This window comes from Sulfitobacter sp. (assembly GCF_036960155.1).
GTDB lineage: Bacteria > Pseudomonadota > Alphaproteobacteria > Rhodobacterales > Rhodobacteraceae > Sulfitobacter.
The window spans coordinates 1-113,617 of record NZ_JBALWB010000008.1 but is presented as its reverse complement, the minus strand read 5'-3'; the positions used below and the strand labels follow the sequence as shown (position 1 = coordinate 113,617).

The following is a 113,617-nucleotide window of genomic DNA, read 5'->3' as shown; positions in this document are numbered from 1 at the left end:
TTCAACTTCCGCTTCGCGCATAAACAGCTGGTTGTCCACCAGCTCCCGACCAACAGCCTCAGCCAGCACAACATCAGCGGTTAGATCAGCCAATGCCCCTGCCAGCCCTTCTGCGACGCCCTCATCTGCATCAGTCAACTCGAACCCATCACCAGTCTCTAACGCACGCAGATCGTATGAATTATCAACACCCAACAAGGCCGCCTGCAAGACAGAAGCCACGGCGATATAAGGGTTGGCAGAGGCGTCTGCCATCCGGTGCTCCAAACGCGCCTTGGCGCCACCTTCGGCACTTACCCGTGTGGTGACATTGCGGTGGTCACCGCCCCAATTGCGCCAATACCCAGACAGGCTTGCGGGTTGCAGACGTTTATAGCTCAGGGTTGTTGGTGCGACCAATGCGGCAAGGCCGCGGTGATGTTCTACCAAACCACTCACACATCCGCGCGCAAGATCATTCATGTGATCGGGGCCGCTTTTGCCATTTTGCGTCAACGCATTATTGCCGTCGCTGTCCACAAAGGAAAAATTGATGTGCATGCCAGAGCCACCCGCCTGCTCCATCGGTTTGGGCAGAAAGCTAAGGACAACGCCATGCTCCAGCGCAACTTCACGGGCCAAAAGGCGGAACAGAATAATGTCATCAACCGCCCTAAGCGCATCATCGAATGTAAGCGTATATTCGAACTGTGACGCATCATATTCCGCTGTGATCATATCCAGCTTGAACCCCAGCGCAGTGGCCCGTTCCCAAATCGCATCATTAAATCCGAGCGGATCAGTGGTAGGGCCAGTGCCGTACACCACAGCCCCTGGCGCATCATAGGGAACCAATGTTCCATCATCGCCGTGTTGAAAGGCAAACGCCTCCAGCTCAATCCCTATCTTGGGCGACAGGCCTTTGGCCTCCCATGCGGCAGTCGCGCGCTTCAACGCTCCGCGCGGACAAACACCCAAAGGGTCGCCGTTATGATCATAGAGATCGCCCAGCACTATCTTTGTGTTCGCATGCCAGCTGTCGCGGATATCCTCACCGCGCCAACGCAGTTCCATGTCCGGCAACCCCTCTAGCATCATTGAGCCGGGAGACGGCAGTAAATCACGATCAAAATGCACCCCAAACGTTGATCGGCAGAACCGCGTGTCATCGTCGCCTATCTTGGATGGCGGCAGGTATTTTCCGCGAATTAAGCTTAGGTGGTCGCAAAATATTGCGCGCAAACGATCTGGCATGTTGGCCTCCCTCAGGACAAATGGACAATGACGGGCAGGGATTTGATCCCACCGACAAAATTAGAACGCAGGAATTTGTGCGGACCAGCCGCCTCAATCCCAATGATGCGTTTGGCTAGTTCTTCGAACAAAACCCGCACTTCGAGCCGCGCAAGCCACATGCCCAAACACACATGCGGGCCGCCCTGCCCAAACGATACGTGCTTGTTGGGGCTGCGCATCAAATCAACCCGCATCGGATCCTCAAACGCATCTTCGTCGCGGTTGCCCGACGCAAACCAATAGACAACCTTATCCCCTGCCTTGATGGTTTTGCCATGCAGTTCAAAATCCCGCATCGCAGTTCGGCGGAAATACGATGCTGGCGTTGCCCAACGGATGATCTCATCTGGTGCCGTCTCCCAGACATCGCCACGTTGCATTTGGCCCAACAGTTCTGGTTGGTGGCACATCGCCTGCAATCCTGCCGCAATGGAATAGCGCGTTGTGTCATTACCCGCCGCAACCAATAAGCAGAAAAAGTTTCGAAATTCTATATCAGAAATCACGCTGCCATCAGGACCCGGCTGCATCATCAGATGCAGAATACCATCCGTATCGCCGGCCGCATTTTTGCGTGCCATCAGATCCTTGGCATAGGCATACAATTCCGCCCCAGCCGGTGAGTTAAACGGCATCAGCCGGAACTCATCCGTTGTCATCTTGTCCAGCACATGATCCGTAAATTCAGGGTCTGTATTGGCGATTAGCGCATCACCTTTCTCGACCAACCAAGGCAGATCTTCCTCGGGCGTGCCTAGAATGCGGCCCAGCATCCGCATGGGCAGTTCCCGCGCAATCAGCTTGGTGGCATCAAACGTTCCTTGCGCTAACGCCTTATCCAAAATCTCGACACAAAGGTCCCTGATCTGCTGTTCAAATCCAGCGATCACATTCTTTGAAAACGCCTTTGCCACCTTGATGCGCGCATTCATGTGCTCGCGCCCATCTGTTTCCTGAAAGGTCCGCCGCGCAATAACTTCCTCTGGCGATTGATCTTCGATCCGAATTCCATGTGCCGACGAAAGAAGATCACTTTGACGGTTCAGCGCAAGAATATCAGCTTGCCGCGTGACGGACCAAAACCCCCTCCCCTGCGCATAAGGCGTCCAGCTGACAGGGTCATCCCTGCGCAACCGTGAGAATGTGTTGTGGGGCGCTCCCTGTGCAAAACTATCGTGAGACGCAAGATCGGCAAAGCCATCATCCTCTGGAACCCAAACTGTCATAGCTTCTCCGTCTTGCAAGATTCTAATTATATTTATAATGTTCAAAATTATATTATAATCGTTTCTGAACTTGTAAAGGAAAATTTATGCGCTTGGCCATCCTGATGACCAACACGGATGCCAGTACTTTTGCGCAACATCACCCCGATGATGGGCAAAAGTTCTCATCTTTAGTGCACCGCGTCCGCCCCGATTGGGAAATCGAAGTCTATCCCGTCAAGGATGGTATTTTTCCCAGCACCTTAGAATTTGACGGGCTATTGATCACTGGTAGTCCTGCGTCGGTGCATGACGGCTCCCCCTGGATTTCCACACTCGAAGAACTGGTTCGCACAGCCATCGACAAAAAGATTCCCATGTTTGGCGCGTGCTTTGGCCATCAGGTGATCGCACGCGCATTGGGGGCAAAGGTTGGCTACAATCCGGATGGGTGGGTCCTTGGGCGAATTGAGACTACATTCGAGGATAGTGGTTTAACTGTGCCGCTTTATGCCGCGCATAAGGAGCAAGTGCTGTCTCTGCCCAAAGGCGCAAAAATAGTGGCGCGGACACCGGGATGTGAGATCGCGGGTTTTGCCATCAACGACCACGTTCTCACCACGCAATACCATCCAGAAATGACCAACAGCTTTGTCAAAGCACTGCTAAACGCCTTTGCCGATGACATCGGCAAAGAAACCACCGACGAGGCTGCCCAAACATTGATCAAGGACACAGACCTAGATGCGTTGGCAGAATGGATAGCTTTGTTTTTCGAACAGGCAGACACATAACCAGCGCATACTTCCTAAGAACTAAACCCAAACTCTATATTTAGGAACACATTAAGCCGGACCTGTTAGCGCACAGTCCGCAGATTAATATGGTCCAACAATGACAATTGTGACTTCTGCGAGGTCTGGGCAAGTTGTTCAAACGTGCGGCCCAAATGGGCCTCCGCATGCAAGACTACCTCGGCCGCTGCACGGGCGTCTTCACCAGCATCATGGTGCTGAAACTCCAGCCCCAACGCAGTCTTTAAGTGCCCTAGCCCGTGTCCGCCGTTGCCCTTGAATTCAGGCCATGCTTGGCGCGCGATCTTTACGCTGTCGCTCCAGCTGAGGTCTGGGGCAGGCAAGCGGTACGCCCGACAGGCCGCATTTAACGCAGCCTTGTCAAAGTTGCTGTGTTGAACAAGGTGATGGGAATAAAGCAGCTCATGAAGAGCAGGCCATACCTGTGGGAATGTAGGCGCCCCCATAACGCTGTCTGGGCCAATCCCATGCAGCCGCGTATTGAAGCTATCAAACTGCTGTTCAGGATCGACATAGCTTGTCCAGCTATCAATCTTCCCCACTGTGTCAACGCAAGCAATCCCGATTTGGCAAATGCTCGCGACATCATTGCAGGCCGTCTCAACGTCCAACGCGATAAACCGAAAAGGGCCGCTTGGAATGGGGGTGAACAATGTAATCATCTACTTCACCGTAATACTGCATGCGGCGAGTCGCCAGTGAGGAAACCACGGGATTGCCATCCCAGCCCGTAAATAGAAATGGCGGCCCAACACGGACCGCCATAAAAGCCATTTAGAACAGTCTGACCAGTTTAGCCGTCTGTTTCAGCTTCTGTCACAACTTCTACTGCTGGACCAACTGAAACTAGATATGCCCAAACATTTGCCGCGTCCTGCTCTTTCTTGAGCTTAAACGACATCTTAGATTTCGCACGTGAATCCCCAGTAGCTTCGATAAGGAATTTCTTTGGGTCGGCTACGAATTTGGTAAAAGATTCTTCGTCCCAGGTGACGCCAGCTTCGCCTGCCTCAATCGTGGACTTGCCATATTTGAAATCACTAGAGCCAGCAACTCGGGTATAAACACCGTAAAGGTTTGGCCCTGTACGGCCCCCTTTTACGATCTTATTGCCTTCAGCGTCAGCAATTGTGTGGCAAGACTTACACTTGTTGAAGACCTTGGCGCCTGCTTCGGCATCGCCCGTTGCATGGCCGTCAGCAAATGCTGGCGCACTCAAAAGGGCCATGCCCAATGCCGTAAATGTGAATAGTTTCATTTAGTTCTCCTAGAACTTCACTGCAGTGGCGCGCCCAATGAACTTATCGCGCAGGCCATTGATGCCGATGCTTACAATATTCTTGCTAAGACGAAAGCGCGCGTTCGCCTCCTGCTGGATTTCAGCCTGTCAAATGTATCACGGCCCCCCCGCGCGAAGTAGACCTATATTTGCGGCGCGGTGTCGCAGGGGCACAGTGTTCCCTGCCCTTTTTGGCGAAAGTTCGCACCATAGCTTTAGCCCCTTGGCCCTGCCCCCTATTGCCGTTAGACCCACGCGCATCTGACGGGCCTCTTTGCAGAGCATCGCGTCTGGTCCAGCCCTTGCGGAGAGCCTATGACAAACATTTTGATCCCCGCGTGGATTGATGGAGCGTTACAGCCCATTGAGAAGCTTGAAGCGCATTTGCGTGGGTTACGACACAAAGCAGTGTCCGTCTTTTTAATGGCTGATGATGCCCTGTTAATCCAACGCCGCGCACTGGGAAAATACCACACGCCTGGTCTCTGGGCGAACACGTGTTGCACGCACCCCCATTGGGGTGAGGACGATGTCACATGTGCTGTACGGCGGATGGAGGAAGAATTGGGCATTAACAACGTCCAACCCCTGCCCCGCGGTCAGGTCGAATATCGTGCAGACGTTGGCGGCGGCTTGATCGAACATGAGTTGGTTGAAGTTTTTATTGTGACTGGCTCTCAGGGTACGGCTCTTACACCAAATCCTGACGAAGTTATGGACACGCGCTGGGTCACGTTGGATGCTCTTCGGAGCGAGATAGCAGAAACTCCTGAAATCTTCACACCTTGGTTGAAGATATATATGGAGCAGCACAGCGCGCTCATTTTTGGCAGTTCGGATTAGCCTGTTTTATATCTTTCCTAACCTAAAACAAAAAAATAGGCAGGGAATTTATTCCTGCCTGTTCGTAAATTTCATGAATTACATTATTTTTCAGCTAGTTATGCGAATATTGCCCATGGGCAACGTTTATTTCCCAAATCTTTCCTTCAAAAAGGCATCCAAGGCCCCGCGCAGGCTGGATTCCGACAGGCTATCCTCAAATTCTAGCTGGAACTTGCGGCCCCGTTTCCGAGCAGTAACACCCTTTTCCCCAGCGGAACGTCGATAGATCACCTCATCGGCCTTACGTGCTGGTTTAACCTTTGGTTCCTCCGCAGCCAACCGCAGTTGTTTCACCACATCAAGTGGATCAACAAATGGCCCTCGTCCATTTCGGGCTGATTGCTGCTGCACTTCAATCCGTGCTGCCTGTGCAAGCATGGGATCGGCAGTAGCTGGTCGCGCGAGCAAAGGTTTAAGGTCACGCGCATGGCGCTCTTTGAGGTCACGGATAGAGGGGAATGCGCTCACGATTTGCTCTGGCAAGGCGGCCAATGCAAGGTAACGCGAAAGCCAAGGTTGGCTTACTTCCAACCGCTCTGCCATCGCCTTTTGCTTGCCGCCGTAATAGCGCGCGATAGCGTCCGCGTAATCAATCGCCCGCTCGTAATCGCTGATATCCTCACGTTCACGGTTTTCGATATCAGCGAGGCGAAACGCCTCTTCGTCACTTATCTCACGCGCTTCTATTAGATACTTAAATTGCGTGTAGTTGTTCTTGCGAAGCCAGCTGACCGCAAAGTGACGCCGCGCGCCACAGATCACTTCATATTTGTAATCAGGATCATCAATTGGGCGCACGATGGCAGGAAATTCCTGGCGTCCTTGTGCACGGATACCATCGATCAAATCACGGCAGTTTTCCTCATTGAGCAGATCGTAGTCGCGGTTGTGCCGTTCCCACATCCGACATTCCGAGGGATCAATCCAGCGCAGTGTTTTCTCTTCCAGTTCCCCAGTCAGGCGATCGCTGATCGCAGTTGACCGTTTTAGAAAGCGGGCAGATTCACGCGGGCCCACCGCAGGCCTAGGGGAATCCAGATCACTTAGAACATCATCAAAGATCGCGTCATGTTTTTTACTCATAGCAGCCCCTCCTTGCGCAGGCCCTTGTGATGGCTCGGCCATGTTTTGCGGATCAAAAGTTCGATCTCACTATTGACCGCATCCAAATAAGCACGACACCGACGGTGTGTATCCGTACGCGTCGCCGCGCCTGTTAATTCATAAACGGTGGCTAGGTTTGCCGCCGCGTTGTCAATTTCGGCACTGTCTTTCAGAACAGCGTTCAACATATCATGTGGAAAAACTGCATCCATCATCCGCTTGATCGCTTGATGCGCTGATTTACCGTCGTTCATTTTGGTCGCTAAAATTTTAATAAAAGCATAATCGCGCGCACCGCCGGCCCGCGCCAGCTCGTTTAGTGTTGCGCCCATCATTTTGAGGAAGTGCGCGGTAGAGCCGAAATCGATGTTGTTCGGCGGCGCAGGGATCACAATCGCATTGGCTGCGCGCAACACCGACAAAGATAACATTCCAAGCGCAGGCGGGGGATCCATCAAAATCACATCGAACTCGTCTTTGATACTTTCGATTCCTTCCCGCAGCCGGTCAAGAACAAAACTTTGATCTCGGGCCATGCGGGCGGCAAATTCGTATTCAGCGTCATAGAGCCCCAGATTGGCAGGGATCAAGGCAATGCCGGGCCAGTAAGTACCCCTAAGTGCATAGTGCAGCGACTTTGGCCCACCGTGACGGAAGAAGGGGTAAAGTGTCTCTTCTTCTTCATCTACGTCAATGTCGGGATTAAGACCAAAGACGCTAGTGGTACTTGCCTGACTGTCACAATCAATCACACAGACACGATACCCTTTAAGGGCCAAAAATTGTGCGAGGTGACAAACGGTTGTGGATTTACCGACGCCGCCCTTAAAGTTCTGAATGGCCAGAACCATAGCAGGATCTTCAGGCGCACGGTGGGGCAGGGTGCCAAACACGCGACGCATCTCATTGACTTGTGCAAGACTATAGCCAGTGCGCCGGCCTGTTTTGGGGTCTTTTTCCGGCTGAGGCAAGCGACCGTCCGCCTCAGCGTCTCGAATTAGTTTATCACTACGGCCCACCATCTCAGCGGCTTTTCTAACCGTGAACCGTAGATCAAGTGTTTTACTGCTCCCGGGAGCAAAGAGGCGATCGCGAAGGCGTGCGATGACAGTAGATGCACGCGTTGACAATTCGTCAAGCTCGGCAAGGGTGACGGGGGGAAGAACAGGCTGCTCCATGAGATCCTCATGTTATGATTATATTAGAATCATGAACTGCTGCGGAGGAATGCTCAAGTGTGAATATTCTGAGAAGTGGCCTCAAAAACGCGAAATATGGAAGATATGTGGTTTTGACTGGAAATTACCTAGTCTCAGTGAAGTTCTGATAAGAATATGCGAGTTATCCACAGGAAACACCCAAAAAGTAAGTTTAAGGAATTTGGGTGCTCCACACTGGATTTTACTACCTAAAACAAGAATCATAAAAACTGCTAATGGTTCTATCTTCAGAGTCTTCTGTGTTCAGGCACCGGAACATACTGTTAATAGGGCAATATTAGGCTCTAAACTTACGTATTGGGACTGTTTTGCTTACACATGGGGTGGTTTAAACTTACGTACTGGGACTGCTTCTCTTACGTATCGGGACGGTCCAAACTCTTACCTTTTGGGTGCACTCCTGATATGGCTAGGCGGTGGGTAAAAAGGTGCTAAATTACAGTTAGATGCGAATCGGATGTTTGGAAATAGGCATTTCTATCCTTACTTTTCGGGTGATTGCCCATGGGCAATTTTTGCGCTAACTTACATCCAAGCAGATACAAAAGTAAGAATAAGCGTGTAAGCGAGCAGATGGCAACCAAACCTTATCGCACCATTACGGCGCGACCCAATGCAGAAAGTCTGGTAAAACCAGGTGAGTTGGTGGACCTCGTTGAGGTTACCCCGCTGACGCTGGCGGACAGGCGAATCTATAATCAGCTTTTGGAAAACGCGTGGGACGCGATTGAAAAGCCGGTTACCCATGTGATTTCCAAATCCGATCTGCGCGGGTCGCACAACTCAAACGATAGGGTAGGGGAGTCGATCGAGCGATTGATGGGGTCCATCGTGAAGGTCAAAGTCCAACGGGATGGCGAAGACGCGATTGAACGGGTTCAACTGCTCGGCGGCAATATAGAGACAACCCGCCGCGATGGTTTGTTAGAATATGAAATCCCAACGCGTTTGCGCCGCATTATCAAGGACAGTACGGTCTTTGCGCGACTTCAGCGGGAGGTGATGTTTGCCCTTAGCTCAAAATATGCGCTGACGCTTTATGAGATGATCCAGAAACGCGGAAACCTTCGGTGGAAGTCCTCCGAGAAATTCGGCGTGGATGATCTGCGCGGAATTTTGGGGGTGCCAAAGGGCAAGCTAACCTCATGGTCGAACCTAAAGCTGCGGGCGATTGATCCAGCCGTGAACGAAGTCTGTATGCTGAGTGATTTCGTCGTTGAAGTGTTACCGATTAAAACGGGGCGGCGGGTTACCCATGTGGAACTGCGATGGTGGCGCAAGGATGCTAAATCCGAGGCCGAAGCAGAACGGGAGCTTAGCTTTTCCAAGGTCGGGCGAAAGGTGCGGACAGAAGAGCGCGCGCAAGCATCGCGGCCACGGCCTGTCTGGCTAGAGACGCGGGGGGCGGCGCTGCGGCCTGATACCTATGAAACCGCGCGTTTGCGCTATCCCGGATTTGATATCTATCATGTCGAGGGGGAATGGCGCGATTGGGCCAAGGGTAAGGACGCGCCGCGCGATCCAGACCGCGCATTTCTGGCGTTCTTCAAGACCTTCGCAGAGGCCAATCCGATTTAGGATGGGGTAGGGGGGCATCCCTGGTCCTACTGACCAAGGATGCTACGATCTAAGACCGCGGTTTTATCCGTTGCGCACTGTATCGATCATCAGCTGTACGTTTTCTGGATCAGCGTCAGGTGTAATGCCGTGGCCAAGGTTGAAAATATGCGGCCCTTTTGAAAACGCCTGAACTGTGCGGCGGGTTTCAGACACCAGCTTGTCACCACCTGTAACCATATGCGTTGATTTTAGGTTTCCCTGTACACAGCCACTGGGTTGAAGGTTTTCTGCAGCCCATTCCGCTGTGACGCCGTCATCGACAGCGATGCAATCTGCACCAATTGCTGCATGCGCGCCTGTATACCGCTCACCCGCGCCGCGGGGAAAGGCAATGATCGGCACATTCGGGTGTTTTTCCTTAAGCGCTGCTGTAATCCGTGCCATGGGCTTGATGGAATAATCCATAAAATCAGAGCCTTGCAGTGATCCTGCCCAGCTATCAAAGATTTTCATGACTTCGGCGCCCGCTTCGATCTGTTTTGACATGTAGTGGATCGTCGCGTCGGTGATGCGGTCCATCAAGCTGTCAAACACTGCGCGGTTTTCTGTCTTAAGTGCATGCGCTGGTCCTTGATCTGGTGTGCCTTGGCCGGCGATCATGTAGGTAGCTACCGTCCACGGCGCGCCAGCAAATCCGATCAGCGTGGTTTCGGAAGGCAATTCCTTGGACAGGATTTTTACGGTTTCATAAATAGGGCTTAGGTGATCGTGGATTGCATCGGCAGGGACCAGCTTATCCAGCTCGGCTTGGGTGGTGATGGTGGACAGGCGCGGACCTTCGCCAGTGACAAACCATAGATCAGCGCCCAAAGCTTGAGGCACCAGAAGAATGTCGGCAAACAGAATTGCCGCGTCAAACCCATAGCGGCGGATGGGTTGTAGTGTGACCTCGGCCGCAAGATCAGGATTGTAGCACAGTTTCAGAAAATCGCCTGCTTGCGCGCGGGTTGCGCGGTATTCTGGCAGGTAACGACCCGCCTGACGCATCATCCAGATCGGTGGAGTAGGGAGGGTTTCCCCCGCAAGGGCGCGCAGGATCGTTTTCTGGGAGGTCATATGCTGTCTCAATCATTGAATTTGGCTCGGGGCATAATGCGACAAAGCCGAAGGGTTATACAAGAGTTGTCAGGTTTGGCTTACAGCGTTAGGGAAGGGTTATGACAATGAATTTACCTAGCCCCGCCCAGCCCTTGATGATTGGAACCCGTGGATCGCCGCTTGCGCTTGCGCAGGCCTATGAGACACGGGAACGTTTGGCCAAAGCGTTTGATTTGCCATTTGAGGCTTTCACAATTGTTGTGATTAAGACGACGGGGGACAAGATCATTGACCGCCCGTTGAAAGAGATTGGCGGCAAGGGCTTGTTCACTCGCGAAATTGAGGCGGACATGGTGGCGGGTAAGATCGATATTGCTGTGCACTCGATGAAGGACATGCCGACGCTTCAGCCCGAGGGCCTGATCCTTGATACCTATCTGCCACGTGAAGACGTGCGCGATGCGTTTATCTCACCCACTGCAAGCAGTTTGGAAGAACTCGCGGCGGGGACAGTAGTGGGAACATCCAGTCTGCGTCGTCGCGCGCAACTGATGCTGAAGCGTCCTGACCTTGAGGTGGTTGAGTTCAGGGGAAACCTGCAAACCCGTTTGAAAAAGCTCGAAGATGGCGTTGCTGCGGCGACATTCCTAGCGATGGCTGGGCTGAACCGTTTGGGCATGGATGACGTGCCAAAGACACCAATAGAGACTGATGTGATGCTGCCCGCAGTCGCCCAAGGTGCCATTGGAATCGAACGCCGTGTCGAGGATACAAACATGGCAGAAATGCTGAGTGCGATCCATGATACACCAACGGGACAACGTCTCGCGGCTGAGCGGTCCTTTTTGTTGGAACTGGATGGTTCGTGCGAGACGCCCATCGCAGGTTTGGCCGAACTGGACGGCGGCACATTGCATTTGCGCGGTGAGGTTTTGCGGCCAGATGGATCTGAAGCAATAAATGACGCGATAAGCTGCCCGATTGAGGATGGCGTGCAGGCCGGTAAAGAGATGGCGCAAAAGCTGCTGTCCCAAGCCGGTCCAGAATTTTTCGATTGGCGCTGAAACCAGCACCAAAAAAGACATTTACCAAGGGGCACGTGCCCAGACAGGACATCATATGACACAGACAACGTTGCGCCAGCATTTGACGGCACAAAGCACAGACACCAATCTGATGATCCTGATGGAAGACATCGCAACTGCCTGCCGGATGATTGCAGACCGTGTGCGCCACGGCGCATTTGCAGGTGTTCTTGGGGCTGCTGAAACTGAAAACATTCAGGGCGAGACGCAAAAAGAGCTGGATGTGATCTCGGACGAGATATTTCAGGAAATTGTGGGTGCTAACCCAAACGTTGCCGCGTTGGTGTCTGAAGAAGTTGACGAAGTGAACTGGCGCAAAACGGCCCCGCAGGCTGGGGATTTTGTTGTCTATTATGACCCGCTTGATGGGTCGTCGAACTTGGATGTGAACCTGTCGGTTGGCACAATCTTTTCCATCGTGAAACTGGACGCGGCGATTGCGCCAGAGGCGAGCGCCGTACAGATCAACGGAACCGAGCAGATCGCGGCGGGTTACGCGATTTATGGTCCATCCACTGGTTTGGTGATCACAACGGGGCAGGGGGTAGACGGCTTTACCCATCATCCTGGTTCGGGTGAATTTTTGCTGACGCAGCCAGAAATGAGCATCCCCGCCGAAACGCAAGAATTTGCGATCAACGCTTCGCGCTATGATCTGTGGGACACACCTGTGCGAAGCTACATTGATGATTGTTTGCGCGGCGCAGATGGGCCACGCGGCAAGAAATTCAACATGCGTTGGTGTGCATCCATGGTTGCAGATGTTCACCGCATCCTGACGCGCGGTGGTGTGTTCTTGTATCCCAAAGATACAGGGAATGCGGCGCAGGGAGGCAAGTTGCGTTTGATGTACGAAGCAAACCCAATGGGAATGCTGGTCGAACAGGCTGGCGGCGCGTCATCAACAGGATATGGCCGCATCATGGAAGTGGCGCCAACAGGCCACCACCAACGCGTGTCGGTTATTCTGGGGTCACGCGGTGAGGTTGCAGTGATAGAGGGATATCACAAAAAATAGGCTCTAATCCGCCTCATCGAGCCCGTGGGCAATGTTTGAATGACCTTGTAAAATGTCATTGTGAATAGCCTCGCCCACGGCTTCGTAATCACCATCGCGTAGTGCGGCGATGGCAACTTCGTGCATGTCGGGGATTGGGGTGCTTTCGCCCCCTTTGACCATCACCCGCAAGGACGGCCCGACGCGCAGCCAATGTGACGCGGCCGTGGCCATCAATATTTCAGCCTCTGAGTGCGCGTATAACGTCCAGTGAAAGACGTGGTTATAGCGCAGGTAAGCTTGGATATCTCCGGTCCGCAGGGCGGTGTTGACCTGTTCGTCAATTTGCTCAAGCGCGTCGATGTCTTCAGGCTCAATAGCCACGGCAGCCAGCCGCGCAATTTGGGGCTCAATGCCCGTGCGGGCATAAGTCAGTTCCTGCAGTTGTTCGAGGGTGAGTTCGGGAACCATCAAGCGGCGGTTTTCGGTTGCGCGCAGGGCACCCTCGGCGGTGAGGCGGCGAATGGCTTCGCGTGCGGGTGTGATGCCTGTGCCCAAGCGTTCAACGATGCCTTGGATTGTGACAGCTTCACCGGGGGCGAGTTCTCCGAATAGGATTAAATCGCGAGCCTTTCGGTACGTGACCTCGTGGTCGGGCAGGGGAGCGGTTGAGGACATATTCGGACCTGTCAAAGAATGCGTTGACCCATTATCGCAAGGATCAAGCGTATTGACCATGGGGATTGCACGCATGTGACCCTGAGACCCTAAAGATCGCGCAAGCGCTCAAGTGCCGCTACAACTGCTTCGGGTTGATCGTATAAAACCAGTTGGCCGGAGTCTTGAACCTTTGTGAGGGATGCGCGGTTGCTTAGACGCTGTGCAAAGGCCTCAACAGAGGCGATGCTCACTACTGGATCTCCCTCACCATGGAGTATTTCAATCTGGTGATCGCTTTCGGCAAGGATTGATGTCCAATCACGGACAACATGATAGCTGTCGATTTCAAACGCGCGGTGGCCCTGTGTACTGGAAAAATGGTACCCTGAAAAGATGATGTCGCGGATTTCAAGATCTGCCAACAGGCGCATGTCACAGGGGCTATACTGATAAAGGGAATGCAGGAATTGCCGCTCTCCGTTGTTGTCGATCTGGTTGATTCCGGCGCGAATAACAAAGGGCAGGATGCGGGGGGTGTACCGCGCTGTCAGTGCGACCACGCGCTGGCGTACTGACATAGACGCAAACTGTGATGCGGATGTGAGGGGGACTCCTCCGGCAACTGATAAAATGCCCCGGATACGGTCACCTAGATGGGCGGCCGCGGCATAAGCATAAACTGAACCCGCCATATGCCCCAAAAGGATGGGCCGCTGGGTTCCTGTAGCATCCAGCAATGCTTCGATATCTCGCGCCAGTCTTGCAGGCGCGGTGCTGATGTTCTCGCGATTATCCGGCGCGGCATTCCCAAACGATGGTCGAATAGGCGCGATGAAGTGAAACCCGCGGTCACGAATTTGGCGGCGCAGGCCGTCTGTCATGGCGTTGCCGTCTAACATGCCGTGAAAAAATATAACGGGTGTTCCATCGGGATCACCAAATGTTTCCACGGGCATAAGGCGATCTTTGAGCCTGATGTTGATAACTGTGTCAGGGATTTTTGCGGCAGGCGCCGGATTGCTGGTTTCCTGCTCTGCTAAACGCATAGTTCCGTGCAACAGACTAGCCAGTTCAACCTGTCCGGAACTGTCAGTCTTTTGCAGGATCTTTTTCATCTGGGTGCGCACAGTTTCCAATGCGCTTTGCCGTGTTTGGGCAATTTGAGCAGTGCTTTTCCCCTCTACCAAAAGCTCGCAGATATCGATCTCGGACTTACTAAGACCGAACCCGTTACTGAGCAATTCGCCTGTACTATTTGGCCAACTTTGCTTGACTTGGGTCGCCATAAACAGCCTTTCCTGAGGAGAGTCATTTGAAAGCTGAAAGGCCATGGGGATTTGTCTGCTGCCGTCAGCGGGCTGCATACGGGTAAGCACAACTAGGGTGGCCGATTTGCCTGCCAATAATGCGCTTACATCGGCGCGGTGTTCATCACTGAGATTGAAATCATCCAGTGTGGTTCCATAGCGGATGCCAAAGATGTTGTGCGCAGCGTTGTTATGCCAGACCAAGATGCCTTCACCATTGAATACCAATTGCGGCAAGCTGCTGCGCACGGTTTCAGTTTTGTCAGATGCATCTGGGCGACCCGCCTGTTCCAACAGTTGCATAGCGATGGCAAAATGATTTGAAATTTCTGTCTCGGTGATTGCGGCACTTAGATCAGAGTTGTCGGCCTGCAATGTGTTCAGCTTGGAAACTTGATCTAGGATGAAGTTGTCCCAGTGACCCATAAAGCTGTCGTATGTCTGTGGCTCAAGAGCGATGCGATAGATGCTCTCAATCAGTTCACCCTTGGTTTTAGGTGAGGTGCTTGCAGATGGGTTTGTCGGATCTGTCATAAAGTCCCCGCAAATCTATTTGCACCACTATGCGTGCCCAAGGGGCGATTGGGGAATAGACGAAACGATTTAATGGACAAAATATGAGCTTTTAGAGGCTCAAAAACTACTGTTGGTTGAAATTAGACAGCGCGTTCGCCATCTCTTGTACCTGAGAATGTGAAGCCGCAGATTCGTCTGATGGGCCATGGGCCATGGGCCATGGGCTTTGGTGTGGGGAGGCTTGTGCTAGGCTTGTTCCCTTTTCCAGATGATCAGGCCTGCACCCATGATCACAATCGCCCCGATGACGGTCATTTTGTCAGGGACAGTACCAAACAGGAAATACCCCCAGATCGCGACGAAGATAAGGAATGAATAGGTGAACGGCATGAGCTGGTTCGCCGTACCAAAGCGGTGTGCAGTGGTCAAAAGTTGATGCCCTGCCCACCCCATCACGCCTATTCCGATGAGAACACTCATCGCCCATGCCCCGTCAGGCTGGACCCACGTCCATGCCGCAAAGGGAAGCAGCACAAATGTACCCACCAGCCCCATGTAAAACTGCATCGTATCCACCGCAACAATGCCAGAAAGTTTCCGCGTCATAATAGAATAAAAAGCAAGCGCAGTTGCATTATAAAGGATCAATAGCATGGCTGGATGAAAGGTTTCGCCGAAAGGGCGCACAACAATCAACACACCAATAAACCCTAACAAAATTGCGCCCCAGCGCCATGGGCCAACGTGTTCTTTTAGGACCGAGGTAGAAAGAAAACACACGATCACAGGGCTGGAAAACATAACCGCGGACACCACCGTCAGCGGTAGGAATTTCAGAACATAAAAATTGCTTAGTGTCGCTGAGACAAGTAACAGCGCGCGGCTGATGACCTGCCAAAGATGATCCGTCTGAAAACGATCTCTGGTAAAGCCATCCTTAGCAATCACCGCAATGGAAATGACAAAGTGGCTGGCGTAACGCATAAACGCCAGCTGAAAGGCTGGGATACCCGCAATGGCCAACCATTTGGCACTGGTGTCCACAATTGAGAAAAAGAACCAAGCCCCCAGCATCATTAAGATGCCGAGGCGCGGTAGATTAGCAGTGGATCCAGCGGTGACAGCCATGAGTTATTTCGCGAACTTCTGTGCGTAGTAGTCAACCATCTGGCTGACCATATCATCCGCCTGACCGTGATCGCGTGCATCATTAAGCGCGGCAAGGGTACCCTTGGACATCACGCTGTCGATTCCTGCGTCTTCTGCCATTTTGGCATAATACCCGACGTCCTTGGCCGCGTTTTTGATTGCGAAGGCCAACATGGTTGCATCCCCGTCTACGCCGTAGGCTTTGACAAAATCCATCATACCCGAACGCAGAGGCCCAGCGGCCATCACATCATAAAGCTGCTCGCGTTCCACACCCGCAACATCGGCCATTGCAAATGCTTCGGCCATTGCGTTGGCGACCGTCATTCCAAAGAAGTTGTTGATCAGTTTGATCGTGTGCCCTGAACCGACAGAGCCCAAATGGAACACGTTTTCACCAAGCTCCTTTAGCACGGGTTCGACCTTGTCGAATGCCGCCTTGTCTCCAGAGGTCATAATGTTGAGCAGACCATCTTTGGCGTGGCTGGGTGTGCGGCCAAGGGGTGCATCAAGGAACGCGCCGCCGGCGCTGGCGACTTCAGATGCTAACATGCGGCTGCTGGCGGGCAATGAAGTGCCAAAATCGACAACAGTTGCACCTTTGCGCAGGCCCGCGATCACGCCGTCATCTCCGCGCATGCGACCCTCCACATGATCCGAGGTTCCCATGCACAACATTACAATGTCGCTGGCCGCAGCAACTTCCTTGGCTGTTTTGGCCTCGGTTGCGCCACGTGCGATTGCCGCATCCAGATAAGTGCGATCGCGGTTGCCCAGAACGGTCAATGCATAACCTTGGTCCTGAAGGCGCCCGGCCATTGCACCGCCCATCAAGCCGAGGCCGATAAATCCGATTGTTGGTTTTGTCATGGGGTTAGTCCTTAGTTTTTCTATGTAAGTAATTCTTGAATGCGAAGGGTTGCGGCAAGCGACTGTGCGGCGTCATCTACCGGAATTTTAGGCGCCGCTTTTTGATTTAGAACGTCGATGAAGTGATCCATCTGAGCTGCGAGTGGATCGGTTTTGGAATGGGGGAGCTGGCGCGATTTGGGCGTTTGGGACCAATCCTCAGATCCGCTCCAGACGGTCATGGATGGGAATGAAACGGAGCCGCTGGCGCAGGTGATCCACATCATGTCTTGTCCTGTTGTGGCGATGTTGGGGTTTTCGCCTGTGCCTGCCTCAAATCCCCAAGGGCTGGGAGCAGTATCGGCAAAACTGATTGCGGCGGTGAGCCCAGTTTTGAAACGGATAGCTATTGCGCCGCTTTCGGGACGGCCAGCGTTGCGTATGTGGCGCGACCCCAAGGCGTGGATTTCGTCGATGTCACCAAACAGATATCGCAGCAGGTCGACATCATGCACGAGGTTGATCATCACAGGACTGCCATGGGTGCTGCGCCAGTTGTCTTGGAAATAGGCGTCAGGTTTGCGCATGGCCCAGATCATTGTGGCGGTGATTGGTGTGCCCAAATCTCCGTTGGTGATCATCTGACGAAGCTTTTCCACATGGGTGTGATAGCGGCGGTGGTGCCCAACCAACGTGCGCACATTTGCGGTTTTGACGGCGGCAACCAATGCACCAGCTTGTTCCAATGTTTCGGTCACGGGCTTTTCAATTAACATGTGCCAGCCACGCTGCGCAGCTTCGATTGCGTGATCCGCATGTAACTGTGTGGGCGTGGCGATGATCACACCATCAACGTGGACATCTACCTCTGCCATGGCAGCAAATCGGGTCACGTCGGTGCGCAATGTCATGTCAGGATCGGCAAGCCCGACCAGTTCGCAGGCAGGATGCGCCAGCACGGCATCTACATGCCGACTGCCAATTAGACCACCGCCAACAACAAGGATGCGTTTCACATCACCGCTCCGATTTGCCACGGCACAAATTCGTAATCGCCCAATCCCTGGGCTTCGGATTTGGTTTCCTCACCCGAGGCGACGCGCAGGAACATCTCGTAAATCTCACGGCCCTTTTCCTCAACGCTGACGCCCTTGGATAGGATTTCACCTGCGTCAATGTCCATGTCCTCAGACATGCGGGTGGCCATCTCGGTATTGGTAGCGATCTTCACGGTAGGTGCTGGTTTGGACCCAAAAGCCGAGCCGCGCCCAGTTGTGAAACATACCAGATTGCAGCCGCCTGCGATTTGTCCGGTGACGGAGGCAGGATCGTAGCCCGGTGAATCCATGAAGGTGAACCCACGGGCAGTGACGGGTTCCGCGTATTTATAGACACCCATGAGGGGTGTCGTGCCGCCTTTTGCCGCTGCCCCCAGTGATTTTTCAAGGATGGTTGTAAGCCCACCCTTTTTGTTTCCGGGCGACGGGTTGTTATCCATCGAGCCTTTGTTGCGGGCGGTGTAATCCTCCCACCACTTGATCAGGCCGATCAGCTTGTCGCCTGTTTTGCGGTCAACCGCGCGGCGGGTGAGCAGATGTTCGGCACCGTAGATTTCAGGTGTTTCGGCCAACACACCTGTGGCACCTTGGGCAGTTAGCAGATCGCAGGCATAGCCAAGCGCGGGATTAGCCGTGACGCCAGACCACGCATCCGAGCCGCCGCATTGTAGCGCGACCATTAATTCAGATGCAGGGCAGGGGGTGCGGGTGGCCTGATTTGCGATGGGCAACATGGCCTCAATCTTGGTGATGCCCAGTTCAACGGTGCGTCGCAGGCCTGCGACGTTTTGGATGTTCATAGTCTGAAAGGTCGGGCTTTGTTTTAGGCCGTAAGCTTCGAGCAACCAATCAATCTGGTTCATCTCACAGCCGAGGCCAACCATCAAAACACCCGCATGGTTTGGGTGTTTTGCGTAGCCCCACATCACACGTTGCAGCGCCTCAAACCCGTCACCATCGCCTGCCATGCCGCAACCCGTGCCATGCACAAATGCGGCAACACCGTCTACGTTGGGATATGGCGCCAATACATCGGGTGTAAAGTGGTCGGCGATCATCCGCGCGGCGGTAGCCGAACAATTTACTGACGTCACAATCGCAATGTAATTGCGCGTGCCCACGCGGCCGTTTTCGCGGCGGAATCCCATGAACGTGTCTTGGGTGGTTGCAGGTGCAATAGGCCGCAGATCGGTTGAATACTCATAGGCCATGTCAGTGTTGCGGAATTCGACGTTATGGGTGTGTACGTGGTCCCCTGCCGCAATGTCACAAGATGCATAGCCAATCAGCTGCGCATATTTGCGCACGGGATCGCCACTGCGCATAGCACTGGTCGCAACTTTATGGCCTGACGGGATCAGGGCGTTTGTGGAGATGCCTTCAATGGCCACCCCCACCTCTAACGCGCGGGTGGCGGTGACAACTGTATCGGCGCGGTCGAGGCGTACAAAATCCATAATTAGTCTCTAGTTACAGCAAAAGGCTGATGATATTTGGCCAGATCAAAAGAACTGAAAGGGCGAGTATCTGAATGCCGATAAAGGGCAGGAAGCCGCGGAAGATATCTGTGAGGCTGATGTGCGGTGGAGCAACAGATTTGAGATAGAACGCGGCTGGTCCAAAGGGTGGTGATAAGAAACTGACCTGCATGTTCATACAGAACACCACACCAAACCAAATCGAGACATGTTGTGGCTCTAACTGGCCGATAAACCCGATTTCCTCGATCGGCAGGCGCAGAACGATGGGCAGGAACACGGGGATGATCAGCAACACGATGCCAACCCAATCCATAAATGCGCCCATGAACAGTAGGATTACCATCATCATCAGGATGACGCCCATTGTTGGGAGTTCTTTGCCTACGATTAGATCGGCCACATACTGTGGACCGCCAGCGATGGTATAGGCGCCAGCAAGGGAGGCGGCACCAATTGTCACCCAGATGATGGAACCGGTTGAACGTAGCGTGCGCATCAGGCTTTCCCAGACCAATGCAAAGGACCCTTCACCGCGCAAGATCGCAATGACCAGAACGGCGAAAGCACCCATGCCAGCGGCCTCGGTAATGCCGGTGATGCCACCGTAAATGGACCCCATGACAACGCCGATCACAACCATCGGCGCGACAAGACCCTTGCCCATGTCCCAGCCGATCTTGGCGCGCTCGCGGCCAAAGACAAAGTAGATCAGCAAAAGAGCGACAATAATGATCCCGGCTAGCCACGGCATATGCGCGGCAGTGCCTAGGCGGGCGGCGTCACCTTCGCTGGCGGCGTTAGAGCCGGACAGCTCAAAGAACGCGGCGCGGATGAATAACACAGTGGAAAAGCCAGCGACGACGATGCTCATGAATGCGCCAAACAGTTTGCGTTTCTCTGTGCGGGGCGGATCATTTGGATCAGGTTCGGGCAGGGGGGCGTCTTCGGGGTGAAGCTGTGTGCGCACGATGATGTAGGTGATGATCATCGAGGCCAGCATAAATCCGGGAATAAAGGACGCCGTGAACAGCGCCTTGATCGAGGTTTCTGTGATTAGGCCATAGATGATCAAAACGATCGACGGTGGGATCATAGTGCCAAGGCTGCCTGACGCACAAATCACACCAATGGCGAGGTTTTGATTATATCCCAGCCGTAGCATTTGCGGCAGTGCGATCAAACCCAACAGCACAACTTCGCCGCCGATGATGCCCGACATTGCAGCCATAATGACGGCCATGATCGAGGTAACGATGGCGATGCCGCCACGCGTGCGCGACAGCCAAACGTTGAGGGAGGAATACATGTCCTTTGCAATGCCGGAACGTTCCAGCAGGGAGGCCATAAAAATAAACAGCGGCACCGATATGAGGACATAGTCCGTTAAGAGCCCGTATATCTTTTGCGCAAGGATATAGAGCGGTCCAGTGCCGGGCCTGCTGGTCAGGGTGCCTTCGCCAAAAGTGAAGGGGTTAAACAGCAGCGCGGGCTCAAACTTCATCACCAGTACCAAGACGGCAAGGGATGCAGAGGCGAGACCAAGCGGCATGCCAATTGCCAAAAGGGCAATCAGCGCCAGCATCAGCACCAGTGAAATTGTTCCGATATCCATTAGTCTTGCCCCACTGCGCGTTTCAGCGCGTCAATTTCTTCTTGGTCGGGTTCATCAGTGTGAACCTCGGGTATCTTGTTCCAATCTTGGAACAGGTTCAGCACGGCCTGCGCTGCCACCAACGTGATCACGATCAGCACCATCGGTTGCAGTGTTGCGGGGATTGGCGGGTTAAACGCCGAGCCGTACAGCTCCCATTTGTAGAGTTTGTTTACAAAAACCTGTTTGTAGCTGCCGTAGACAAGGAAGAACGCAAAAGTGACAATTAGCAGCGTTGTGATGCAGTCAAACACCTTCTGAAGCCAGCGCGGTGCGATATCATAGATCAGGAAGATGCGGATATGGCTGCGCTGCTGCATGGCGTAAAAACCCGACATCAGAAAGGTAAAACTAGCAAACCACAGCGTCATTTCATTGGCCCACTCGGTGGGCTTTTCGATGACGTAACGCAGAAACACTTCATACAGCATCACGCATGTCATGACCGCGATCATCATCATGGTGACACGGCCAATGAAAAGGGCGACCCGATCAATTGCGCTAACGCCTTCAAACTCCATGGCGGCAGCGCGGACTCCGCGTGTTCCAAAGAACAACGTAACGGGAAATAGGATAAGGGCAGTGATATCAATGATATCGATATGCCCACCAAAGACGCCGCCCAGATTCGGGGTAACATCAGCGCGCAGATAGATGGCCTCAACTTGCGCCCGCAGGGAGTCTGACGCGTAAGGAATCCAATCCAGCATAAAGGCGGGCAGATGCCAGATCAGCCATGAAGTAATGGCTACAAATGCGAGCGGTAACAGCCACTCGGTAATCTGTCCTGTGCTTTTCTGCATCTATTGGTTTCCTTGCTTCATGTGCTGATCGCGTAGTGTTTGATAAAGTCCATGTCCGGTACGACCCCGATGCCATTGCCTGTCGGGATAGTGACACGGCCTGCGTTTGCTTTGACTTGGCCTTGGATATCCAGCGGCTCTGCGAGCAGATCGTCGCGGAATTTATTGTCTGTGGTGTCAAATTCCAGCATCGGTTCCCACGGATGTAACCCACCGGGAAGTGGCGGCATTGCGGCCAGCAGTTGCAGATTTGTGGCGACGGCGATTGCACTGCCCCAAACGTGGTTAATCACTGGGGTGAAATGCGCGTGGCATAGGGCCAATACGCGCAGGTATTCCGACACGCCACCCAGCGCGCATACTTCGGGTTGGGCGATGTCGAGGCCACGGTTTTCCAGAATGTTGCGCCAGCCCCAGCGGTTAAATTCTGCCTCGCCGCCCGAGATGTTCACCCGCAAGCCAGCGCGGAGTTCACGGTAACCATCAAGGTCTTCTGGCGCGATGGGTTCTTCGAACCAATAGGCATCCAAATCGTCTAACGCGCGGCCCACATAGAAGGCATCAGAGGTGGTATAACAGTGGTTTGCATCGACCATGAATTTGAAATCATCACCCACTCCGCGACGCACAGCCTTGCATAGCTTTACATCTGGCTTGGGGCCAAAGCCGACTTTCATCTTTGTCGCGGCAAATCCCGCGTCTTTGATTGCGGCCGCTTCATCCTCAAACCGGGCGGCCAGATCATCAACAGGTTCATCTCGCAACATCATGCCGTAGCCGTAACAAGGAACATCCGTTCGATGCGCGCCGCCAATCAATTTGTGCAGGGGCAGGCCCGCCACCTTGCCCGCAATATCCCACAGCGCAATATCCACGCCTGAGAGGGACTGCATCGGCATGCCTTTTTGTCCGTGGTCTCGCAGAAGGTTATAGACCTTGTGCCAAATCACGTCGCGGTCCATTGGGTCCATGCCCAGAACCATCGGTTGGATCACTTTTTCTACAATACCTTTATTGGCAATCGCCACGTTCCCGGGACCAAAACACTCTCCCCAGCCCGTAACGCCCTCATCGGTTTGCACCTCAACCAGATGCGCCGAGCGTTGCGCGTAATACTGCTGCGAATACCCTAATACCTCGGGCATATCGTATTGCAGTACATGGCTTATGATACGGGTGATTTTCATGAAAATCCGGTGATTGGAGGGTAAAACGGCAAGGCCATTGTGAAACAGCCTTGCCGCGAAATTTTAGTCCATTGCGGGACGTTTACTTCATCGCGCCCAAGTTCTTGAGGAATGCGATGTGGCTCGCCAGCAGCTCTTTTGCTTCTGGTGTTGTTGCAAACTCGGTCCAGCCAGCTTGAACAGCGGCACGGTAAGCGGCCAGATCTTCAGGTGCCCATTCGTACAGGTTTACGCCTTGGGCTTTCAAATCTTTAGCTGTCTGCGCGTTCTGAACTTCGTTGACTGTCGCGTTATGCAGCGCGAGGCTGTCCATTGCGACTTCCATGATTTTACGGTGATGCGCAGGCATCCCGTCCCAAACATCCTTGCGGCATGCAAGGTGGTCAGCTGGCATCGAGTGGAAGCCCGGATAGTTTGTGTGCTTGGCGATGTCGTACAAACCTAGACCCACGTTGTTGGTCAGGTTTGCAGCGTCAGCACCGTCGATGATGCCTGTTTCAAGCGCGGTGAAGATTTCGTTGAAATCCATCACAATCGGAGACGCGCCCAGCTCGGCGAATACTTTTGTCGCAAGGCCAGGGGGGGAGCGGAATTTCCAGTCTTTGAAATCAGCCGCTGTGCGGATTGGTTTGGTTGAGGCAAGCGATTCAGGACCAGGAATCCACCAGCCGACAAATTCCATGTCATAGCCGTTGTACAATTTGTTGAGTGCTGCGCGCCCGTCGCCGTGCAACAACCATGCCATCTGCTGGTAAGGGTTGCCGTAGCCACCCATCAGGTCGCCCGCAAACTGGAATGCCGGGTTCTTACCTGTTTGATAAGCGCCCCCCGTCATGTCGCAATCAAGAATGCCAGTGGCCGCCGCGTCAAATGTCTCAACCGATTTTACAACAGATGAGGAATAGAACATCTCGACTGCAATTTCGCCGTTAGACATTGTTTGAATGTCATCGACGTATTTGGTGGCCATTTTACCTGAAAGTGTTTCAGGCGAAAAGTGTGTTTGAATACGTAGTTTTGTGGTTGCATGGCCATCTGCCATTGCAGCCCCTGCAACCATCGTGGCTGCTACGGCCACCGAAATCGCTGTTTTTACTAAATTCATGTTGTCCTCCCAGACATTGAGCGTGTGCTTTTCCGAAGGTCGTAGTGCCTCCGTTTGGATAACGCTGAGTTGAGGGTAGGCTTACGAATCGTAAGCGACAAGAAAAAAGTGATATTTATCATAATTTCGAGATTATTGTATATTATCGAAATAAATTCCTGTAAGTTCTATACAGTTGTAGCAATGTGAATGCGGTCATGCCTGAAGAAATAGACATTTATCAAACTATAAAGACTCAACTGACCTCAAATGGATTTGAGCACGGTGCAAAGCTGCGTGCCGAAGTGTTGCGAGATGAGTATAATTGTTCCGCCAGTACGGTGCGTGAAGTGCTGTTTCGGTTGTCGACTGTTGGTCTGGTCGATTTTCAGGAACAACGAGGGTTTAGAGTGCCAAAACGATGTGCAGCCAAACTGATCGAACTGACGCACATGCGGGTCCTGCTAGAAAGCGAAGGAACGGTTCTTTCGATGCGCAAGGGCGGTGTACTTTGGGAGGCGAGACTGACCGCAGCGCATCACCAGCTTAGCCATATAGAAAAACGCATTCACGCGCATGGAGATCCATCAGGCCTTATCGAAATTTGGTCTAATTCGGAAAACGATTTTCACCAGACTTTGATTTCAGATTGTGGGTCAGAGACGCTTAAGCAAATGCACAGACGTGTTTATGCGCAGTTTCGCCAGCAGTTGATGGTGGCAGACCGCCAGTTTGATTTCATCTCCGGGAACATCCAGCACCATGCCGCTATCCTAGACGCTGCCCTATCCGGAGACGAGGCTCTAACCCGTGCCAAAATACATGATCATCTCGCAAGGCACCTCAAAGGTGATACGTTGGCGTCAACTACAGGATAACCTTTCTGCAGACAGAAATTTATTAATCTGCGTGGCGTTGACCCTGTGTCTAAGTCTGACACCAATTCGCCAGAGCAAGCTCACCATCTTGTTCAAATGAAAGCGTACGGCTAGTGCCGTCTCGGGTGACCCAGCCTTCCTTCAACGCGCGGGTCAAAACGGCGGCCCCCACGGCTCCGCCCAGATGATGGCGCCGTTCAGACCAATCAATGCATGAGCGGCAAAGGGGGCGTTTGTTTTTTTCCAATGCGTCCAAATCTATGCCACGCGTCTTCAAAAACACTCGTCCGCTTTCGGTGAGCGTGATCGTTTCACGGTCCCATGCTAGCACACCGCTTTCCAGCCATGTCTCGAACAGGGTCACTGCCGTCTTTCCTGCAAGATGATCGTAACAAGACCGCGCCGTCCGCATGGCTTCGTTCTTTGGCCCCGGTTTTGTGCGCATATGACCCGCACGAGATGCCACGATCACCAACGCCTCTATCGCATGCGCAACATCTGCGTCCGTAATACAGAAATATTTGTGGCGGCCTTGCTTTGTTGGCGTGATCAAACCGCTTGCGGACAGTTTGGCCAGATGAACGCTTGCCGTTGCTGGTGTTACGCCTGCTTCATTGGCCAACTCTGTCGCCGTTAGATGCATACCAGACATCAGAGCCATCAGCATATTGGCGCGCGCAGGGTCGCCCATCATGGCGGCCGGCAGGGATATATCGGGGCCTTCTTTCATAGTTTGATCACAGACGAAGTATATCTCACGGTCAAGCTGTTAGTGTCGTGTGAACAGCTTCAGGAGATGACACATGACTGACTTTGCCCTCTACCTTCCCGGTATCCTGTTGGCCATTGCCAGTCCCGGCCCCAATATTCTAGCCGTGATCGGCACGTCGATGAGCGTCGGGCGAGGATCAGGGATCGCGCTGGCGCTTGGCATTGCAACAGGGTCGTTTACGTGGGCCGTCATGACAGTGATTGGGTTGTCGGCTCTGTTGTCTCAATATGCAGTTGCATTGATCGCCATCAAGATATTCGGTGGCCTGTACCTTTTGTGGCTGGCCTATAAATCCTTCAAATCCGCAGCCGCGAAGCATGATATCGAAGCCAAGGAATTGGCGGGTGGCACAAGATCGCCATTGGGGTACGCGAAACGCGGCTACATCATCCAGATGACCAACCCCAAGGCGGCCCTCGCATGGATCGCAATCATCTCGTTGGGGCTAACGGGTGGCGCGCCACATTGGGTTGGAATGGTGATCGTGCTGGGCACGTTCATGCTCTCAATCGTCATCCACGTGCTTTATGCCGTTGCTTTTTCCACACCAATTATGGTGCGGCTCTACGGCAAAGCGCGTCGTGGCATACAGAGTGTTCTGGGCGCCTTCTTCGCGGTTGCAGGCCTGCGTCTACTCATCAGCCGGAACTGATGGCGTTTTATCAATTCGATCCGAGAAGGAGCCGAAAATGCTGATGAACTACCTCTACGCTAACTTCCTTGAAGAAGAGACATTTGTAACAACCAACAATATAACAAAGGAGGCACTGTCGGCCCTGACCCGCGCTTGTGTCTTTCCAGCCGCGTCGTATGTGTACACGAGCAAAGGATCGTCGGTGTCTTTTGTCAGCAGCTTTTCTGATGATGCCACGTATCGTTTCTATTTGAAGGGGCACTCCGCGTGGCTCGAAAGCGTCGTACGACTCGAGCTCACGACTGAAGATCACGCGCGCCAATATTTCTTCAGCCGCTATGACGACGCGAAACGGACGTTTTATACGAGCGATCTTGGGCAGCAATTGTCAGAGTTCGCTCCTGACATCAAAACGCAATTTGACAGTGACCATGCAAACGCAACTTGGGATCATTTTCTGAATGGCGTGTACGGCGTCTGCACCCGCGATGGTCAGCCTGAGACAGTTTTCAAGAAGCAGGCCCTCGTTTTGTATATTGAACAAATGACCACCAAAGGGTCAGCGTCTTCGGCACAAGTGAAACTCCAACTCCTTGAACGAGCCGTAGCCGCGCTGGACGAGGTGGAATCCGATTTTGCCCCCCACGAAGTATCGCAAACCTCACGGCAACGTTGCATCATTGACGTAAGGGCCAACATTCTTGCCAAGAAACCCGCATGAAAATGCGTGATCATAGTGACGACCCCAACATCATCTGACGTTAGACTAACCAGACTGTTCTATTCCAAGTTCATGACACCGTGGACGATGGTAAAGACTTGGGACAGGGTTGGGATCAAAGGACGTGAAACACTGCAAAAGGTCTAACCTTTGAGATCGTCCTGTATGTATGTGTTAATGATTTCGTCGAATGTTTTCTCGGCTTTGAAGCCTAAGGCCAACGCGCGGGTTGGCATGAAGTTGCGCGGCCAGCCATCAACCATGCGCATGATAGTTTGGTCCGGTTTTACCTTGATACGGTTCACTGCATCTTGACCTGCGACCAGACGCAAGGCTTCGATCTGTTCAGCTACGGTACAGCTGATGCCGGGTAGGTTTAATGCGCGGCGACCTTCCAACAGGTCTGTATTCAATAGCGCTGCATGGGTTAGGAACCGCGCGGCGGAACGCGGGCTAGCATGCCAATGGCGCACGGTATCAGGCACTGGCAAGATTGCCTCCATCCCGTTTAATGGCTCACGGATGATGCCAGAAAAGAACGAGGAGGCGGCTGCATTTGCTTTACCAGGGCGTACACAAATTGTTGGTAAGCGCAGGGAGATCCCGTCAATAAATCCCTTGCGGCTGAAGTCAGAAACCAGCAATTCGCAGGCCGCTTTTTGCGCTCCATAACTTGTTTGCGGGGCGGACAAGAATTCATCCCCAATTTTATCAGGAAATGGCCCACCAAAGACCGCGATGGATGAGGCAAAGACAACGCGCGGGCGATAGCTGCCGCCGGATGCGTCATGCTCGTCGCGGAGTGCACCCAGCAGGTGCCACATCGCCATCATGTTGACGCTCCACCCTAGATCAAATTCGGCTTCGGCTTGTCCTGAAACGATGGCGGCCAAATGAAAGATCACATCAGGGCGTGTGTGCGCCAACTGTTGGGCTGTGCTGGGGTTGCTAATGTCACCTGTTATGGTTTTTGCGGACAGTTCGTTAGGGGGAAACGCACGATCAAACAGAGTTACCTGTGCGTTTGAAAAGATGTTTTGGTCAAGAATTCTCTGTGCCAATTTTTGGCCAATCATCCCGCCGCCGCCAAGAATGAGGATTTTTGTCATGATAGTTTGTTCCGTTTTTCAAGTTCAAGATAAAGACCCGAATGGTCCAGATCAGCGCCGCCCATATCGTTTACAAAAGTTGCAAATCTGTCTCGTACGGCTTGCGTAGAGGGGAGGGTGAGGCCAAGCATCTCTGCTTCGGCAAGTGTATTGTCTAAATCCTTGAGTTGAAATTTTGACAGCCCGCCGGGGGCAAAATCCCGTTCAGACATGCGTGCGCCGTGTTGTTGCAAGATAATGCTATCAGCAAATCCGCCTTTTAAGGCTTCGCGCAAGGCGGCAGGGTCGGCACCGCCTTTTTGGACCAGCAATGTGGCCTCGGCCACGGCGGCAATTGTAACCGCAACGATTGTTTGGTTTGCCAGCTTGCACAGTTGTCCTGCGCCTGACGGGCCAACGTGAACAGCGCGCCCCATCGCCGAAAATACGTCAGTGACTTGTTCGAATGTGGCTAGATCGCCGCCAGCCATGATGGCGAGGCTGGCCGCTTGCGCGCCTTTGGTGCCGCCCGAAACAGGTGCGTCAATGTGGGCCACGCCCAAAGTTGCTAGATACGCGGACTGTGTGCGTGCGTGTTCTGGTGTGGTGCTGGACATGTCGATCCAGATCATGTCAGCCTTTAGGGCCGCCACAACGGCTTCATTTGAAATCAGGTCTTGGGTTGCAAACCCATCGGAAAGCATGGTGATGACCACCTCTGCTCCCTCAATCGCTTGGGCCGCTGTCGGCGCAGTTTTTGCACCCTCTTCGACCAAAGGGGCGGCGCGTTCGGGGCTGCGGTTCCACACAGTTAGATCATGGCCCGCGGCCATTAGATTACGCGACATGGGCACGCCCATCAGGCCAGTGCCAATGAGAGTCATTTTTAGGGTTCGGGACATGAGGCGCTCCTGGGCTCAGGTAGACAACAAGGGGTTATGGTCAAATCGAAAACTCTATCATAGGCTAACGCATCGGTTCAAAAGCGCCAGCAGATGCGGTGAACCGAGTAGAAATTTTTGTCATCAGGACGTGAGAACGGGCCCTGTGAACATCGGTCGTATCGCAATGAATAGGGTGGAATTTACGTGACTGGAAATAGACTTAGTGGAAAGAGGGCCTTGGTTACGGCGGCTGGTCAGGGGATCGGTCGTGCCAGTGCGATTGCGATGGCGCACGAAGGCGCGCAGGTGTTTGCAACGGACGTTAACATGGATTCACTCTCCACGATTCGGGATGCGAATCTCGAAAATATTGAAATTTTCGAAATTAATGCGCTGGACGCTGACAGCATTAAGGAGGGCGTTGCGCGCGCCAATCCAGACATTCTGTTTAACTGTGCGGGCTTTGTGCATCATGGATCGATCCTTGATTCTGAGGACGACGAGTGGGACTTTGCGTTCGACCTAAATGTACGCTCGATGGTGCGCACCATGAAGGCGGCATTGCCCGGCATGTTAGAGCGGGGGCGCGGATCAATTGTGAACATGTCCTCTGCCGCAGGGAGCATCATCGGCGCGCCGAACCGTTTTATCTACGGGACCACCAAAGCTGCGGTTGTGGGCATGACCAAATCGGTGGCTGTGGATTATGTAGACAAAGGCATTCGCTGTAACTGTATTTGTCCCGGCACGGTTGAATCGCCCAGTTGGCATGACCGTGTCACTGCCTTGGGAGAGAAACTGGGCAGTTATGATGAGGCGATGACGCAATTTGTGTCCCGCCAGCCGATGGGCCGTGTGGCTACGGCAGAGGAAATCGCGGCTTTGGTGGTGTACCTTGCTTCTGATGAGAGCGGGTTCACCACAGGTCATGCGCATGTAATCGATGGAGGTTGGTCAGGCCAATGAAGAAAATCGGAATAGACGACCTGCGGTCGCGCAAATGGTTCATGAACCCCGACAATCTAGAAATGACGGCGCTATATATTGAGCGGTACCTGAACTACGGCCTGACGCGCGACGAGTTGCAATCAGGCAAGCCGATCATTGGTATTGCTCAAACTGGCAGTGACCTAAGCCCGTGCAATCGACACCATATTGAATTGACCAAACGTGTGCGTGACGGGATCATTGCAGCAGGCGGGACATGTATAGAAATTCCTGTGCATCCCATTCAAGAAACGGGCAAGCGGCCCACTGCTTCGCTAGACCGTAACCTTGCGTATTTGTCCTTGGTAGAGACGCTTTTTGGGTATCCATTGGACGGTGTTGTACTGAACATCGGCTGTGACAAGACAACACCAGCGCTGTTGATGGCAGCTGCAACCGTGAACATTCCAGCAATCGCGCTCAGCGTTGGACCGATGCTGAATGGGTGGTGGAAAGGTGAACGCGCAGGCTCGGGCACGGTGATCTGGAAAGCCCGCGAGCAATTGGCTGCGGGGGAAATCGATAACAACGAATTTATGGACATCGCAGCGGCTTCAGCGCCATCTGTTGGATATTGTAACACGATGGGTACGGCCACGACGATGAACTCCCTTGCCGAAGCGTTAGGGATGCAATTGCCGGGATCGGCCGCCATCCCTGCGCCGTACCGTGAGCGGGGCCAGATCAGTTATGAGACAGGCAAACGGATCGTTGAGATGGTCTGGGAGGATATGCGCCCGACTGACGTGATGACGCGCGAAGCGTTTGAAAATGCGATTGTGATCAATTCGGCGATTGGTGGTTCTACAAACGCGCCGATCCACCTGAATGCGATTGCGCGGCATTTGGGCGTTCCGTTGGACAATGACGATTGGCAAAAGCACGGGCTTGATGTGCCGTTGCTGGTAAACATGCAGCCAGCAGGTGAATATCTGGGCGAAGATTACCAACATGCAGGGGGTGTTCCCGCCGTTGTGGGTGAGCTGATCACTGGCGGCTTGTTGCCCCATCCTGATGCTTTGACCGTGAATGGGAAAAGCATGGGCACAAATTGTGGCGGGCTCAGCTCTAAAAATACCAACGTGATCAAACCCACCAGTGATCCGATGAAAGAACAGGCGGGGTTCCTGAACCTGTCTGGCAATATGTTTGAGAGCGCGATCATGAAGACTTCGGTCATCTCACCCGCGTTTAGGGAAATGTATCTGTCTAACCCTGATGATCCGGAAGCATTTGAGGGCCGCGCGATTGTGTTTGACGGGCCAGAGGATTTTCACCATCGCATTGATGACCCGTCTGAGAATATCGATCAAAACTGTGTATTGTTCATGCGCGGGGCTGGGCCAAAGGGATATCCCGGTGCGGCAGAGGTCGTGAACATGCGGCCACCGTCTTATTTGATTAAGCAAGGTGTTGAGGCCCTGCCATGCATCGGGGATGGGCGCCAGTCGGGTACTTCTGGTTCTCCTTCTATCCTCAATGCCTCGCCTGAGGCGGCGGATGGTGGCGGGCTGGCCTTGCTGCAAACAGGCGACACCGTGCGCATTGATCTAGCCAAAGGCACCGCCGACATGCTGGTACCGCTGGATGTGCTTGCTGACCGTGCACGCGAACTGGCCGCAAATGGGGGCTATGACATGCCCGCCAGCCAAACCCCGTGGCAGGAATTTTTCCGCGAAAAAGTTGGGCGTTTGGATCACGGAATGACCCTTGAGGGGGCAGATAAATACCAAGACATCGCCCGCAAATTCACGCCGCGCGACAATCATTGATCAAGACTGCTGCTCAAACTGAGCTGGCACTAATAGGGACTACAAAATGAAACTTCTCCGTTATGGCGCGATTGGCGCTGAAAAACCCGGCCTTTTGGATGACCAAGGGCTGCTACGCGATCTGTCGGGTCATGTGACTGACATCAGCGGCGAAACGCTGGGTGATGAAAGCCTTGCCAAATTGCGCGCGATTGATCCTACGACTTTGCCCATTGTTGACGGTGAACAGCGCATTGGCACCTGTGTGGGCGACATCGGTAAGTTCCTGTGCATTGGCTTGAACTATTCCGACCATGCCGCCGAAACAGGTGCCGCGATCCCTGAACACCCTATCCTGTTTTTCAAAGCAAATTCGGCCATTGTTGGGGCCTATGATGATGTTGTGATGCCGCGCGGATCTACCCACACAGATTGGGAGGTTGAGCTGGGTGTGGTGATTGGCAAAACGGCAAAATACGTCTCTAAAGCGGACGCATTGGACCATGTTGCAGGGTATTGCATCGTGAATGACGTGTCAGAGCGGCACTTCCAAACCAACCTGACAGGCCAATGGACCAAGGGTAAATCATGCGACACCTTCGGGCCAACAGGCCCGTGGCTGGTGACACGTGACGAGGTAGAAGATGTGCAAAACCTTGACATGGCGTTAGATGTGAACGGCAAGAGGATGCAGACGGGCAGTACTGCCACGATGATCTTTACTGTTGCCGAAATTATCGAACATCTGAGCGGCTTGATGACACTACACCCCGGTGACGTGATCACCACTGGCACTCCTCCAGGTGTGGCGATGGGGATGAAGCCAGAACCAGTGTACCTCAAAAAAGGTGATACGATGGAACTGACCATTCAAGGGCTGGGCCAGCAGCGCCAGACAGTAGATGAAGATGCCTGAACTATTACAAATTGGGGGCATAACCGACACGATGCGCGAACGGTTAGAGGCGGAATTTACCATTCGCCAGACAAACCGTTATGACGCAAAAGCAATAACGCATGTTGTGACCAACGGTCATGACGGGGTGAAACCGGAACTGATGGCGTCGCTGACAAACCTACAAGTGATCAGCGGCTACGGCGTGGGCTATGATGCGGTTGATGCAGATGAGGCCGCGCGTCGTGGCATCATCGTGACCCACACGCCCAATGTCCTGAACCAAGAAGTCGCGACCACAGCATTGCTATTGATGTTGTCATGTTACCGCGAAGTTCTGCGTGACGATGCCTATGTGCGTTCCGGCGATTGGGAGGCCAAAGGTGGCGCGCCGCTGACCCGTTCAGCAGATGGGCAGACCGTGGGCATCCTTGGGTTGGGCCGCATCGGTCAAGCAATCGCGGACAAGCTGGCACCTTGGAACAGCAAGATCGTCTATCATTCGCGCAACAAGAAGGATGTCGAGTACACCTATTACGACAACCTAACTGAGATGGCGTATGATTGTGATGTGCTGATCTGCATCACACCCGGCGGTCCTTCTACGGACAAGATTGTAAATGCCGAAGTGATCGAAGCATTGGGGCCACAAGGCACGTTGATCAATGTCAGCCGTGGTTCTGTTGTGGATGAGGCTGCGCTGATTGATGCGCTCAAAACAGGTAAACTTGGCTGGGCAGGTTTGGATGTGTTTGAGGGGGAACCGCATGTCCCCCAAGCACTGCGTGATTTGCCCAATACTGTTTTGTTGCCTCACGTTGGCAGCGCCACGGTTGAAACCCGCGCGGCCATGGGGGCGCTGACGGTTGATAACCTGTTGCAGCACTTACGGGATGGTACGGTGATTTCCGCTGTGCCTGAATGCGCGCATCTTTGATCCAGAGGCGACGACATGATTGAGTTTGTCATCGCCGTTTTCTTTTTGCTGATCACACCGGGACCGGGGGTACTGACCACGGCAGGGATTGGCGCGGCATTTGGATTTCGCGCAGGTTTTGCGTTTGTCGCGGGTCTGTGCCTTGGTGGTTTTATCACAATGATGATGGTGATTGCCGGATTGGGTGCAGTGGTGTTGGCCGTGCCATCACTGCGCGTTGTGTTGTTGATCGCATCGGTCGGGTATCTGATCTATTTGGCATTTCGCATTGCCAGTGCTGGGACCAAAATTGGATTTTCGCCAGCGAAGTCGCCGCTTGGGTTTACCAATGGGTTGTTGCTGCAATTCATCAATCCCAAGGCTTATGTCGTTGCAACCACCTTGTTTTCGGGGTTTGCGTTTATGCCCAGTGCACCTGCTTGGGAGATCACAACAAAGCTGCTGTTGTTTAATGCGGTGTGGTTGCCAGTTCATTTTATTTGGTTGGGGTTTGGAACAACTCTGGGTGCGTTGAACCTAAGCAATGGGGTGCAGCGCGTGATTAATATGGCAATGGCTGCGTCGATGTTGATCGTTGTTGGGGTCGCCTTGCTCAGTTTGCGTTAGACGCATCATCCCCACGCCTGATCCTTGACGTGAAAGGAGCAACCATCGTTTTCTCAATCAAAGAGTTGGAAGCGGCGATACTCCAATGGCTAAGGGATGCAATATGATGAGCAGCACAAACACTCCTGTCGCAATCGCAACGCGGAGTGTAGCTGAACGCCAGTTCAGAGGTGTTTGAAACAATGGAGCGTCTTGTGTCTTAGACAAAAGCGCGTGGTACTGGGAAATCCCCATCAGGCGTTTATTGCGCGCGTCGATGATCCTACTGCCCAAAATTGCAAAGACCAGAAATACGCCGAACAGGATGACATGCGCCAAATCACCGTTGGGCATCAGGTGCAGGCCTGCCCATAAGGCAATTGCTACTAGCATTGGATGGCGCGACAGGCGAACGATGCCAGGTTTGGTTGGATCAAATTCATTGTTATGCGCCCCGCCGAAAGAGAAGGGATTGGGACGCAGAATTGCCAATCCGACAATCACACACACAAAATACATCCCAAAAAATACGACGTATCGTTGCCAGATTTCTTGGGGCCATAATTGCACATAAGGCGCATTTTTCGCGGCCCAAATCAGGGCAATAAGCATCCCAAGCGAGAGCATCGAGTAGCTGGCGGTGAAACCAGTTTTACCAAGGTGCTTTTGCAGACGTGCTTTGACCTTGGGGCGCACGGGCACAGAATGCGTGACAAAGAACGCGGCGAACACAGCGGCAAAGGCGGGCCAACTGATCATGTGCGCTCCGGTTTTGGGGCGGCCAGCAAGGTGCCATAGATCACAACAAAGGTCGTAAACGTCGCTATCCAAAAGGCGGCAGATACGACATAAAGCGGGCTTGCGATTTCGGGCCAGATGCCCGCAGCGACCCGGCTGAATACAGACCCAATCAAGCACATGAACATTACAATATTTCCTGGTCCTGCGGTCAGTGCCTGTCCTGTATGGCCAAGCGTGGCGCGTGCCATAACGGACAAAGTCATCAATCCAAATGCGCCCGCCATCCAAAGATGTTGTGCGACCCCCGGTGCAAGGTAATCAGGAAAGCTAACAGAAAACCCTTCGGTTAGGGCGCCAATTGGCACAAACAGATATCCAACGTGCAATACCCACAGCAGCGGTTCTGAGCGGGCATGATATCCTTTCCAACGGTACAACCGCGCAAGATGCATGATGCCAATTACGACCAATGCCACACCCGTAACGCTGGATAGCGGCCACATCACCCAAAGGATCAACGCAAGGACCGTTGCAACGAGTGTGAGCCGATCAAACGGTTGCATCGGGGGTGTGGGCAAATCCGATTGCCCCGCCTTGACCAGCCAATTGCGGGTGAACGACGGGATGATCCGACCCCCGATAACCGAAATCATCGTTAGTACCGCTGCCACGCCAATACGCAATCCAGTTCCCTGAGCGGCCAAGGTCCCTTGCGCAGCCTCAACATGGAACAATAGATTGGCGAGCGTAAAAACAGTGAGCAGGACCAAAACAACCAGGTTTTTCCAGTTCTTGCCTGCAATGATTTCACGCAGAATGACGGCACCCAGAAGGATCGGGAACAGGAGGTCAACTGCTTCGGCCACTCCAAGAGGCAGCAGTGCGGAGACTAAGATCACCAAACGTCCCGCGACCCAAACACCAAAGAGGGCGGCCAGATGCCAACCAACAACGGGTAACCGTCCCGTCCAGTTTGGCACTGCCGTGAGCAGAAAACCTGCAATGATCGCGCCCAGATATCCAAACAGAAACTCATGTGCATGCCATGAGATCGGATCAAGCCGCGTGGGCACGGTAAGAATGCCACTCAACATCAATATCCAAAGGGTCATAGCCAGCGCGGCCCATGCAGCGCCGAACAAAAAGAACGGGCGAAAGCCATATGAAAAAAGGGCCGGACCAGTCCATGAACGCATTTGGTCTGATGATGTCATGACCGACGAGCCGATTTGATCCGCGACGTTTTCAGGACGGTTCCATCTGCGTCACAGGTGAAGCGTACTTTGATCTGGTTGTGCCAGAACGTCAGCCGATGTGTGCCCTCATCCTCACCCACGCCAGTTTCAAATTTACTGGTGATGTCGCCGCTGCGCATACGTTCTTTGATTTGCTCAGGTGACAGATCAAACGCGCGGGCTAGGTCGGCAGCATCGACAACCGGATCGGGCTGGCTGAGGTCAATTTTCATTTCGCGGACCGATCTATCAAGTTACGGATGTGGCGTGCAAAAGCCAATGTTGCAGGGACACCAATCAACGCGCCGATCAGGATGGACCATCCGGTTGATAGGATGGGCAGACCGACCCAACTGCCGATCAGGGAGGCGAAAAACACGTTTACCGCCATGGCGCCCGCTCCGAACGGATAAAGCACCAGCGCGATGGTGCGTGTGGACCACCCGTCTTGTATCATTTACGTGCCACAAGTCGCGCAACAACCACAAGGGCCGCGATCAGTGCAAGCGAGGCAAAAGCGAACCAAAATTCTGCGGTTGCAGATTGGGCTTGTGGAATGGGGCGGTCAAAACTGGCGGCCAATGCTGGGAAGGGCATCGCAGCGGCGCAAATAAGGGTAAGGCGTTTCATTTCAGGTCTCCTGTGTGAGCTGTCGGTAAATATCGGGGAGCGCGCGGGTGAGGCGCGCAGGATTCGGTAGTAACGAAAACCCGCCGCGCCCGAAGATGCGGGTAAACCAATCCTGACCATCCTCGTCGATGATCACGCCGTGCAAAGTTTGGCCCGCGCGGCGTGCTTCGCGTACTGCCATGTGGCTGTCTTCGATCCCGTGTTGACCCTCATAGTGGTCCAGATCGTTTGGTTTGCCGTCAGTGAGTACGATCAGCAGTCTGCGCGCGGCGGTTTCTTTTGCCAAATGTGCGCTCACATGACGGATCGCAGTGCCTAGGCGGGTATAATGGCTGGGCCGTAATGCGCCAATATTGTGGATGATGTCTGGGGACATCGGGGTATCGAACCCTTTGCAATGGGTCACAAATACGCGGTCACGTTTAAGGGACGAAAACCCCCAAATACCAAATCGGTCGCCTGCGGCGTCAATGCCGCCTGACAATGCGGCCAGTGTTTCGCGTGCCACGTCGATGACAGATGTATCGCCAACGGCGGCCTCGGTCGAGCGGGACGTATCGATCAGGAATGCCACGGCTAGATCACGTTCAACCTGCCGTGATGCTTGCCAAATGCGGTCACTGCCTTGGCCTGTTGCTGCAATCTCTGCGCGGCTGGCAATGAGAGCGTCAAGGTCGAGTTCGGGGCCGTCAATCTGACGGGGACGCAGGATGCGGCGGGGATGTAACCCCTCAAACTGCCGGCGCACATCGCGGATCAGGCGCGGATCGGGTGTAAATGGTTCGCCAGTCTCTTGTGGCGGAGCCTCCAGCACACGGCAGTGATCAGCCATATAACTGCGGCTCTGATGGTTCCATTCAGGATAGGTGAATTCCCCAGCTAGGGCCTCGTGATCGGCATCGGCAGGTGACAAATCAAGGTGTAGACGCAGGCGGGTGGCCGCGCGTTTATCGACCTTGGATAAGGTGATTTCGTCCTGATCATCCGCCGCTTTTTGGGCGTTTTCGTCGTCGTCATCATCGACCGAGCGATTGAGGTTCATCGATTCAACCCATGACAAGATCGACTCGAAGCGGTGCAAGATAAAGCTATCCTTGCGGTTCGCCTCGCCTCGGTCCTTGCGGATGCCCAGCTTGCGTTTTGTCATTGTGGCAGTAGGGGGGGGTGCGTTTGTTTCGGTGGCTTCCGCGGCGGCATCGCCCGAGGTGGGGGCGATAAAGTGGAGCCAGATCGGAACAGGTTGGAATGGGGTGTAATTGCGCAACTCAAAAACAGGAGGCGGTGCTGCAGAGCTGACACCAAGTTCCAATTGGTTGCGAATGGCACGTTCCATTGCGGCCTCGGCAGGGGGCAAAGTTTGTGTTGGACGGGCAGCCATGATGTGTTGCGTCATTTCTTTGTAAGCTGCGTGCAGCCCGGGGCAACAATCTGAGACCCGATCACCAGCTTGCGAATTTACTTCAACCTGAGCAACATCAAACGCATGACGGTTGTCTCCGAGGCGAGGTAAAGGTGTGGTATCTAAATCAGCGCAGGCGGCAACGGCGGTCAGCCAGAAGTATGCAGCGCGGTTGAGGGCCGTTTCGGGGAAATAGTCGATCAGAGGCGGCAGGCGCAGGCCGCTGCCATCGAAACTGGCGATGTAATTCTTGTCGCGCTCCACCGCGACGCGACGGCGCAAGCTGCGGCGGTGCTGTACGAGTTGCGCAGGCGCTTGGGATAACTCGACACCTGCCGCGCCGCCCAAAGCGCGAAACAGCACGGCAAGGCTGGTGCGGACCTCAGGCAGGGTCACGGCGGCCTCGGGGTAGCACTGATCAGTGCCAATTCCTTCCGCCATGCCATGCCAAAGCTTGCCAACCGTTTCCTCTGGCTCCATCAAATCAAGAGGGTGAAACTTCATGGCGTTATCCGAAGGTCGCTGCGACGAGGTCGCGCAGAGCTTGTTGAATGTCTGCATCGTCGCTGAGCGGCTCAATTACCGCCGCTTCAATGGCGGCATCAAAGGGCATGCCCGCGTTGATGAGCGTCGCCGCATAGATCAACAAACGGGTTGAGACACCTTCCTCCAGGTCCATACCCGACAGACGACGGATAGCGCCGCCCAGGCGCACCAGACCCGCCGCGCGTTCTGGACTGATCCCGCTTTCTTGCGCGACAACTTTTGTCTCGATCTCTGGCTTTGGGAAGTCAAAGCTGATGGATAGAAAACGTTGGCGGGTTGAGGGTTTTAGCCGCTTGAGCACGTTTTGGTAGCCGGGGTTGTAGGAAGCAACCAGCATGAAACCTTCGGGCGCACGCAGCTCCTCTCCAGTTCGGTCGATCATCAACGTGCGCCGGTTGTCTGTCAGCGGGTGCAAAACAACGGTTACATCTTTGCGCGCCTCAACTACTTCATCAAGGTAGCAGATCGCGCCTTCACGTACGGCACGGGTCAGGGGGCCGTCCACCCATTCGGTTTCGCCGCCTTTCAGCAAATACCGCCCGATCAAATCTGCGGCAGATAGGTCATCATGGCAGGCCACAGTATAAAGTTTGCGTCCTGTCTTGGCGGCCATATGTTCAACAAATCGGGTTTTACCGCAGCCCGTAGGCCCCTTCAAAAGAAGGGGCAGACGATTTGCTTGGGCCATCTCGAACAGGGTACATTCCTGTCCGGTTTGGTGGTAGTTTTGTATTGGTTCAGGATGGGTCATATCGTTCATGACTTATTCTCCTGCCATCGGTTGGGCCGAACCTGGCTCAATGATTTCATTCTTGCGAACAACCAGCTGTGAATAGATGAACAGCAGCGCGCCGATCACAACCGCAAAACCCGCACCAAAGCGCATGATGTAGAAGATCGACAAACTGTCCTGTACGTCCATATAGTAGTCACCGACCACGCGTTGCATGTGGGTCTGGATGGTGCCCGCAAATGTCAGCACAAAGGTCATGAAGGCCATGCCGCCCGTCATCAGCCAAAAGCTCACCATGTTCAGCACCTGATTATAGGGCTGGCGTTGGCGCAAGATCGGCATCGCATAGGTAAAGATCGCCAGGTTTAGAGCCACATAAGCGCCGTAGAACGACAGGTGCCCGTGTGCTGCAGTGATCTGCGTGCCGTGGCTGTAAAAGTTGACCCCGTGCAGCGTGTGCAGAAAACCCCAGACACCCGCGCCAAAGAAGGCAACCGTACTGGACCCCAGCGACCACAAAAGGGCGGCCTTGTTGGGGTGATTGCGGCGGCCCTTCCAGACCATGACAAACGCAAATGACATCATCAAGAAGAAGGGGATCACCTCAAAAGTTGAGAAGATAGACCCGACCCACTGCCAGTATCCAGGCAGACCGATCCAGTAGAAGTGGTGACCAGTGCCAAGGATGCCCGAGAAGAGGGCAGTCGCGACGATAACATAGAGCCATTTTTCAACAACTTCGCGGTCCACACCTGTGAGTTTCAATAGCAGAAACGCGAGGATGGCGGCCATAACAAGTTCCCATGTGGCCTCGACCCAGAGGTGGACAACAAACCACCAATACATCTTATCCAAGCTGAGGTTTTCAGGGTTGATAAAGGCAAACACCCAAAGGAGCGACAGCAGCCATAGGCCCATCAAAAGCACGTTGGTAATGGCAGTCTTTTTACCCGCCAACACCGTCATGGAGATGTTGAACAAGAAGATCAGAGCAGCGATGAGGATGCCGAATTTGACCCAAAGGGGTTGCTCCAGAAATTCGCGGCCTCCGTGTATGCCAACAAGATAAGACCCAACTGCACCCAACGTGCCGACCATCAAAATGATGAGCTGCAAGTAGGCGAGCTTGACCGAGTAAATCTCACGCTCGGATTCCTCGGGCACCAAGAAATAGGCGGCGCCGAAGAAGCCCAGTAATAGCCAGACGATCAACGCATTGGTGTGGATCATACGGATGATGTTGAAGGGCAACAGCTCAGACAGGAAGTTGGGGGAGACGTAGATCCACCCGGCGAGAAGGCCGCCGATCACCTGAATGGCAAACAGCGCCATGGCGCAGACGAAATAGGCGTAGGCGACTTTTTGAGTTTCATATTTCATGATTGTTATCCTCCTCAACCCGCTTCATTGGGCGGCCAGCCCTGCGTGTCGGTTTGATCCGCCCACCGCAAAAACTCCGCCAAGCCGCGGATTTCTTCTTCGGTGAGATTAAAGTTGGGCATTTGGCGGCGCCCCTCAATGCCACTGGGTTGGGCTTCCATCCAACCTTGCAGTACCTCGAACGCACCCTCTGGGTCATCCATCACGCCCCAACGTGTCATGACATTGCCGACCTCGGGTGCGAAATACGCGCCTTCGCCGTGAAGCGTGTGACAGTTGATGCATGAATGGCGCTCCCAGACACGTTTGCCCAAGATGACCTCTTCGCTCAGCGGCATACCTGCCGTTGACACGTTTACAACGTAACGATGTGATTGCGCGGTGAGCACGATGAATACGACTACAAAGAACAGCGATCCTGCGTAGAAAATATTTCGAGCCCGTGTTTTCGTCAGGATTTCAGCCATCCCTCAGCCTCCATTTACTATATCATGAAGGGAGCAGTAGCAGGCGCTAATGGTGCGAAGTTTGAGCTAGCACAACGTTTGAAGCGATTGGGCTGTTAAAGTGGCACCATACCAAGGGAGCCTGTGACATGAGAAATCAAAGCATCGAGGATCCTGATTTGCCATTGGATACGTTGATGTCTCTATGGCCCCAAACACTTGCTGTTTTTTTGCGCCACAGGATGTTTTGTGTGGGGTGTTTGGTGAACCCGTTTCATACTGTCATTGAGGCGTGTCAAGAATATGATCTGGACGAAGTCGCGTTTAGGGCAGAACTGCAAGCGGCTGTTGATGCCTGACTATTCGCCGCTCAATAGCACCAGACGGTGGGCATCACACACAATGATCTTTTTGCGTTTGCTGAGAACCAGCCCGTCTTTTTCCCAAGAACTGAGCAAGCGGCTTACGGTGTGCAATGTCGTTCCCGTCATCTGCGAAACATCCTGACGGGTGATTGGAAAGCTGATCTCGATGCCTTCGGCCGTGCGCCGACCTGATTGATTGATCAACCGCAACAGTGCGCGCGCGATGCGCTGTTCTACGTGTTGTGTCGACATTTCGACAATGCGGGTGTTCATCTCGTTCACGCGTTTACCGACAGCCTTGTACGTCTCAGATGCAAAGCCGGGGTAGGTGGTCACAAATGAGTTCCACAAGGAATTTGGCCACGATAAATACAACGCTTCGGACGCTGTCACTGCGCTGGCGGGGTAGGTGTCCCGGCCTAATGCCTGCGCGATACCGAACAACTGGCCGGCCGGAATGTGCAGTGATGTTACCTGCTCCCCGTCAGGTGTGATTTTGACCACACGTATTGTCCCGTCGAGTAATAGGAAAAACCTGTTTGCCGCGCTGCCCTCTTCAAAGATGGTTTCACCCGCATTGGCACGGCGGCTGATGGCCTGATCAAGGATGGTTCTGATTTGTGGGCGATCCAGCATCGAAAACGGGGGCAATGGCGATAGGAGGCTTTCGTCGAGTGAGTGCATCGAGACCTCCAGAGAGTTCAGTTTGGAAGAGACTAGAGACATTTAGGCCCGACCACCAGCCAATCGTGCACAAAGCAGGTATAGGCCCAAAGTTTGCTATAGCGCAAAGTTGGGCTCTGAAACGGAGATTAAGGTTCGCTCAACAACGCTGAAACTGGAAGGACATAAAATGTTTCGCACCTTAATGGCATCCGTTGCCGTCTTAACCGCGCTTGGTGGCGCCGTAACCGCAGAAACCTTCGAGGTTAAAATGCTGAACAAAGGCGAAGCCGGGCGGATGATTTTTGAACCCGCCGCTTTGCGCGTCGCTGTCGGCGATACCGTGAAATTTATAGCATCTGATAAGGGCCACAATGCAGAAACTGTGAAGGGTATGATCCCCGAAGGGGCAGAGGCGTTTGCAGGTAAGATCAACGAAGAAATTGACGTTATCCTCACAGAGCCCGGATTTTACGGCATCAAATGCAAGCCGCACTTTGCCATGGGCATGGTGATGGTGATTGCCGTCGGTGAAACCGAAGCCGCGCCAGACAGTTTTCTGGAAGGTCGCATCCCGAAAAAAGCAGGCAAGCGGTTCGAAGAAGCTTTGACCGGTTTTTGATCACCCCGACATTATTACACCCAAACTATTCAATCCCCAGGAGACAACCATGACAAAGTTCATCAACCCAGGTCTTATGAAAACCAGCCGCCGCAATGTGCTGCGAGGTTCTGTATTGGCAGGAGCTGCCGCCATGACTGGCGCAGCCGTGAGCAGCAAGACCGTGCCGCATCGCGCCAATATGACCAAGGCAAATGAAACTTCTACAAAGCTGTACAAAGCGGCAGACCAGCAGGCCAAGGACACAACCGCTAAAGTAGCGGATCTGTCCGGTTACACCCGTGTCAAAATGGATCTGGTCGCGCCGCCCTATGCACCTGCACACGAGCAGATCGCAACTGGCGGTCCCAAGATCATTGAGATCACAATGGAAACCTCTGAGCGTCTGATGGTGGTGGACGAAGATACTGGCGCATCAGTTTGGGCATTGACCTACAACGGTTCTGTACCGGGTCCTCTGATCATCTGCCATGAAGGTGATATGGTCGAGTTGACGTTGCGCAATCCCTCCGACAGCCAGATGGAGCATAACATTGATTTCCACGCCTCTACAGGTGCTTTGGGCGGCGGCGGTCTAACCCACGTCTATCCGGGTGAAGAAACCGTCCTGCGCTGGAAGGCAACCAAGCCGGGCTGCTTTACCTATCACTGTGCGCCCGGTGGTGCGATGATCCCTTATCACGTGACACACGGCATGAACGGTGCTGTTATGGTGTTGCCGCGTGAGGGTCTGAAAGACCGCGATGGGAATGCGCTGAAGTATGACAAGATCGCCTATATCGGTGAGCAGGACTACTATCTGCCCAAAGATGAGAACGGCGAGTATAAGACATACGAATTCGCGGGTGACGACTATGGCGATAGCCTAGACGCGATGCGCACCCTAACCCCAACGCACTGCGTGTTTAACGGAGCTGTTGGTGCCATCACTGGCGAAAACGCGATGAAATTCAACGTCGGCGAAACCGTGTTGATGATCCACAACCAAGCAAATCGCGACAGCCGCCCACACTTGATCGGCGGGCACGGCAATTATGTTTGGGAAACATCCTTTAGCGAGGCACCCATGACTGGCCTTGAGACGTGGTTTGTACGGGGCGGTACTGCGATGGCGTCAATGTACACTTTTGAGCAGCCAGGCGTTTACGCATACGTTAACCACAACCTGATCGAAGCCGCCCTGCTGGGCGCCACTGCCCACTTCTTGGTAGAGGGGGCTTGGGATAATGCGCTGATGGAACAAGTTGTCGCCCCTCGCAGCTTCGAAACCTAAACTTTGTAGGAGCTTCAGACATGACCAAAGCAAAACCATTCACAGCCGTTAGAGGCATCAAGATGGGCATTGCTTTGGGTGTGGCTCTCATCGGGGCGTCCCATTATTTGGGCGGCCCCGATGCTGCAATGGATCCTGAATTCCAAATTTCGACCATTCAATTAAATGATGGTCGAAATCTGAAGGTTCAGGCCCGCGAAGTGACGGTTGCCCAGTGGCAGGCCTGTCACGCTGCGGGCTTCTGTACGCTTGATCTTTCTTCGCGGACCCAAACGGTAGATTATCCCGCCACTGGATTAAGTTTTCCGGACGCGATGGAATACATAAGCTGGCTGAATACCACGACCAAGGGCCGATGGCGTTTGCCTACCGCGGCAGAATGGCAGGAGCTTGCGGCAGAAGTTTTGCCGCAAAAGCCTGACCCGATATTCACTGATCCATCCCTGACATGGGCGTCTGCCTACTTAACGGACGCAAACCGCACTGGCCGCACTTTGCGCCCCAGCGGCGCATTCACCGCGACATCTGCGGGAATCGAAGACCTAGATGGCAACGTTTGGGAATGGACGCAGGACTGCTACGCTGGTGCGAGCGGGCAAGGTGCTGCGAATGGTGGTGACCGTTGCCCGGCATTCATTATGGGGGGAGAGCATGAGGCCGTAATGTCCTACCTCGTCAGAGACCCGGCTCGCGGCGGATGTGCTGTTGGCTCGCCGCCTGCGCACCTTGGCATGCGGTTGGTGTCGGATAGGTAAGCAGCCGGCGCGGACCATCACATTGCAAAAACGCGTATGAAATTTTAGTTCTTTAACGCGGCAAGCTGTCCCTGTTACCGGGCCAATCCCTTTATTTTCTTGAAAATCACGGACCATATCAGCAGCGCAATGAGACTTAGTGCTGCTAGTGTATTGGCGAAAGAAACCCATGTGCTGACCATCATATAGGTTTCAATGTGCCCAGCATATTCAATATATCTGCGGGGAGGCACCATGAAAAAACTCCAAACAGTTGGTAGTGAACTCGTCCCGATGAGCCCCAGATGCAGTATCCAGAAAAGAATTTTGGTTATTCGTGGATGCAACATCGCGCCACAGCGTGTTTGCAGCCATGTTACGGCAGCGAAGAATGCCATGACGATGCCCAAACTGAAGAAGGCATGACCACGACTTATGACAAAGTATGTGTCGTGGAATGGTGGCTCTGCGTCTTGGACCTTGTTGAGAACAAATAGAACATTGGCTAAGCTTATACCCCCGAAAATCACATAGACGAGGGCGACAACCGCGAACAGCGCGGCGGGCTTCCACTGTCGTAGATGAGCAAAAAGGGGTGCGAGTATCGCGCAAGCTACCAAAAGGATCGAATAGAGCACTATTTGTCAGTCTTTTTGTAATTCATTTTTGACTATTTCGGCGCGCATCCAATGCGTTTCACTTTGCACATGATCGGCGCGAACGTATTTGGCCATATGGGTGGCCATGTCAGGTTCTTGGAACTCGGAGGTTGTTCGGACAACAAAGCCTTCTTGTTTGCTCAGGTCTAAATCACCCAACACCGCATTGACCGCGGCGTCATTGAATGGCCCACGATGCAAGACAGATACGGGCTGGATGCCAAGGGTGCTGAACCGTTCAAGGGTTGCGTCCCATGCCTGCACAGTGCCATCAACAATCCATGCAAAGCCCATAAAATACGATTGTAAATTTTCGTAAGCGACTGAGTGACGGGCGAACAGGTATTCACCCACGATCCGCTCATTTGTGGCAAGGTTCGGGGATATGCCCGCAGCAAGTGCTTTGACCCAGTCCCGTGAGGCGTGATAGCCGCTATCCGGGCTGCGGGCATGGCATCCCGCGTGGTGGATTGTTGTGTTCTCGCCGTCCATTTTCTCGGTGAATACAACTTCATCGGCAGATGTTAGCGTTTTGAGATCCCTGAGTATTTTGTCATCGCTCATGACACCCGGTGAAATGGGCAAATGATATGTGCGTCCATATTTCTTCATCTTAGACGGTCCTGTCTTTTTACAACACGCGACGAAGGTGGCCGCTACGTGAAGCCCATATTAGAAGCTCTATTGCGTTGAAGCCAGATCAGCGGCCTTAATCAATAATTCCGAAGTTGCCTCAAGGTCTTTCCCAACCGCTCCTTCACCTTCGACGTGCGCGTGGGGCAGGAATGGGCACGTCAGGACAGCAATCACCAAATCATTTGCAGAGCGAATTGGGACAGAGATATCGGTAACGCCAACCAGCTGTTGGCTGGGCCCGATACGGTGACCGATGGTTCTGATTTTGGAAAGATCATCGGTAATTTTGGGCGTAATCATCGGAGCGGGATCCGAGCCAGTTGATAACATATGCGCGATCTGATCATCATCTTGGAAGGCCAGCAGCGTCTCGCCCGAACTTGTTCCAATCAAATCAAGCACAGCGCCAACACGCAGGCGAAATTGCCAAGGTGAGCGGCTTGAGGCTTGGGCGATAACGTGTGCTTGGCCCATTTCGGGCACAACCAGATGAACCGACTGCATGCACTGTGCGGCGAAATCATCCATCAATGGCTGCACATGTGTGGTTAGACGGCGCACAGGTGGGAACGCTGATCCAAGTTGGAAAAGTTTTATGCTCAGCGCGTAGCGGTCGCCCTCAAATGATCGGCTAACATAGTTTCGCGCAACCAGCCGTTCGAGCATGCGGTAAATTTCGCTAGGGCTTTTGCCCATGGCTTTAACGATCTCGGACCGGGTCATGCCGCTGGGTTCAAGTGCCAACAGTTCAAGAATGTCGAGACCCTTATCAAGTGCGGGGGCCCTGTATCTTTGGTCTTTTGCGTCTTCTTTCACATCGGCTCTCCACAAGTTTGCATGCTGAATTGATCCAACGCCACTGCAAAGTCAACGTCTTCAACTTACTGGTTGACCAAATATAAACAATCTATTTACATATGAACAGATAGATTCGAAAAGGAACAACGATGCGTGACAAGACCATCCTCATTACTGCCGCAGCTCAGGGTATGGGCAGAGCCAGTGCAATTGCTTGTGCCGCTCTTGGCGCAAAAGTAATCGCGACAGACATTAATGTTGACGCATTGGATGATCTTGCGAAGGCGCATCCTGAAATTTCTACGCATGTGTTGGATGTCTGCGATGCTCAGGCGGTTTTAGATTTGGCAGGGCAGGTTGGGCCGATAGACGGTCTCTTTAACTGCGCTGGCATTGTTCACAACGGTACTATTCTGGATGTGACAGACGAAGAATGGGCGTTTAACTTTGATCTGAATGTTGCGTCGATGATGCGGATGAGCAGGGCATTCCTGCCTGGCATGATCGAGCGCGCAAAAGTAACGGGTTCAGCGCCAATCCTGAACATGGCGTCAATGGCTTCATCTATCAAAGGTTTTCCAAATCGCGCGGCATATGGGGCAACAAAGGCAGCTGTGATCGGCCTTACGAAATCGATTGCCGCGGATTTTGTCGGGCAAGGCATCAGGTGTAATGCCTTGTGTCCCGGAACAGTTGATACGCCCTCGTTAAGGGGCCGTATTGAAGGTGCGCCAGATCCGGTGCAGGCGGAAAAAGACTTTATCGCGCGCCAACCTATGGGGCGGCTCGCCACAGTTGATGATCTGACGCCAATGATCACCTACCTGCTTTCGGATGCGAGCAGCTATGTCACAGGTCAGGCCTTTTTGGTTGATGGTGGGGTCACGATCTGATGACGGACCGCGTTGATGCACATTGCCATCTCTGGGCGTTAAAGCGCGGGGACTATGGCTGGCTTGATCTAGACGATCCGGCATTGGCACCCATCGCGCGGGATTTTGAGATTGGTGATTTACGTGCCGCTGATACCATGGGGGGGTGTACTGCGCGCATTGTTGTACAGGCGGCCCCAACGGTGGCCGAGACTGAATTTCTGCTTGGCTTAGCTAATGGATATGATGACATCGCTGGTGTTGTTGGCTGGGTTGATCTGGCCCAACCGGATGCTGCGGCAACTTTAGAAACCTTGGCGCAAGATGTCGCGTTCAAAGGTGTACGCCCAATGCTTCAGGATATTCCTGACGTTAACTGGATCACCACAAGGCCACGCACGGATGCCATTGAGGCGCTGATCAATCTAAATTTGACGTTTGATGCGCTTGTTTTGCCGCAACACCTTGCGGGGTTGTTTGAATTTGCAATGGCGCATCCGACCCTTCCTATCGTGATCGACCACGCGGCAAAGCCTACAGTGTCCGCTGATATGTCTGACCCTCGTTGCGCAATGTGGCGAGACGGGATGGCCCGGTTGGCGGCTGAAACGAATGTTTGTTGCAAGATTTCGGGGCTGCTGACGGAGTTATCTATTGATCAACGTCCCAACGCCGCAGAGGTCTTGCAGCCAGTTGTTGATGACCTGATCGCTTGGTTTGGGCCTGATCGTTTGATGTGGGGGTCCGACTGGCCCGTCGTTAATTTGGCGGGTTCTCTCGATGAATGGACCGCACTAAGTGGCGGGCTTTTGGCGGGAGTTTCGGACATTGAGCAAGGTAGAATTTTTTCTGGAACAGCACGCGAATTCTACCAGATAGGAGAGATCGCATGAAAATGCTTGTGGCAATGGAAGGTATCGAAAAACGCTTTCCCGGTGTGCACGCGCTCAAGAATGTGCGGTTTGATCTGCGCGTTGGCGAAGTGCATGCATTGATGGGGGAAAACGGAGCGGGGAAGTCGACGCTCATGAAAATTCTGTCAGGGGTTTATGCCCGTAACAGTGGCACGGTTGAAATGGACGGCGTTCAGGTTGAGTTTTCGGGGCCAAGGGCGGCACAGGATGCGGGCGTGGGGATTATCCACCAAGAGCTTAGCCTGATGAATGATCTGACCGCTGCCCAGAACATTTTTATCGGACGCGAACCGCGCAAAAGCTTTGGGCGGTTAGATGAGGCCGCACTTAACGCAGAAGCCGCCAAAATTTTTGACCAAATGAACCTAAAGCTGGATCCGCGCACGCCTATTCACCAGATGACTGTCGCGATGCAGCAAATGGTAGAAATCGCCAAGGCACTTAGCTATCGCAGCCGTATTCTGGTCATGGATGAGCCGACAGCCGCGTTGAATGATACGGAAATTGCCGATCTGTTTACGATCATTCGCAAGCTGCGCAACGAAGGCGTAGGGATCATTTATATCAGTCATAAAATGGATGAACTGAAACAAATTGCAGACCGCGTGACGGTGATGCGTGATGGTGAAACCGTAGGAACTGTGGATGCGGATGATACACCGATTAGCGAGATTATCTCGATGATGGTGGGGCGTGCGTTGGGCGATGGTGCATTGGCCCTGCCGCAGGTTGATCAGGCGGATACTGCCCTTCAGGTCATCAACCTTAACCGGGGTCATGAAATTAAAGATGTCTCGTTTCAAGTGAAAAAGGGCGAGATACTAGGATTTGCTGGCTTGATGGGTGCGGGGCGCACCGAAGTTGCACGTGCTATATTCGGCGCTGATCCACGTGACAGTGGGACGATAAAACTGCACGGCCACGAAGTTGATATAAAAAGCCCGTCCGATGCAGTGGCTGCCGGAATTGGCTATTTATCTGAGGACCGCAAACACTTTGGTCTTGCCACCGGAATGGACGTACGCGCCAACGTGGCAATGACCAACCTCACACAATTTGCGTCGCGGGTGGGTGTGTTGAACGAAGCAGAAATGGGTATTACTGCGCAAGGGTACATCAAACAGCTTGGCATTCGCACACCATCAGATCGCCAAGAAGTCCGGCTGTTGTCGGGGGGTAATCAGCAGAAAGTTGTCATTGCGAAATGGCTGCTGCGGGACTGCGATGTCTTGATCTTTGATGAGCCAACCCGTGGCATCGACGTTGGTGCAAAGGCTGAAATCTACAAACTGCTGGTCGATCTGGCCGAACAGGGCCGCGCGATTATCGTGATTTCATCGGAATTGCCTGAGGTTTTGCGGCTTAGTCACAGGATTGCCGTCATGTGCGAAGGCCAGTTGACTGGCATTCTGGATCGGTCCGAGGCGACACAAGAAAGTATCATGAAGTTGGCGACGCAAACCACGCGTGCCCCATCCGAAAAAAGGGAGGCCGTCCAATGACCGCACTCAATCAAGAAGCCTCTGAAGGTCTACTCGCAAAGCTAGCAGGATCCGGCGCGCATCAAAAGTTACTTGCTTTTGCGAGCCTGCTCATCTTGTTGATCGGCTTCAGCATCGCGTCTCCCAACTTTATGCAGACGGCAAACATCATTGCGATTTTGCAAGCGACCTCAGTGAACGGTGTTCTGGCTGTGGCAGCGACGTTGGTGATTATCACGGGCGGCATTGACCTGTCTGTTGGGACGTTAATGACGTTCACTGCTGTAATGACAGGTGTTGCGCTCACCAACCTTGGGCTGCCTTTGCCGCTGGGTGTTTTGACGGCGATTGGCACAGGGGCGCTTTGTGGGTTCTGTTCAGGTACTTTCGTCGCAAAAATGAAAATCCCGCCGTTTATCGCGACGCTTGGCATGATGTTGATCCTAAAGGGTCTTAGCCTTGTGATTTCCGGCACTCGCCCCATTTATTTCAACGATACACCCGGCTTTGACCTGATTTCGCGGGGGTCATTGATTGGTCAGGTGTTTCCAAGTTTGCCCATTCCAAACGGCGTGTTGATCTTGTTCGTAGTGGCAGGTGTCGCGTCCTACATCCTCAGCCGCACCGTGCTGGGCCGCTATTGCTTTGCTCTGGGGAGCAACGAAGAATCTGTGCGCCTTTCTGGGGTAAATACAGACTGGTGGAAAATCGCAATCTACAGCCTGTCAGGTGCCATTGTTGGTATCGGTGGGTTGCTGATCGCATCCCGTCTAAATTCCGCTCAGCCCGCATTGGGCCTTGGTTATGAACTTGAAGCGATTGCGGCGGTTGTCATCGGTGGGACGTCCCTATCGGGCGGGCGCGGTACGATCCTTGGGACGTTGATTGGGGCGCTGATTATGGCGGTTCTGACAAACGGCCTGCGCATCCTGTCGGTGGCACAGGAATGGCAAACCGTGGTGACCGGAGCGATCATTATTCTGGCAGTTTATGCCGATCAAGTACGACGTAATAAAACAGCTTAACAAACTGCAAAGAAGGGCGATCAACGCCCCTCAAATAGACACGATCATATACTTAACGGAGGAAATAAAATGCTAAATAGACGTACACTAATGGGCACGCTAAGTGCTTCCGCACTGGTTCTGAGTACTGGCGTAGTTCAGGCGCAGGACAAGATTTATATCCCGCTGATCTCAAAGGGATTCCAGCACCAGTTTTGGCAGGCGGTAAAGTCAGGTGCCGATAAGGCAGCCGAAGAATTCGGTGTTGAGGTCACGTTTGAAGGTCCTGACAGCGAAGCACAGGTAGATCGCCAGATTGATATGCTTGCAGCTGCTTTGGCTAAGAAGCCAGCCGCAATTGGTTTTGCAGCACTTGATAGCCAAGCGGCCATTCCGCTGCTGCGTCAGGCGAAAGAGGCAGGTATTCCGATCGTCGCATTCGACAGTGGCGTCGACAGTGATATTCCGGTTTCCACGGCTACGACAGATAACGTTGCTGCTGCGTCACTCGCTGCTGACAAGATGGCCGAATTCATCGGTGGTGAGGGTCAGGTTGCTGTGATCGCGCATGACCAAACCAGCCGGACGGGCATTGACCGCCGTGATGGGTTTGTGAACCGGATGGCGGAAGCATACCCGAACATCGAAATTGTAACCGTTCAATACGGTGCAGGCGATCAGTTGCAATCAACTGAAATTGCCAAATCGATCCTCATTGCCAACCCTGACCTAAAAGGCATGTTCGGCACAAATGAGGGATCGGCTATTGGGGTTGTTAACGGCGTACGTGAAAACGGAGCCGAGGGCATCACCATCATCGGTTACGACAGTGGCGCGGCGCAAAAAGAAGCAATCCGCTCTGGCTTGATGGCGGGTGCTATCACACAGAACCCCGTTGGCATCGGCTATGAAACCGTCAAGGCGGCGTTGATGGCTTCCAAAGGCGAAGCAGTGCCAGAAACCATCGACACAGGCTTCTACTATTATGACGCCAGCAATATCGACGATCCAGAAATTGCGGCCGTCCTTTACGACTAACTCAACTTGAACAGAGGCGGGGGCCAATGGTGCCCGCCTTTCCTATATTCCCGACAGATGGAGCGACGTCCCGATGAAATTCTTACGCTATGGTCCAGCAGGACAAGAGAAACCCGGCTTGCTTGATAGCAACGGTGCAGTCCGCGACCTTAGCGGCGTTATTGGGGATCTATCGGGGGCTGACCTGTCACCTGATAAACTGGCGAAGATAGCAGAGATCGATATTGACACTCTGGCGGTTGTCAAAGGCACCCCGCAAAAAGATTTGCGGTTAGGCGCTTGCGTTGCAGGGACCGGAAAGTTCATCTGTATTGGTTTGAACTATGCGGATCATGCTGCGGAAACGGGCGCACAAATTCCATCAGAGCCGGTAATTTTTAATAAATGGACGTCTGCCATTGTTGGCCCAGATGATGATGTTCAAATTCCGCGCGGCTCGGTCAAAACCGACTGGGAAGTCGAACTGGGTGTCGTGATTGGCAAGGGCGGTTCGTACATCGACGAGGCAGATGCACTGTCGCATGTCGCCGGTTTTTGCGTGATCAACGACGTATCTGAACGTGCGTTTCAGATTGAGCGTGAAGGGACATGGGACAAGGGCAAAGGCTGCGATACATTTGGCCCAACTGGCCCATGGTTAGTGACCCCTGACGAGGTTGGCGATTTCGACAGTCTGGGCATGTGGTGTGACGTAGATGGCAAACGTTTTCAGAACGGATACACCTCGACGATGGTCTACAAAGTGCCATTCCTGATTTCATATTGCTCGCAATTCATGTCCCTTCAGCCGGGGGATATCATTTCAACAGGTACACCACCCGGTGTTGGGATGGGTCAGAAGCCACCTGTTTATCTGAAGGGTGGCGAGGTGATGAAGCTTGGTATCGATAAGCTGGGTGAGCAGACGCAAAATGTACGCGGAGCAGTGGCATGAGTAAGATCATTGGCCTAAGAACGGTTGATGTCCGGTTTCCAACGTCTCAGTCGTTGGATGGGTCTGATGCGATGAACCCTGATCCGGACTATTCTGCAGCGTATGTGGTCCTTGAAACGGACGGGGCACATGAAGGTCATGGTTTGACCTTTACCATCGGTCGCGGCAACGAAATTTGCACAGCAGCGATCGCCGCATTGCGCCCCTTGGTTGTGGGTCTTGAAACGGATTGGATTGCTGCGGACATGGGCCGCTTCTGGCGCCATATTACATCGGATAGCCAATTGCGTTGGATTGGGCCTGACAAGGGCGCGATACATTTGGCCACGGGCGCGGTTGTTAACGCAGCGTGGGATCTGTGGGCCAAGGAGATGGGCAAACCCGTCTGGCAATTGGTGGCTGAAATGACGCCTGAGGAATTGGTGCGATGCATTGATTTCCGGTATCTGACCGATTGCGTTACACCCAAATGGGCGTTGGAGTTCCTGACCAAGCAGGCAGATGGCAAGGCCGAGCGCATCGCCACGTTAAAAGCCGAAGGGTATCCGTGTTACACGACCTCGGCTGGCTGGCTGGGCTATGATGACGCCAAGCTGCGGCGTTTGTGCCGCGAAGCGGTGGATGCTGGATTTAGGCATGTGAAAATGAAGGTGGGCCATGACCTTGAGGATGACATCCGCCGCCTGACCATTGCGCGTGATGAATGTGGGCCAGACGTGAATCTGATGATCGACGCAAACCAAGTTTGGGAGGTCGATCAGGCGATTGACTGGGTAAAACAGCTGTCATTTGTGAACCCTTGGTTTATCGAAGAACCGACCAGCCCGGATGACATTGAAGGGCACCGTAAAATCCGTGAGGCTGTTGCCCCTGTTCAGGTCGCAACGGGTGAGATGTGTCAAAACCGGATCATCTTTAAGCAGTTGATCATGCGCGGCGCAATTGATGTGGTGCAGATTGACAGTTGCCGGATGGGGGGGCTGAATGAGGTTCTGGCCGTCATGCTGATGGCTGCAAAATATGATCTAAAAGTTTGCCCGCATGCTGGCGGTGTGGGCTTGTGTGAATATGTACAGCATATGTCGATGATCGATTATCTGTGTATCTCAGGAACGCGTGAAGGCCGTGTGATTGAATTTGTCGACCATCTGCATGAGCACTTTGTCGACCCCTGTATTATTCAGAATGCGGCTTATATGCCGCCAGCCATGCCGGGGTTTTCGATTGAAATGAAGCCGGAGTCGTTGGCAGAGTATACGTTTAAAGGGAACGACTAGATGGATATGGGTCTGCGGGATAAAGTGGTTTTGGTTACTGGTGGTGCTTCAGGCATTGGGGCTGCAATATCGGTCTCACTTGCCGATGAAGGCGCGATACCGATTGTGCTTTGCCGCCGTGCCGCGGACCCTGATTTCGAGGCGGCGCTTAAGGTCAAAAGCCCACGTGCAAAAGTTATCCTGACCGAGTTGACTGATGATACGCAATGCGGTGCAGCGGTGGAGCAGGTGATCGCTCAATTCGGGCGGATTGACGGGTTGGTTAATAACGCCGGAGCAAATGATAGCATCGGGTTAGATGCGGGGCCGGAAGCATTTCGTGCCTCCATCGATCGGAACCTGACGCATTATTACACGATGGCCCATCTTTGCGTGCCACATCTGAAGGTGACACAGGGTGCCATCGTCAATATCTCTTCAAAGACGGCGATCACCGGACAGGGGAATACCTCTGCCTATGCTGCCGCCAAGGGTGCGCAACTGGCACTGACACGAGAATGGGCAGCGGCGCTGGCGCATGAAGGTGTTCGGGTGAACGCCGTTATTCCGGCCGAAAGCATGACGCCTCTTTACGAACGTTGGATGCAGACGTTTGATGATCCTCAGGCGCAGCTTGCAGAAATTACCCGCCGTATTCCCATGGGTCATCGCATGACCAAACCCGAAGAGCTGGCCGATCAGGTTGTGTTTCTGTTGTCACCGCGTGCGGGGCATACCACCGGACAATGGGTGTTTGTTGACGGGGGGTATACGCATCTGGATCGCGCACTTGATGCCGAGTAAAATAGGCCGTTAGGTTTTCGCCCCATCCCGCATCTGTGAGACTCTGTCTGATAGGCGTGCGATGAACTTCTCAACCAAAGGACTGGACATGGCGCTGGTTCGGCGCACGATGCCTACTTTGCGTTCAAATTCAAACCCTTTGAGGTGAAACCGCCCAAACCCCTGGAACTCAGGGAGGTGGATATTCGTGAAAGGCGTCACACTCAGGAATTGTGTATCGGATAGGAAATGCCGCATGACGTGCTCAGCGTTGGTGGTGATCTTCACGCGCGGAGGGACCTGTTTGTTGCTAATGAAATAAGCATCTAATGCGGCGCGAGCAGGCTCTTCGAGGTTCGGGAAAATCCATTCGTATTTGGCAAGTTGCGCAGGACCCAATTCAGTGCCCTCAAATGGATGATCTGGCGAACATAGGCCCGTGAAACGGTCGGCAAACAGAGTTTGAACATCAAAAGCGGCATCATCAAATTCGTTGTTCGCCATGCCGACATAGAAATCGATACGGTTCCCCAATAGGGCTTGGCGCAGGTTATGGGCATGATCGGTCAGTACGGTGAATTGCACATCGGGAAAATCACGATCAAAGTCGTGCATCATTTCTGATAGTACCCCAACAAATGATGACCCGGTTCCAACGGCGATACGGCCGGATGATCCGGCGGCAATAGTTGCAATCTCGGTCCGGCTTTCGGCGACATTAAACAGGATGCGGCGGGCATGTGGTTCCAGCGTTAGCGCGAATCCTGTGGGTTGCACACCACGCGGCAATCGTTTGAACAACGGAACCTTGTAGTAACTTTCTATCGACGCGATGCTTTTACTTAACGCGGGTTGACTGATGTTGAGTTCTTTGGAGGCCCCAAGCAGGCTGCCGCTTTCAAGAACGGCAATAAAATGTCGAAATTGTCTAATGTTTATCATGCTTTAACTTCACTGAAGGAATGCATGAAAAGGTATTCTAAAAGGTTATATAAATCAATATAAAAGAAGCTTGTTGTTGTACTTTAATGACCTCAAGATGAACGAGCTTTTAGGGAGGGCACCATGACATTTATTTCACATTTCAGCCGCACGGCTGCATTGTCGGTAACGGCAGCGCTGGGTATTTCAACTGCTACAATTGGCCACGCGCAAGATCTTGCGCCCATCAACATCGTCATCAATCAGTCACCTTGGCTGCAAGGTTTTGCTAACGTCGTTGATCTGTATGAATCCGAGACGGGCAACAAGGTCACTCTTGATGTGAACCCCTATGCAGGGAGCCTAGAGAAGCAGCGCAACGCCGTTCGCTCAGAGAAGAGTGAATATGATATTTTGATAGTAAATGGCATCTTCTATCCCGAGATGTACCACGGTGGTTTTCTTGAGCCGTTGAAAAACATTGATGCGGATTTCAAACTTGATCCACAGATGTACACTTACGATGATACGATATGCTTTGATGCCGTGGAAAAGACGGTGAACTGTGAAACTGGTGATCTGCTGACGATCCCGGTTAATCCAAACATCACGATGATGTTTTACCGCAAAGACCTGTACGAAGAAAACGGCCTGAGCATCCCCGAAACGTGGGATGAGCTACTTGCCAACGCTAAAGCATTGCACAACCCACCCGAGATGGTTGGCATGATGCAGCGCAGCGCGCGGGCAACGATTTCCATTACTTGGGATTACTGGCCCTACCTCATCAGTCACGGCGGCTCGCTTTTTGAAGACGAAGGCAACGGTGATTTTGACGTCACGATCAACAGCCCTGCAGCGTTGGAAGCCCTGGAAACATATGTGAAATTCTCGCGTGAAGTTGGACCTGAAAACCCTGCAAGCATGGAGCAGGGCGATTTGATCCAGTATCTGGTCACAGGCCGTGCGGCGCATGCAGTGCTACCAGCTGCGGCGCAATCGCAAATGGATGATCCGAATAAATCCATCGTGCCGGGCAAGATTGGATATATGACCATTCCCCATGCGCCGGGCTTTTCTTCGGCACCTGCATTGGGCCACTGGGTTGGTGGTATTCCAAAGAACATAGAAGATGAGAACAAAGCATCGGCTTTGGCGTTTTTGAATTGGTTCCAAAAGCCTGAAACCCAGATTGCTTATGCGGAATTGGGCGGCTCTCCTGTTTCTGCTGCGGCATACGAATCTGACTTCGCGGATAAGCCGGAGAACCGCTATATGCTGACCATGCGCACCGCATCCCCGACAGCACGTCGCCTATGGACGATCCCTGAGGGTTCGGAAATTGTTGCAGTGCTGGAAGTGGGCCTAAACAGAACCGTTGCGGGCGAAATCACGCCAGTGGAAGCGCTCAATAGCATGGCTGCGGATATTGAAAAGATCATGGTGGATTCAGGTTACGATACAGGCCACTTGCCTGATCTGAAAAACTGATCAAGCTTTTAATTGGCGGCACATGTTGTCGCCAGTTTTTTGATGTGGCTCTAGGCCGCTTTTCAACATTGCGATTTTGGTGGGCATTCCATGGCACAATCAAATAACCGGCATGCAGCCAAATATCTTTCGCTTGTTCCGGCTTTGATATTTCTGATCCTTCTATCCGCACTACCTCTTTTCAATCTCGTCGCGCTCAGCTTTGCTGAGGTGACATGGTCAGGGGGCGAAGCGCATTGGGAATGGGTAGGCATTGATAACTACAGCGCACTTGCATCGGATACTTTGTTCAAGGCGGGCATCCTGAACACGATCATTTTGGTTGTTGTCGCTACATCGGCACAGGTTTTTATCGGTCTCATGTTGGCGCTGGCCTGCTCGCGATTGGGTAGAAGGTCCCGCGCGTATCGTACACTTTTCCTGCTGCCTATCCTCATCCCGGGTATCATCATCGGTGCGATCTGGCGGTTGATGTACAATTATCAATTCGGGGTGGTGAACCAGATACTTGACCTTGTTGGGCTGGGGCCAATTGATTGGTTGGGCTCGTCTTCTTTGGCGCTGATGTCTGTCATTATCGTGGATATTTGGCATTGGACGCCGTTTTCATTCCTGCTGCTGCTGGCCGCAGTTGAGGCGTTGCCCAAGGATGTTTCTGAAGCTGCGCAAATTGACGGTGCGACCAAGTGGCAGGAGTTTCGCAGGGTTTCGTTGCCGTTGCTATGGCCTGCGATTTTCACAACATTTGTGTTTCGTGCGATCATCGCCTTCAAGGTTTTTGACGAAGTTTATTTGTTAACGGGCGGGGGGCCGGGCACCACAACCGAAGTGATCAGTTTCACCATCTACCAGCGTTTCTTTGTGCAGGACAATCCGGGCTATGGCTCTGCCATGTCGGTCACAGTGATCTTTATCATCGCCACAATCATCGGCATCGCCATGACACGCCAGAGGAGCCGGAGCCAATGAGCACTGTTAGAAAACAACATCTCTCCGTTGATCGCGTTCTGTTAGCCTTTTTATTTCTGGCGGCAGTCCTGACAATCGGACCGTTTTTGTGGATCGCGCTTGCGTCGTTTAAAACGCAGATTGCTCTGCTCATGGGCACGGTTAAATTTACCCCTGTTTCGATGAACTATGACGAAGTTTTGTTTGGTAATACGTCTCTGTTTGCCCGCAATTTTCTGAATTCAATTATTGTGGCGTCGATCAGCACAATGATGGCAATGAGCATTGGCTTTCTGGCTGGGTATTCATTGCTGCGCCTGCGCTGGCCGAATTGGGTCGTTAATCTGTTCCTGCTTTGGGCTGTGGTGTTTAACTTGGTGCCACCTGTCACGCTTGCTGGTGCGTGGTACGAATTATTTCGCGGTGTTGGCCTTGCGAATGATACGATTGCATTGATCCTTGCGCATACGACGTTGCACTTGCCGATGTCGCTTTGGCTGCTGTCGTCATTTTTACGCGAAATCCCTCGTGAGCTGGAAGAGGCGGCATTTATTGATGGTGCGGGGTTTGTAAAAACCCTGTGGCGCGTGGTGATTCCGATTATGGTGCCGGGTTTGGTGTCTACGGGCATTCTGGTGTTTATCTTTAGTTGGAATGAATTCCCCGTCGCCCTCGCGTTGACCAATAATACCTCAGCTACCGTTCCAGTGGGTATTGCCAAATTTGCGCAGGAAAACGAGATAAAATATACGCAGATGGCTGCGGCCTCGGTGTTATCTGCCATTCCGGCGTTGCTGGCGCTGCTTTTTGGGCAACGTTACATCGTCAAAGGCCTCACTGCCGGAGCGGTGAAATGAACGCGTCAAACAGCATCCATGCTCTGCGCCAGCGATACGGGGCCTTGTCGGCGTACGCTGATGTTCGTCTGGTCACGCTGGGCGATGGTGCGGAACGAGGCGTGCGCGTGCTTGAGCTGCGCAGCGGCGGTGGGCTGGAAGCCGAGATTATCGTGGACCGGACGTTTGACATTGGACGTCTCGCGCTGAACGGCACTACATTGTCTTTCCACACACCCGCAGGGTGCCGCAGCGCCGCCCATATTGATCCACATGCAGAGAGCGGGCAGGGGTGGCTGACGGGCATGAACGGGTTCCTTGGGACCTGTGGGTTTGATCACATCCGCCAACCTGAAACTGAACCCTCGCAGCATGCGCCGCTGCATCCCACGAAAGACATCGCATACCCCTTACATGGAGCTGGGGCACATCAGCCCGCGCGATTGATCGGGTATGGCATCGACGAAGATGCGGCAGAGCCAATGATCTGGTGCGAGGGTGAAATCGTGCAATCTATGATGTTTCGCGGCGCACTTAGACTGCGCCGGCGTATCGAAATGCCATTAGGGGGTACGACCCTCACCATTCGTGACACAGTTAAGAACATCGGTACAACCGCGATGCCAAGTATGATGCTGTATCACTTCAATCTTGGTTATCCGTTGGTTGATCAGGGCACTGTGATCTCGATGGATCCATCAACTTGTGTTTGGCGCAACGGCGATCATGACCCCTTTGCCGCAATGGGGCAAACGCCGAAAATTCCGGTTTCCGAGCTATCAGTCCATAGACAAACTTCCAAATCTGGAATGGCGACCTGTCACATTCAGAACCCGCAAAAGGGGATCTCCATGCGCGTTTCATATTCTACGGACACATTGCCCTATGTGCAGATGCTGCGGGTGCGCGGGGAAGGGGCAAATATGATTGGGATTGAACCCTGTTCAACTGCGGCAAGGTCACGTCAGGCCGCCAGAGAGGCAAATGAAATGCCAATTTTGAACCCCGGCGAGGATCGTGTCTTTACCGTTCAAATTGTCGCGGCTGGCATGGAAGGGTCTGTATAACGATGCGTGCTATCTTTGTTCTTTTTGACACCCTAAATCGTCATTTCCTTGAGCCCTATGGTTCAGATTTGATGCAGACACCAAACTTCCGCCGCCTTGCGGAAAAATCAGTGCGGTTTGACAATCACTATGTCGGGAGTTTGCCCTGCATGCCTGCGCGCCGCGACCTGCAAACAGGGCGTTTGAATTTCATGCACCGCAGTTGGGGGCCGCTTGAACCCTTTGATACCGCAATGACAGAGGTCATGAAAAAGCAGGGGATCTACAGCCACTTGATCACCGACCATTATCACTATCTTGAAGTTGGTGGTGCGGGGTATCAGAATGCCTTTTCCAGCTTCGAATTTTTGCGCGGACAAGAAGGTGACGTGTGGAAGGCGCATGTTGAACCTGATCTGGATAGGTATCGCACGCAATATCATCCAGACCAATACAGCGAGAAATTAGGTGATCTGCCGCTGCATTACATGATCAACCGGGATTACATAAAAGAAGAAGCCGATTTTTCCTCAACGCAGTGCTTTGATCTTGGGTGTGAGTATTTGCAAACAAATAAGGATGCGGATAACTGGTTTTTGCAGATTGAGACCTTTGATCCGCACGAGCCGTTTCACGCACCGGAGCGTTGGCGAAAACAGTTTCCTACAGATTATGAAGGCCCTATTCGCGACTGGCCCCCTTATGCACGGGTAACGCAGGATGAGGCGGAGGCGGCAGAGCTACGAGCAAATTACATGGCTTTGCTTGCGCATTGTGATGCTCAGATGGGACGTTTGCTGGACCAAATGGATGCGCTAGACATGTGGAAAGATACAATGTTGGTTGTATCAACCGATCATGGGTATCTGACAGGCGAACATGATTGGTGGGCGAAAAATAAGATGCCAGCCTATCAGGAAATCGCACATATTCCGTTGTTCATTCATCATCCTGATCACGCGGATTTGGCGGGGCACTCACGGGATGCTCTCAGTCAGACGATTGACTTGATGCCGACGTTCCTTGAGGCGTTTGGTTGTGATATTCCCGATGCTGTGCGTGGTAAATCGTTGTTGCCAGTGTTGCAGAACGCAGAGATCACGAACCATGAAAGCGTTATCTTTGGTTACTTTGGTGGGGCAATCAATGTCACGGATGGGCGTTATACTTATTTCCGTTATCCAGATAACTTGCTGGACCAAACGCTTTTTCAATACACGTTGGTACCAAGCCACATGCGTGAATACTTCATCTGTGAAGAGATGGCGCAGGCAGAAATAATCACTGGTCTAAATTACGCTGACGGCTATTCGGTGATGCGTATACCAGTCATTGAACAATCACCTTGGTACAGCTCACATGGGCCCGCTGCGATGGTCGCAAGTGAAACGTTGTTGTTTGATGTTCTGGCCGATCCCCATCAAGAAAACGCGTTGGATGATGATGCGTTGCATTTGATTATGGCCAAAAAACTTGAACGTGAAATGCGCCGCCACAACGCCCCACCCGAAGCCTTCGCCCGACTAGATCTCAAACCTGATGCGGAGGCCACATCATGGCAAAACTGACCATAGACAACCTGACGAAATCCTTTGGTGCTGTGCAGGTGCTGCATGGGCTTAACGCACAGATCGAGGATGGCGAATTCATTGCTGTCTTGGGGGAAAGCGGCTGCGGTAAATCGACGTTCTTGCGCATTGTCGCCGGGTTGGAGGATGCAACAAGTGGTGCAATCACAATTGACGGCAAAAACGTCACCGAACAGGGCCCGCGCGAACGTGATATCGCAATGGTTTTCCAATCTTACGCCCTTTATCCACATATGACCGTAGCGCAGAACATCGATTTCCCTTTGGAATTGATGGGGTTGGATAAAGCAGAGCGGCAGCGTCGGATTTCCGAAACAGCGGAACTATTGAACCTGACGCCCTATTTGGACCGTAAGCCCAAGGATTTGTCTGGTGGCCAGAGACAGCGTGTTGCGATGGGCCGTGCCATTGTTCGCGAACCCAAGGTGTTTTTGTTTGATGAACCTTTATCAAATTTGGATGCGAAATTACGGGTACAGATGCGCAGTGAAATTCGCAATCTGCAACAACGTCTCAATGTCACGTCTATCTACGTCACACATGATCAAGTTGAGGCCCTCACCATGGCGGACCGTGTGATGTTATTGAATGAAGGACGGATAGAACAATTTGCCCCGCCGCTTGAACTTTATGATCGTCCAGCGAGCGTTTTTGTAGCGGGATTTGTCGGCACACCGCCAATGAATTTGGTTGAGGGTCAGATGAAAGCTGGTGTTGGAATTGTCGCCTTAAAGACAACCTTCCCGTTTGAGGCAGGCTCTTCGCGCGACGTGACATTAGGATTCAGGCCAGAACATGTCAGGGTCTCATCCGCAGAAGAGGCACATTTCAGTGGTAAGCTACTGGCGACCGAAAACACAGGTGACAGGCTTAATTTGGTGTTGGAAGTGGGCGGGCAAGATGTGAGGGTAAGCTTGAATGACAGGCATGAATTAGCGATTGGCGATGTTGTCCCGTGCAGAGTCATGGACGGGTATTTTCACCTGTTTGATCGTTCTACAGGTGCAAGGATTAACTAGGCAGGTTGAATTTAGGGTTTGACCTACTGATATCAACTAATGCCGGTGATCAAGCTTTGTGCCAACTGGTGTTGGGTTGTTGGAGCTGAAATTGGGTAACGCCAGACTGCAAAAATCAGCAGCGCAGAACGGCTGATACGAACCAAATTGTACGCCCATTCCTATTAAGAATGGACGTACAACGCTACTGTTACGATGCGCCCATTAACATAATTACATGGCACCTCCGCTGGCTATGAATCGTTGTTGTCAACGTCCAGGGCCATTAACCAATTGCCGCTTTCATCACGCTGATAGCCGATGACCAATCGCCCTGAGCCTCCGCCTCGTTGACCAGTAGCTTTGTCCGTGACCTTCACGTCAAAGTTTGTGACCAGCACAGCAAAGTCGCCAAAAACCTTGGTGTCCAGAATTTCTACAGTCGACTTGAAGGTAGAAGCCGCAATGCGTGGGCCGTATTTGTCGCGCAGCGCTTGTGTACCTACGGTGGTCGGCTGGCGTTCGTTACAGATAATAACGTCCGGGTGGCACGTCGCAACAAGCCGTTCGATGTCGCCAGCATCTAGGGCGGCATTCCACTCATCTAAGGCGGCGCTAAGGTCGGTGAAATCGCTCATTTGATCCCTCCTGATTTAGGTTGGTGTTCTGTAAAATACTGGCCGACAATGATGTCCTCGATCTCGGCTAGGAAGGCTTTGGTTGCATCACGTTCGGCAAATTGGGGTGTTGTCGCTTTTGCAGTGGCGTGATCAGGAAATGTGAAAATCTCCACGAACAATTTTCGGCGGCTGGTGTCCGTGGTGACAAATGTTTTCCACGAAGTGACGCCCTCAAGGCTGGTAAAATCGGCGCGCGCAGTTTCGCGGATTGTATCTACCCGTTCGGGGTCCTTCATAGACATGACAAAGATTTCGGTAATCGCTGGCATCGTTTGATCCTCTTATTGTTTGCTCTTGCTACGAATTTAGGGGACCATTATTGTTAGTATAAGACGGCAAATATCTTACATAGTGATCGGATAAATGTACAATGAAGCGTGGGCAACTCAACGATATGAGCGTGTTTGTGGAAGTAGCACGAACGGGCGGGTTTCGTGCGGCCGCCGAAAGCCTGCAGCAAGCGCCAGCGTCGGTGAGCGATGCTGTGCAACGGTTTGAAGATCGTTTGGGCGTGCGGTTATTTGAGCGCACGACGCGGAAAATATCGCTCACAATGGTTGGACAAAAGTTGTTTGAGCGCAGCTCTCCCGCAATTTCTGATCTGGAAGGTGCAATCAAAGATCTGAATGATGTTGAAGGGGTCGTCGCGGGAACATTAAGGCTTAGCGCACCGCGCAGCAGCGCTAGTTTGTTTATGAATGACCTGATTGCGCTTTTCATCAAAGCATATCCTGAGGTTCAGGTTGAGGTGATCTATGACGATGGCAAAGTCGATCTCGTCAGCTCTGGCATTGATGCAACGATACGGTCTCAGGCAATGGTGGAGCAAGATACTCACGCCGTTCCAGTTGGCCCCGTGTTAGATTTCTCGTTGCTGGCGTCACCTGAATATCTCGAGCGTCTCGGATATCCGGAGACGCCCAGCGACTTGATCAATCACGACGGAATTTGCTTTGCGTTCTCGAACTCAGGCGGGCTAGCGCCATGGAATTTTAAGCGCGATGAGGGCGTTTACTCCGTCATGCCAAAGCCAAAATTGGTGCTTAACGATTTTGACTCAATGCTGCGATTTGCCGAAGAAGGAGTAGGCCTGACCTACATCTACAGTTATGCAGCAGCGACGATGCTCAAAGAGAAGAGGCTAATCTCATTGTTTGAGGGCCAAATACCCTCCTTGCATCGATATACCATCAACTACCTGACCAAACGGCACATGCCAGCACGCCTCCGAGCCTTTATTGATCTTGCCAAGACAGGGTGAAGTTTTTCTCACACTGTGAATTTTGGGTCTATCGCTCTCTCATTTTGACAACTCAAGCCAACACGAGCAAGCGATAGTCCTTGAATGTTCGTGTGGCTCTAATGCAGAGGTGCACGTCACGGACGTTCATGAAGTCTCCTACAAAGAATTTAAGAATATGTCGTTTTCGTCGGGTGTGCCGACTGTGACCCGCGCCCAAGTGTCGAAGGGTTTTTCTAACCAGCCCTTTATCAAAACACCCTTGCTGCGTAGTTCATCAGCGAAAACTTTCGCTGATGAACCAGTGTCAAAAAATACAAAGTTGGTTTGAGACGGAGCACATTTGAACCCCTTAGAGATCAATGCCGCAGTGACCCTTTTTCGTTCTCTCGTTGCTAGTGCAACTGTGTTTTTAAGATGCGTCAAGTCACCAATAGCTTCTGCGGCAGCACAAGCCGCCAACGCATTCACGCCGAACGGATTACGCGTTTTTATTAATGCGGCAATGAGTTGCGGATCGCTGGCAATGCTGTAGCCAACACGCGCACCTGCCAAACCGTATGCTTTGGAGAATGTCCGCAGGAGAATGGCGAATTTCTTAGTTTCATCTAATATTTTCAGTGCATCGAACCGTTTACTCTGTTCAATGAATTCAACGTAGGCCTCATCAAAACAAATAACGGTGGTTGGATCGGTATCTGCGATCACTTGTCGAAATTCAGTTTCCGAAATGGCGGGCCCGGCGGGATTGCTGGGTGAGGAAAAAATCAAAGCCCTAGGTTTAGAACGCAATGCCTGACGCAGCCCCTCTAGGGGAAAAGACCAGTCTTCATTGAAGCGAACCTTGGTAACTGTTGCGCCAAACATCTGGGCACTAAACTCGTGTAATCCAAAACTGGGATAAATCGTGACAACCTGATCGTTCGGACGGATGACGGCCCTGAAAAGGGCACCGATCAGGTCTTCGGACTCGTTGCCAACAATGATGCGGTCTGCCTGCGTGCCCATCGATTGGGCGATTAAAGCGCGCAACACAGTATTTGCCGCGTCGGGTTAACAGGCAACACCATTTGCCGCCTCTTGCATGGCTTTGACAGCCAAAGGAGAGGGGCCCATGGGGCTCTCGTAGCTATCAAGTTTGGTCAGGCAATCGATGCCGTAGACAGCCCTAAATTGGTCCAATGCGATGCCCGCGTTATAGGTGGGAAGATGAACAACTTCTTGGCGGATCAGATCACTGAGAAGGGAGGCAGTCATGATTATTCCTTTAGTTATAGATTGAAAATTTTACCAGGATTCTTGATATTGTCTGGGTCGATCGCCTTTTTGATACGTGCCATAATGCCAAGGGCAGAGCCGTGCTCCGATTGCAAATAGGCCTTTTTCCCCAAGCCAACGCCATGTTCCCCGGTGCACGTACCACCCAGTTTGATAGCCATCTCAACGAGGTTGGCATTGATGTGGCGCGGTTCGCTGATTTCGGTTTCATTTTCTGCGTCATAGAGGAGAATGAGGTGGAAATTCCCGTCTCCGACATGGCCCTACCAGTGGGGCTCGTATGGATGTTGTTGCGATGACTTTTTGAATGGCGCTGATACAATCGGGTAGTTGTGAGATCGGCACACACACACATCGGTGGATATCCCCTTGGATTCCGGGCGCAAAGCGCGTGCAGCATATAGTGCGTCATGTCGAATGCGCCAAATACGGGCGGCATAATCGGGAGACGTTGCACAATTAATCTGACTTGCGGCGCCAGCAAGTTCTTCAAAGGTTGCCATGTCGTTTTCATCCGTTGCAGGGTTGCCTGTCATCTCAACCCAAAGTGTCAGACATTCGGGCAGGTCCGTGCCAGAGTAGCTATTGATTGCACACACTTGAAGTGTGTCAGCCAGTTCTATCCGGTTAAGCGCTAGACCGCATTGCAATGCCATCACAACGGTCTCTGTGGCATCTTCAATGGTGCTGAAACTACACATGGCGGTTTGTCTCGCTTCGGGAATTCCAAATAGACGCAGGTTCAATTCGGTTATGATACCCAAAGTGCCTTCCAAGCCAATTAGTAAGCGCGTCAAATCGTAGCCTGCGGATGATTTGCGCGCACGGCCTCCTGTGTGGATAACTTCGCCATCGGGCATGACGACGGTTAGGCCCAAAACAAGATCGCGCATGGATCCGTATCGTACTGTTGTGGTGCCTGACGCGCGCGTTGCAGCCATTCCGCCCAAGGTCGCATGTACGCCCAAATCAACTGGAAAGAACAAGCCAGTCGCGCGTAGGTGCTCGTTCAATGCCTGACGTGTGACGCCGCATTGAACGGTACAATCCATGTCGGCATCTTGTACCGATATGACTTGATCCATTGCTGACAAATCAATGCTAATTCCACCGTGTGGTGCGTGGATTTGCCCCTCCAGAGATGATCTTGCTCCAAACGGAATGACGGGCACGCCGTGTTGGGTAAAGGCCCTTAACACATCCGACACTTCCTGGGTTGAGTAGGCCATCACGACGGCATCAGGCCTTGCAGAAGGGAGATGGCTTTCGCCGCTGCCATGATGTTCTCGTGCGGCTTGCGATGTCAGTACCCTTTCGGTGAATTGGATCTTCAACGTTTCAAGAAGGGCAGAGAGGTTTTTACGCATATACTGGCATTTCGATGTGACAAAAGAAGAGCGGGCCGCAGTTAAGTGCGGCCCGCAAAATGTTTCGTTCGTTAATTACGCGTTAGACCACCAACGTTCCGCGCACCGGTTGCCGTCAAGATCCCAATCGCCAGAAATCTCTTCGCCCGTTGAAAATTTGTTTGATTTGGGGTCAAGGAAGTCAGCCCAAACTGGGGTAATGAGGCCACCGTCTTCGTGGATCAGCATTTGGCATTCAGCATAGAGCGATCTGCGTTTTGCGTCGTCTTTTTCAGATCGTGCCGCTATAAGTGCGGCATTGAATGCCCCATGGTCCCAAGTGGTTTCATTGTAACCACTTGCAATTGCTCCTTGGGAATAGACAAGCGACAGTATCAGGTCTTCGTTTGCGCGACTAGATCAACGAGATGCAAAGAACGGTTTTTTGCCCCAGATGTTGGACCAGTTGCCGTCATTAGGTTCTCTTGAGAATGTGACGTCGATACCCGAAGCTCCAGCGTGACTGTCACTTCATTTGGTGCCGTTGCCTGCACATCGCTGATGACTGCGATAAGTGCTTTAACTTGCGATGTCGAGGATTCCCCACGGTGAAGATTAACCGAAAAGACGACATCATCTGCACCCATCGTTTATCCGTTGTGGAACTCTACGCCTTCGCGAAGCTAGAACGTCCAAACAGTTAGGCCGTCATTCGAAGCCCAGTTTGTTGCAAACTCGGGAACAAGGACGCCACCTGCATCAACTTCAATCAAGTTGTTACGCAACTGCCATTGAAGGTTTTGCATGAATCTTGTTCCTGTGGCTTGGGGCACAACAAGGGTCGTTGCCTCAAGTGCGCTGCCACCTAATAATATACTGCGTCGGTTCGTCTAATAGGTCATGGGTGATCTCCAGTTGGATGCGCGGCCGTGGAGGCCTTCTTTGTCTTGCTCATTGAGATATGTCTGTGCTTAATAGCGTATTGGGCAATATAACGGGGTGACAAATCAGTTTTCAAATGACACTGTTTAGTATTGCTAACGTGCGTCGAAAAACGGGATCGGTAAGATGAAGAAACGCTCAATTTTGCCACCACTGCGTGCGTTGCAGGCTTTTGAGAGCTTCGGGAGGCTTGGGTCGGTAAGTGCGTCTGCACAAGAATTGGGCGTTACGTCGGGCGCAATTAGCCAGCAACTTAAGTTGCTCGAAGATCACCTGCAAATTCCACTCATTATGAAAGATGGGCGGCGTGCATCGCTTGTACCTAAAGCAATGGCTTACCATGCCGTAATTTCAGGAGGCTTCGAGAAACTGAAACATGCGCAAAAGTTATTGGCGCAACAAAATTCTGATTTAGATATAAACGTGTCGGGCTTGCCGACGCTTTTGTTGAAGTGGTTGCAGCCTCGGTTACAAAGCTTTGAGGCGCGACACCAAGATGTTTCAATCCGTCTTGAGGCCACTCACGGAGAACCGGAACCGGAGTTTTTAGATCACATGTTCCGCCTGACCTATGGTGCAGTTTCAAAGACTTTCCCGCATGCTCGTCCCCTTTTTCATGACGTTTGCTTTCCAGTTTGTTCACCTGAATTCTTGGCGAAAAATCCTGAAGCGCTTGACCCATCAAAGCTGTCTGATCTGCCGTGGGTTGATATCGATTGGGGGCCGTCCTTTGCGAATGTGCCTAGGTTAGGAACTTGGCTTGCTGCGCAGGGTCATCCGCAATCAACGCGAAAACCTACCTCTGTCCATTCGCTGTCCAGTTCCGCGCTAGAAGCCGTGGCAAGCGGGCAAGGTATTGCCTTGGCACAATTGTCTTTTTCGTCTGTGGATCTTGGATTGGGGCGCCTGACCCGAATTTCTCAGGACTCAATTCAGATGCCAGAACCCTACTACATCTGTTGGGGCTCCGCGATTTTAGATCAGGAAAAACCGCGTCATTTTCTAAATTGGATTTTAGCAGAAGCCAAAGTCTGAAAGAATAGGAAATCTAAACAATAGGGTGTGCGGGTTCGATTTCTTTGACATTCGAACTGGCGTATCGTCCCTCCAAACAAGAAAACCCGTCAGTTAGGAAGAAACATGTTTCTAAAAAATGCTTGGTACGTCGCTGCGTGGAGCGATGAAGTGATCAACGATTTGCAGCAGGTCAAAGTGCTGGGCGAGAAAATTTGCATGTTTCGCAATACTGAAGGCGAAGTCATCGCAATGGAGGATGCGTGTCCGCATCGCAAGTTACCTTTGTCCAAGGGGCGGATCAAAGGTGATAACGTTGAATGCGGCTATCACGGGTTAACGTTTGATTGTGCTGGTCAATGCGTTTGGGCGCCGGGCGGCGGGCGTATCCCATCGGCGGCGCGCGTGCGTCCCTATCCAGTTCACGAAAAATATGGGCTGGTGTGGATTTGGATGGGTAATGCGGCCATCGCAGATGTCGAAGATATTATTGATATTCCGAACTTCGACAGCCCAGATTGGGGTATTAACCGCGGTGCAGCTATGGAGCTGAACTGCAATTACCTGCTGATGTGCGACAACTTGCTTGATCCGACGCACGTTGCTTGGGTGCATGAAACCTCTTTCGCGACGGCTGCCACCAAGGACACGCCTTTGCGTGTCACCAAAACTGATACAGGCGTAATCGTTCACCGTTGGATGATGGATCATGAGCCAGCGCCGTTTTACAAAAAAGTGGTGGAGTTCGAAGGCAATTGCGACCGGCTCCAACATTATGAAGTGCGCTATCCTAGCCACGCGCTGGTTCGTGCGGTGTTCACCCCTGCGGGGACAGGTGGTGTAGATGGCACGCTGCATGAGAACACATTTGTCATGGACAGCTACAATTTTATGACACCAACGACCGAGAACGAGACGCGGTACTACTGGTTCCAGCTGCGCAATATTCGTCCTGATGATGAAGAGCTTTCAAAGATGATGAGCGAAGATGTACGCCATGCCTTTGAGGAAGACCGTGCGGTACTGGATCAGGTTCAGATTGGGATGAACGAGAAAACATCGCCCCATATAGATCTGGGCATTGATGCGGGCCAACTCCGGTTCCGCCGCCAGTTGGAGGCCATGATTGCCGAAGAGGCGATGGTTGATGCGAAGATGAGTCAGTAAAATGACGCAAAATTTGGAGAATAGAGGATTTCGCGAGTTTCGCGTCGCGAAAAAACACGTGGAAAGTGAGATCATCACGTCTTTCTACCTTGAGCCCTCTGACGGGGCACCTGTTTGGCATGTAAAGGCGGGGCAATATATCACACTAACTGTGCCGTCAGCGGGCGATCCTGTTCTCAAAACTTACTCAGTTTCGAGCGATCCATCGCAGACCAGTTTTTACCGTATCTCGGTGAAACGTGAGGCAGGTCGAAACGGGACACCTGACGGAGTAGGGTCCTGCTGGCTGCACGATCACGTGGAAATTGGCGATGTGATTGATGTCGCTGCGCCGCGCGGTACATTCTACCTTGATGAGGAAAGCACACGGCCAGTTGTCCTTTTGTCCGGCGGCGTCGGTCAGACGCCTATGGTGTCCATGATTCACCGATTGCGTGAAAGTGACCGTGATGTGTATTTCTTACATGCCTGCGAAAATGGTCAGGTTCACGCATTGCGCGACGAGGTGTTAGGCTGCAGCAGTGATCGCATCACAACCAAATTTGTTTATCGCACACCCAGTGCCGATGATCGCGCTGCGAAATTATTTGACGCCCAAGGGGTGATCGACAAAGTGTTCTTGCAACGCATCCTACCCATTGATGATTATGAGGTGTATCTCTGTGGGCCGACACCTTTCATGGCTGCGATGTATCAATTGCTGCAAGAGGTTGGGGTTCAGAAAGCTCGGATCGCTTATGAATTCTTCGGCAAGGCGGCGTCGTTGGATGCGCAGGTAGCCAAACCACAAGCCGGTAAGGCTGCCTCACGTGCTCCGGCGATTGTTCAATCGTTGACATATCTGACGAACCCTGATGCTTGGTCCTCGGCGGATGAGGTGGCGCAGCAATCATCTTTCGCATTGCAGGGAGATGTCTCTTTTCGCAAATCAAAGACATCTGCTGCTTGGGATGGTGCGGTAGATTCACTGCTGGAGTTGGCAGAAAGCGAAGGATTGAATCCCGAATTCAGCTGTCGTTCCGGTATTTGCAATGCGTGTAAGTGTACATTGGTTTCGGGTGAAGTTGAGTATTTCCAAGACCCATTGATCCATCCCGAAGAAGGGCAGGTCTTGATTTGTTGTTCACGCCCCAAAGGTGCCGTTGTGCTAGATATCTGACGCTTAGGGTATTGCGGCAGTCATCTGCGCGTCCACGCCAGCAGAGGAAAGAACCGGGCAGATCACACACAGGTGGTCGCCCGGGGCCACAATCGGAGTGGTTCGAACTATGGAAACGATGCCGCTTTGCTGACTTGTTAAAGCTTCGGGGGCGGCGTCCATCTTATAGAGATCGCGGATCAGTATAAGCGGTTGGCCAACTGTGATCTTCTCACCAAGAGTTACCAAAGGCTCAGCGATGCCGGGTGATTGTGCCGTGACATAGATCACGTTTTCACTGAGATCGAGGAAAGTTGTCAGTGGTGATGGTTGTATAGCCAATCGTTTGGCAGCTTCTTCACGAAGGACGCCCTGATGTGCCAACAATCTCGACACACTGTGCCAACCGGCTTCTAAGGACGGGACCTATACTTTGGCACCTCCACCTAATTCACACGAAATCATCGCGCACCCGGAAGCATGGGCTGCACTGTCGAAATCACCGTTTGTATCGCTGGCAGGTACAACCATGGTGTAGGGCAGCCCCATGATGCTGACCAATTCACGTGTCTGAGCATTTTGGGCTGGATCGTTGGACCAGCAAAAATATGCGGTATCCAAAAAATCAGAAATCTTGCCGCCAGAATGAATATCAATTGCAAGATCGGCTTCAGCTATGAGGTGGGTGGCGACAAATCCAGCAATGTCTTGGGTGGGCCCTGCAAAAGCCACACCTGTGAATGATCGGTTCAAATTGCCATCATCAAACGGTGCCCTCGGCAACCAACTGATCCAAGGCTGATGTGACTTCGTCGCAAATGATGAAATCAGGCTCTGCCGCCAATGCACGTGCGATACAAATGCGTTGCTTTTGACCCCCGGACAGTTCGGATGGCAGACGGTTCATGAACTCACCTGGATCAAGTTTAATCAAGGTCAAAAGTTCTTTGATCCGTGCTCCTTTTGCGGCGCCCTTCATGCCAAGGAAAAACTCTAACGGGCGGCTGACAATATCCTTGATCCACTGCTTGGGGTTCAGTGCGGTGTCCGCCATCTGATGGATCATCTGAAGGTGGCGTTGCAATCCACGGGACCGTTTTGCGCCTGATTTTGGTAACAGTGTTCCATCATGTATAATTTCGCCGTCAGTGGGCGGGAGGAGCCCCATGACAACGCGTGCAAGCGTTGATTTTCCTGATCCACTTTCACCAACAACAGCCACCGTCCTGCCGCGTTTGATGCTCAAAGAAACATCATTAAGAACTTGAACCGTCCCATAGGCTGCAGAGATGTTTTTGATGTCGAGTAATGTCTCGTCGGTGTTCGCTTCGGCGGCACGGGGCTCTCTGCGAAAGTCGCGTACGGCCCACAAGGATTTGGTGTATTCTTGTTGCGGGTTCGCTAACCTTTCACGGGCCGAGGCCTGTTCCACTTCTTCACCAGGCAACAGAATTTTGATCTGGTCAGCCATCTGCGCGACGACGGCAAGGTCATGGGTGATATAGATCGCGGCCGTGTTATATTCGCGCACAATGTCACGAACAGCGTCCCAAACTTCGATCTGCGTGGTCACATCCAATGCGGTCGTTGGTTCATCAAAGAAGACAAAACAAAACCGCAAACCAAATTCAGCGATTAGGGGCGCTGCGGCGTTTGGCAAAACTTCTTTACGGATCAACCAGAACATTCCTTCGCCACGCATCCGAGCGACTTCGATATAGTCCATTGTCAAAATCCATTGTGCCACGGCGCGCGACAATCGGAATACTCAGGTGCTGTCCAACACGGCGATGACAAGGATCAATGCAACAACGGATGTGCCCGTGACTGTCAGGATGAGTAGTGCAAAGATCAGCGGTGGGATCGCCATAAGGACATCAACTATGCGCGAGACAATTGTGTCAAACCAGCCACCCATAGTAGCGGCTAAAAGCCCAAAAATCGCGCCTAGTGAAAAGGCAAGTGCCGTGGTCACCAGCGCGATCCCCACCGTGTTACGTGCGCCGTAAATCAGACGGGATAACACATCTCGGCCCAAGGCGTCGGTCCCTAAATAATGAGGTGCAGCCCAAGGTTGATATTGAGCGCCGACTGAGGCGCTTTCTGCAAAGGGCGCGAACAAAGGCGCACCAATGGCGATGAGCGAATAGAGGGTTACTATTACAATCCCAATCCATGCAGAAAGAGGGCATCACGAAGGTGGTGTGTCAAATTCTGCATGGGTTATCTCGGGTGCAAAAGGCGGGGGTTTGCAACGATTGACAGAATACCCGCCAATAAATTGAGTAGAATATAGGTTGCAGCAAAAATCAGGCAGGCGGCCTGAACAACCGTTACATCGCGATTTGACACAGCATCAACCAACACTTGCCCAAGGCCAGGATATACAAATTCGACCTCGACCAAAACAACACCCACAATCAGGTAAGCAAGGTTCAACGCAATCACATTGATGATTGGCGCCAGTGCATTTGGAAGGGCGTGCACAGCGATAACATGCCAACGCTTGATACCCTTGAGGTGGGCCATTTATATATAAGGGAGCGCCAACAGGTTCAGGATAGCCGCTCGTGTCATGCGCATCATATAGGTCAACACGATCAATGTGAGCGTCATGGCTGGAAGGAAGGTTTTGTAAAGGCGTTCAGTGAAGCCAGTATCCGCATCAACATTGGCGATGCTTGGAAACCATCCAAGGCTAACTGAGAACACTAAGATAAGGATGTAAGCGACGAAGAATTCGGGGAAAGAAATTGCCGCCAACGTTGAACTGGAAAGAAGGTGATCAAACACAGAGCCGTTGTAAAGCGCCGCCATCATTCCGGACACAATTGCAATCGGAACGGAGATCGCCGCGGCGTATCCCGCTAAGAAAAAAGTGTTGGCAGTGCGTTGCCCGAGAAAATCCGAGATAGGTCTTTGATTGGTATGCGATATTCCGAAGTCACCTGTTGCGGCCCCTGCCAACCACGAGAAATAGCGAAAGTGAAGAGGGCCGTTAAGATCGAATTTCTCACGAAACGCAGCAACGCTTTCCTCGGTTGCTGCTTGACCGAGCATTTCTGTCGCGACGTCTCCAGGCAAGAGTTCAATCGCGGCAAATATGATGACGGTGACAATTCATAATGTCAGCAGGCCTATCAATAAACGTTTTAGGACAATGGTCAGGATTGAATTCATGTTCGCCACTTTTGTCTTAGTATATTGCATTAAGTCTAGATTAATAAGAAAGTGGAGCGGATCGGTGTGTAGGGTCAAGCCAGTCTTGCTGTAGGACCGTTTAGTTTCTCTCCATGAGCAACAAATTTCGGCAACGAATGTGAATAACGGAAACTCCAAAAAGTTGAGATGCTTAACCCTCGAGTGATGACAACGGCTACGCCAATGAAACGAACTTAAAGCATAAGAAATGGGCGATTATGAAAGTTACCTATAAAGAGGTCAAATCTGACATTCTGGCAAAGATCATCAAGGGTGATTGGGGCCCCGGTGATCTGATCCCAAATGAGGTTGATCTTGCTGCGACTTATGGGTGTGCCCGCGCTACGGTAAACCGTGCGATGCGTGAACTGTCTGATGATGGTATTATCGAAAGACGGCGCAAGGCTGGCACGCGCGTTCGATTGGCACCCCTACGCCAAGCACGATTTAATATACCGATTGTGCGTGATGAGATCGAGGAAAAGGGTGCCTCATATCGCTATTCTTTGGCCAGTCGTTCGGTTGAGGTTGCACCTGATTGGTTGCGCACTCGAATTCAGCTGCCAGAGGGTGGAAAGGTGCTGCATTTGGTTTGTATGCATTACGCCGACGGCACGCCCTATGAGCACGAAGACCGATGGATCAACCTCACGGCATTGCCCAAAGCAGAAGATACCGATTTTACGAAATGTGGGCCGGGAGAGTGGCTGGTTTCAACGGTCCCCTTCTCGGAAGCCGAGATCAATTTATCTGCGGGATTAGCAGATCAGAACCTGTCTGATTATCTGGCCTGCTCTGTTGGTGATCCGGTTTTTAAAATTGAACGCTCTACGTGGTGGGAAAAAGACGCAGTGACCTATGTTCGTTTCTCGTACAGACCGGGCCACCGTATGACGACGCGCTTCTGATAACCAAAAAGTTCCGCCGCAGCTGGTCGGCTGCGACGGGACATTGTCTTAGAGGATGCCGGGTAGATTTAGGCCGTTCTCACGTGCGCAATCCAGCGCATCTTCATACCCTGCATCGGCATGGCGCATCACGCCAGTGGCCGGATCATTCCACAAAACGCGTGCGATGCGGCGGTCTGCGTCTTCAGAACCATCACAACAAATGACCATGCCAGAGTGCTGGGAAAAGCCCATGCCAACGCCACCGCCGTGGTGCAAAGAAACCCACGTTGCGCCTGACGCAGTGTTGAGCAGCGCGTTCAGCAGTGGCCAATCAGAAACAGCATCAGAGCCGTCTTTCATGGCCTCTGTTTCGCGGTTGGGCGATGCAACAGAACCTGAGTCCAAATGGTCACGACCGATGACGATTGGCGCACTTAGTTCACCAGTGCGAACCATCTCGTTAAACGCGAGGCCTAGCTTGTGACGCACGCCTAGACCAACCCAGCAAATGCGGGCAGGTAGTCCTTGGAACGCAATACGTTCCCGGGCCATGTCCAGCCAATTGTGCAGATGTTTGTCCTCAGAGAGGATCTCTTTCACTTTGGCATCTGTTTTGTAGATATCTTCTGGATCACCAGACAACGCGGCCCAGCGGAAGGGGCCAACGCCACGACAAAACAAAGGGCGGATGTAGGCAGGCACAAAGCCAGGGAAATCGAATGCGTTTTCCAGACCTTCGTCCAGCGCAACTTGGCGGATGTTGTTTCCGTAATCGAACGTCGGACTGCCCGCTTTTTGGAGGTCGAGCATCGCCTTGACCTGGACTTTCATTGATGCCCGCGCCGCAACTTCAACCGCTTTTGGGTCGCTTTCGCGTTTTTCTTTCCACTGTGCCATTGTCCACCCTTGCGGCAAATAGCCGTTGATCGGGTCGTGTGCAGATGTTTGGTCTGTCACCATGTCAGGGCGAACGCCGCGTGCAGCAATTTCTGCAAACACATCCGCTGCGTTACCCAAAAGGCCTACAGATTTTGCCTCACCTGCTGCGGTCCAGCGTTCTATCATCTCGAGCGCTTCATCAAGTGTATCCGCGCGTTCATCAACGTACCGCGTGCGCAGACGGAAATCGATGCTCTCGGGGTTACATTCAACTGCCAAACAACATGCGCCGGCCATAACGGCCGCAAGTGGTTGTGCACCGCCCATACCGCCAAGGCCGCCCGTAAGGACCCACTTGCCCGTCAAGTCACCGCTGTAGTGCTGGCGTCCTGCCTCAACAAAGGTCTCATAAGTGCCTTGGACAATGCCCTGTGATCCAATGTAAATCCACGATCCGGCAGTCATCTGGCCGTACATCGCAAGGCCTTTTTTATCGAGCTCGTTGAAGTGATCCCACGTGGCCCAATGCGGCACGAGGTTGGAGTTCGCGATCAAAACACGTGGTGCATCTTTGTGCGTTTGAAACACGCCGACGGGTTTGCCAGATTGGACCAAAAGCGTCTGGTCTTCCTCCAGATCACGCAAGGCAGCGACGATCATGTCATAATCTTTCCACGTCCGGGCAGCTCGGCCAATACCGCCATAAACCACCAACTCATGCGGGTTTTCAGCGACGTCGGGATGCAGGTTGTTCATCAGCATCCGCAAAGGGGCTTCTGTCAGCCAGCTTTTGGCGGTCAGCTCGGTACCAGTTGCGGGAAAAACGTCACGGGTGTTCTTGCGTGGATCGCTCATGATGTGCCTTTCAAAGTGGGGGCCAGCGTGGCCAATTTTGTCAAAATGGTTTTGAGATGAACGCGAAGGCGTTCAGATTTTCCTGTGTCGTAATCCCAAGGCGCGACTTCAGCGTTGAGGTATGTGCTTTGTGCCAATTCCATCTGGATCGCGTGAAACCCCTCAGCAGGGCGGCCGTAATGACGTGTCGTCCATCCGCCCTTAAAACGTCCGTTCGTGGTGGAGGTGTATTCAGTGGCTTTGGCGCAGATATCTTGTGTGGCTGCTTCAATTTCGGGCGCACAGGTAGCGCCCATATTTGTACCAATGTTAAAATCCGGCAGGACACCATCAAATAGGAAGGGAATGCCCGACCGGATAGAATGGCAATCATATAGGATCGCGATCCCATGTATGTCATGCACGCGCTCCAGCTCGGCTTGTAATGCTGCGTGGTAGAGCGCGTGGTACGATTTGCGACGCGCCTCAATGGCTGCTTGGGTCGGCGGAATTGTCCAGATGTCATGGCCATCAAAATCGGTCAAAGGCACCAATCCGGTGGTATTTTGCCCCGGATACAAAGAGACGCCCGAAGGATCGCGATTGGCGTCCACGACATAGCGGTGGAAGGTCGCACGCACGGAACTAGCCCCTGCCAAAACACCGTCATAGAGGGTGTGAACGTGCCAGTCAGTGTCATCCAACCCGCGTCCACGTGCGTTCAAATCCGCGAGGATATCGTCGGGCACAAATGTTCCTGTATGCGGCAAACCCAGAACAACGGGGCTGTCACCTTGATGGATTTCTACGGGGTTCATTGGGACAACGTTGGCATGTCGATGCCTGCAGCCTCGACTACATCACCCGATGCAATCATCACAGCAGCACGTTCCAGATCCGGCGCGAGGTAACGGTCTTCACCCAATGTGGCAACCTCTTGGCGGACTCGTGTCACCACTCTCTGCAAGGTGCCACTGGTGCTTAAAGGCGCGCGGAAATCGATCCCTTGCGCCGCGCAAAGCAGCTCGACACCCAAAATACGTGCCAAGTTTTCGTTCATTGGCACCAATCGGCGGGCGCCATGTGCGGCCATGCTGACGTGATCCTCTTGGTTGGCAGAGGTTGGCGTGCTGTCGGTCACGCAAGGGTTCGCCAGATGTTTGTTCTCACTCATCAAGGCAGCAGTAGTGACTTCGGCAATCATATAGCCGCTGTTCAGACCCGGATTAGGCGTAAGGAATGGGGGTAAATTGAAGCTAAGCACCGGATCAACAATGAGGGCGACACGGCGTTGGGCAATGGCCCCGATCTCGGCGATGGCAAGTGCGATCATATCCGCTGCAAAGCCAACCGGTTCGGCATGAAAATTGCCCCCAGACACGATCACATCAGCGTCGATCAACACCAGTGGATTGTCTGTGGCGGCGTTCGCTTCGATCTCTAATGTGCGCGCAGCCATGCGCAATACGTCCATCGCAGCACCGGTCACCTGAGGCTGACAACGGATGCAATAAGGGTCTTGGACCCGCGCGTCATCTACAATGTGACTTTCGCGAATTTCGGAACCCGCCAGCAGCGCGCGCATGGTTTCACCAGCTTGGATCTGGCCAAGGTGGCCGCGCAGCGCGTGGATTTCTGGTTGCAGCGGCGCGGTTGAACCCATGATGGCGTCGGTAGATAAGGCTGATGTTACCAGCGCAGAATGTGCGGAGCGCCATGCACCAAATAAGCCAGCAAGGGCAAAGGCTGTGCTAAATTGTGTGCCGTTGATCAGTGCCAACCCTTCCTTTGGGCCGAGCACAACAGGTGTGAGGCCCGCCGCAGCTAGTGCCTTGTCACCGGGCATGACTTCGCCGCGAAATTCGGCTTCTCCGTGGGCCATCATGACGGCGGCCATATGGGCAAGGGGGGCCAGGTCGCCCGAGGCTCCGACAGAACCTTGGGCGGGGATCACAGGCGTAACGCCTCTGTCGAGCATCCCTTCAAGCAGGGTCACAACTTCCAAACGCACACCAGAAGCACCACGGCCCAAGCTGAGCAGTTTGAGCGCCATTATCAAACGGGCGTGGCGGCGGGGGATCGCAGGCCCTACGCCACAGCAATGAGACAGGATCAAGTTACGTTGCAATGTCGCTGTATCTTTAGATTCAATCTTGACCGAAGCCAGTTTTCCAAAGCCGGTGTTCACACCGTAAACAGCATCGGTTCCCGCAACTGCCTTTGCAATACGCGCGTGGGCAAGTTCGATTGCAGGATAGCAGGCCGGGTCAAGACTGACCGCGGCTTCGTTCCAGTAGATATCGGCCAAATCATCCAATGTAACTGCGCCTGGGGTAAGGGTGAGTGTGGTCATGATGTGCCTCCGAAAATGCGGGAATGAAGTGGGTTGAAGCCAATGCGATAAGACAGCTCAGCGGGGTGTTTGATGTCCCATACAGCCATGTCAGCACGCATACCCACCGCTAAGGTTCCAACGTCTGAGAGACCCAATGCACGCGCGGCATTCTGAGTGACACCGCGCAGGGATTCTTCTGGCGTCATCCGGAACAGGGTGCAGCCCATGTTGAGGGTCAGTAACAATGAATTCAAGGGAGACGAACCAGGGTTGATGTCGGTTGCCAGCGCCATTGGTACGCCATGTTTGCGCAGCAGCGCGATGGGCGGCGCCTGTTTTTCGCGTAATGTGTAGAATGCGCCGGGTAAGATGACGGCGATTGTACCTGCATCCTTCATGGCCTTTACGCCGTCCTCGTCCAGATACTCGATGTGATCTGCAGACAACGCGCCATATTGCGCGGCCAATTTTGCGCCACCAATGTTGGACAGTTGTTCGGCATGTAGTTTGACAGGTAGGTCCAGTTCGCGCGCCACATCAAAGACACGAGAGATTTGGGCAGGTTGGAATGCAATTCCCTCGCAGAAACCATCCACGGCATCCACCAGCCCTTCGGCATGTGCGGCGCGCAAGGTTGGGATGCAAACATCATCGATATAGGCATCGTCGCGACCTGTGTATTCTGAGGGGGTCGCATGCGCGCCTAGGAATGTGGTTTTCACCCGAATGGCACGGTTCGCCATGATTGCCCGCGCCACGCGTAACATCCGCAGTTCGGTTTCTAGGTCCAGACCATATCCTGATTTAACCTCGATGCAGGTCACGCCCTCACCAATCAGGACATCCACACGGCGCAGTGCATCGGCAAGCAGTTGATCTTCGGTTGCTCCACGCGTGGCTTTAACCGTCGAAACGATCCCACCTCCTGCGCGCGCAACCTCTTCGTAACTGGCCCCGTTCAGGCGCATTTCAAACTCGACGGCGCGATCGCCGCCATGAACAATATGCGTATGGCAGTCGATCAAGCCGGGAGTGACGACGCGCCCACCGAGGTCAGTTTTGGGAAGGGTTTCATGGGCGGCAGGTAATTCCGCGATGGGCCCAAGCCATTCAATTACTCCACCAACCATGGTGATCGCGGCATTTTCAATCCAACCATATGTGGCGTCAGATTTATCCATGGTCGCGACGTTCAAGTTGAAAAAGACTTTGTCGTCCTGCGTCATTTCCATACCCCTATAGTTAAAAATTCACTTTTATAGTATGTGTGGATATGATTTATGTCTATACATAAAGAGGAGATGACCAAATGATTTTTGCAAAGCATGCGAAGCTTTCCACCGGATGGGCCTCCGACGTCCGCCTAATCGTGGCTGACGGGCGGATCGCTTCGGTTGAGAAAAACCAGAAGCCACAGGCGGAGGACGTGATTGTTGATACGGTTCTGCCTGCGCTTGGAAATTTGCACAGTCATAGTTTTCAACGGGCTATGGCAGGGATGACCGAATACCGCATGGCAGGAAAAGACAGTTTTTGGACGTGGCGCGATTTAATGTACCGGTTCACCGCAAACCTGACGCCTGAACACGTTGAGGCCATCGCGGCTTTTGTTTTTCTAGAGATGCAAGAAGCCGGATATGCCAGTGTGGGCGAGTTCCATTATTTGCACCATCAGCCGGGTGGCACACCATACGATGATTTGGGTGAACTTTCGTCTCGTATCGCGGCCGCTGCGGATTTGACGGGCATCGGCCTCACACACCTGCCGGTGTTGTATACGTATGGCGGCGCCGGGCAGTCGCCACTTGAGGCTGGGCAGGCGAGATTTGGCAACTCAGTTGATCGTTTCAATGAACTGGTTGCGCTGGCAGAAGGTGCAGTTGCGCAATTGCCCGATGATTGCCGGGTTGGGATTGCGCCGCATTCTTTACGCGCCACATCGCCTGACGATCTTATGGCAGCGTTAGCCGCGCGCACCTCAGGACCTATCCATCTTCACATCGCCGAGCAACCCAAGGAAGTGGAAGATATTCATGCATGGCTTGGCGCGCGGCCAGTTGAATGGTTGCTTGCGAATACGGCCGTAAACGAAGACTGGTGCCTGATCCATGCCACTCACATGACAGAAATAGAGACTGTCAATATGGCCAAGTCCGGGGTTGTTGCAGGTTTGTGCCCAGTCACGGAGGCAAATCTGGGCGACGGTCCGTTTAATGGCCCCGCTTATCTGAACGCTGGCGGGGTGTTTGGGGTCGGGTCGGATTCCAATGTGTTGATTTCGTTGACCGAGGAATTGCGGACGTTGGAGTATTCCCAACGCTTACGTGACATTGCGCGCAATGTAATGGTTGTCGGCGAAGGATCGGTTGGTGATACGCTTTATTCAGGGGCGGCCAAAGGTGGCGCGCAAGCTTTGGGCCGTGGCACCGGCGAGATATCGGTTGGCGGCCTTGCCGATCTTGTCGCGATCAATAGTGCCGCGCCTTCATTGTGTGCATTGCGTCAGGATCAGCTATTGGACGGCCTTGTGTTCGCTGCCAAAGATGATGTGGTGACGGATGTCTGGTCTGCTGGACGTCAAGCAGTACAATCAGGCCGGCATGTTAAGCGCGATGCGATCACAGCTGCCTACCGATCTGCGATGAAAAGCTTGATGGCTTCACTGTGATCCAAATAGGTCAATCGGATTTCAAGTAGAGCGTCACCCTTTGCCAGTTCAAGCGTCGCGTTTGTCTCTAGGATAAACGCGGTATCGGCGGTGCTAAGGGGCGTGCCATCGATAAAAGGCGTCCCTGAGAGAACGTGAAACGCGAGTAGCCCTTGATCGGGCGCCTCTAATTTACATTCAAGCAGGCCTTCATGCGTTATGACATGGCCTTCGCAGCGCGCTGGATCGAACATCAAATTCAGATCGGTCAGGGGTCCATCAATCAAGCGAGATTGAATTTCGAGGCTGCCGTCAAACCGTACTGGATCCCATAGGTTCGCTGTGATCGATGTGGTTGGCGTGCTCAAGACCATGGGCCCACCGGAAACAACGGTCAGTATGCGCATCATCCCAGAAAAATCGGAAAACGGTCCGTTTTGCGAAACATCTGCGCGGCTAATTGTCCACGCAAGGTGATCAAAATGGAGGCCTTTTGCTATGTTGCGCGTTATGCCTCCCCCGTTCTTCCAAGGTAAATCGATCAGTGCGTCGGCTTTCAGAATTTGCATAGGTTTGGTTCTCTGCGTTTTCGGCGGGGTTGCTTGACCTAGCCCTTTTTGAAATATATTGATGTGCTAAATGATAATAAATCTATACATAAAATACAAGGAAGTCGCCAAATGATGAGAACCCGTGCCGCTGTTGCTGTTGCCGCTGGAAAACCGCTTGAGATTATGGAGGTTAATCTGGAGGGACCAAAGCGGGGCGAGGTTTTGATCGAGATCAAGGCCACGGGTCTGTGTCATACGGATGAGTTTACCCGCTCGGGCGCTGATCCAGAAGGCATCTTTCCATCCATTCTGGGTCATGAGGGCGCGGGGATTGTGATGGAAATCGGCGAAGGCGTCACCACGCTGGAAGTCGGCGATCATGTTATCCCTCTGTACACGCCAGAGTGTCGTCAGTGCGAATATTGCTTGTCCGGAAAAACCAACCTGTGCCAAGCGATCCGCGTAACACAGGGACAGGGTTTGCTGCCCGACGGCACGACACGGTTTTCGATGCTGGATGGCACGCCAATCTATCACTACATGGGCTGTTCGACCTTCGCCAATCACACGGTAGTGCCGGAAATCGCTTTGGCGAAAGTGCGCAAGGACGCGCCGTTCGACAAAATCTGTTACATTGGCTGTGGCGTAACCACTGGTATCGGCGCGGTGATCAACACGGCAAAGGTCGAAATCGGCGCGCGCTGTGTGGTGTTTGGTTTGGGCGGTATTGGCCTAAACGTGATTCAAGGATTGCGTATGGCTGGGGCAGATCAGATTGTTGGCGTGGATTTGAACGACGACAAAGAGAAAATGAGCCGTCACTTTGGTCTAACTGATTTTGTGAACCCGTCAAAAGTGGAGGGTGATTTGGTGGCGCATCTGGTCGAGCTGACAGGCGGCGGTGCGGACTACACATTTGACGCTACTGGCAACACAACTGTTATGCGGCAGGCGCTGGAGGCCGCGCATAAGGGCTGGGGCGAAAGCATCGTTATCGGTGTGGCCGCTGCGGGTGCAGAAATCTCGACACGGCCATTCCAATTGGTCACGGGTCGCGTTTGGCGCGGAACCGCATTTGGCGGTGCCAAGGGACGTACGGACGTTCCGAAAATCGTAGATTGGTACATGGGTGGTAAGATCGAAATCGATCCGATGATCACGCACAAACTGAAACTTGATGAAATCAACCACGGCTTTGATCTGATGCATCAAGGCAAATCCATCCGTGCTGTTGTAGAATTTTAATCTGCAGATAACGGCATTTGAAAGGATGAGCTTATGACGCATATCGTTGTTGTCGGGGCGGGGCAGGCGGCAAGCGCGTTGGCATTCAAGCTGCGCGCGCTTGGGCATGACGGGGCGATCACATTGATCGGAGACGAACCCGTTTTACCCTACCAAAGCCCCCCTTTGTCAAAGGCTTACCTGCTGGGTGATATGGCACGCGAACGTCTGTTTTTTGCGGCCTCAATTAGGTTATGATGGCGCTAATATCACTGTGCGTACCGGATTGACCGTCGCGGCTGTCGACCCGGATGCACAATGCTTGACGATTGGTGATGAACAGATCGCCTTTGACGAGTTGGTGCTTACCACAGGGTCGAACCCGATCCGCCTCCCTTCAAAGATTGGGGGCGATTTGGATGGCGTGTTTTGTGTCCGTACGCTGGGCGACATCGACACGATGGCCCCACATTTTGGGGAAGGACGGCGCGTTTTGATCGTGGGCGGGGGCTATATTGGGCTGGAAGCGGCAGCTGTTGCCGCAAAGCTTGGGCTTAACGTCACCGTTATTGAAATGGCTGATCGTATTTTGCAACGCGTCGCCTCGTCCAAAACTTCGGATTACTTTCGCGCCCTTCATCACGGTCATGGTGTTGAAATCCTCGAAGGTGTCGGCCTATCCAAGCTTGTGGGTGATGATCATGTTACACAAGCGGTCCTAAGTGACGGGCAAACACTGGATGTTGATTTTGTCATCACAGGCATTGGGAACCGTCCAAATGCCGCGCTGGCCGAAGCCGCAGGACTGGCAATTGATAACGGCATCAACACAGATGCGTTTGGCAAAACGTCGGCCCCCCACATCTGGGCAGCTGGAGATTGTGCTTCCTTCTCGATAGGGGAGACACGCATCCGCCTTGAAAGTGTTCCAAACGCTATTGAACAGGCAGAAGCGGTTGCTGCAAATATTATGGGGCTAGCACAGCCTATGTCGCCAAGCCGTGGTTCTGGTCGGATCAATACGATGTAAAGCTGCAAATCGCTGGCCTAAATACGGGCTACGATGCGGTTGTAATCCGTCAGGGTGAAAAGCCTGGCTCAGTGTCACACTGGTATTATCGCGGCGCAAAGCTATTGGTGGTAAATGCGATGAATGCACCGCGTGACTACATGGTAGGAAAGCGGTTGATTGAAGCGGGAAAATCCCCTGCGCCAGACATCATTGCATCACCAGAAACAGTTCTGAAATCACTCCTTAAGTAAAGAGTGCGCGCCCCACGTCAGAGCGCGCCCTAATCTGTGTTATTCGGCTGCGACAGCCGTGATTTTGTCGCCCAATTTACGCTCCATGTATTTCAGGAAGTCCCAGATTGTGCCTTCCAAATCGTCTGGCGCTAAAGGACCTCCGCTGAAATAGCGCGTATTTTGCGCCGCCTGTAGGGTTTCTAACTTTTCTTTATCTTCAGCGTTAAACGCCTTGCAAAGATCAACGTAGGCCACGACTTCAGGATCAAGCGGGTCGGTCTTCAGACCACAAACACCCCAACGAATTGAGACTTTATCCACCCCATTCGGGCGCAAACACAAAAACTGCGTATAGTTCGCGGCCACAGCGACTACGAAGCTGGGAAAGATGTTAAACAGCACGCTGTTTCTTTGTTCATCTTCTGTCATGTCGTCGTGAAACGGCCCGCGCGGAGGAAATTCTGGATCGTAATAGGATCTATAGGCAGTCCACCGATCTTCGGCGGGCACTTTGCGGCACAGCTGTGTGGGGGTAATCGGCTGCAGCATTTTAGGGTGGGTCGCAAACAGGTGATACCCTTCCATGAAGTTCTCGGTTAGATTTTTCAATTGGTGCCCCAAACGGCCTCGTCCAAGAATAAAAGATTGCGCAGTTCATGGTGATAGTTGTGCAAGATGCCAGCTGTGGGGCCAACGGCTTTGCAGTGCCGTCCAGATTTACAAAGATAAAGTTGTTCCAGATCTCTGTCGCAAGTTTCGGCAGACTGCATTTTGCTGCATCAAAGGCTTTTGCCTTTTTCATCAAGGGTGCCGTTTTTAAGGAGCCGTCACGGGTGTAGGCCCATGCGTGATACGGACACACAAAACTACGCCGATTGCCGCTGCTCTCGTTCACCACCAAGTTCCCACGATGACGACAAACGTTGGATAAAACGTTGATGTTGCCCTCATCGTCACGCGCGACCAATAGCTGCTCACCGACCAGCTCGGTTGTGTAAAAATCACCCGGCTCAGCAGCCTCACCAACATGACCGATGCAGACCCATTCACTGCGGAAAATTTGTTCCTTCTCAAGCTCGTGAAATGCGTCCGAGGTGTAAAAATCCGACGGCATGCCATAAGCTTCTTCTTTTGGTTTCGAGGTGAGGTCCGTCAAATGTTGACGCAACCCTTGCGCATTACGGGTCTCAATGGCTGACATTTCTTCCTCAAAACTGCTGAAAACTGTGATCACAGTTTTCAGCAGTTTTGAGGAAGCCAAGCAAAAGGTTTTTAACCCCTAATCTCCCAAATTGGAGGCAGAAGAGGCAAGGGTATTGCGCTGTGATTTGAATTTTTAGTTTTTGGAAGGTGCGGATGATGAGTGCGGAGGCAGGCGCGGCCCTCATCCGTTCAATTCAATGTACGATAAAGGTCTACACCCCAAAACGTGTCTTCTTCGATCAGTTTGCGTGCGGTTTTAGCATCACCAGCGCGTAGGGCCTCGATGATCAACTCGTGTTCGCCGAGCCAATTATCTGCATTAACTAAGTTTTCAATCCCATGGGCAAGCCACGGGCCAGTTTGAACATAGAGACGGTCAATACTCAACGCGAGTACGCTATTGTCACTGCATTGATAGATCGTGCGGTGAAATTCATAATTGGCCAATAAGAACATCGTCGCATCGTGCGCTTCCAAGGATTTGTACGTCGTTTTCACAAATTTTTCTAGCTGTAATAGCGTCTTAGCAGTGATGTGTTGGCCCGCTTTTTCAGCAGCAGCGCCTTCTAGGACACCCCTAACAAAGAAAAGATTAGAAGCCTCTTTTGCGGTCAAATCAGGAACGCGAAAAGCTTTGCGCGCAGCTGAGTTTAATGCCCCTTCTGACGCCAATTGCCTAAGGGCCTCCCGAACGGGTATGGTCGAGACTCCGTAATTCTCCGCAAGTTTGCGGATTGAGATTGCCTCCGCCGGTTTTAGAACGCCAGTGATCAGCTTAATGCGGAGATCAGTATACACTGCCGCATTTTAGTTTTCCGAATCCGCCAAAGCTTTCTTGTCATTGATGTTCATTTTGGGTCCGCGCAATCCTCATGTACATATACACAATAGACGCCACGCTTTGGTTCCACCAGATGCGGCAAATTTAGCGGCACCCGCAGCGCAATTCCATTGCGTGCATCGAGTGATAAACGGGTGGAAATGTTGACCTTTTCCAAGATAACAAAGCAACGCGTAAGGACATTCTGTCTAAAGGCCGAAATTAAAACATAATCCGCCAAAAATACTGAGTTTTGTTGCTGTAAATTGCAAATTTCAGTTTTAGAGTCGGGGCCAAGGCAAGGGAAAGGGCGGGGGCACATGAGTGATCTGTGGGAAGGTCTGTTACAGGCATTCTGGCTGGTGGTGAGCTTTGACTCAGAACTCGCAGAAATAACACTGCGCTCGTTGCAGGTAACACTCATTGCGTTGGTCATCGGGTCTTCAATAGCCCTGCCGCTTGCGGCATTCTTAGCTGTCCGTCGTTTTCGATGGCGGCGCAGTGTTATAGCAGTTTTAAATGCGTTGATGGGTTTGCCACCGGTCGTGGTTGGGCTTGTTGTTTACGTGCTGCTATCGCGTTCAGGCCCGTTAGGTATATTGGGGCTGTTGTTTACGCCTACGGCGATGATCATTGCGCAGGTCATCATTATCGTGCCGCTGATTGCGAGTATCGCACATCAATCATTACGTGATTTATGGTCTGAATATCATGATCTGTTGATATCAATGAATGTTTCGCAAGTGCAAAAGATGCGCACTTTGTTGTGGGATGCAAGGCGGGCACTGTTGACGGCATCTTTGGCGGGGTTTGGCCGCGCCATTGGTGAAGTCGGTGCGATTATGGTTGTTGGTGGTAACATCGATCATGCCACGCGGGTTTTGACCACGGCAATCGCCCTTGAAACTGGCAAAGGTGATTTCGCCTTAGCGCTTGCGTTGGGGTTCATTCTTATTGCGTTGGCGATCAGTGTAAATCTTACCATTCATTGGCTCAGCCGGACCGAACAGGAGGGCCGCTGGTGAACAGTCTGTTCCCTTTAACAGTCCGTGCGGCAAAGACATCTCGTCGAGGAAAAGTGCTGGTTGGCCCAATTGATTTAGATCTGAAAGGAGAAGGGACCACGGTTGTGATGGGCCCTAACGGATCTGGCAAAACCACGTTGTTGCGTTTGTTGCACGGCATAGCGCGGAAAACAGGCGGCACAATCGACTGGGCATGCAGTAATCAGGAGGCCCGTCACCATCAGGCGTTTGTGTTTCAGCACCCCATATTATTGCGCAGATCCGTAGTCGATAATATTGCTTATCCGCTGCGGATTAGGGGCGTTTCCAAAGCGGACGCTTACGATCAAGCAGTAGATTGGGCGGGCCGGATCGGCCTGAAGGACATGCTGGATCGGTCTGCATTGGTGTTATCCGGCGGTGAACAACAAAAACTGGCATTGGCCCGGGCTATGATCACAAATCCCAAGGTGCTTTTTCTGGATGAACCATCGGCGTCGCTAGATGGCCGTGCTACACGTGAGATTGAAGATATTTTGCAAAGCGCCCGGCAATCGGGGACACGCTTGATCCTCTCCACGCACGACTTTGGACAAGCGCGACGCCTTGCTGATGAAGTCATTTTCCTGCTGCACGGGCGGGTGCTTGAACATAGCCTAGCCAAAGCATTTTTCGATACCCCACAAACACCCCAAGCGAGAGCTTTCCTAAATGGCGATATAGTGGAGTGAAAACCGAAATGTTGGCGCATTGATAAATGGATATCAGATCAACAGCGGGACATTGTCTACTTTTGTCGCAACGCCTTAATCGTATTCATCAACCGAGCCGTGGATCGCAAATTGGTCGATCCCGGCATTTTGCGGCTCGATAGTCCGGTAGGTTTCTTTGACCCCTGAAGGGGTGAGTTCACGGGAAACGGTTATCAAGAAATTTGGATCGTGATCTTCGCACAGCTCGATCATTTGGCTCAATTCTTCTGTCGCGGTGGGGCGTGCGGCCTCAATGGATGGCGCGCCATAGTAAGTTACAAAATGCTGCGCCAATAAATCCGTGAGCGTCGCGATCTCCGCGGTTTCGATCTGAGTAACCGCTACAAATGTTACACGCCCACCAGTTTCTAAGCCAAACCAGCCGTTAGCAAATGCTTGCCGGGCTTTTCCCGTCAGATCACCTTCCGCCCAGTTAGAGAATTCAAACCCTCCAGAAATGCACCATTCTCCGGTGCGTGCGGGAATGTGAAATACCCGCTGGTCACTTTCGTCAAAATGGATTGCACGAGCGAGCTTCATGACGCTGCCTCCAGAAGAGTTGTTAAAGGGATCAGGTCTGTTATTTCGCCGTGACGTAGCAACATGCCAAAGCGTTCATCTACACCGACAAAGGTGCCTTTGGTGCCATTGTGTTCGGTGTCTTCGCCGATACCATAGGCGATGCCGCGCCACTCACTATGTAATGGCTTAGTCCCTACATCTTCCCAGCGGCCAATCCAATTGAGCGTGTGCCGTGCAAAGGCTTCAACCAACATTGGGGCTTTCACCTCGATGCAGCCCTCTGCATACAATGTGGTTTGATCAGGTGTGTCCCCCTCGATTGAATCGTCTTCAGGCCAAAGCGGTAAGGTAAAGGCGACCACCAACCAGTCGGGCACTAAGGTCGGATCTGTATCCGAAGCCGCAATTTTAAGGTGCCCACAAGACGCTCCGTTGATCAGAATCTTCCCGTCCCATGTAAGATGTACAGCAACTTCTGGAGGGGCAACTGCACCCAGAGCGTTTTGAAATCCAACAGCGCACAGCGGTAGCATGACGATAGCATCTGCCAAAGGGACTTCGGGGGCAAAGACCAAAGCTACTTGCAGGGTATTTGCCCCCATATTGTGGGCGATCAAACCAGCATCGCAGCCTTGCGTTGCCCGCAAGCAGGCGTGTTCAAACGCAGAGCCTGTCACGGCTTCATCCCACAAAAGCGGCGGGAGGCTGAGGTGTGTTGTGCTCATGCAAGACCTTTTTCAATTAGCTTTTTCGCGACATCCGCAAAAGCAGCCGCTTGCACCGAGTCTGGCTGGCTGACCACAATTGGGGCGCCCCCGTCTGCAGCCAAACGAATATCCAAATGGAGTGGAATTTCGGCGAGTAATGGAATGTTTAGCTTAGCCGCTTCTGCCGCAACTCCGCCATGCCCGAATACGTGTTCTTCGTGTCCGCATGCTGAACAAATGTGAGTGGACATATTCTCAATCATCCCGACCAAAGGTACGTTCAGTTGTTGGAACATGTCGATCCCCTTACGGGCATCTATCAGCGCGACATCTTGCGGTGTCGAGACAATGATCGCGCCATCAACCTGCGCCTTTTGGCTGAGGGTCATTTGCACATCCCCAGTGCCGGGCGGTAGATCAACCAGCAAGACATCCAAAGCGCCCCACTGCACCTGAGTGAGCATCTGTTGCAACGCACCCATCAACATTGGGCCGCGCCAGACAACGGCCTGGTCATCGTTGGTCATCAAACCAATCGACATCATCGTCACACCGTGATTGCGCATGGGAAGAATGATTTTACCGTCCGGGCTGGCGGGTCGGCCCGAAATGCCCATCATCCGAGGTTGCGATGGGCCATACATATCTGCATCTAGCAACCCAACACGTCGCCCCTGTGCGGCCAGCGCACAGGCGAGGTTTGCGGATACTGTGGATTTTCCAACACCCCCCTTGCCCGACGCGATCGCAATGATCCGATCGACACCGGGGATTTTTTGCGGACCCGTTGGTTCAGCCGATTTTCGCGGCGTAAGCTGCGGCGGCGCGGGTTGGGCTGAATGACCAGTCAACACAATAGAGACCGTCTTGATCCCCTCAAGCTTGGCCAGTTTGGCCTCAGCCTCTGCTTTCACAGCTTCATATTCTTTGGCAGCACTTGGAGCGATTTCCATGACGAACCGCACAGTGCCATCTGGTTCGACGTTTAAGGCGCGCATGACGCCCGCAGAAACGATATCGTTTTCACTGACGACATCTGAGATGGATTTCAAGACATCCAGAACTGCTTCACGATCCACCAATGCTCAGTCCTGACCTTTGATGTCGCCTGAAACCTCGTGGGTCAGGCCAAGTTCTTCGATGGTAATTGTTGCGCGGGCTTTGAACGTTTTGCCGCTGGTCTTTTGATCGCGCAACGCTTCTTCGATAGCTTGCTGTGATGTGACGCCGACCTGTTTTAGGAATTTGCGCATCGACATGTTGAAATCTTCTGACATGTGTTTCTCCCTTTTAGTTTCGCATCGTGATGCGTGCCATTCGGCCGCCCCTCATGCGTATGTTTTTGTTTATTACGATTGGCGTATGATTGAGCGGTCCATCAGTTATCGCGTCTCTTGTTGAAGTAATCCTCTGAGGTGCGCACCTTTGGCCGCTTCCCACCTTGAAAGGGATTGTCCTCGGCGTGGTATTGCACATCGATTCTGCAATTGTCGCACATTTGGATCATCCGTAACTTGCCGGGGTCTGAGAACATTGCGTGGTCTTTCAGCTTGTCAGTGATCCGGTCAATCGTCGACTTCACGCCAAACAATTCGCCACATTCAACGCATGCAAATGGTTCTTCCTCGTTCAAGACTTCTTGACCAAGCGCGATGTCAGTCAGGTTTAGGCGTGGCTCATACCCTATGGCATCTTCGGGGCAAACGCTGGCGCAGATGCCGCACTGCAGGCATGCATCTTCTTGAAAACGCAATTGCGGCAGATCGGGGTTGTCAGCTAGCGCCCCAGATGGGCAGAGCGACACACAGGACAGGCAGAGCGTGCAGCTGTCTTTATTGATCAGAACGGCACCGTAAGGCGCGCCCTCTGGCAATGGCAGCGTTTCGGCCTGAGGATGTAATGCGCGGGCGGACTGTCTGGTGATTTGGCGGCGCGAGCCCATCGGCCGCATTGGTGTTTTGACGGGCTCGGGGACTTCCGCAGCATACAGCGCATCTGACATTGCGTCAGGGTCAGACGAGTTCAGGATGTTGATTTGTTCCGGCCCAGAGAGGGCAGTGGCAAGCGCCACCTGCGCGCCCAACGCGTCCATGTCAGTGGAGGGACCAGGCAGGATTGTGACGGTGGCAAACCCAGCGGCAAGGGCCGCGACGGCTTCGGCGTGACCAAAAGCGTTGAGCGCTGACATTTCTAGCGGGATCACATCTGCGGGAAGCCCGCGACCATGCCGGGCTGACAGTGAAATCATTTCAGAGCCATGCGCATTCACCACTAACAATCGAGGCGCGTGCCCACCCGCGTCCATGAATGTCTTGGCCAACGTTTGCACGCGGCGGAAAACCATATCGACGGGCGGCGCATCATAGCTGATGGCACCCGAAGGGCAAACAGCAGAACAGGCACCACAGCCAGCGCAAATCATCGGATCCACGGTCACATGTTCGCCGTCGGGTACAATTGCACCAGTTGGGCACAGATCAATACATCTTGTGCAGCCAGTCTGCTCGGCACGTGAATGCGCGCACAAGAGGTCGTTGGTTTTAACGTATAGCGGTTTTTCAAACGTGCCAACCATGTGCGATGCGGCCAATGTTGCTGCTGCAACCGCTGGTGCGTGGTTTGGATCGGCGCGCAGATATCCGTCACGTTTTTCATGGGCGGGAAATAGTGGGGTCTCGCCGCGCAGATCTATTAGGATGTCACATTGCGAAACGCCGCCTTGTCGCGGGGGCGTCAAATCAAACGCGCCACGCCCACCAGGTTCGATCATTTGCAGCGCGTCGATGGTGACTTTGAATTGACCAAACGCGCCGGAAGCGCGGCGCAGTTTACCCACGATAACGTCAAAGCCACGGGAGTCGGGTACGTTGTCAGCATCTTCCAATAGCAAAGTAACGCCCAGATGATCCTTGAGGCTTTCGGCTGTTTGGAGTGCGATATCAGCCTTGCCAATAATCAGGCATAGGCCCTCGGAAATAACGTCTAATGATTTGCTTGGGGACGCAGGTAAAAGAGCTTCGGCGGCCAGTGCGGTCATTTTGGGTACAAGACTACCTTCATCGGCGGTCCAACCTGCCCGATCTCGCAGATCAAATGTGGGGGCCGGATCGACGCCCAATTCCTCAGCCAAAGCCTCGAAAACGCGTGTTTCTTGGGCACAAGAAAAAACTGCATCGCCTTGTGTCAAAGCGGCGGCGGCTAGGTCAATTTGGGTTGTGCAGAGTGCTGTGCACGGCGTTATTACCTCCAGACCTAGTGTGTGAGACATTGCGTTCGCATCGATGGCTTGGCTCCCAAGACAATCGCATGTTATCAGCCGTTTAGCCATCATATTACCTTCCTGAAACACGCCTTTTTCACAGGTATAAACTGCAAGGACACTGCGCAGGGTAGACTTGATTCGCGGTGGGCGACAACCGTCATTCTTTCAAACACCAACTTGTTGAGTAGGCCAAACATCGCGATTTTCGATCAAGTGATTCGGTATTTGTACAGCAAAATGTATAGCCTAGTATTTCACTCAAGATAGACATCTTGTCCTCCGCGCAAGGATCGGCTGGGGATACAATCCCATTTTGTCCCCAAGGACTATGGAATGCGATTTCAAGCCATTCTTTGCTTTGTTCTCTCAATGCGTTGTCGCAAGTTAGTTTCCAACAGGGAGACTGGGTTGATACATAATCCTAAAATGTACCAAACGATGCGTTTGGGCGTAGTGCTGCGGCGCACGCCAGGGGTTACCCGTTGGGTGTCATTTGCATGGACTGCGACAGGGGTATTGGTCGGCGCTCAGGATGCCAGCTGGCGTGAGTTGCGCCGCGAAGGTCAGACAATAGAATACCATGCCGACACTCTGACACTTGAATTGCACGGTGCCGAGACGGAGGCTTATCTTCATGGGCTCTCTACTCAGGTGCCATGCGTCTATGTCGTAATGCGTGAAAGCGAACAGATTGATGTCCCGTTGGAAGTGCTGTTGGTCACCGCTTCGCCATATGAAGCGCAGGACTATACGGACAGTGGTGAGGAATTGGTTGAGAAAGTTCCAATGCCAGCTGGTTTGATTGCGTGGGTGCGCGACTTTGTCGAGGAATTTCACCAAGAGGAAGTCTTTGTGAAGCGGAAGCGCGATCGTAAGCGCATCGACGAAAAGGAAGACGGTATTGGCGATGCGCGAATTTCCCAGATGGGGGACGTTTATCGCTCACCCGGTTCGGTCCGCAAGGAGCGCTTGCAATGAGCGATTTCTGGAACAAGCGCAAAGCCGCTGTTGAGGCTGAAGCCGATGCTGAGTTGGTTGAAGCGCGTGAAGAGGCGCTGGAAGCGTCAACTGCAGAAAAAACGGATGCGGAAATACTAGAAGAATTGGGACTTCCCGATCCTGACAACATGGAGCAGGGCGATGATTTCAGCGCCTTCATGAGTGATGTGGTTCCTGCCCGCCTTAAGACGCGCGCCCTACGCAAGCTTTGGAGATTGAACCCCATTCTGGCGAATGTGGACGGGCTTGTCGATTATGGTGAGGATTTCACTGACGCCGCAATGGTCATTGAGAACATGCAAACGACCTACCAAGTCGGCAAAGGCATGATGGCACACGTCAAGGAATTGGCCCGCCAAGCGTTGGAAAAAGAAGAAGCGGCGCAAGCACCTGCTCCCGAAGTGGAACAAGGCGAAGAATTGACAATCGAAGAACTGATTGTGGCCGATGCCGAAGGCTCTGCACCAGAAATTATGCTGGAGGGTGAAATCCATCAGCAGGACGCGCCAGACCTGAGGGATGTCGCAATTCAAGAAGACATCGTCCCAAATCCGCAGCGCCGCCGGATGCAATTTTATTTTGAGGATCAACACACAGGATGAGCGAAGCGTTAAAAATGGAAATCGCAGAAGAAGATCGGTTGCGTGCGGATCTTTATAACTTCTTGGGAGTACTGCTGGCTGGTCCGCCAGATGAAAGCTTGTTGATGATGACTGCAGGCCTCTCTGGGGATGACAGTCCGTTGGGCAAGGCGACCTCAACGCTGGCGAAAATGGCAAAGCTGTCCAAACCCCAAACCGTTACGCGCGAGTATAACAAACTGTTCATCGGTTTGGGGCGGGGCGAGCTGTTGCCTTATGCCAGTTACTATCTGACCGGCTTTTTGAACGAAAAACCGTTGGCGCGGCTGCGCGATGACATGGCCCTACGGGGTTTGGAGCGGTCGAATACCGTGTTTGAACCAGAAGACAATATTGCCAGCCTAATGGAAATGATGGGTGCGATGATCGTTGGGCGGTTTGGTCGTGAGGCCACGCTGGATCAACAAAAGATCTTCTTCAATACGCACATCGCCCCTTGGGCTGCGCATTTTTATTCAGATCTCGAAGGAGCTAAAAATTCAGTTTTCTATGCGTCGGTCGCCACAATTGGCCGCACGTTTATGGAAATTGAAACTGAGGCCTTCCGGATGAGCGCGGGTTAAATCCCGTAAATCGAGCGGCGAAATATCGTCGGAACAGTCAACATAGGAGACTAATATGAGCAGAAAAGAAGACGGCACAAGCCGTCGCAATTTTCTGAAACTGGCCGGAACGGCAGGACCGCTTACAGTGGCAGCTGTTGTTACTGGGGGGAGCACAGCCCAAGCAGCTGAGCCCGATCTTTTGTCGGACAAAATGCAGGACACCCTGCACACCCGAGCTTATCTGGATAGCGCAAAATTCTGATAAAATAGCCCTTTTGGGGCGACACGGCGTCCGATCAATCGGGCGACGAATAGACGGCAAGAAGCGACTGGTTGCGTGACGCCCGACTGCTGACAGCCACAATTGAAGCCAAGCGAGCGAGGCCCAGCAGGGGATAAGCGAGCAAGGGAGGACAACATTATGTTGAGGAAAAAGACCAATGGGATTGCGCGACGCTCCCAGCGGACAAGTATCCTGTCAGAAGCGGCCAACGCTTCAGTAGATCGGCGTGCATTTCTGCGCGGATCCGGTCTGGCCATTGGAGGGCTTGCGGCGATTGCCGCTACGGGGGGTACGGTGCAGCAAGCATCTGCCGCTGCGTCAAACCCAGCCTTGGTCAAGACAGTGAAATCTGTTTGTACCCACTGTTCAGTGGGATGCACGGTAATTGCAGAAGTTCAAAACGGTGTTTGGACAGGCCAAGAGCCTGGTTGGGACAGTCCGATTAACCTAGGTGCGCATTGTGCTAAAGGTGCATCGGTACGGGAACATGCGCACGGCGAACGCCGTCTGAAGTACCCCATGAAAAAAGTAAACGGTGAATGGGTCCGCCTCAGCTGGGAACAGGCGATCAATGAGATCGGCGACGGCATGAATACGATCCGCGAAGAAAGCGGCCCGGATTCTGTGTATTGGCTAGGATCGGCCAAGCATAACAACGAACAGGCCTATTTGTTCCGTAAGTTTGCAGCCTACTGGGGCACAAACAACGTGGACCATCAGGCACGCATTTGTCACTCGACCACAGTTGCCGGTGTTGCGAACACCTGGGGCTATGGTGCGATGACCAATTCGTACAACGACATCCACAACTCCAAAGCTATCTTTATCATTGGCGGTAACCCAGCCGAAGCACACCCTGTTTCGCTGTTGCACTTGCTGAAGGCCAAAGAGCAAAACAATGCGCCAGTGATCGTTTGCGATCCGCGCTTTACGCGTACTGCGGCCCACGCGGATGAATATGTCCGCTTCCGTCCCGGCAGTGATGTTGCTTTGGTCTGGGGTATCTTGTGGCATATCTTTGAAAATGATTGGCAAGATAAAGAATTTATCCGTACCCGTGTTTGGGGCATGGACCAAATTCAAGACGAAGTACGCAAATGGAATCCTGAAGAAGTTGAACGTGTTACTGGGGCCCCCGGTGAACAATTGCGTCGCGTGGCCCGTACTTTGGCCAACAACCGTCCCGGCACCGTAATTTGGTGTATGGGTGGCACGCAGCACTCCACAGGCAACAATAACACACGTGCGTATTGCATTTTGCAGCTGGCCCTTGGCAACATGGGCACTTCTGGCGGTGGTACAAATATTTTCCGCGGCCACGACAACGTGCAAGGCGCAACCGACCTTGGAGTCCTTAGCCACACATTGCCGGGTTATTATGGCCTGTCAGCGGGCGCATGGGCACATTGGGCACGCGTTTGGGAAGAAGATCCTGAATGGCTTGCGGGTCAGTTCCAGAAAACAACTGGCGCGGACGGCAAGGAGAAATCCCTGCAAAACCTCACTGGTATTCCGGTGTCGCGTTGGATTGATGGCGTCTTAGAAGATGCTGACAACATGGATCAACCTAACAAAGTTCGTGCAATGGTTCTGTGGGGGCATGCGCCCAATTCACAGACCCGGATGACGGAAATGAAAACGGCGATGGAAAAGCTCGACATGCTTGTCGTGGTGGATCCTTATCCAACCGTTTCTGCCGTACTTCATGACCGAACTGACGGTGTTTATCTGCTTCCGGCATGTACCCAGTTTGAAACGCGTGGCTCTGTCACCGCATCAAACCGGTCGCTTCAGTGGCGCGACAAAGTGGTAGATCCACTGTTCGAAAGCAAACCTGACCACGAGATCATTGCGTTGTTCGCAGACAAGTTCGGCTTTGCCGATCGCCTGCTGCGCAATATCGAAATGGACGATGAACACGTGCCAAACGTGGAAAGTGTTACGCGGGAATTCAACCGTGGAATGTGGACTGTTGGGTACACAGGTCAAAGTCCTGAACGCATCAAGAAGCACATGGAAAATCAGCACACCTTTGATCGTACAACGCTACAAGCGATTGGTGGTCCGGCTGATGGAGATTATTACGGTCTTCCATGGCCTTCTTGGGGCACCCCAGAAATGAACCATCCCGGCACGCCTAACCTCTATGACCTGTCCAAACGTGTCTCAGAGGGTGGCCTAACGTTCCGGGCTCGTTTCGGTGTTGAACGTGATGGTGACAATCTGTTGGCTGAAGGCGTTTACAGCAAGGACTCGGATATCCAAGATGGATACCCCGAATTCACAATGCAAATGCTGATGGACCTTGGTTGGGACAGCGAGCTAACGGCTGAGGAACGTGCGTCCATTGATGCCTTGGCTGGTCCAAAGACCAACTGGAAAACGGATCTTTCTGGCGGGATCCAACGGGTTGCGATTGCCCACGAATGTGCGCCCTTTGGCAATGCAAAGGCACGTGCAGTGGTCTGGACGTTCCCAGATCCGGTGCCAATCCACCGCGAGCCGCTTTATTCCAACCGCAGGGATCTAGTTGCTGATTATCCGACATATGAAGACCGCAAATTCTATCGTTTGCCGACTATGTATGCGTCTATTCAGAAACAAGACTTTAGCCAGGAATACCCCATGATCCTCACGTCCGGGCGACTGGTCGAATATGAGGGCGGTGGCGAGGAGTCTCGTTCGAACCCATGGCTGGCTGAGTTGCAGCAAGATATGTTTGTTGAGATCAACCCTAGGGATGCGAATAACCTTGGGGTGCGTGATGGCAAGCAGGTCTGGGTTGAAGGGCCGGAAGGCGGCAAGGTCAAAGTTATGGCTATGGTTACACCACGGGTCGGTGAGGGCGTCGCCTTTATGCCGTTCCACTTTGGGGGCCATTTCCAAGGCGAAGACCAACGCAGCAAGTATCCGGACGGCGCTGATCCATATGTGTTGGGCGAAAGCGCCAATACGGCTCAGACCTATGGCTACGATTCAGTAACTCAGATGCAGGAGTCGAAATCGACCCTCTGCAAAATCTGGTCAGCGTAAGGAGACGATAAGATGGCAAGAGCAAAGTTCCTTTGCGACGCTGAACGCTGCATTGAATGTAATGCTTGCGTAACCGCGTGTAAGAACGAGCATGAAGTGCCTTGGGGCATCAACCGGCGACGGGTGGTGACTATTCAGGATGGCCAACCGGGTGAACGCTCGATCTCGGTAGCTTGTATGCACTGTTCAGATGCACCCTGTATGGCTGTATGTCCGGTTGACTGCTTTTACCAAAACGAAGAAGGGATTGTTCTACATTCCAAAGATCTTTGTATTGGGTGCGGTTACTGCTTTTATGCCTGTCCGTTTGGCGCGCCGCAGTATCCACAAGCTGGCAACTTTGGCAGCCGTGGCAAGATGGACAAATGTACATTCTGCGCCGGTGGTCCAGAAGAAAACCATTCCACGGCTGAATTCGCCAAATATGGGCGCAACCGCATTGCAGAAGGCAAGCTGCCGATCTGTGCGGAAATGTGTTCAACAAAGGCGTTGTTGGCAGGAGATGGCGCAACCGTTTCGGACATCTACCGTGAACGTGTGGTTGCCCGTGGTTTCGGCTCTGGTGCTTGGGGCTGGGGTACAGCTTATGAGCAAAAGGGTGGTTAAACCCATCTATGGGTAATGCGCTGTTGGTGCGTTACCTTTTTAAAACAAACTGGGGCTGCTGTGATATCAGTGGTCCCAGCCTTCAATTGTCTAATAAACTCAATATCGAGGGTTCTGCTATGTTCCGTCTATTCTCTGCCTTTGCTTTGTTGATTGCGCTGGCGTTGCCAAGCGTTGCGCAACAGGCGGATTCTACCACAACCCCCGATCGCAGCGCTACAGGTGGCGCACAAACACTCGAAGACATATTGGCCCGTCAGCGCGGTGACAGCGTTGACGAAGCCTTTCGGCGCGACGCAACCGGTGATCCGGAATCGGCCGCTGGTATTGCTAATCAGCTTGGGACCTTGGGCGGCGCATCCGATCCTGAACTGTGGCGCGCGCTGCGCTATGGTACGGCGGATGTGACTGTATCGACAGCAGATGTTCGGGGCAGGGTCCTCATTCAAGATGGTGGGATGTGGTGGCTTAATGTTCGTGAAGGCCCACTGATCACCTATGGGATCGGATTGTTGGCGATCACACTTGTTTTGCTTGCAGTTTTCTATCTGCTACGGGGCAAAATCCGTGTTGAAGGGGGTCTGAAAGGGCGCACAATTGAGCGGTTTAAGTTTCTTGAACGCATGGCGCACTGGACCTTGGCCGGCTCGTTTATATTGTTGGGGATAACAGGCATTTTAGTGCTAATAGGTCGAAAATTTCTAGCACCAACCTTTGGACTCGAAGCCAACGCGACGCTGCTGATGCTGTCAAAGTTTATCCATAACAATGTGTCTTGGGCTTTTATGCTGGCCTTGATTGTCGTCTTCTTTATGTGGGTCTGGCACAATATCCCGGACCGGACTGATCTGGTTTGGATCGCTCAAGCAGGTGGGATCGTTGGGTCAAAGCACCCACCTGCGAAAAAATTCAACTTTGGTCAAAAGATCATCTTTTGGTCGGTGATTGTACTTGGTGCATCGGCATCCATTTCTGGCCTGTCGCTTCTGTTTCCATACGAAATCACACTATTCGCCAAGACGTTCTCGCTGCTGAATGATTGGGGGCTGACAGGCCTGGTCGGGTTGGACGCCCTTCCGACGCAGATGTCTCCACAAGAAGAGATGCAATATGCTCAGCTTTGGCATGCAATTGTGGGTTTTGTCATGATGGCGATCATTTTGGCACACATCTATATTGGTTCTGTTGGTATGGAGGGTGCATATGATGCAATGAGCGATGGTGGCGTTGATGAAGCATGGGCTGAGCAGCACCATTCGATTTGGTTGGAGGAAGTGAAAGCCAAGCAAGCCACATCACAGAACAGTTCAACAACCCCAGCAGAATAAATGTGCACAGTCGGCGCTTGATTTGCGATAGTCTGTTTTGCAACGCCAACATATCTGCAAACTGACACCTATAGGAGACGATACAATGAAAGCCATGATGGCCGGGGGCGCCGCGATAATCGTGATTGGCGTGAGCAGTTATTTCATATTAAGCGAAATAGGGTTCTCAGCTAAGGACGCATACGCTGGCGCCAGCGTACGTCTGGATTAGGTAGTTGAATACTGAGAACGCTCCAGACTATGGCCCTGCCTTGGCCAATGCGTCTGTCCTCATTATCGACGACGAACCGGGGATGCGCCATTTTCTGCACAAGATTCTTTCACCCAGGGTAAAGCGGGTAGAATTGGCCGTCTCTGCGGTTGAGGCTACAAAGCATCTGGATAATACCCAATTTGATGTTGTGATCCTCGATAATATTATGCCGGGTAAAACGGGGTTGGACTGGGTCAAAGAACAGCGTCGGGTTGGTTTGTATGCTGACATTATCTTGATGACGGCCTATGCTGATCTAGAAACTGCCATCACAGCCTTGCGGGTAGGCGTCAGCGATTTCGTTCTTAAACCGTTCCGTGCCAACCAAATCCTTAGCGCAGTGATGCGGACATTGGATCGAAGCCACCTGCAACGCGACAATCATCTGTTGCGCCACGAGTTGGCAGCTGGACGGGGCGGGACATTCATTGGAAGATCACCAGAGTTCCAAGAAGTGCTCAGGATGTTGGAACGATTGGCACCATTACCGACATCAGTTCTTTTCACTGGAGAAAGTGGAACCGGAAAAGAGATCGCGGCGCGTACCCTGCACAGTTTGTCAAACCGGCGGGATCAACCGTTTGTGGCAGTGAATTGCGCCGCCTTTGCACCTGATCTGATGATGCAGCAATTATTTGGTGTGCGCGAGGGAGACAGCGATAATCGCCATGGACTGCTATATTTGGCAGATGGCGGCACATTGTTCTTGGACGAGGTGGCCCAAATGCCCTATGCAATGCAAACCGCGCTGTTACGGGTGCTAGATGATCAGCGGGTCCGCCCAGTTGGATCAGAACGTGAAATTCCACTAGACTTGCGGTTTTTGTTCGCCACAAATGCCGATTTAGATGCCGCTGTTGCGTCAGGCAAATTTCGCGAAGATTTGTTTCACCGCATCAATGTCGTCAACCTTTCGCTGCCACGGCTGGCAGACCGTAGCGAAGATATTGTGGAATTGGCTACTTATTTCATGCAGCAGTTCAGCAAAGAGCTTGGCATGGCGCCGCTAGACCTGGATGCGGAAACATTATTGAAAATGCGCCGTTACGGGTGGCCTGGAAATGTACGTGAGTTGCGTAATTTGATCGAGCGATCGGTTATTCTAGGCGCATTTCCAACAGAGTTTGCTGGGCATGGTGAGGCCGTAGGTGAACTGGCCATTGAATCTCTTGAGCTGGTTACACAGCGGCATATCCTTCATTTGCTAGATGAAAGTGACGGCAATCGCGCCGAAGCCGCACGCCGTTTGGGCGTATCGCGCAAAACCATCGATCGCAAATTGGCGGCTTGGGGCATGTAGCCATATCTATTGCGCCGCTATTTCGGTGGTGTCGGGGTTTACCTCAGTTGCAGCTGGTAGCCAAACGCGGAACTCTGCGCCGCCACTCACATGGTTGTTGACTGATATTAGTCCGCCGGCACGTTGAATGATTGTCTGGCTGATTGATAGACCTAGTCCAGTACCTTCGCCCGGTTTGGTGGTGAAGAATGGATCAAATACTTTTCCTATCCGATCAGCCTCAATTCCAGGTCCATTGTCATGAACCGTCAAGCTTGCTCCTGACTGGCCTTCATGTTTTTCGTTCTTCAACCGCAATATCAACACGCCATTGTTCGCCATGGCTTGGGCGGCATTCATGATCAAGTTGACGATAACCTGTTGTAATTCTCCGGGATCTATTCGGATTGTTGGAGTTTTATTCAGATGGGTCTGAACCTTGATATTCTTAGTATTCAGTTCATGGTCAACGAGCACGAGACAATCAGCCACAGCAGAATTTAGTGTGACACTTGAGTGGTTCCCAGAGAAATCACCGGGGCGCGCAAATTGCAGCAATTTGCCGACAATTGCAGTGATCCGTGTGATTTGTCGATCAATCAGGGTGAGTTCGGTTTCCACTTCCTTGGTTGCAGATCCAAGGGCCTCGCGCATGACGTCTACATTTCCTTGGATCACAGCCACGGGATTGTTGATTTCATGGGCTACGCCAGCCGTAATTTCTCCAATAGCCGCCAGTTTTTCAGACATGACAAGCTGTTGCGTTGTTTCTTCTAGTTTAGTGTTTGCATCGCGCAATTCAGATGTGCGCCGATCAACGCGGCTGTTTAACTGTCCGGCCCAATCGCGCAGTTCGCGGTCTCTGTCCTGAACCTGTTCAAGCAGTGAATCTAAATGTGCCGCCACTTGGCCGATCTCGCCCGTGGCGCTAATATTCCCGTTGCGTGCGGAAAGATCTCCGCCTTCAACACGTTTCATGATCTTTGTCATGGCCTCAAGCGGAGCAAAGATACTTTTGGCCAACAAAAGAAACAGCGGCGCAGAAATTAGCAGGACAGCAATAAACGCCACCAGCATCCATAGAATGGCATCTTTCTTTGCGGTGGAGAATGGCTCCTCAAGAAATCCAACATACAGCATGCCAACGCGCGCACCAAAGCTGTCGTTAACTGGTAAATATCCGGAAATATACCAATCGTTTACCACGAATGCGCGATCAAGCCACGTGGCGCCATCATCAAGGACGACTTGTCTGACCTCGGCAGAAACGCGTGTCCCCAATGCACGAACATTCTCAAACAGGCGAACATTTGTCGAAACGCGCACGTCTTCCAGAAACAATGTCGCAGTCCCTTGGCTGACGCCTCCCGTTACCGCATTGAGGTAGACCAGTTCATTAATTGTATCGATGAAATCCAAGTTTCGGTTGAGCAAAATGCCCCCAACAATAACCCCACTTTGGCCGTCTAAGGTAACAGGGCTGGCTGAATGTACGATCATGCCACGCACTTCAGTTGTGCGTTCTGTTGGCACAGCGGCTTCAGTTGGGATCAGGTCAATACGTGCCTGCTGGGCCAGTACGGCGCTGAATTTTTCCATGTCGGCTACGTCAAAAATATCGATCGCGGTCGATGGGTTTCCTGTCAGCGCTGATTGGATCACTGGCCAACGGATGCTGTCGATCGGCGTGGTTGTGGGAAGGTAATATAGAAAATCCATGCCCAGTTCGGTGCGCTTGCGTTCGAGATAGGCGAGTTGAATGCTCTTTGGCTGTGAGAGCGCTTGAGAAAACTCAGCTGTCCCGGCGATACTGCTGAGATTGGTTCCCGTTGAAACCATGATGCGAGACAAGTATTGCTCGGCTATCCGCAAGTCACTATTTACTTTTGAAATCAAAAGTTCGTCGTACTCAGAGGTCCATCTGGATAAGCCCAGAAGTAGTAGTAATGGCATCAGAAGGATCAATGGTAGGAGAACCATAAACAATAATCTAAGGCGTACTGATGTTTTCATATCAACAACATAAATTACGAGAACCAGTCAGGTAAAGGAGTATGCGCGAGGCAGCTGGTTCAGGTGCACATTGATGCGGATAATACTGCAAAGGAAGTGGCTGCTGGCGACGTCGACATCGGGAGCTGCGCGCAATCCTAGGATGTCTTTTTCTACGAATTCTCGTCGCCTTGATCATCTCGTAAGTGAGTTGTCAAAGCCATGGTTTGAAAGACTAGCAGGGGCATTTTTCTTAATGGCACGCTCACGCTCACGATAACATCTCAGCTCAGCGAATGTTTTGATCCTTTCAAGCACATCAATTACTTTTCTTCCGACACCTGACAGGGCGTCGATGGCTGTTATGCGTGCTTGATCGATCGACAATCCTTCGGAAGTCTCGAAACGGTCGATGTCCGCCTGCACGCATCACCCCGCAAGTAGTTGGGGTGGGAGGCGCGTGCAGGGGTTTGAAAGAAGAGGTTGTGTATCAAGCCGCATGAAACTTTGGACTGACCACAGCTCAACTATTGCTGGCAATAGTTAAACAGTCCCTCTTGCTGGGCGTTTGTGTTCAATATTGAATTTCATGCCGTCGAGCAGTTCATCCAGATCAGGGCGTGCGGCTGGGCCATTGGACAAGCAAACGATTTGGATTACGCCATCAGGACGAACACAGAAAACAGCAGGTTCGGAAAAACGACGATCTGTCTCATCAGGAGAGAGTGGATCTGAGATGTAGACCCCGAGTTTTTGCATTTGCTCTTCGGTCAAGCCATACCCGATGTCAAAATTCCAGCCAAATTCAGCAACATCTTGCTCGGCCTTATTTTTTGTGTCGGCGGACACCACAACAACATCAAATCCGGCGGCTTCCCAGTCGGCGGCGCGTGTCTGTAGTCCGTTCAGATAGCGTTTGCAGCGACCACAGTGTTTGCCACGGTACACAACGAAAAGGGTGTACCGATCTTTGGTCCCTCCGATTTCAAGCGTACCACCGTCTAGTTTGTCGACGGATATTTTAGGGAGGAGACTACCAGCCTCGGGTTTTGAATTGATCATATTTAGGCCTTTCGCCAGATAGGTTGGAATAGATTTTTGACGAGGACCAAGCGAACCCAGCCCTCGTCAGGGAGAACACCATTAATGCAGGAGCAAGGTGGTGATTTCGGGAAACGCCATCATGACGGCTAACACCATAAGCTGGATGCCGATGAATGGTAAAAAACCCCTGAAAATGTCAGCCAGAGAGATTTCTGGAGGCGCGACGGATTTCAGGTAGAACGCAGCAGGTCCAAAGGGCGGGCTAAGAAAGCTGACTTGCATGTTGATGCAGAACAAGATGCCAAACCAAACTGAAACATGCGCCGGAGACAAGGTGCCCAACAGTCCGATATCCGCAGGGTCCATACCCATCACGATGGGTAGGAAAACAGGCATCACCAGCAGAACAATCCCGATCCAATCAAGCAGGGCGCCTAGAAACAAGAAAATCAACATCATGACCAGAATGACGCCCATAGGGGGGACATCCAATCCAAGGATCAAACCCGCAATGAAGGTGGGGCCACCAGCAAGGGAATAAGCCCCCGCAAGTGCGGTCGCGCCAAAAGTAACCCACATGATCGTACCAGTGGATCGCATCGTGCGTTGCAGTGCTTCTATGAGTAAGGACAGGGACATTTCACCACGTAGTGTGATCAAAATTATTGTACCTATACATCCAATTGCTGCCGCTTCTGTGATCCCTGTTATGCCGCCATAGATTGAGCCAAGGATTGCACCAACCAAAATCATTGGTGGTAGCAAACCCTTAAGCGCAATGATCTTATCGTGGAAAGTGACTTCCTGCTCTAGCACGGGCAGTGGGGCATCTTGGGGACGCAAATGCGCGCGGATAGCAATGTAAACGATGTAGCTAAACGCCAGCAGCAAGCCAGGAATAAGCGCCGCTTTAAACAGGGCATGGATCGAGGTTTCGGTCACCACGCCGTACATAATGAGCACGATGGAAGGCGGTATCATCGTACCAAGCGAACCCGCAGCACAGATCGTGCCGCAAGCGAGGTGTTTATCATAGTTCAGGCGCAACATTTGCGGCAAAGCAACAAGGCCAAGCAACACAATTTCGCCCCCGATGATGCCAGACATCGCAGCCATAATCATCGCCATGACAGAGGTCACAATTGCAATGCCGCCACGTGTGCGCGACATCCAGACGCTCATGGCGTCATACATGTCCTTGGCGATATTACTTCGCTCCAGCAACATGGCCATAAAAATGAACAACGGCACAGCCAATAGTGCGTGCTCAATGGTAAGGTCGTACATCCTTTGCCCTAGGATATAAAACCCGCGATCTCCAAGCTTCCAATAGGCAACCAGTGCCCCAAGAAATCCTGAAGCAAACCCAAGCGGGACGCCCATCGCCAAGAGCACTACAATGCCCAGAACGAGCAGGAGTGAAAGTTCTGCAATACCCATTTATACGTCCTCTGCTGGCGAGAGGGGCGTGTTTCTGCGCCAATCAACGATAAGATTATTGAGTGCTTGAACGCTCATCCATGCGCAGGTGACACAGATCAAGGGCTTCATAATGGCTGGGATGGGCGGGTTCCAAGCTGAGCCATAAAGCTCCCATGTGCTGAACTTTCGCATGGAATTTTCCCAATATCCCCACGTCACTGTCCAGCAAAAGGTGCAGATGCACAGCGCCCCGAAGGCATCCATGACGCGCTGCGTGTTGCGACCAACAATGTCGTAGACGATGGTCACCCGGATGTGGGTGCGTTGCTGCATGGCATAAAGGCCAGCAACCAAGAATATGACACCGCCAAGCCAACGTGACAGCTCTTCAACCCAAATTGTCGGGCGCGCAAAGACGTAACGCATGACCACCTCATAGAGCATGATGCTCGTTATGATGGCGACGAAAAACATCAACATCGATGCAATCCGCAGTGTAATGTGATCGATGATAGTGAGCGGCGGGCCTGATGCACCGTGCATTCCACGCATTAAAGTCGGGACAAGTTTTGGCGCAACGAAAAGCATCCAAATGAGCGTAAAAGCCCCCAAGGATGCGATCCATAGATAGCCAGATGAGCTGAGTGTGGGCATGAATTTGGCTTTCTGATGTATAATGGAGCGACGGCAGGCGCCGCTCCAAATACAGTTATTGAGTGATCAGTCCGATTTTCTTCATGAACGCAATGTGGCTATCGACCAAATCACCAGCCTGTTCGGTTTTCTCACCCCATTCTTCCCACTTCGCACGGGAGAATGTACGGAAAGCCTCACGTTGTTCAGCATCCCAGTCATAAAGTGTCACGCCATCTGCTTGAGCAGCTTTTGCAGCGGCACCCATTTCAACAGAGTGGCTAAGTGTCTCGCGAAACGCCATTTTTTCCATGGCAACTTCGATAATTGCTTGGATGTCATCGGGCAGGGAATCCCAAACGCCTTTGTTGATTGCAAGGTGATCCGCGGGCATTGAGTGGAAGCCGGGGTACGTTGCGTGTTTGGCGATGTCGTAGAGGCCAATCTCGCTGTTTGTTGCGATGTTTGAGGCGTCTGCACCGTCAATGATCTTGGTCTCAAGCGCGGTAAATACCTCGCCGAAATCCATCACAATCGGGCTTGCGCCTAAATCCGCAAAAATTTCGGTTTGAATGCCGGGAGGGGAGCGGAATTTCCAATCCTTGAAGTCTTCAACACTGGCGAGCGGGCTTGTTGAGGACAAGGATTCTTGCCCTGAAATCCACCAACCGACAACGTGCATTCCATGCGCTTCATACAACGGTTGAGCTGCTTCAAGGCCACCACCATAATAGAACCAAGAATACATTTCCCACGGTGTGTCATACCCGCCAAGAACATCACCAACGAACTGGAATGCAGGATCTTTACCCGTCTGGTAGGCAGCACCAGTCATGTCGCCGTCAAGAATACCATTCACTGCAGCATCAAATGTTTCCGTCGCCTTCACCAAAGACGCTGAATAGAACATTTCAATCTCCACACGTCCGGCGGTCATGCGTTCGATGTCATCCACCAAGCTTTGAACGTTTTTACCCTTGAGTGATTCCGCGCTAAAATGCGTTTGGATGCTCAGGTCAAACTCTGCTGCATGCGCCCCAACGGTGCTGAGCAGTGTCGCCATCAGTGGCCAGACAAATTTTCGATTAAGTGTCATTTCAATCCTCTCTAATGTTTTTCCAATGTCGATTTATCGTTTCCTCCCGACATTGTATGTTGTATGATGAATTATGAATTTACGAAAAGCAACCCGTATGATCATTTTCATGGCTTGTTGTCCTTATTGTGCGGTTACGTGTAGTTGGGAGCGGGAATATTGGAGTTGAACTCATGCGAGAATCTGGAAAGCCGACCTTAGGGGCGCGTCCGAAACTAGGCGAACGCGTTGCTGATCAATTGCGGGAGCGCATTCAAAAGGGAGAATTTTCACCTGGTGAACAGCTCCCGACAGAGAATGCGCTTGTCGAGATGTTTGGCGTAAGTCGTACGGTCATTCGTGAGGCGGTTTCATCCTTGCGTGTGGACGGGCTTGTGAAGGCTCACCAAGGGCGCGGCGTTTTTGTTTGTGAAGACATCAGTCAACAGCCGTTCCGTTTGTGCAGTAAGGATCTCAGTGAAAAGGACCACATGGAGCAGGCCATGGAGCTACGCCTGCACATGGAGGTGTCCAATGCTGAGCTGGCTGCCGTGCGTCGTACAGACGCTGACATTCGCGGCATAGAGGCGGCATTGGAAAAACAGCATGCAGCGCATTTAGCTGGCGATCTGGGACAGACCGAGGATTTCAGTTTCCACCTTGCCATCGCTAATGCGACCAAGAATTCTTATATGGTTGATTTCTTGCGCTTTCTTGGGCCTTTTATCATTCCGGCAAATGCGATGCATCAAATGGATCAAGAAGAACTACCCGGCTACCAAGACAGTTTGCGCAAGGAACATTCTATTATTGCCGAGGCTATCAAGTCTGGCGACGCAAGCGCGGCAGGAGCAGGTATGCGCAATCACCTACGGCGGGGATTACAAGTCAATGTAGGTGCAACCAATACTTAAATTGTAAGGGCGTGAACCATCCAAACTTACCCGATTTTCCCCAATTTTACTCAAGGTGCCTTGCATCCTGGCGCAACACCATTGGCAGTTTGAGGACCTTCAGACACCACTTATTAGGAACAAAGAATGCTGAATATTAAACGCCTTGATATAGATGACGCTTATGTACTGATTGCTGGTGCGCGTACCAAGGCCGAAGAGATTGGCGTGCCGATGTGCATTGCTGTGACGGACGAAAGCGGTAACCTGATTGCCTTTGAGCGGATGAATGGGGGTAAAACCACCAGCATCAACCTTGCCATCGACAAAAGCTTTACTTCGGCCGGTGTCAGAAAGAGCACCCATGTGCTTGGTGAGGTGAGCCAACCCGGCAAGCCAGCCTTTGGGTTATCCTCTACATTAGGTGGGCGTCTGGTGGTGGTCGCAGGTGGCCTGCCAGTGCTGTCTGACGGAGAGGTCGTAGGTGGTATCGGCGTCAGTTCTGGATCACCAGCACAAGACCTTGAGGTCGCAGAAGCTGGTGTTCTGGCATTTGCAGCAATTCAAAAATAGAAATCTCAGTCTATGGGGCAGAGATGACAAAACCGATCATCGACTTTGGTCTTTTCGGAGGAGAAATGGTCGAATACCCCTAATCGAACGGACTTGTGGGTGGTGCAATCCGCACTCATTGCGTGGCAGGCGATTGAGTTGACGAGCAAGAGTATCAACGATGCCACTATACTGTCAGATCTGCCCGGCTGGTTTCCAGAGAGCGGACATTGCCCGCTCTGTAACGCTTATATCTAACCTATGTCGCTGATAAGCCGTCAGCGACATAGGAGGTCATGGGCCAGAACGCGTCCAACGGCACGTCCTGATCTGCCATCGCATACAGTGTGGCGCTCACGCTGTTGGTTACGCAAGGCGCTCAGGCGTGCGCTTTTAAGGCACTACCGGTCAGCCTAACAAGTCGGCGGATGAGACGTCCGTTTGAACAACGTCAATAAGATAATCGCGGTAAACTTCAGTCTCGGTCGCATCCACGTAAAAGTAGTTTTCAACCGAGTACCCGTCGTCATCATAGTCGTAAGCAACACCCAGCAACTCGATTTTGTCGGCGATCGTCGCATCGGCAACAGCCCCATGTGCGCCATAAGAAACTGCGGTGCCAGCTTCGTAATTGGAGCCATCAACAGTATAAGTATTTCGTATCGTCGAGGTTGCGGTGAAGCTATTACTTGAAGAGAATGTTTCTGTGTTTGTTGTGTCTGTCGAGAATGATGTCTCAATACCACTCACACTCAACCCCGATGATGTCGAGATTGTTTCTGAGTAGCTATATTCGGATCCGGTTGTGTAGGTTTCTCCCTCGGTCAACCAGTATTCGAAGGTCGCCGAACCTGACCCTGCAATCAATGTGCTGCTGTGCCCGTCAATCGCCATATATTCAAAGTTCTCATAGCTCGTAATTTCCGCGCCCAAATTTTCAACAGCAAAGCTCCCACCGAGAACAGCGAAGGCGACGACAGAAGTCGCGATTCCGCGCCATCAAAATCGTAAGTACCATTGGCCTCTGCGATCCCCTCTATCTCTGACGCTGTTGTACCGTATAGTGTTTCCCCCACATGTCTCCGTCCAGATTGGACGCATACATCGTTGATATATCGGCGTCATAACCACTTTCACTAACGGAGCCGCTATGGTTGATCTCCCACCCCGGTTCAGACTCCAAAACGCCCTCAAGAGTGACTAGGCTGCGATTTAGGCTGGCCTCGGCCGTGCCGTATTCTGTTTCAACCTTGTCGATCTCTGTTGTTTCGGAATACGTTTTGATCGTGTCTGTATCTTCGCCATTTAGGATCGCAACAAGCTCGGCCCCGAAATCTCCAACTGACGCTTCGCCGTACACGTCCTGATGCGCGGTCTCAGCGATTTCTTCGGCTAAAACGGCACGCAATTCATCGCCTTCAAGGCCACTGTCTAGGATAATTTCATCGGTCCCAATAATGGCTGCTCCATTAAGCGAGACGCCATCAAGTGATGCAAAGTCATCGACAAGTAGGATGTTTAGATCTTCTCCGAACGTGTTCTCGATATCTGCAGTGGTTTCTATGTCAGAACTAAGGAGAGCTGCGATCAGCGACGCAGCTGTAGCAAACACCGCCTTGTCGATGTCGGTAATTTCTGTGGTGTCGATTTCGCGCGTAGTCAAACTGGATTGGATCGCGTCCAGCACTTCACTTGTGGTGTAAGCTGCGCCAGTTGTGACCTCTTCAGCTTGAGATTCCTGAGCCGTCAGATTGGTTTGATCAGCCTAAGACGGTGCCCGATATTCACCCTCAATCAAAAATTTCCCAAAAGCGGCGGTCTGATCGCCTTTGTTGAATTCAAAGTGGTCGTTTCCTGTCGGAAAATTGCCTCAAAATGCGATTTGAAGTCTCATGTCATTTACCTTTCTTGTGAGTGGTAGATTGGTGAAAGCGTCGGCAGATCACATCAGCGAAACACCCACGTGTGGCGTTCACTCAGAATTCCTGAGATGAAGAATTTACTTTTAGAATGAGCTGAATTTGGATTCAGTATGTGCTGCCGACGTACACATACTTTCACTCTAACTGCGTCTTTTTGCGCTAGAACCAACTACATCTCAGACTACTAAACATCCCGACAACTGCTGTTCAACGGTAAAGCCTTGAGCCAATCATTACAGGCAAGTTCCCGCACGGGTTGTTCTGGGAAGGGTGCCGCCGTTGCGTGTCTTGCAACGTACACTCCGCAATGTTCGAGACCGTGCTCCATGGTGATCTTTCATACATATCGAGGGCCTGCTGGCTTGGTTTTCATCTTGCGCGGATTCGTTTGTTGCATGCGCCCTCTAGTTGCTCAGGCGTACGGCGCGCTTTTATGGGTATTATTCCCCACCCACGCTGACCAGGCGGTCTATGTGATCATAGCCAACCTCTTCCAGAAGCACTGCGAAGTCATCGGCGTCGAATTATCCAACTGTCCTTGTCGGGTTGTTGGGCATGCCAATCCTGTCCCAAGTAATCGAGACACGTCGCTGGCCAATTATGACAACAGATTGGTAGCGCCCAATCAATCGAAACCCACGCGGGATCAATATGCGAGTTCCGTCAAAGGAATAGACATTCTCCGAAATTATTGCCGGATAGCACCGAGAAGACAGGTGTCCAAAGCTGTTTTGGTCACTGCTTGGATCATTGTGCATCGGCATATGTGCAGCACATGCTCGCGAGGAAGCTTGCGTCTAGATGACGGTCGATCTGACTTTGGATCACTTTGTCTTCTAACTACGTTGTGAGACAGGGGATGGAT

General features: G+C 52.5%; 114 protein-coding genes and 5 pseudogenes (1 of these 119 cut by a window edge). 51 read left to right on the top strand and 68 right to left on the bottom strand.

Annotated features, from left to right (window positions below; translation table 11 throughout):
- Positions 1–1,233: the 5' portion of a glutamine synthetase family protein gene (locus V7775_RS16840; protein WP_335753074.1), read on the bottom strand. Its footprint begins 57 nt before the window's first position; the window shows 1,233 of its 1,290 coding nt (coding positions 1–1,233); it begins with the start codon at positions 1,231–1,233; its stop codon lies beyond the left edge, outside the window.
- A gap of 11 nt (positions 1,234–1,244) precedes the next feature.
- The gene (locus tag V7775_RS16835) at positions 1,245–2,501 is read right to left on the bottom strand and encodes a cytochrome P450 (RefSeq protein WP_335753073.1); all 1,257 of its coding nucleotides are present in this window, start codon (positions 2,499–2,501) and stop codon (positions 1,245–1,247) included.
- A gap of 86 nt (positions 2,502–2,587) precedes the next feature.
- Here V7775_RS16835 and V7775_RS16830 point away from each other — a divergent pair, with 86 nt between their 5' ends.
- Entirely contained in the window at positions 2,588–3,274 is a 687-nt protein-coding gene (locus V7775_RS16830) for a type 1 glutamine amidotransferase (RefSeq protein WP_335753072.1), read from the top strand.
- A gap of 65 nt (positions 3,275–3,339) precedes the next feature.
- On the opposite strand, the gene V7775_RS16825 is transcribed toward V7775_RS16830, so the two are convergent.
- Both V7775_RS16825 and V7775_RS16820 read right to left on the bottom strand, forming a co-directional pair.
- Complete coding sequence (locus tag V7775_RS16825) at positions 3,340–3,957, bottom strand: 3'-5' exonuclease (protein ID WP_335753071.1); 618 nt, start codon at positions 3,955–3,957, stop codon at positions 3,340–3,342.
- Positions 3,958–4,088: 131 nt separating this feature from the next.
- Positions 4,089–4,553, bottom strand: a complete 465-nt coding sequence (locus V7775_RS16820) for a c-type cytochrome (protein ID WP_335753070.1) — start codon at positions 4,551–4,553, stop codon at positions 4,089–4,091.
- 336 nt (positions 4,554–4,889) lie between these two features.
- Here V7775_RS16820 and idi point away from each other — a divergent pair, with 336 nt between their 5' ends.
- On the top strand, positions 4,890–5,417 hold the full coding sequence (idi, locus tag V7775_RS16815) for an isopentenyl-diphosphate Delta-isomerase (protein ID WP_335753069.1): 528 nt from the start codon (positions 4,890–4,892) through the stop codon (positions 5,415–5,417).
- Positions 5,418–5,543: 126 nt separating this feature from the next.
- Here idi and V7775_RS16810 read toward each other — a convergent pair whose 3' ends face one another.
- Positions 5,544–6,542 (bottom strand): ParB/RepB/Spo0J family partition protein, encoded by a 999-nt coding sequence (locus V7775_RS16810; RefSeq protein ID WP_335753068.1) that lies wholly within the window; start codon positions 6,540–6,542, stop codon positions 5,544–5,546.
- On the bottom strand, positions 6,539–7,741 hold the full coding sequence (locus V7775_RS16805; RefSeq protein ID WP_335753067.1) for an AAA family ATPase: 1,203 nt from the start codon (positions 7,739–7,741) through the stop codon (positions 6,539–6,541). Before V7775_RS16805 ends, V7775_RS16810 begins: the two co-directional genes overlap by 4 nt.
- 615 nt (positions 7,742–8,356) lie before the next feature.
- Here V7775_RS16805 and V7775_RS16800 point away from each other — a divergent pair.
- Positions 8,357–9,361 carry a replication initiation protein gene (locus V7775_RS16800; protein WP_335753066.1) on the top strand — a complete coding sequence of 335 codons (1,005 nt, stop codon included), beginning with the start codon at positions 8,357–8,359 and terminating at the stop codon, positions 9,359–9,361.
- 63 nt (positions 9,362–9,424) lie between these two features.
- Here V7775_RS16800 and hemE read toward each other — a convergent pair whose 3' ends face one another.
- Positions 9,425–10,459 carry a uroporphyrinogen decarboxylase gene (gene hemE / locus V7775_RS16795; protein WP_335753065.1) on the bottom strand — a complete coding sequence of 345 codons (1,035 nt, stop codon included), beginning with the start codon at positions 10,457–10,459 and terminating at the stop codon, positions 9,425–9,427.
- 101 nt (positions 10,460–10,560) lie between these two features.
- Here hemE and hemC point away from each other — a divergent pair, with 101 nt between their 5' ends.
- A complete protein-coding gene (gene hemC / locus V7775_RS16790) occupies positions 10,561–11,505 on the top strand; it encodes a hydroxymethylbilane synthase (protein ID WP_335753064.1) in 945 nt (314 codons plus the stop codon).
- A 55-nt stretch (positions 11,506–11,560) separates the two neighbouring features.
- On the top strand, positions 11,561–12,544 hold the full coding sequence (locus V7775_RS16785; RefSeq protein WP_335753063.1) for a class 1 fructose-bisphosphatase: 984 nt from the start codon (positions 11,561–11,563) through the stop codon (positions 12,542–12,544).
- 3 nt (positions 12,545–12,547) lie between these two features.
- On the opposite strand, the gene V7775_RS16780 is transcribed toward V7775_RS16785, so the two are convergent.
- From V7775_RS16780 to V7775_RS16735, 10 genes are all read right to left on the bottom strand, one after another.
- On the bottom strand, positions 12,548–13,201 hold the full coding sequence (locus tag V7775_RS16780) for a GntR family transcriptional regulator (RefSeq protein WP_335753062.1): 654 nt from the start codon (positions 13,199–13,201) through the stop codon (positions 12,548–12,550).
- Between the two features lie 89 nt (positions 13,202–13,290).
- Positions 13,291–15,024, bottom strand: a complete 1,734-nt coding sequence (locus V7775_RS16775) for an alpha/beta fold hydrolase (protein WP_335753061.1) — start codon at positions 15,022–15,024, stop codon at positions 13,291–13,293.
- A gap of 228 nt (positions 15,025–15,252) precedes the next feature.
- The gene (locus tag V7775_RS16770; protein WP_335753060.1) at positions 15,253–16,134 is read right to left on the bottom strand and encodes a DMT family transporter; all 882 of its coding nucleotides are present in this window, start codon (positions 16,132–16,134) and stop codon (positions 15,253–15,255) included.
- Between the two features lie 3 nt (positions 16,135–16,137).
- Positions 16,138–17,025, bottom strand: coding sequence for an NAD(P)-dependent oxidoreductase (locus tag V7775_RS16765; RefSeq protein ID WP_335753059.1), 888 nt, complete (start codon positions 17,023–17,025; stop codon positions 16,138–16,140).
- A gap of 20 nt (positions 17,026–17,045) precedes the next feature.
- Positions 17,046–18,020: a Gfo/Idh/MocA family protein gene (locus V7775_RS16760; protein ID WP_335753058.1), complete on the bottom strand. Its 975-nt coding sequence runs from the start codon at positions 18,018–18,020 to the stop codon at positions 17,046–17,048.
- Positions 18,017–19,519, bottom strand: a complete 1,503-nt coding sequence (locus V7775_RS16755; protein WP_335753057.1) for a UxaA family hydrolase — start codon at positions 19,517–19,519, stop codon at positions 18,017–18,019. The genes V7775_RS16760 and V7775_RS16755 overlap by 4 nt, the downstream gene beginning before the upstream one ends.
- Positions 19,520–19,532: 13 nt before the next feature.
- Positions 19,533–21,155 (bottom strand): TRAP transporter large permease, encoded by a 1,623-nt coding sequence (locus V7775_RS16750; RefSeq protein ID WP_335753056.1) that lies wholly within the window; start codon positions 21,153–21,155, stop codon positions 19,533–19,535.
- Positions 21,155–21,997 carry a TRAP transporter small permease subunit gene (locus tag V7775_RS16745; protein ID WP_335753055.1) on the bottom strand — a complete coding sequence of 281 codons (843 nt, stop codon included), beginning with the start codon at positions 21,995–21,997 and terminating at the stop codon, positions 21,155–21,157. Before V7775_RS16745 ends, V7775_RS16750 begins: the two co-directional genes overlap by 1 nt.
- 17 nt (positions 21,998–22,014) lie before the next feature.
- Complete coding sequence (locus V7775_RS16740) at positions 22,015–23,184, bottom strand: mandelate racemase/muconate lactonizing enzyme family protein (RefSeq protein WP_335753054.1); 1,170 nt, start codon at positions 23,182–23,184, stop codon at positions 22,015–22,017.
- Between the two features lie 82 nt (positions 23,185–23,266).
- Positions 23,267–24,289 (bottom strand): TRAP transporter substrate-binding protein, encoded by a 1,023-nt coding sequence (locus V7775_RS16735; protein WP_335753053.1) that lies wholly within the window; start codon positions 24,287–24,289, stop codon positions 23,267–23,269.
- 197 nt (positions 24,290–24,486) lie between these two features.
- Between V7775_RS16735 and V7775_RS16730 the strand changes: the two genes are divergently transcribed.
- Positions 24,487–25,146: a GntR family transcriptional regulator gene (locus V7775_RS16730; RefSeq protein WP_335753052.1), complete on the top strand. Its 660-nt coding sequence runs from the start codon at positions 24,487–24,489 to the stop codon at positions 25,144–25,146.
- A 49-nt stretch (positions 25,147–25,195) separates the two neighbouring features.
- On the opposite strand, the gene V7775_RS16725 is transcribed toward V7775_RS16730, so the two are convergent.
- On the bottom strand, positions 25,196–25,876 hold the full coding sequence (locus tag V7775_RS16725) for an ArsR/SmtB family transcription factor (protein ID WP_335753051.1): 681 nt from the start codon (positions 25,874–25,876) through the stop codon (positions 25,196–25,198).
- A gap of 73 nt (positions 25,877–25,949) precedes the next feature.
- Here V7775_RS16725 and V7775_RS16720 point away from each other — a divergent pair, with 73 nt between their 5' ends.
- Complete coding sequence (locus V7775_RS16720; protein WP_335753050.1) at positions 25,950–26,570, top strand: LysE family translocator; 621 nt, start codon at positions 25,950–25,952, stop codon at positions 26,568–26,570.
- A gap of 37 nt (positions 26,571–26,607) precedes the next feature.
- Entirely contained in the window at positions 26,608–27,273 is a 666-nt protein-coding gene (locus V7775_RS16715) for a DUF6058 family natural product biosynthesis protein (protein ID WP_335753049.1), read from the top strand.
- A 143-nt stretch (positions 27,274–27,416) separates the two neighbouring features.
- Here the strand turns inward: V7775_RS16715 and denD are convergent, their stop codons facing one another.
- Together denD and V7775_RS16705 are read right to left on the bottom strand one after the other, a co-directional pair.
- Entirely contained in the window at positions 27,417–28,382 is a 966-nt protein-coding gene (denD, locus tag V7775_RS16710) for a D-erythronate dehydrogenase (protein WP_335753048.1), read from the bottom strand.
- A complete protein-coding gene (locus tag V7775_RS16705) occupies positions 28,379–29,263 on the bottom strand; it encodes an NAD(P)-dependent oxidoreductase (RefSeq protein ID WP_335753047.1) in 885 nt (294 codons plus the stop codon). Before V7775_RS16705 ends, denD begins: the two co-directional genes overlap by 4 nt.
- A 186-nt stretch (positions 29,264–29,449) precedes the next feature.
- Here V7775_RS16705 and V7775_RS16700 point away from each other — a divergent pair, with 186 nt between their 5' ends.
- The 5 genes from V7775_RS16700 to V7775_RS16680 are packed head-to-tail and all read left to right on the top strand — an operon-like array spanning position 29,450 to position 34,421.
- Positions 29,450–30,211, top strand: coding sequence for an SDR family oxidoreductase (locus V7775_RS16700; RefSeq protein ID WP_335753046.1), 762 nt, complete (start codon positions 29,450–29,452; stop codon positions 30,209–30,211).
- Positions 30,208–32,004 carry an IlvD/Edd family dehydratase gene (locus V7775_RS16695; RefSeq protein ID WP_335753045.1) on the top strand — a complete coding sequence of 599 codons (1,797 nt, stop codon included), beginning with the start codon at positions 30,208–30,210 and terminating at the stop codon, positions 32,002–32,004. The genes V7775_RS16700 and V7775_RS16695 overlap by 4 nt, the downstream gene beginning before the upstream one ends.
- 46 nt (positions 32,005–32,050) lie before the next feature.
- Positions 32,051–32,899 carry a fumarylacetoacetate hydrolase family protein gene (locus V7775_RS16690; protein ID WP_335753044.1) on the top strand — a complete coding sequence of 283 codons (849 nt, stop codon included), beginning with the start codon at positions 32,051–32,053 and terminating at the stop codon, positions 32,897–32,899.
- Positions 32,892–33,815: a 2-hydroxyacid dehydrogenase gene (locus V7775_RS16685; protein ID WP_335753043.1), complete on the top strand. Its 924-nt coding sequence runs from the start codon at positions 32,892–32,894 to the stop codon at positions 33,813–33,815. The genes V7775_RS16690 and V7775_RS16685 overlap by 8 nt, the downstream gene beginning before the upstream one ends.
- A 15-nt stretch (positions 33,816–33,830) precedes the next feature.
- Positions 33,831–34,421 carry a LysE family translocator gene (locus V7775_RS16680; protein WP_335753042.1) on the top strand — a complete coding sequence of 197 codons (591 nt, stop codon included), beginning with the start codon at positions 33,831–33,833 and terminating at the stop codon, positions 34,419–34,421.
- Between the two features lie 57 nt (positions 34,422–34,478).
- Here the strand turns inward: V7775_RS16680 and V7775_RS16675 are convergent, their stop codons facing one another.
- Genes V7775_RS16675 through V7775_RS16635 form a run of 9 tightly spaced genes read right to left on the bottom strand, consistent with a single transcriptional unit; the run spans position 34,479 to position 41,531 of the window.
- On the bottom strand, positions 34,479–35,159 hold the full coding sequence (locus V7775_RS16675) for an NnrU family protein (RefSeq protein WP_335753041.1): 681 nt from the start codon (positions 35,157–35,159) through the stop codon (positions 34,479–34,481).
- The gene (locus V7775_RS16670) at positions 35,156–36,355 is read right to left on the bottom strand and encodes an NnrS family protein (protein ID WP_335753040.1); all 1,200 of its coding nucleotides are present in this window, start codon (positions 36,353–36,355) and stop codon (positions 35,156–35,158) included. The genes V7775_RS16675 and V7775_RS16670 overlap by 4 nt, the downstream gene beginning before the upstream one ends.
- Complete coding sequence (locus tag V7775_RS16665; protein WP_335753039.1) at positions 36,352–36,609, bottom strand: DUF6522 family protein; 258 nt, start codon at positions 36,607–36,609, stop codon at positions 36,352–36,354. Before V7775_RS16665 ends, V7775_RS16670 begins: the two co-directional genes overlap by 4 nt.
- Positions 36,606–36,833 (bottom strand): NnrT protein, encoded by a 228-nt coding sequence (locus tag V7775_RS16660; protein ID WP_335753038.1) that lies wholly within the window; start codon positions 36,831–36,833, stop codon positions 36,606–36,608. The genes V7775_RS16665 and V7775_RS16660 overlap by 4 nt, the downstream gene beginning before the upstream one ends.
- Positions 36,830–37,006, bottom strand: coding sequence for a protein NnrT (locus V7775_RS16655; RefSeq protein ID WP_335753037.1), 177 nt, complete (start codon positions 37,004–37,006; stop codon positions 36,830–36,832). The genes V7775_RS16660 and V7775_RS16655 overlap by 4 nt, the downstream gene beginning before the upstream one ends.
- Position 37,007: 1 nt before the next feature.
- On the bottom strand, positions 37,008–38,909 hold the full coding sequence (locus V7775_RS16650) for a nitric oxide reductase activation protein NorD (protein ID WP_335753036.1): 1,902 nt from the start codon (positions 38,907–38,909) through the stop codon (positions 37,008–37,010).
- Positions 38,910–38,913: 4 nt separating this feature from the next.
- On the bottom strand, positions 38,914–39,711 hold the full coding sequence (locus V7775_RS16645) for a CbbQ/NirQ/NorQ/GpvN family protein (RefSeq protein WP_335753035.1): 798 nt from the start codon (positions 39,709–39,711) through the stop codon (positions 38,914–38,916).
- A 3-nt stretch (positions 39,712–39,714) separates the two neighbouring features.
- Entirely contained in the window at positions 39,715–41,064 is a 1,350-nt protein-coding gene (locus tag V7775_RS16640; protein WP_335753034.1) for a cbb3-type cytochrome c oxidase subunit I, read from the bottom strand.
- A 14-nt stretch (positions 41,065–41,078) separates the two neighbouring features.
- Entirely contained in the window at positions 41,079–41,531 is a 453-nt protein-coding gene (locus V7775_RS16635; protein ID WP_335753033.1) for a c-type cytochrome, read from the bottom strand.
- A gap of 128 nt (positions 41,532–41,659) precedes the next feature.
- Between V7775_RS16635 and V7775_RS16630 the strand changes: the two genes are divergently transcribed.
- The gene (locus tag V7775_RS16630; protein WP_335753032.1) at positions 41,660–41,869 is read left to right on the top strand and encodes a DUF1858 domain-containing protein; all 210 of its coding nucleotides are present in this window, start codon (positions 41,660–41,662) and stop codon (positions 41,867–41,869) included.
- Here V7775_RS16630 and V7775_RS16625 read toward each other — a convergent pair whose 3' ends face one another.
- Positions 41,870–42,559, bottom strand: a complete 690-nt coding sequence (locus V7775_RS16625) for a Crp/Fnr family transcriptional regulator (RefSeq protein WP_335753031.1) — start codon at positions 42,557–42,559, stop codon at positions 41,870–41,872.
- A 169-nt stretch (positions 42,560–42,728) separates the two neighbouring features.
- Between V7775_RS16625 and V7775_RS16620 the strand changes: the two genes are divergently transcribed.
- From V7775_RS16620 to V7775_RS16610, 3 genes are read left to right on the top strand one after another with little or no spacing between them, the layout of a single operon-like run.
- Positions 42,729–43,160, top strand: coding sequence for a pseudoazurin (locus V7775_RS16620; RefSeq protein WP_335753030.1), 432 nt, complete (start codon positions 42,729–42,731; stop codon positions 43,158–43,160).
- Positions 43,161–43,209: 49 nt separating this feature from the next.
- Positions 43,210–44,433, top strand: coding sequence for a copper-containing nitrite reductase (gene nirK, locus V7775_RS16615; RefSeq protein WP_335753029.1), 1,224 nt, complete (start codon positions 43,210–43,212; stop codon positions 44,431–44,433).
- 20 nt (positions 44,434–44,453) lie between these two features.
- On the top strand, positions 44,454–45,188 hold the full coding sequence (locus V7775_RS16610) for a formylglycine-generating enzyme family protein (RefSeq protein ID WP_335753028.1): 735 nt from the start codon (positions 44,454–44,456) through the stop codon (positions 45,186–45,188).
- A 74-nt stretch (positions 45,189–45,262) separates the two neighbouring features.
- Here V7775_RS16610 and V7775_RS16605 read toward each other — a convergent pair whose 3' ends face one another.
- From V7775_RS16605 to V7775_RS16595, 3 genes are all read right to left on the bottom strand, one after another.
- A complete protein-coding gene (locus V7775_RS16605) occupies positions 45,263–45,805 on the bottom strand; it encodes a cbb3-type cytochrome c oxidase subunit I (RefSeq protein ID WP_335753027.1) in 543 nt (180 codons plus the stop codon).
- Between the two features lie 6 nt (positions 45,806–45,811).
- On the bottom strand, positions 45,812–46,438 hold the full coding sequence (locus V7775_RS16600; protein WP_335753026.1) for an RNA ligase family protein: 627 nt from the start codon (positions 46,436–46,438) through the stop codon (positions 45,812–45,814).
- 69 nt (positions 46,439–46,507) lie between these two features.
- Positions 46,508–47,278: an IclR family transcriptional regulator gene (locus V7775_RS16595; protein WP_335753025.1), complete on the bottom strand. Its 771-nt coding sequence runs from the start codon at positions 47,276–47,278 to the stop codon at positions 46,508–46,510.
- A 131-nt stretch (positions 47,279–47,409) separates the two neighbouring features.
- Between V7775_RS16595 and V7775_RS16590 the strand changes: the two genes are divergently transcribed.
- From V7775_RS16590 to V7775_RS16555, 8 genes are all read left to right on the top strand, one after another.
- Positions 47,410–48,153 (top strand): SDR family oxidoreductase, encoded by a 744-nt coding sequence (locus V7775_RS16590; RefSeq protein ID WP_335753024.1) that lies wholly within the window; start codon positions 47,410–47,412, stop codon positions 48,151–48,153.
- Positions 48,153–49,025: an amidohydrolase family protein gene (locus V7775_RS16585; RefSeq protein ID WP_335753023.1), complete on the top strand. Its 873-nt coding sequence runs from the start codon at positions 48,153–48,155 to the stop codon at positions 49,023–49,025. The genes V7775_RS16590 and V7775_RS16585 overlap by 1 nt, the downstream gene beginning before the upstream one ends.
- Complete coding sequence (locus V7775_RS16580) at positions 49,022–50,548, top strand: sugar ABC transporter ATP-binding protein (RefSeq protein ID WP_335753022.1); 1,527 nt, start codon at positions 49,022–49,024, stop codon at positions 50,546–50,548. Before V7775_RS16585 ends, V7775_RS16580 begins: the two co-directional genes overlap by 4 nt.
- The gene (locus V7775_RS16575) at positions 50,545–51,552 is read left to right on the top strand and encodes an ABC transporter permease (RefSeq protein ID WP_335753021.1); all 1,008 of its coding nucleotides are present in this window, start codon (positions 50,545–50,547) and stop codon (positions 51,550–51,552) included. Before V7775_RS16580 ends, V7775_RS16575 begins: the two co-directional genes overlap by 4 nt.
- Before the next feature lie 69 nt (positions 51,553–51,621).
- Positions 51,622–52,569: an ABC transporter substrate-binding protein gene (locus V7775_RS16570; protein ID WP_335753020.1), complete on the top strand. Its 948-nt coding sequence runs from the start codon at positions 51,622–51,624 to the stop codon at positions 52,567–52,569.
- Positions 52,570–52,642: 73 nt separating this feature from the next.
- Complete coding sequence (locus V7775_RS16565) at positions 52,643–53,503, top strand: fumarylacetoacetate hydrolase family protein (protein WP_335753019.1); 861 nt, start codon at positions 52,643–52,645, stop codon at positions 53,501–53,503.
- Complete coding sequence (locus V7775_RS16560) at positions 53,500–54,780, top strand: L-fuconate dehydratase (protein WP_335753018.1); 1,281 nt, start codon at positions 53,500–53,502, stop codon at positions 54,778–54,780. Before V7775_RS16565 ends, V7775_RS16560 begins: the two co-directional genes overlap by 4 nt.
- The gene (locus V7775_RS16555) at positions 54,781–55,563 is read left to right on the top strand and encodes an SDR family oxidoreductase (RefSeq protein WP_335753017.1); all 783 of its coding nucleotides are present in this window, start codon (positions 54,781–54,783) and stop codon (positions 55,561–55,563) included.
- Positions 55,564–55,572: 9 nt separating this feature from the next.
- Here V7775_RS16555 and V7775_RS16550 read toward each other — a convergent pair whose 3' ends face one another.
- On the bottom strand, positions 55,573–56,484 hold the full coding sequence (locus V7775_RS16550) for a LysR family transcriptional regulator (protein ID WP_335753016.1): 912 nt from the start codon (positions 56,482–56,484) through the stop codon (positions 55,573–55,575).
- A 123-nt stretch (positions 56,485–56,607) separates the two neighbouring features.
- Here V7775_RS16550 and V7775_RS16545 point away from each other — a divergent pair, with 123 nt between their 5' ends.
- The 6 genes from V7775_RS16545 (at position 56,608) to V7775_RS16520 (ending at position 63,392) form a co-directional block, all read left to right on the top strand.
- On the top strand, positions 56,608–57,954 hold the full coding sequence (locus tag V7775_RS16545) for an ABC transporter substrate-binding protein (protein WP_335753015.1): 1,347 nt from the start codon (positions 56,608–56,610) through the stop codon (positions 57,952–57,954).
- Positions 57,955–58,044: 90 nt separating this feature from the next.
- Positions 58,045–58,923, top strand: coding sequence for a carbohydrate ABC transporter permease (locus V7775_RS16540; protein ID WP_335753014.1), 879 nt, complete (start codon positions 58,045–58,047; stop codon positions 58,921–58,923).
- Positions 58,920–59,759, top strand: coding sequence for a carbohydrate ABC transporter permease (locus tag V7775_RS16535; protein WP_335753013.1), 840 nt, complete (start codon positions 58,920–58,922; stop codon positions 59,757–59,759). The genes V7775_RS16540 and V7775_RS16535 overlap by 4 nt, the downstream gene beginning before the upstream one ends.
- On the top strand, positions 59,756–60,805 hold the full coding sequence (locus V7775_RS16530; RefSeq protein WP_335753012.1) for a DUF4432 family protein: 1,050 nt from the start codon (positions 59,756–59,758) through the stop codon (positions 60,803–60,805). The genes V7775_RS16535 and V7775_RS16530 overlap by 4 nt, the downstream gene beginning before the upstream one ends.
- Positions 60,806–60,807: 2 nt before the next feature.
- Entirely contained in the window at positions 60,808–62,352 is a 1,545-nt protein-coding gene (locus V7775_RS16525; RefSeq protein WP_335753011.1) for a sulfatase, read from the top strand.
- The gene (locus V7775_RS16520) at positions 62,340–63,392 is read left to right on the top strand and encodes an ABC transporter ATP-binding protein (protein WP_335753010.1); all 1,053 of its coding nucleotides are present in this window, start codon (positions 62,340–62,342) and stop codon (positions 63,390–63,392) included. The genes V7775_RS16525 and V7775_RS16520 overlap by 13 nt, the downstream gene beginning before the upstream one ends.
- A 233-nt stretch (positions 63,393–63,625) precedes the next feature.
- Here the strand turns inward: V7775_RS16520 and V7775_RS16515 are convergent, their stop codons facing one another.
- Both V7775_RS16515 and V7775_RS16510 read right to left on the bottom strand, forming a co-directional pair.
- Complete coding sequence (locus tag V7775_RS16515) at positions 63,626–64,009, bottom strand: YybH family protein (protein WP_335753009.1); 384 nt, start codon at positions 64,007–64,009, stop codon at positions 63,626–63,628.
- On the bottom strand, positions 64,006–64,320 hold the full coding sequence (locus V7775_RS16510) for a hypothetical protein (RefSeq protein ID WP_335753008.1): 315 nt from the start codon (positions 64,318–64,320) through the stop codon (positions 64,006–64,008). Before V7775_RS16510 ends, V7775_RS16515 begins: the two co-directional genes overlap by 4 nt.
- A gap of 101 nt (positions 64,321–64,421) precedes the next feature.
- Between V7775_RS16510 and V7775_RS16505 the strand changes: the two genes are divergently transcribed.
- Positions 64,422–65,312, top strand: coding sequence for a LysR family transcriptional regulator (locus V7775_RS16505; RefSeq protein ID WP_335753007.1), 891 nt, complete (start codon positions 64,422–64,424; stop codon positions 65,310–65,312).
- A gap of 138 nt (positions 65,313–65,450) precedes the next feature.
- Here V7775_RS16505 and V7775_RS16500 read toward each other — a convergent pair whose 3' ends face one another.
- The 6 genes and pseudogenes from V7775_RS16500 to V7775_RS16475 form a co-directional block, all read right to left on the bottom strand.
- Positions 65,451–66,326 (bottom strand): aminotransferase class I/II-fold pyridoxal phosphate-dependent enzyme, encoded by an 876-nt coding sequence (locus V7775_RS16500; RefSeq protein WP_335753006.1) that lies wholly within the window; start codon positions 66,324–66,326, stop codon positions 65,451–65,453.
- Positions 66,327–66,344: 18 nt separating this feature from the next.
- Positions 66,345–66,548 carry a hypothetical protein gene (locus V7775_RS16495; protein WP_335753005.1) on the bottom strand — a complete coding sequence of 68 codons (204 nt, stop codon included), beginning with the start codon at positions 66,546–66,548 and terminating at the stop codon, positions 66,345–66,347.
- A 14-nt stretch (positions 66,549–66,562) separates the two neighbouring features.
- A pseudogene (locus tag V7775_RS16490) lies at positions 66,563–67,936 on the bottom strand (FAD-binding oxidoreductase).
- A 75-nt stretch (positions 67,937–68,011) separates the two neighbouring features.
- Complete coding sequence (locus tag V7775_RS16485) at positions 68,012–68,164, bottom strand: hypothetical protein (protein ID WP_335753004.1); 153 nt, start codon at positions 68,162–68,164, stop codon at positions 68,012–68,014.
- A gap of 146 nt (positions 68,165–68,310) precedes the next feature.
- Positions 68,311–68,562, bottom strand: coding sequence for a hypothetical protein (locus V7775_RS16480; protein WP_335753003.1), 252 nt, complete (start codon positions 68,560–68,562; stop codon positions 68,311–68,313).
- A gap of 36 nt (positions 68,563–68,598) precedes the next feature.
- The gene (locus tag V7775_RS16475; RefSeq protein WP_335753002.1) at positions 68,599–68,721 is read right to left on the bottom strand and encodes a hypothetical protein; all 123 of its coding nucleotides are present in this window, start codon (positions 68,719–68,721) and stop codon (positions 68,599–68,601) included.
- Positions 68,722–68,983: 262 nt separating this feature from the next.
- Here V7775_RS16475 and V7775_RS16470 point away from each other — a divergent pair, with 262 nt between their 5' ends.
- From V7775_RS16470 to V7775_RS16460, 3 genes are all read left to right on the top strand, one after another.
- Positions 68,984–69,892, top strand: a complete 909-nt coding sequence (locus V7775_RS16470) for a LysR substrate-binding domain-containing protein (protein WP_335753001.1) — start codon at positions 68,984–68,986, stop codon at positions 69,890–69,892.
- A gap of 105 nt (positions 69,893–69,997) precedes the next feature.
- The gene (locus V7775_RS16465) at positions 69,998–71,038 is read left to right on the top strand and encodes an aromatic ring-hydroxylating dioxygenase subunit alpha (RefSeq protein WP_335753000.1); all 1,041 of its coding nucleotides are present in this window, start codon (positions 69,998–70,000) and stop codon (positions 71,036–71,038) included.
- A 1-nt stretch (position 71,039) separates the two neighbouring features.
- Positions 71,040–72,197 carry an FAD-binding oxidoreductase gene (locus V7775_RS16460; RefSeq protein WP_335752999.1) on the top strand — a complete coding sequence of 386 codons (1,158 nt, stop codon included), beginning with the start codon at positions 71,040–71,042 and terminating at the stop codon, positions 72,195–72,197.
- A gap of 3 nt (positions 72,198–72,200) precedes the next feature.
- Here V7775_RS16460 and V7775_RS16455 read toward each other — a convergent pair whose 3' ends face one another.
- From V7775_RS16455 to V7775_RS16435, 5 genes and pseudogenes are all read right to left on the bottom strand, one after another.
- Entirely contained in the window at positions 72,201–72,518 is a 318-nt protein-coding gene (locus V7775_RS16455) for a hypothetical protein (RefSeq protein WP_335752998.1), read from the bottom strand.
- Between the two features lie 84 nt (positions 72,519–72,602).
- Positions 72,603–72,929 (bottom strand): succinylglutamate desuccinylase/aspartoacylase domain-containing protein, encoded by a 327-nt coding sequence (locus V7775_RS16450; protein WP_335752997.1) that lies wholly within the window; start codon positions 72,927–72,929, stop codon positions 72,603–72,605.
- Positions 72,930–72,939: 10 nt separating this feature from the next.
- Positions 72,940–73,647: an ATP-binding cassette domain-containing protein gene (locus tag V7775_RS16445; protein ID WP_335753178.1), complete on the bottom strand. Its 708-nt coding sequence runs from the start codon at positions 73,645–73,647 to the stop codon at positions 72,940–72,942.
- Between the two features lie 183 nt (positions 73,648–73,830).
- A pseudogene (locus V7775_RS16440) lies at positions 73,831–74,094 on the bottom strand (ABC transporter permease subunit); the annotation flags it as partial.
- Positions 74,095–74,399: 305 nt separating this feature from the next.
- Positions 74,400–75,296, bottom strand: a pseudogene (locus V7775_RS16435) (ABC transporter permease).
- Positions 75,297–75,595: 299 nt separating this feature from the next.
- Here V7775_RS16435 and V7775_RS16430 point away from each other — a divergent pair.
- Positions 75,596–76,285 carry a UTRA domain-containing protein gene (locus V7775_RS16430; protein ID WP_335752996.1) on the top strand — a complete coding sequence of 230 codons (690 nt, stop codon included), beginning with the start codon at positions 75,596–75,598 and terminating at the stop codon, positions 76,283–76,285.
- Positions 76,286–76,333: 48 nt separating this feature from the next.
- Here V7775_RS16430 and hutU read toward each other — a convergent pair whose 3' ends face one another.
- From hutU to hutI, 4 genes are read right to left on the bottom strand one after another with little or no spacing between them, the layout of a single operon-like run.
- Positions 76,334–78,001: a urocanate hydratase gene (gene hutU, locus V7775_RS16425; protein ID WP_335752995.1), complete on the bottom strand. Its 1,668-nt coding sequence runs from the start codon at positions 77,999–78,001 to the stop codon at positions 76,334–76,336.
- Entirely contained in the window at positions 77,998–78,798 is an 801-nt protein-coding gene (hutG, locus tag V7775_RS16420; RefSeq protein WP_335752994.1) for an N-formylglutamate deformylase, read from the bottom strand. Before hutG ends, hutU begins: the two co-directional genes overlap by 4 nt.
- Positions 78,795–80,333, bottom strand: a complete 1,539-nt coding sequence (gene hutH, locus V7775_RS16415) for a histidine ammonia-lyase (protein ID WP_335752993.1) — start codon at positions 80,331–80,333, stop codon at positions 78,795–78,797. Before hutH ends, hutG begins: the two co-directional genes overlap by 4 nt.
- Positions 80,330–81,541 (bottom strand): imidazolonepropionase, encoded by a 1,212-nt coding sequence (gene hutI / locus V7775_RS16410; RefSeq protein WP_335752992.1) that lies wholly within the window; start codon positions 81,539–81,541, stop codon positions 80,330–80,332. The genes hutH and hutI overlap by 4 nt, the downstream gene beginning before the upstream one ends.
- Positions 81,542–81,624: 83 nt before the next feature.
- Here hutI and V7775_RS16405 point away from each other — a divergent pair, with 83 nt between their 5' ends.
- On the top strand, positions 81,625–82,983 hold the full coding sequence (locus V7775_RS16405) for a formimidoylglutamate deiminase (RefSeq protein WP_335752991.1): 1,359 nt from the start codon (positions 81,625–81,627) through the stop codon (positions 82,981–82,983).
- Here the strand turns inward: V7775_RS16405 and V7775_RS16400 are convergent.
- Entirely contained in the window at positions 82,944–83,531 is a 588-nt protein-coding gene (locus tag V7775_RS16400) for a HutD/Ves family protein (protein WP_335752990.1), read from the bottom strand. The two genes, V7775_RS16405 and V7775_RS16400, sit on opposite strands and share 40 nt — an antisense overlap.
- 114 nt (positions 83,532–83,645) lie before the next feature.
- Here V7775_RS16400 and V7775_RS16395 point away from each other — a divergent pair, with 114 nt between their 5' ends.
- Both V7775_RS16395 and V7775_RS16390 read left to right on the top strand, forming a co-directional pair.
- A complete protein-coding gene (locus tag V7775_RS16395) occupies positions 83,646–84,758 on the top strand; it encodes an S-(hydroxymethyl)glutathione dehydrogenase/class III alcohol dehydrogenase (protein ID WP_335753177.1) in 1,113 nt (370 codons plus the stop codon).
- A gap of 33 nt (positions 84,759–84,791) precedes the next feature.
- A pseudogene (locus V7775_RS16390) lies at positions 84,792–86,000 on the top strand (NAD(P)/FAD-dependent oxidoreductase).
- Positions 86,001–86,039: 39 nt separating this feature from the next.
- Here the strand turns inward: V7775_RS16390 and V7775_RS16385 are convergent.
- From V7775_RS16385 to V7775_RS16375, 3 genes are all read right to left on the bottom strand, one after another.
- On the bottom strand, positions 86,040–86,591 hold the full coding sequence (locus V7775_RS16385) for an SRPBCC family protein (RefSeq protein WP_335752989.1): 552 nt from the start codon (positions 86,589–86,591) through the stop codon (positions 86,040–86,042).
- The gene (locus V7775_RS16380; protein ID WP_335752988.1) at positions 86,533–87,183 is read right to left on the bottom strand and encodes an aromatic ring-hydroxylating oxygenase subunit alpha; all 651 of its coding nucleotides are present in this window, start codon (positions 87,181–87,183) and stop codon (positions 86,533–86,535) included. Before V7775_RS16380 ends, V7775_RS16385 begins: the two co-directional genes overlap by 59 nt.
- A gap of 191 nt (positions 87,184–87,374) precedes the next feature.
- A complete protein-coding gene (locus V7775_RS16375; RefSeq protein ID WP_335752987.1) occupies positions 87,375–87,983 on the bottom strand; it encodes a GntR family transcriptional regulator in 609 nt (202 codons plus the stop codon).
- Between the two features lie 342 nt (positions 87,984–88,325).
- On the opposite strand from V7775_RS16375, the gene V7775_RS16370 reads away from it, so the two are divergent.
- On the top strand, positions 88,326–89,030 hold the full coding sequence (locus V7775_RS16370; protein ID WP_335752986.1) for an ABC transporter permease: 705 nt from the start codon (positions 88,326–88,328) through the stop codon (positions 89,028–89,030).
- Positions 89,027–89,740, top strand: coding sequence for an ATP-binding cassette domain-containing protein (locus V7775_RS16365; protein WP_335752985.1), 714 nt, complete (start codon positions 89,027–89,029; stop codon positions 89,738–89,740). Before V7775_RS16370 ends, V7775_RS16365 begins: the two co-directional genes overlap by 4 nt.
- A gap of 75 nt (positions 89,741–89,815) precedes the next feature.
- Here V7775_RS16365 and V7775_RS16360 read toward each other — a convergent pair whose 3' ends face one another.
- The 5 genes from V7775_RS16360 to V7775_RS16340 form a co-directional block, all read right to left on the bottom strand.
- Positions 89,816–90,301 (bottom strand): DUF6505 family protein, encoded by a 486-nt coding sequence (locus V7775_RS16360; protein ID WP_335752984.1) that lies wholly within the window; start codon positions 90,299–90,301, stop codon positions 89,816–89,818.
- Positions 90,298–91,008, bottom strand: a complete 711-nt coding sequence (locus V7775_RS16355) for a biotin/lipoate--protein ligase family protein (protein WP_335752983.1) — start codon at positions 91,006–91,008, stop codon at positions 90,298–90,300. The genes V7775_RS16360 and V7775_RS16355 overlap by 4 nt, the downstream gene beginning before the upstream one ends.
- Entirely contained in the window at positions 91,005–92,069 is a 1,065-nt protein-coding gene (locus V7775_RS16350; RefSeq protein WP_335752982.1) for an Mrp/NBP35 family ATP-binding protein, read from the bottom strand. The genes V7775_RS16355 and V7775_RS16350 overlap by 4 nt, the downstream gene beginning before the upstream one ends.
- 6 nt (positions 92,070–92,075) lie before the next feature.
- Entirely contained in the window at positions 92,076–92,267 is a 192-nt protein-coding gene (locus V7775_RS16345) for a DUF6494 family protein (protein WP_335752981.1), read from the bottom strand.
- Positions 92,268–92,368: 101 nt separating this feature from the next.
- Positions 92,369–94,318: a 4Fe-4S binding protein gene (locus V7775_RS16340; RefSeq protein ID WP_335753176.1), complete on the bottom strand. Its 1,950-nt coding sequence runs from the start codon at positions 94,316–94,318 to the stop codon at positions 92,369–92,371.
- 372 nt (positions 94,319–94,690) lie between these two features.
- Here V7775_RS16340 and V7775_RS16335 point away from each other — a divergent pair, with 372 nt between their 5' ends.
- The 8 genes from V7775_RS16335 to V7775_RS16300 all read left to right on the top strand — a co-directional run bounded on the left by V7775_RS16335 (position 94,691) and on the right by V7775_RS16300 (position 103,240).
- Positions 94,691–95,230, top strand: a complete 540-nt coding sequence (locus V7775_RS16335; protein ID WP_335753175.1) for a DUF3305 domain-containing protein — start codon at positions 94,691–94,693, stop codon at positions 95,228–95,230.
- Entirely contained in the window at positions 95,227–95,853 is a 627-nt protein-coding gene (locus tag V7775_RS16330; protein WP_335752980.1) for a DUF3306 domain-containing protein, read from the top strand. Before V7775_RS16335 ends, V7775_RS16330 begins: the two co-directional genes overlap by 4 nt.
- Complete coding sequence (locus tag V7775_RS16325; RefSeq protein ID WP_335752979.1) at positions 95,850–96,455, top strand: TorD/DmsD family molecular chaperone; 606 nt, start codon at positions 95,850–95,852, stop codon at positions 96,453–96,455. The genes V7775_RS16330 and V7775_RS16325 overlap by 4 nt, the downstream gene beginning before the upstream one ends.
- 55 nt (positions 96,456–96,510) lie before the next feature.
- A complete protein-coding gene (locus tag V7775_RS16320; RefSeq protein WP_335752978.1) occupies positions 96,511–96,699 on the top strand; it encodes a twin-arginine translocation signal domain-containing protein in 189 nt (62 codons plus the stop codon).
- Between the two features lie 159 nt (positions 96,700–96,858).
- Positions 96,859–99,753, top strand: a complete 2,895-nt coding sequence (locus tag V7775_RS16315) for a formate dehydrogenase subunit alpha (protein ID WP_335752977.1) — start codon at positions 96,859–96,861, stop codon at positions 99,751–99,753.
- A gap of 12 nt (positions 99,754–99,765) precedes the next feature.
- Positions 99,766–100,359 (top strand): formate dehydrogenase FDH3 subunit beta, encoded by a 594-nt coding sequence (gene fdh3B / locus V7775_RS16310; RefSeq protein ID WP_335752976.1) that lies wholly within the window; start codon positions 99,766–99,768, stop codon positions 100,357–100,359.
- 119 nt (positions 100,360–100,478) lie between these two features.
- Positions 100,479–101,687: a formate dehydrogenase subunit gamma gene (locus V7775_RS16305; RefSeq protein ID WP_335752975.1), complete on the top strand. Its 1,209-nt coding sequence runs from the start codon at positions 100,479–100,481 to the stop codon at positions 101,685–101,687.
- Positions 101,688–101,902: 215 nt separating this feature from the next.
- A complete protein-coding gene (locus V7775_RS16300) occupies positions 101,903–103,240 on the top strand; it encodes a sigma-54-dependent transcriptional regulator (RefSeq protein WP_335752974.1) in 1,338 nt (445 codons plus the stop codon).
- A gap of 6 nt (positions 103,241–103,246) precedes the next feature.
- On the opposite strand, the gene V7775_RS16295 is transcribed toward V7775_RS16300, so the two are convergent.
- From V7775_RS16295 to V7775_RS16275, 5 genes are all read right to left on the bottom strand, one after another.
- A complete protein-coding gene (locus V7775_RS16295) occupies positions 103,247–105,172 on the bottom strand; it encodes a sensor histidine kinase (RefSeq protein ID WP_443070140.1) in 1,926 nt (641 codons plus the stop codon).
- A gap of 582 nt (positions 105,173–105,754) precedes the next feature.
- A complete protein-coding gene (locus V7775_RS16290; protein WP_335752972.1) occupies positions 105,755–106,273 on the bottom strand; it encodes a redoxin domain-containing protein in 519 nt (172 codons plus the stop codon).
- 81 nt (positions 106,274–106,354) lie between these two features.
- Entirely contained in the window at positions 106,355–107,695 is a 1,341-nt protein-coding gene (locus tag V7775_RS16285) for a TRAP transporter large permease (protein WP_335752971.1), read from the bottom strand.
- On the bottom strand, positions 107,696–108,331 hold the full coding sequence (locus V7775_RS16280) for a TRAP transporter small permease subunit (protein ID WP_335752970.1): 636 nt from the start codon (positions 108,329–108,331) through the stop codon (positions 107,696–107,698). It abuts the gene before it with no gap.
- Positions 108,332–108,386: 55 nt separating this feature from the next.
- Positions 108,387–109,406 (bottom strand): TRAP transporter substrate-binding protein, encoded by a 1,020-nt coding sequence (locus V7775_RS16275; RefSeq protein WP_335752969.1) that lies wholly within the window; start codon positions 109,404–109,406, stop codon positions 108,387–108,389.
- 173 nt (positions 109,407–109,579) lie between these two features.
- Between V7775_RS16275 and V7775_RS16270 the strand changes: the two genes are divergently transcribed.
- Together V7775_RS16270 and V7775_RS16265 are read left to right on the top strand one after the other, a co-directional pair.
- A complete protein-coding gene (locus V7775_RS16270; protein ID WP_335752968.1) occupies positions 109,580–110,299 on the top strand; it encodes a FadR/GntR family transcriptional regulator in 720 nt (239 codons plus the stop codon).
- A 126-nt stretch (positions 110,300–110,425) separates the two neighbouring features.
- Entirely contained in the window at positions 110,426–110,851 is a 426-nt protein-coding gene (locus V7775_RS16265; RefSeq protein ID WP_335752967.1) for a GlcG/HbpS family heme-binding protein, read from the top strand.
- Between the two features lie 387 nt (positions 110,852–111,238).
- On the opposite strand, the gene V7775_RS16260 is transcribed toward V7775_RS16265, so the two are convergent.
- The 3 genes and pseudogenes from V7775_RS16260 to V7775_RS16250 form a co-directional block, all read right to left on the bottom strand.
- On the bottom strand, positions 111,239–111,763 hold the full coding sequence (locus tag V7775_RS16260; protein WP_335752966.1) for a hypothetical protein: 525 nt from the start codon (positions 111,761–111,763) through the stop codon (positions 111,239–111,241).
- A gap of 103 nt (positions 111,764–111,866) precedes the next feature.
- Positions 111,867–112,493, bottom strand: a complete 627-nt coding sequence (locus V7775_RS16255; protein WP_335752965.1) for a hypothetical protein — start codon at positions 112,491–112,493, stop codon at positions 111,867–111,869.
- A gap of 798 nt (positions 112,494–113,291) precedes the next feature.
- A pseudogene (locus V7775_RS16250) lies at positions 113,292–113,506 on the bottom strand (TrbI/VirB10 family protein); the annotation flags it as partial.
- Positions 113,507–113,617: the final 111 nt, after the last annotated feature.

Excerpts from the sequence above, each read along its gene's own strand:
- V7775_RS16705 (WP_335753047.1), bottom strand. The coding sequence starts at position 29,263 with ATGTCCCGAACCCTAAAAATGACTCTCATTGGCACTGGCCTGATGGGC.
- V7775_RS16295 (WP_443070140.1), bottom strand. The coding sequence starts at position 105,172 with ATGCCATTACTACTACTTCTGGGCTTATCCAGATGGACCTCTGAGTAC.
- V7775_RS16370 (WP_335752986.1), top strand. The coding sequence starts at position 88,326 with ATGAGTGATCTGTGGGAAGGTCTGTTACAGGCATTCTGGCTGGTGGTG.
- V7775_RS16545 (WP_335753015.1), top strand. The coding sequence starts at position 56,608 with ATGACATTTATTTCACATTTCAGCCGCACGGCTGCATTGTCGGTAACG.
- V7775_RS16665 (WP_335753039.1), bottom strand. The coding sequence starts at position 36,609 with ATGAAAATTGACCTCAGCCAGCCCGATCCGGTTGTCGATGCTGCCGAC.
- V7775_RS16735 (WP_335753053.1), bottom strand. The coding sequence starts at position 24,289 with ATGAATTTAGTAAAAACAGCGATTTCGGTGGCCGTAGCAGCCACGATG.
- V7775_RS16550 (WP_335753016.1), bottom strand. The coding sequence starts at position 56,484 with ATGATAAACATTAGACAATTTCGACATTTTATTGCCGTTCTTGAAAGC.
- V7775_RS16475 (WP_335753002.1), bottom strand. The coding sequence starts at position 68,721 with ATGCAAAACCTTCAATGGCAGTTGCGTAACAACTTGATTGAAGTTGAT.
- V7775_RS16315 (WP_335752977.1), top strand. The coding sequence starts at position 96,859 with ATGTTGAGGAAAAAGACCAATGGGATTGCGCGACGCTCCCAGCGGACA.
- hemE (WP_335753065.1), bottom strand. The coding sequence starts at position 10,459 with ATGACCTCCCAGAAAACGATCCTGCGCGCCCTTGCGGGGGAAACCCTC.
- hutH (WP_335752993.1), bottom strand. The coding sequence starts at position 80,333 with ATGACCACACTCACCCTTACCCCAGGCGCAGTTACATTGGATGATTTG.
- V7775_RS16585 (WP_335753023.1), top strand. The coding sequence starts at position 48,153 with ATGACGGACCGCGTTGATGCACATTGCCATCTCTGGGCGTTAAAGCGC.
- V7775_RS16320 (WP_335752978.1), top strand. The coding sequence starts at position 96,511 with ATGAGCAGAAAAGAAGACGGCACAAGCCGTCGCAATTTTCTGAAACTG.
- V7775_RS16510 (WP_335753008.1), bottom strand. The coding sequence starts at position 64,320 with ATGCCAGCGATTACCGAAATCTTTGTCATGTCTATGAAGGACCCCGAA.
- V7775_RS16580 (WP_335753022.1), top strand. The coding sequence starts at position 49,022 with ATGAAAATGCTTGTGGCAATGGAAGGTATCGAAAAACGCTTTCCCGGT.
- V7775_RS16485 (WP_335753004.1), bottom strand. The coding sequence starts at position 68,164 with ATGCTGATCCACGAAGACGGTGGCCTCATTACCCCAGTTTGGGCTGAC.
- V7775_RS16470 (WP_335753001.1), top strand. The coding sequence starts at position 68,984 with ATGAAGAAACGCTCAATTTTGCCACCACTGCGTGCGTTGCAGGCTTTT.
- V7775_RS16690 (WP_335753044.1), top strand. The coding sequence starts at position 32,051 with ATGAAACTTCTCCGTTATGGCGCGATTGGCGCTGAAAAACCCGGCCTT.
- V7775_RS16650 (WP_335753036.1), bottom strand. The coding sequence starts at position 38,909 with ATGAAGTTTCACCCTCTTGATTTGATGGAGCCAGAGGAAACGGTTGGC.
- V7775_RS16630 (WP_335753032.1), top strand. The coding sequence starts at position 41,660 with ATGAGAAATCAAAGCATCGAGGATCCTGATTTGCCATTGGATACGTTG.
- V7775_RS16515 (WP_335753009.1), bottom strand. The coding sequence starts at position 64,009 with ATGAGCGATTTCACCGACCTTAGCGCCGCCTTAGATGAGTGGAATGCC.
- V7775_RS16820 (WP_335753070.1), bottom strand. The coding sequence starts at position 4,553 with ATGAAACTATTCACATTTACGGCATTGGGCATGGCCCTTTTGAGTGCG.
- V7775_RS16725 (WP_335753051.1), bottom strand. The coding sequence starts at position 25,876 with ATGAAAGAAGGCCCCGATATATCCCTGCCGGCCGCCATGATGGGCGAC.
- V7775_RS16680 (WP_335753042.1), top strand. The coding sequence starts at position 33,831 with ATGATTGAGTTTGTCATCGCCGTTTTCTTTTTGCTGATCACACCGGGA.
- V7775_RS16340 (WP_335753176.1), bottom strand. The coding sequence starts at position 94,318 with ATGGCTAAACGGCTGATAACATGCGATTGTCTTGGGAGCCAAGCCATC.
- V7775_RS16275 (WP_335752969.1), bottom strand. The coding sequence starts at position 109,406 with ATGACACTTAATCGAAAATTTGTCTGGCCACTGATGGCGACACTGCTC.
- V7775_RS16560 (WP_335753018.1), top strand. The coding sequence starts at position 53,500 with ATGAGTAAGATCATTGGCCTAAGAACGGTTGATGTCCGGTTTCCAACG.
- V7775_RS16505 (WP_335753007.1), top strand. The coding sequence starts at position 64,422 with ATGAAGCGTGGGCAACTCAACGATATGAGCGTGTTTGTGGAAGTAGCA.
- V7775_RS16480 (WP_335753003.1), bottom strand. The coding sequence starts at position 68,562 with ATGGGTGCAGATGATGTCGTCTTTTCGGTTAATCTTCACCGTGGGGAA.
- V7775_RS16640 (WP_335753034.1), bottom strand. The coding sequence starts at position 41,064 with ATGAAATATGAAACTCAAAAAGTCGCCTACGCCTATTTCGTCTGCGCC.
- V7775_RS16280 (WP_335752970.1), bottom strand. The coding sequence starts at position 108,331 with ATGCCCACACTCAGCTCATCTGGCTATCTATGGATCGCATCCTTGGGG.
- V7775_RS16460 (WP_335752999.1), top strand. The coding sequence starts at position 71,040 with ATGACGCAAAATTTGGAGAATAGAGGATTTCGCGAGTTTCGCGTCGCG.
- V7775_RS16335 (WP_335753175.1), top strand. The coding sequence starts at position 94,691 with ATGCGTTTGGGCGTAGTGCTGCGGCGCACGCCAGGGGTTACCCGTTGG.
- V7775_RS16720 (WP_335753050.1), top strand. The coding sequence starts at position 25,950 with ATGACTGACTTTGCCCTCTACCTTCCCGGTATCCTGTTGGCCATTGCC.
- V7775_RS16520 (WP_335753010.1), top strand. The coding sequence starts at position 62,340 with ATGGCAAAACTGACCATAGACAACCTGACGAAATCCTTTGGTGCTGTG.
- V7775_RS16555 (WP_335753017.1), top strand. The coding sequence starts at position 54,781 with ATGGATATGGGTCTGCGGGATAAAGTGGTTTTGGTTACTGGTGGTGCT.
- hutI (WP_335752992.1), bottom strand. The coding sequence starts at position 81,541 with ATGACGCAGGACGACAAAGTCTTTTTCAACTTGAACGTCGCGACCATG.
- V7775_RS16635 (WP_335753033.1), bottom strand. The coding sequence starts at position 41,531 with ATGGCTGAAATCCTGACGAAAACACGGGCTCGAAATATTTTCTACGCA.
- V7775_RS16430 (WP_335752996.1), top strand. The coding sequence starts at position 75,596 with ATGAAAGTTACCTATAAAGAGGTCAAATCTGACATTCTGGCAAAGATC.
- V7775_RS16345 (WP_335752981.1), bottom strand. The coding sequence starts at position 92,267 with ATGTCAGAAGATTTCAACATGTCGATGCGCAAATTCCTAAAACAGGTC.
- V7775_RS16685 (WP_335753043.1), top strand. The coding sequence starts at position 32,892 with ATGCCTGAACTATTACAAATTGGGGGCATAACCGACACGATGCGCGAA.
- V7775_RS16645 (WP_335753035.1), bottom strand. The coding sequence starts at position 39,711 with ATGAACGATATGACCCATCCTGAACCAATACAAAACTACCACCAAACC.
- V7775_RS16770 (WP_335753060.1), bottom strand. The coding sequence starts at position 16,134 with ATGGCTGTCACCGCTGGATCCACTGCTAATCTACCGCGCCTCGGCATC.
- idi (WP_335753069.1), top strand. The coding sequence starts at position 4,890 with ATGACAAACATTTTGATCCCCGCGTGGATTGATGGAGCGTTACAGCCC.
- V7775_RS16330 (WP_335752980.1), top strand. The coding sequence starts at position 95,227 with ATGAGCGATTTCTGGAACAAGCGCAAAGCCGCTGTTGAGGCTGAAGCC.
- V7775_RS16325 (WP_335752979.1), top strand. The coding sequence starts at position 95,850 with ATGAGCGAAGCGTTAAAAATGGAAATCGCAGAAGAAGATCGGTTGCGT.
- V7775_RS16695 (WP_335753045.1), top strand. The coding sequence starts at position 30,208 with ATGAAGAAAATCGGAATAGACGACCTGCGGTCGCGCAAATGGTTCATG.
- V7775_RS16660 (WP_335753038.1), bottom strand. The coding sequence starts at position 36,833 with ATGATACAAGACGGGTGGTCCACACGCACCATCGCGCTGGTGCTTTAT.
- V7775_RS16380 (WP_335752988.1), bottom strand. The coding sequence starts at position 87,183 with ATGTCAGCCATTGAGACCCGTAATGCGCAAGGGTTGCGTCAACATTTG.
- V7775_RS16445 (WP_335753178.1), bottom strand. The coding sequence starts at position 73,647 with ATGGCTGACCAGATCAAAATTCTGTTGCCTGGTGAAGAAGTGGAACAG.
- V7775_RS16270 (WP_335752968.1), top strand. The coding sequence starts at position 109,580 with ATGCGAGAATCTGGAAAGCCGACCTTAGGGGCGCGTCCGAAACTAGGC.
- V7775_RS16570 (WP_335753020.1), top strand. The coding sequence starts at position 51,622 with ATGCTAAATAGACGTACACTAATGGGCACGCTAAGTGCTTCCGCACTG.
- V7775_RS16825 (WP_335753071.1), bottom strand. The coding sequence starts at position 3,957 with ATGATTACATTGTTCACCCCCATTCCAAGCGGCCCTTTTCGGTTTATC.
- V7775_RS16625 (WP_335753031.1), bottom strand. The coding sequence starts at position 42,559 with ATGCACTCACTCGACGAAAGCCTCCTATCGCCATTGCCCCCGTTTTCG.
- V7775_RS16575 (WP_335753021.1), top strand. The coding sequence starts at position 50,545 with ATGACCGCACTCAATCAAGAAGCCTCTGAAGGTCTACTCGCAAAGCTA.
- V7775_RS16775 (WP_335753061.1), bottom strand. The coding sequence starts at position 15,024 with ATGACAGATCCGACAAACCCATCTGCAAGCACCTCACCTAAAACCAAG.
- V7775_RS16290 (WP_335752972.1), bottom strand. The coding sequence starts at position 106,273 with ATGATCAATTCAAAACCCGAGGCTGGTAGTCTCCTCCCTAAAATATCC.
- V7775_RS16285 (WP_335752971.1), bottom strand. The coding sequence starts at position 107,695 with ATGGGTATTGCAGAACTTTCACTCCTGCTCGTTCTGGGCATTGTAGTG.
- V7775_RS16355 (WP_335752983.1), bottom strand. The coding sequence starts at position 91,008 with ATGAGCACAACACACCTCAGCCTCCCGCCGCTTTTGTGGGATGAAGCC.
- V7775_RS16495 (WP_335753005.1), bottom strand. The coding sequence starts at position 66,548 with ATGACTGCCTCCCTTCTCAGTGATCTGATCCGCCAAGAAGTTGTTCAT.
- V7775_RS16540 (WP_335753014.1), top strand. The coding sequence starts at position 58,045 with ATGGCACAATCAAATAACCGGCATGCAGCCAAATATCTTTCGCTTGTT.
- V7775_RS16765 (WP_335753059.1), bottom strand. The coding sequence starts at position 17,025 with ATGACAAAACCAACAATCGGATTTATCGGCCTCGGCTTGATGGGCGGT.
- nirK (WP_335753029.1), top strand. The coding sequence starts at position 43,210 with ATGACAAAGTTCATCAACCCAGGTCTTATGAAAACCAGCCGCCGCAAT.
- V7775_RS16750 (WP_335753056.1), bottom strand. The coding sequence starts at position 21,155 with ATGGATATCGGAACAATTTCACTGGTGCTGATGCTGGCGCTGATTGCC.
- V7775_RS16620 (WP_335753030.1), top strand. The coding sequence starts at position 42,729 with ATGTTTCGCACCTTAATGGCATCCGTTGCCGTCTTAACCGCGCTTGGT.
- V7775_RS16745 (WP_335753055.1), bottom strand. The coding sequence starts at position 21,997 with ATGCAGAAAAGCACAGGACAGATTACCGAGTGGCTGTTACCGCTCGCA.
- V7775_RS16675 (WP_335753041.1), bottom strand. The coding sequence starts at position 35,159 with ATGATCAGTTGGCCCGCCTTTGCCGCTGTGTTCGCCGCGTTCTTTGTC.
- V7775_RS16525 (WP_335753011.1), top strand. The coding sequence starts at position 60,808 with ATGCGTGCTATCTTTGTTCTTTTTGACACCCTAAATCGTCATTTCCTT.
- V7775_RS16405 (WP_335752991.1), top strand. The coding sequence starts at position 81,625 with ATGATTTTTGCAAAGCATGCGAAGCTTTCCACCGGATGGGCCTCCGAC.
- V7775_RS16835 (WP_335753073.1), bottom strand. The coding sequence starts at position 2,501 with ATGACAGTTTGGGTTCCAGAGGATGATGGCTTTGCCGATCTTGCGTCT.
- denD (WP_335753048.1), bottom strand. The coding sequence starts at position 28,382 with ATGACAAAAATCCTCATTCTTGGCGGCGGCGGGATGATTGGCCAAAAA.
- V7775_RS16590 (WP_335753024.1), top strand. The coding sequence starts at position 47,410 with ATGCGTGACAAGACCATCCTCATTACTGCCGCAGCTCAGGGTATGGGC.
- V7775_RS16535 (WP_335753013.1), top strand. The coding sequence starts at position 58,920 with ATGAGCACTGTTAGAAAACAACATCTCTCCGTTGATCGCGTTCTGTTA.
- V7775_RS16465 (WP_335753000.1), top strand. The coding sequence starts at position 69,998 with ATGTTTCTAAAAAATGCTTGGTACGTCGCTGCGTGGAGCGATGAAGTG.
- V7775_RS16565 (WP_335753019.1), top strand. The coding sequence starts at position 52,643 with ATGAAATTCTTACGCTATGGTCCAGCAGGACAAGAGAAACCCGGCTTG.
- V7775_RS16780 (WP_335753062.1), bottom strand. The coding sequence starts at position 13,201 with ATGTCCTCAACCGCTCCCCTGCCCGACCACGAGGTCACGTACCGAAAG.
- V7775_RS16755 (WP_335753057.1), bottom strand. The coding sequence starts at position 19,519 with ATGGATTTTGTACGCCTCGACCGCGCCGATACAGTTGTCACCGCCACC.
- V7775_RS16530 (WP_335753012.1), top strand. The coding sequence starts at position 59,756 with ATGAACGCGTCAAACAGCATCCATGCTCTGCGCCAGCGATACGGGGCC.
- V7775_RS16715 (WP_335753049.1), top strand. The coding sequence starts at position 26,608 with ATGCTGATGAACTACCTCTACGCTAACTTCCTTGAAGAAGAGACATTT.
- V7775_RS16810 (WP_335753068.1), bottom strand. The coding sequence starts at position 6,542 with ATGAGTAAAAAACATGACGCGATCTTTGATGATGTTCTAAGTGATCTG.
- fdh3B (WP_335752976.1), top strand. The coding sequence starts at position 99,766 with ATGGCAAGAGCAAAGTTCCTTTGCGACGCTGAACGCTGCATTGAATGT.
- V7775_RS16360 (WP_335752984.1), bottom strand. The coding sequence starts at position 90,301 with ATGAAGCTCGCTCGTGCAATCCATTTTGACGAAAGTGACCAGCGGGTA.
- V7775_RS16785 (WP_335753063.1), top strand. The coding sequence starts at position 11,561 with ATGACACAGACAACGTTGCGCCAGCATTTGACGGCACAAAGCACAGAC.
- V7775_RS16395 (WP_335753177.1), top strand. The coding sequence starts at position 83,646 with ATGAGAACCCGTGCCGCTGTTGCTGTTGCCGCTGGAAAACCGCTTGAG.
- V7775_RS16265 (WP_335752967.1), top strand. The coding sequence starts at position 110,426 with ATGCTGAATATTAAACGCCTTGATATAGATGACGCTTATGTACTGATT.
- hemC (WP_335753064.1), top strand. The coding sequence starts at position 10,561 with ATGACAATGAATTTACCTAGCCCCGCCCAGCCCTTGATGATTGGAACC.
- V7775_RS16655 (WP_335753037.1), bottom strand. The coding sequence starts at position 37,006 with ATGAAACGCCTTACCCTTATTTGCGCCGCTGCGATGCCCTTCCCAGCA.
- V7775_RS16730 (WP_335753052.1), top strand. The coding sequence starts at position 24,487 with ATGCCTGAAGAAATAGACATTTATCAAACTATAAAGACTCAACTGACC.
- hutU (WP_335752995.1), bottom strand. The coding sequence starts at position 78,001 with ATGAGCGATCCACGCAAGAACACCCGTGACGTTTTTCCCGCAACTGGT.
- V7775_RS16740 (WP_335753054.1), bottom strand. The coding sequence starts at position 23,184 with ATGAAAATCACCCGTATCATAAGCCATGTACTGCAATACGATATGCCC.
- V7775_RS16670 (WP_335753040.1), bottom strand. The coding sequence starts at position 36,355 with ATGACATCATCAGACCAAATGCGTTCATGGACTGGTCCGGCCCTTTTT.
- V7775_RS16400 (WP_335752990.1), bottom strand. The coding sequence starts at position 83,531 with ATGCAAATTCTGAAAGCCGACGCACTGATCGATTTACCTTGGAAGAAC.
- V7775_RS16600 (WP_335753026.1), bottom strand. The coding sequence starts at position 46,438 with ATGAAGAAATATGGACGCACATATCATTTGCCCATTTCACCGGGTGTC.
- V7775_RS16830 (WP_335753072.1), top strand. The coding sequence starts at position 2,588 with ATGCGCTTGGCCATCCTGATGACCAACACGGATGCCAGTACTTTTGCG.
- V7775_RS16305 (WP_335752975.1), top strand. The coding sequence starts at position 100,479 with ATGTTCCGTCTATTCTCTGCCTTTGCTTTGTTGATTGCGCTGGCGTTG.
- V7775_RS16800 (WP_335753066.1), top strand. The coding sequence starts at position 8,357 with ATGGCAACCAAACCTTATCGCACCATTACGGCGCGACCCAATGCAGAA.
- V7775_RS16805 (WP_335753067.1), bottom strand. The coding sequence starts at position 7,741 with ATGGAGCAGCCTGTTCTTCCCCCCGTCACCCTTGCCGAGCTTGACGAA.
- V7775_RS16610 (WP_335753028.1), top strand. The coding sequence starts at position 44,454 with ATGACCAAAGCAAAACCATTCACAGCCGTTAGAGGCATCAAGATGGGC.
- hutG (WP_335752994.1), bottom strand. The coding sequence starts at position 78,798 with ATGAACCCCGTAGAAATCCATCAAGGTGACAGCCCCGTTGTTCTGGGT.